The sequence below is a fragment of the Pantoea sp. GCM10028869 genome, from assembly GCF_042666835.1.
In the GTDB taxonomy this organism is placed as follows: Bacteria; Pseudomonadota; Gammaproteobacteria; order Enterobacterales; family Enterobacteriaceae; genus Pantoea; species Pantoea leporis.
Window position 1 is genome coordinate 171,830 of record NZ_JBHTGO010000001.1, and the last position, 112,538, is coordinate 284,367.

Below are 112,538 nucleotides of genomic sequence, written 5' to 3' on the forward strand. Positions count from 1 at the left end.
AGCAAAAATCCCCCTCTAATCAGAACACATGCTGCTAACTAGAATGTGCACATTGCAACAAAGCACAGCAGCGTTGTCGGTATGAAACCTGCCTCTTTGATGTTTATTCAGGAGGATTTTAATGACTGTTTTCACTAAAAAATTGACAGCAGTGTTACCTGCAATGCTGCTATGCGCATCATTAAGTGGAGTTACAACGATGAGTTATGCTGATACCAGCAATCCGAACGCGCCTATTTCGCTGGTCAAAAATTGGGATAAAACCTTTGCTGAAAGTACGAAAGTTGATCACCGTAAGGTTACCTTTCAGAACCGCTATGGGATCACTTTAGTTGGGGATCTCTATCTTCCAAAGGATCGCGGCGAGCGCAAGCTGGCAGCCATTGCCATCAGCGGGCCCTTCGGTGCAGTCAAAGAACAATCCAGCGGCCTGTACGCGCAAACGCTGGCTGAAAAGGGATTTGTCACCCTCGCGTTTGACCCTTCATATACGGGCGAAAGTGGCGGCTACCCGCGTAATGTGGCGTCTCCGGATATCAATACTGAGGATTTCAGCGCGGCAATTGATTTCTTAGGTCTGCAAAATGAGGTGGACCGCGACCATATCGGGCTACTCGGTATTTGCGGTCTGGGCGGCATGGCATTAAACGACGCTGCGATGGATACACGCGTTAAAGCAGTAGCAACCAGCGTGATGTATGACATGAGCCGCGCGATGGGCCACGGCGTAGGCGATGGCAAAGATCGTTACACCAGCGCCGATCGTCGTGCTGTGTTGCAGTATCTGAACGCGCAGCGCTGGAAGGATGCGGAAAACGGCACTTTCGCGCCCGGTGGTCACGACATTGATGTTGACGAAAAAGGCAAAGTCAGCGCTTCTGAGCGTATTCTGCCGGAAACGTTACCCGCTAATCCAAATCCAGTCTTGAAAGAATTCTTTGATTATTACCGCATGCCACGCGGTTTCCATGCGCGTTCGGTCAACTCAACCGGCGCATGGAATGCAACAATGCCACTGTCATTTATGAATATGCCGCTGCTGAGTTATGCAAATGAAATCACTATCCCTGCGCTTGTTGTGACCGGTGAAAAAGCCCATTCACGTTATTTTGCTGAAGACGCTTTTAAGGCGATCGGGAGTAACAAGAAAGAGCTGGTGATTATTCCCGGGGCAAATCATGTGGACTTATATGACAACGTGGCTGGAAAGATCCCGTTTGCTAAGTTTGAACAATTTTTCAAATCAAAATTAAGGTAACTTTCTGAAATAATTTGCATTTACCATGCCACCCCTACTTCACGGGTGGCATTAACTCCCCTGATGCCGTTCAGTTAAGCGCCGTATCGAATCGCCGCACCTTCCGTAGCGGCGCGATTTATCGCGCAATAAATTGCGCCGCTACAATGCGTGCTCTCGGTAATTACGGGTTTTCATGTCTTAACTGACGAGCATTAGGCATTAACTCGCCTAATGTAACGCAGTGAAATGATGATGTTATTCCCTGAAAAGCGCATCTCCCACTTTCGCCTGAATCAGGTCGGATCGATTTGAAGAGTAGTTGATAATGTCCACAGTAAATATTAAATCCTCTCACCATAAAACTCAGTCGTATTGGGGGGGCGTTTTTGCCATGACGCTCTGCGTTTTTGTATTGATCGCTTCTGAATTTATGCCGGTCAGTCTGCTAACACCTATTGCCCGCGACTTGCATGTCACGGAAGGACTGGCAGGACAGGGAATTGCCATCTCTGGCGCGCTGGCGGTGATTACCAGCCTGGCTATCTCCCGCATTGCCGGGGACCTGAATCGGAAATATCTTCTGCTGGGACTAACGATTTTGATGACGGTATCGGCAATCATTGTCGCGCTGGCGGCCAGTTATTCGGTTTATATGCTCGGGAGAGCGTTGATTGGAATCGTCATCGGTGGATTCTGGTCAATGTCGGCCGCAACAGCCATTCGGCTGGTACCGCAGCACAAGGTTACCCGCGCGCTGGCGACTTTTAACGGCGGGAACGCGCTGGCCACCGTTGTGGCGGCACCGCTGGGTAGCTACCTGGGGGCGACTGTCGGATGGCGGGGTGCCTTTTTATGTCTGGTACCGCTTGCGATAGTTGCGTTCATCTGGCAATGCCTCAGCCTGCCTTCGATGGAAAGCGATAATGCGCGCAAGCCACAGGGATCGGTGCTTGGTCTTTTCAGAGCCTCTATCGTATCAATGGGGCTGTTGGCTTGCGGACTCTTCTTTATGGGGCAGTTTTCCTTATTTACTTACGTGCGACCGTTTCTGGAGAACGTGACCGGAGTGAGCGCGCTTGGCCTGTCCTGGATTTTACTTGCTATAGGCGCAGCAGGTTTTATCGGCACAACGTTTGTTTCGACCTTCCTGAACTCAAGGTTTTATCCGACATTAATCTTGATACCACTGCTTATGTCAGCGATTGCCGGTACGTTACTTTTGTTTGGCCACAGCATGTGGATTGTTGCCGTTTTGCTGAGCCTGTGGGGAATGCTTGCGACAGCCGCGCCAACCGGATGGTGGACATGGCTCGCGCGGACGCTACCCGAAGATGCAGAGGCAGGTGGTGGTCTGATGGTTGCTGTCATCCAACTCTCCATTGCGCTGGGATCAACCGTTGGGGGTTTGATTTTCGACAGTCTGGGTTGGCAAAGTGCTTTCGGCTTGAGTGGTTTATTACTTCTTGGTGCGGTAGTCATGACTTTTCACACATCACGTCTAACATGAATCGCAGGCGCTTTAATCATAGAATAAGGCGCAGAGGCCGCTGATTAAAGCACCGTCTTTAATGCCGAACTGATTCTGCTCTGAGGATTGATACATGACCACCTTTCATCAACTTAATGCCATCAGCTTGCGAGGCCAGCCCATCTCTATGGCCGATTACGCCGGGAAGCTGGTTCTGGTGGTGAATACCGCCAGCCATTGTGGATTTACTCCTCAATATGCAGGCCTTGAAGCGCTCTACAAGAAGTACGCGGACAATGGGCTGATGATATTGGGTTTCCCCTGCAATCAGTTTGGCAAGCAGGAACCTGGCGGAGCCGATGATATCGCGCAGACCTGCCTCATCAACTACGGTGTGAGCTTCCCGATGTTCGAGAAAGTCGAAGTTAACGGCGCCGCAACGCACCCCGTATTTCGCTACCTGAAAGCCGAATTACCCGGTGTGTTGGGCGGGCGGATCAAATGGAACTTCACAAAGTTTCTGATCGGACGCGACGGCAAACCGATCAAGCGATTTGCACCGATCACCAAACCAGAAAAAATGGAAGCGACGATCCTTACTGCGCTGGAAAACTAATATGCATTCCGCCATGCTTGATCCAAATTGTGCGAGCTATCACAATTAATACAATTTCTTTTGGTTTGCCGCGCGGGTTTACTCGTTAAACATCCCTCAGATGTCACGGTTTGTGACATGATAAGCGTCATAATTGAATCGTCAGGATGTTTGAATAGATGTTTAACGCCAGAAAACTATCAACCTTAAATGCCCTCGAAAGCAGCGTGCATAATTACATTATTAAAAACATCAATGCCGTTATTTATATGACGATAAGAGAGCTAGCTGATAATTCTGGCGTATCTACCGCGACTGTTCTGAGATTCTGTAAAAAAATGGATTTCAAAGGTTACTCAGAACTCAAAGCCAGTATGAAGTTGCACCTGAACAAAAATAACACATTACTGATTCCTCATGGAGCTGAGGAAATATTGACCTTTTTTAAAAGCATCAGAAACGATGAATTTGATGAGATGATCAATCAGGCGGCTCAATACATTCGTGATGCCGAACGGGTGTTCTTTGCTGGCGCAGGCAGCTCTGGCACTCTTGGCAGGTATGGTGCGCGTTTCTTCTCTAATGTAGGCAAGTTCAGTAATCACATTGATGATCCCTATTATCCGGTGAGTACCGATATGGTGCAGAGTTCAGTGGCTATCGTGCTTTCTGTCTCTGGCGAAACTCCCGAAATATTGAAGCTTGCCAGGCAGTTTGTTATTCACAAGTGCAAAGTGATTTCTATTACCTGTAACCCGGATTCAACACTGGCAAAACTTTCTGACTTTATTGTTCCTTACCATGTTTCTCGCATTTTGATAGAAAGCGAATACGATATTACCACTCAGGTTCCGGTCATTTTTATTCTTGAATCGATAGGCAGAAAGCTGGTGGTGAATAATGTCAGCGATATGTCACGCGGTGTGACATTTTTGTAATTAGCGACCCGTTATAACATATTGTGACCTCGTGACATTGCCGGGATGATTTTCTAACATTGCCGGAATTAGTCCGCTCCTGACGGGCTGAATTCCCTCTGGCAATGGAAGAAAACCATGGCAATAGATTATGCGGATTCTGCGAAAGAGATCGTTAGACTGATAGGTAGCGATAATAATGTGATAAGTGTGACACATTGCGCTACACGTCTGAGGTTTGTGCTGAAAGATTATTCTCTGGTCGAGGTTGAATCACTAAAGCGGGTAAAAGGCGTTATCACCGCGATGCAGGCCAGCGGCCAGATGCAGGTGGTGATTGGTAATCACGTTGGTGATGCTTACCGCGAAGTGCAGAATCTACTCACTTTCGACGAAAGTGCAGCGGTACCACAGCCTAATATCGGTATCGTTAGCCGCATTATGGATATCATCTCCAGCATATTTGCGCCTTTTCTCTATCCACTGGCAGCCTGCGGTGTGCTGCAGGGCATCATTTCGCTGCTGACCGCCATCGACCTAATGGATCCGGCAAGCGGCACTTATCGCATCCTTAACTTCGTTTCGTGGACCGGCTTTACCTTCCTGCCCGTGATGGTTGCGTTTACCGCCGCCAAAAAATTCAACGTCAATCCGTTCACAGCGGTTATCTCCGCCTGCGCGCTGGTGTCGCCGGATTACCTGAATATGTTGACGGCCAACAAAATCCTCACCGCCAACTCAGCCGATCCCGCAGTGCAGGCTTTGATGAAGGGCGCGGTTGAAAATCCCGAGATTTCAAAGGTAATGGTGCAGATCGCTGGCATTCCGCTTGATGCCGCGCCGCTGACCTTTATGGGGCTGCCGGTAGAGTATTTGAGTTACACCTCGTCGGTAATCCCCATTATTTTGATGGTGTGGGGCATGTCGTATGTACAGCGTTTCTTCGAGCGCCTGCTTCCGATGGTGATACGCAACCTGTTCACGCCCATGTTCTGCCTCGCCATCATGGTTCCGTTCACGCTTCTGGCATTTGGCCCGATCGGCAATATGATCGGCGGCGCCATCGGTGGCGTCTACAACACCCTTTATCATCTCAGCCCTGCCATTGCCGGATTTGTGGTTGGTGCCTTGTGGATGCCACTGGTTACCTTGGGCGTGCATTGGGGCATCACGCCAGTGACCGTCGGTAACTATGCCACCCTGGGCTACGACACCTTTACCGGTCTGCAAGCCTCCGCGGTATTCGGTATGGCGGGCGCGGTGCTGGGCGTATACCTGAAGGCGAAAGACGCTGAGCTTAAGCGCATGGCGCTTTCTGCGGGTGTAACGGCGCTGTTCGGCATCACTGAACCCGCCATTTACGGTGTGGCTCTGCGTCTTAAACGACCGATGATTTGTGGCTGCCTGGCGGGCGCTGCCGGCGGCATGATCGCCGGGGCTTTCAACGCGGTTTCATGGAGTTACTGCATTCCCGGCATTGCCGTCCTGCCGGTGTTCTTTAAAGAGGGGCACATGACGCAGTTCCTCGGCTTCCTGGTATCCATATTCGTCGCCTTCATATTGGGCATGGTTTTCTCCTGGGTCGCGGGATTCAAAGAAAACAGCCAACCTGACGTTCGCTCTGTGCCGCAGCCTGGCACCCTCTGATAAATAGAGATACAGATTATGAATAAGCAATTTCCAGAAAATTTCATGTGGGGCGGTGCTGTTGCCGCTCATCAGGTCGAGGGAGCCTGGGATAAAGGCGGTAAAGGCCCGAGCATAGTCGATGTCCTGACCAGCGGGGCGCACGGTGTTGATCGCGTCATCACCGCCGACATTCAGGATGACTGCTTTTATGCCAATCACGAGGCATCAGACTTTTACCATCGCTATCCTGAGGATATCGCGCTGTTGGCAGAAATGGGCTTTCGCTGCTTCCGCACCTCAATTGCCTGGTCGCGTATTTTTCCACGCGGCGATGAAGCCGAGCCGAACGAAGAGGGGTTGCATTTTTACGATGCGCTATTCGATGAGCTGCTGAAATGCGGGATTGAACCGGTAATTACGCTGTCCCATTTTGAGATGCCAAACTTCCTGGTAACCGAATATGGCGGCTGGAAAAATAGAAAAGTTTTGGACTTCTTTGTCCACTTCAGCGCGGTGGTCATTAATCGTTTCCAGCACAAAGTAAAATACTGGATGACCTTCAACGAAATTAATAATCAGCGCAACTGGAAAACCCCGCTGTTTGGTTATTGCTGCTCGGGCGTTATTTTCACCCACGAGCCTAATCCTGAAGAGTGCATGTATCAGGTTCTGCACCATCAATTTGTGGCGAGTGCTCAAGTTGTGAAGTTGGGACATGAAATTAATCCTGCACTACAAATTGGCTGCATGATCGCCATGGTGCCGCTCTATCCGTTTTCCTGTCATCCGGATGACGTGATGTATGCTCAGGAAGCGATGCGGGAGCGATTCCTGTTCAGTGATGTGCATATGCGCGGTCATTATCCGGCTTATATTCTCAACGAATGGCAACGCAAGGGATACCATATTGCAATGGAAGCCGATGATGCGCAGATCCTGCGGGAAGGCTGTGCCGATTATATCGGGCTGAGTTATTACATGAGTAATGCGATCAGTAAAGAAAATGCCGGCAGCGGGACGGCGCTTTCTGGCTTTGAGGGCAGCGTACCGAACCCGCACGTTAAAGCCTCAGATTGGGGCTGGCAGATCGATCCGGTTGGGCTGCGTTATGTACTTAATATTTTGTACGAGCGTTACGAAAAGCCGCTGTTCGTGGTGGAAAACGGTTTTGGTGCCATAGACAAAATGGATGAAAAGGGCGAGATCAATGATGACTACCGCATCGATTATCTGCGGGAGCATATTGAACAGATGAAGAAAGCCGTGACCGAAGATGGCGTCGATCTTATGGGATATACCCCTTGGGGATGTATTGACTGCGTATCTTTCACGACCGGCCAATACAGCAAGCGCTATGGCTTTATTTACGTAAATAAAAACGATGATGGTAGCGGAGATTTTTCCCGCTCGAAGAAGAAGAGTTTTGACTGGTATCGCCGGGTTATCGCCAGCAACGGCGAAGAACTCTAGCGAAATATGTGCGACAGGGATGTCGCACATTGAGATCCTTATGGCTTCTCTTTTTCGTCTTCAACTGGAATCAGCGGTTCATCAATAGCGATGGATGAATTAGATTTCAGCAGCTGAATATCCAGAATCACGTAGGTCATGGTGGTGATGAACAGTGAAATCACGCTGCCAATCACGCCGCTGGTGGTGAAAGTGAAATAGTTATACATCACCACCCAGGTCACACAAATAAACAGCGCTAGCGCAACGTTAATTGCCGATTGCGAATAATTCGTGGTGCGTGATCCCATTTCATTAATTTGCCGACTGAAATTCGCGCCGCTGTATTTCTCCAGCACAAATATTCCCTGTTCCCAGTTACGCAAGCGTCGAGCGCCGCTGCGAGTCAGAAATACGTACAGCAGCGAGACGAATAAACCAGAAAAAGCAATCAGTACCGGCACCGCTTCCAGCGCATAAGCGAGGCTTTTATGGCTCGATGCCTGCGGCGTGAGATCCAGCGTTAACGACGCGCCGAGTGCGGCATATAAAAATACAAACAGCAGCAGAAACAGCGCGTTGCGGCGCCAGTCGAGGTCGGCTTCGTGATTCTTCTGCTGTCGTGCGCTGTGCAGCGCCTGCTGTAATAGCGTGGCATCGGTGGATGCGGTGTCAATACTCTCAATCTCTTCACCCAACAAACGGTGAATAAACGGCTGATCGGCCGGTTCAATGGTGATGCGCATAGATTTCTCGGTGACGTAACGATCAAAGGCGTCAGTGTAACGTAAATCGTCTGGCGCGCGCAGAATCTGCGAGTAAGCGCGCAAATTTTCATCTCTGTTTCGGCTCTTGTTGCGCGTTATTCATACAATGAATGGGCGGTTATTACTGACCGCGCGAATGACGACGGAGTAACGAGCTATGTCGTATGTTGATGGTTTTGTCGTAGCGGTGCCGGAAGCTAATAAGGAGGATTAACGTGCCATGGCGGCTAAAGCCGCACCGCTGTTTAAAGAGTTTGGCGCCACGCGTGTTGTCGAGTGCTGGGCAGACGATGTTCCCGAAGGCGCGCAGACCGATTTTTATCGCGCGGTAAAAGCCGAAGAGGGCGAAACGGTGGTGTTCAGCTGGATCGAATACCCATCGCAGGAAGTACGTGACGCCGCCAATGCCAAAATGATGTCCGATCCGCGCATGAAAGAGATGGGCGAGAATATGCCGTTCGATGGTAAGCGTATGATCTATGGTGGATTCGCGATTTTGCTGGAGGCGTAGTTGAGTATTTGCAACTGCAGTGAACCGTAGCGGCGCAATTTATTGCGCGGTAATTCGCGCCGCTACAAAATGTACGGTGATTTGATGCGGTACTTAATTGATCGGCCTTACGCGATTTATTGCGCTATTTTTTTAATCATTGTGTGTCTCTTACTTCTATTGTGTGCAATTAATTGCGCCGCTACGATAGGCGCTGGAATTATTCACCTTTCACAAGGAGTCACTATGCTGGATATCACGCACTTTCCGCTTTTCCTCGCATCCGTATTTCTGCTGTGTATTACACCGGGACCGGATTTAGCTTATGTCGTAGGACAAAGCGTAGCGAATGGACGACGTAGCGGTGTGATATCAGCGAGTGGCGTAGCGCTAGGAAGTTGCACGCATGCCATTGCCAGCGCCGTCGGTTTGACGGCGCTAATTACCGCTTCGCCACTGTTATTTACGGTGATTAAATATATCGGTGCGGCGTATTTAATTTATCTGGGCAGTAAGATGGTGTGGGGAACCTTTTTTAGCCGTGAAGAAGAGAAAACACCGCAGGCTGAAATTCCACGCTCTAATACGCGCAGCTTATTAATTCGCGGTTTTATTACATCGATTACCAATCCAAAAGTATTGCTGTTTTTCATCTCCTTCTTTCCACAATTCGTGGTAGTTGATGGCGATCATCATGCCAGCTCGTTTCTGTTGCTCGGCCTGACGTATGCGGTTGTGGGTTTAATGACTGACGTGATATTTGCTCTGGTTGCTGGCAGCGCGGCTAGCGCGGTGTCGCGCAATGTGATGTTGCAGAAATTGCTTGATCGTGTGGTGGGCATCACCTTTATCGGTTTAGGCGTACGCCTGGCGCTGACGCGTCGTTAACAAATCCATCTTAGGAACAACGGCCAGCGATTGGCGCTCGCGGATTATTCGGGTAACGTGGAATGCTTAACTTTGTTACCTACAAATAATTACCGCACGCTAAGTTGCAGGAGAGTCATTTCATGGCCGTTAATTCTAATATCGTCGGCATTGTCAGCGATGAGTTCATCAACCCCCACACCGTAAAGCTGCTTAATGAAGTCACGCGCCAGTTGAATGAGCGTGGTTTTATTACGCTGCTGCTGAATGCGAATTCCCGCGAAAGTTTTCAAAGCGCGCTGCGTAATGCGGCGCAACTTCCTGTTGGCGGCTTGGTTTTTCTGACTTCGCTGTTTAGCGATGAACTGAGTGTGGTGGCCGATATTCTGCCGCAGACGGCAACGGTTCATCTCAGCCACAGCGCCAGCGCGGATGCTAACGTTGTGATTGCGGATGGTTATGATGCAGGCGAAGAGATGGGATTGCTGCTGCTGTCGCAAGGTCATCAACGTTTCGGCTTTATGCACAGTCAGGAAAATAGCGCGCCCGCGCGCCAGATGGACGGTTTTGTCGCTAGCCTACAAGCTGAACAGAAAGAACTGAATATCGAGCTCTCTGCCAGTGGCAACGATCGCGAACTGGCTTATCAGGCAATGATGGCGTACTTGAAGAAAACGCGCGCTGCCGAGCGCATCAATGCGCTGTTTTGCGAAAGCGATGTGCTGGCGTTCGGCGCGTTACAAGCGGTGCGCGACTTCGCGCAAGGCGCACATGTTGCGGTGGTGGGTTTTGATGATGTCGATGAGGCGCGCGCGTCAACCTGGCATCTCACCAGTTGGGCGCAGCGACGGGATTTGCTGGTGGCCGAAGCGCTGAATCGTTTACTGGAAAACCGTGCCGATACCAGTAACGCCTGGCAGCAGGGCGAAATGCAGGTGCGCCATTCACATCACGGCAAACATGTGCCGGGCGAAATGTCGCAGTGCGGATGTGCGATTCGGCATTAATCGCCTTCAGCAGGAAGGAGAATCGGATGCTCTGGCTCATCGCCAAATACGCCATAACCGCTGGCATGGTGGTGCTGATATCTGAAGTGGCTAAGCGTAGCGATCGCCTTGGCGGGCTGATTGCCGCACTGCCTTTGGTGACGGTGCTGGTGCTGATCTGGATGAAGCTGGAAGGCCAAAGTCAGGCCAAAATTGCCAGTCACGCGTGGTACACCTTCTGGTATGTGGTGCCAACCTTGCCGATGTTTGTCGCCTTTCCATTTCTCTATCAACGCCTCGGATTCTGGCCGACGTTGATCGCGAGTTGCGTACTCACCATCTTGCTATTTCTACTTTGGGCCACGCTGCTCAAGCGTTTTGGTATTGAGTTGATGTAAGTTTATTAGGAGAACGCTTCACCAATACCCAATCTTGCGATGCATCCATCTGCATTTTAAGAATGCGCTAAGTCAGCAGGCTGCTCTCGGCGAAAGGCGATCCTTCCGGTCCAGTGTGGCGCGCGAAGAAAACAAGCGTGATGTGTTTACATTGAAAAAAAAAGGGCGAACGCGGATCAACCAGCATTCGCCCAACGTTTAGTGCTTGGTTCCATTACCTGAACCGTCACGATTGCGGAAAATATGCGTCACGTTATCGGTGTTTTTGATCGCTATTCCGCTCTGCTGCGGGGTTTCGATATGATTCATCACTTCCGACATCGCACGGCTCAGCGCTTGCTGGCGCGGCGGATCGCGTTCAATCGAAGCCATCACGCGCAATTTATCAAGCAGCGCGCGAGTAGAAACCGGGCCGGATTTTTTCAGCAACTGTAAAATCGCATCGCCCATGATGATGTCGGTGAGCCGTTCTTCATCACTTCTGTACATATATTCTCTCTGATTACCGCGGCAGACCTGCGGCAAATAACGAAGTGGATTCAGTCTAACCAGTAGCTGAATGAGGCGGAAACCACTTGGTTAATTCTCAGGCCAGCGGCGCCTGATTTAGGCTTCTCGTTCTACGGAAAACATCAGGCCGATTAATTGCTGATAGTGAATTTCCGCTTCAGTACCGCGTGCTTGCTCCATACGGCACAGCAGCTTGGTGCATAGTGTTTTACGGCTTAACGTCCGTCCTGAACGTAAGATTTCAACCACAATCTGCCCCAGCGTTTCCTGCTGCGAAGGCAAAGAGGCTTCTTTGAAGTAGCGTGCAATTGCTTCCGACGCTGTGGAAAAGTTACGATCCTGACGCATGGTTCCATCCTCAAGGTTGACGTATAACTTTAGCCATCAAACTTATACAAGTTTAATTAATATGTACAGGAATATGGCGAATCAGTAGCGTAGTCATTTGGCCAAAAGTGCTAATTTATTGTTAACAATCACTTAAGGAACAGGTCAGGGAGGTTGAGTGTATTTCATACAATGCTCAGTGATGAAGGCTGTTCTTGAGTATATGTATTGCACTTAGTACAATAGGTTTTCATGCCAGGACAAGGAGAGTCCTCATTAAGAACGGAGGGAACACATGGCAATTTATGTCTTAAAGCCATTCGATAGAAACACCAAAGGTGACGCTATCGATAGTGCAAAATTATGCAAAGCGGCGCTGGAAGTCATGGCAGGGATTTATGAAGCCAGTTTCGGCGGGGGAGTTTACAAGAAGCGCATTCCTTTAGTTGCTGGAAAAGTGGCGGGGCCCGGGCGGTTGTAGCCTTTAAAACTGAAAAACATCTTTTTTTCGTCAACGGCTATGCTAAATCCGCATTCAAAAGTAGTGGTCTAGAGATATCTGAATCTGATCTCGCTCTCTACAAGGAAGTGGCCAAACAACTGTTTGAAATGACATCAGAACAAGCAAAAGTAGCCATTAATACTGGCAAAATGCGTGAGGTAAAATGTGATGGTTAATCATCTGAAAGATTTACAAGAGATCGCCAAGGATTTTAATGAAATTGGCGTGCTCACCGATGAGCTAAAAGAAAAAATTGATTCTCGTGTGAGATTGCGTGAATTGCGCGCTTCGCTACCTGTCCTGCACATGATGTCGGGAGATGAAATAAATCAGTTACGTCAACGTTATAATCTGAGCCAGGCGATGCTGGCCGCCTACGTCGGCATGTCAGTGGGGACGGTAGTGAAGTGGGAACGAGAAGAGAAAAAACCTAACGGAGCAGCACTGCGATTGCTCAATCTTATCGAGCGAAAGGGGTTGGAAGTGCTGCAATGATGCCTGTCAGTTGAGGGTAAATCGGTCGCCATGAATGTCAGCGTGGCGAGATTTTATAGGGTGCGCATTCAGGTATGACCGGGCTGATGGGTTACAGATCAGACCGGGCACACAGGTAACACATTTGTGCTCAGTCGATCCGGATAATACGTTTTTCTGCCCGGTCGTACCAGGCCAGCATCAGCCTGTCGAACAGGATGACGTCGATCCCGTCATCCACTTCCAGGAACCGCACGTATTCCCCGCGCAGCGCCGAACTCAGGAACATCCTGCCGTTCAGACTCAGGTTGCCTTTCTCACCCACTTTGTACAGCTTCGAACCCTGCGGATAGCTGACCTCCGGCACTTTTCCGTCCCACTGGCGTGCCGATGGCGTCCACTCACTGGCTGGTGGCTTTCCCCCCTTCGCTTCATGCGGCCTTTCGTGGTTGAACTCTTCACGCCAGTGGCTGAACCACGCCTGCTGCTCGGCCTGCGTGGCGAAGATATTTCCGCAGTTCAGCGCGGCCTTCAGCGAACGATGCATGCGTTCATGCCGGGCGTTCTGCCCCGGACATCCCGGATCCGTGCGCTCCGTTTTTATGCCCAGCTTCATCAGCCACACGCTGAGCTGGGTGAGCGCCAGGATGCCCGGCGCCACGAAGGGGGAGCCGTTGTCCGTGCGGATGACCTCCGGCAGGCCGCCTTCGCGAAAGGCGTTTTCCATGCACCCACGGACGAACGCCGTGGTTTCGGCGACGCCGGCCTCGCAGGCCAGAACGTAGCGGCTGTGGTTATCCGTCAGCGTGAACGGGCGGCAGTAGCTGCGGTCTTTCAGGCGGAAGCGGCCTTTGAAGTCAGCGCTCCAGACATGGTTATTTCTTTCGGCGGCGGTGAGCTTCTGCATATTGCCGGGCGTACGCTTGCGTTTCGGGCATTCCCGCACGAGCTTCTCCTGGCTCAACAGGTCGCCGATGGTGCTGGCGGCAGGGACGATGAAGTCGGCGTTGTGGTTGAGGAACCAGTGGCGAATTTTTTTGGGCCCCCAGTCAGGATGCTGCATGCGGCAGAGAACCAGCCGGTCAGCAACGTCGGGAGGGATTTTTTCGGGCTGGGTCAGCCGTGCGTGAGAGCGGTCATCAAGGGAGTTGGCGTCGCCGGGGTCAAAGCGATGGAGCCACTTATAGCCGGTTTTACGGCTGATACCGTGAAGGCGACAAAGTTCGGAAATGGAATGCGTGCCTGCTTCGCAGGCACGGATGAAATCAAGGCGTTGCATGGTAACGGTCTCAGTCCAGGGCATAGTGAGTCTCCTCTGCTATGCCGTTTATAACTGTTACCCATGTGCCCGGTCTAAAGTGTTACCCATCAGCCCGGTTTGTACCTTCATGCGCACCTGAATATCACCGCAATTATTCCATCAGCCATCCGTCGATCGCGTCAGTGCTTCCCAGCGATCAATCTCCGCGCTGAATGATTCCATCTTCTGCCGCACCAATGCCAAAGCATCGCTGCCCAGCAACAGATGCGCGGGTGGATTACTGCTTTCGATCACATCGAGCATCGCGCTGGCGGCTTTAAACGGATCGCCCAACTGTTTGCCATTCTTCTCTTCACGCGCCTGCCGAATCGGATCGAACAGCGCATCATAATCGGCGATGCTGCGTGCGCTGCGCACCATCGAACGCCCGGCCCAATCGGTGCGAAACGATCCGGGTGCGACGGCGGTCACATGAATATTGAACGGCGCCAGCTCTTTGCTCAGGGTTTCCGAAATCCCTTCCAGCGCAAACTTGCTGCCGCAGTAATAGCTGATGCCAGGCAGGGTGATAAAACCGCCCATCGAGGTGATGTTGAGAATGTGGCCCTGACGGCGCTGGCGCATAAAGGGCAGCAGCGCTTTAATCATCGCCACCGCGCCAAACACGTTGACGTCAAACTGGCGGCGCATCTCGTCCAGTGATGATTCCTCCATCACGCCTTCGTGACCGTAACCGGCGTTGTTCACCAGCACATCAATTGGGCCAAGCTGGGTTTCAACATCGGCAATTACCGCCTCAATGGCGGCGAAATGGGTGACATCCAATTCATAGGCGAAGGCATTTTCCGCATGCAAATTTTCAAACTCGGCTTTTGCCGCAGCATTGCGCACCGTACCGACTACGCGATAGCCACGATTTAACGCAACCTGTGCCAGCGCGCGGCCAAATCCGCTGCTGACACCAGTGATGAATAATGTTTTAACGTTGGACATTTGCGGTTTCTCCTCAAAAAGTAGAGGATGCATAATATTCTGGCGCTGAAACGGCTATAAGGCCTTATCTTGTTTAATTCTTGCCTAATATTATGAAGGTGATGTTATTCGATGAAAGAAACGCTCCAGCAGCAAACCGTACAACTGCTTACAACGTTAGCGCCGCAGGAAGGTTACAATCTCACCGCGTTGCCGGACGTGCGCATCCTGCGTTCCAATCGGCCGCTGGCGCGTACGCCGGTGCTGTACGACCCGGGCATCGTGATTGTTTGTCAGGGATCGAAACGCGGCTTCTTTGGCGATCAGGTTTATCTCTACGATGAGCAGCACTATCTGGCGGTTGCGGTGCCGGTGCCTTTTACCATGGAAACCGCGGCATCGGCGGAACATCCGCTGCTGGCGATTTACCTGCATCTCGATTTCAGCGTGGCGACAGAATTGCTGTTGCAACTGGAGCAACAAGATGTGGTGTTTGAGTGCAAGGCGGCGCAAAGCATGATGTCGAGCCCTATGGATCAGACTTTGCGCGAGACGGTGTTGCGCTTTCTCACAACGCTTAATCATCCGCTGGATGCGAAGATGCTCGGCCCAGCGCTGGTGCGTGAGCTTTATTACCGCGTGCTGACCGGTGCGCAGGGCAGCGCGCTGCGAGCGGCGTTAACCTTGCAAGGCCAATTTGGCAAAGTGGGCAAAGCGCTGAGCCACATTCACGCGCACTACGCGCAGCCGCTGACGCTTGGACAACTCGCGTCGCTGGCGGGCATGAGCGTGCCCACTTTTCACACCCATTTCAAAAGCATCACCAATCAGCCGCCGATGCAGTATGTGAAGTCGGTGCGATTGCATCAGGCGCGCATGTTGATGGTGCGTCAGGAGATGACGGCGGCTGCGGCCTGTCACGCGGTGGGCTATGAAAGCGCCTCGCAGTTTAATCGTGAGTTCAAACGCCTGTTCGGTTTACCGCCGGCCGAAGAGATCAAACGCATGCAGCGTAACTTTGCCGTGCCGCCGGCGCATCAGGCCTCGACGTTCGTTTCATCACACTAGCGCAAGGTTATGCTATAAATGATAACGATTATCATTTTTGGCGTGAGGATGAGGATGCAGGTAGCACAGGAAAACGCGATAAGCGCGGATTGTTGTATCGTTGGCGGCGGCCCGGCGGGATTAATGCTGGGCTATTTACTGGCGCGCGCGGGCTTACGCGCCGTGGTTATTGAAAAACACCCCGACTTCCTGCGCGATTTTCGTGGCGACACCATTCATCCCTCAACGCTGGAGATCATGCGCCAGCTGGGATTGCTCGATGAGCTGCTCACCTTGCCGCACCAGCGCGCGGAGAAGCTGCAGGCGGAAGTGGCGGGTGAAGAGATCACCATGGCCGATTTCTCACGTCTACCGGTTGAGTGCCGCTTTATCGCCTTTATGCCGCAGTGGGATTTCCTCAACTTTCTCGCCAAAAAAGCCGCTGAATTTCCGGGTTTTACCTTGCTGCAATCCACCGCATTTGATGACTTCATTTATGACGATGGCGTAATCAGTGGCGTGCAAACGTTACAGGGTAACGAGCGTCACACTATTCGCACTTCGTTAGTGATAGGCGCGGATGGCCGCAATTCGCAGGTCAAAGCCAAAGCCGGATTAACCGGGAAAAGCTTTGGTGCGCCACGCGATGTGTTGTGGTTCCGGCTGGAGAAACATCCCGACGATCCGCAACTCGGTATGGGCCATAAAGGGCCGAAGCAAAACTTTATTGTCATCGATCGCGGCGATTACTGGCAGTGCGGCTACACCATCCAGAAAAACCAGTTCGACGAGTTAAAGCTGGCGGGATTGGACGCGCTAAAAAGCACCATGGCGCAGGTGGCTCCGTTCAGCGCAGAGCGCATGGCGGAAGTCGATGAGTGGGACAAACTTAAGCTGTTATCGATTCGCATCGACCGCCTCGATCACTGGATGAAACCTGGCGTGCTCTGTATCGGCGACGCTGCGCACGCGATGTCGCCGATTGGCGGCGTGGGGGTTAACCTGGCGATTCAGGATGCGGTGGCCGCAGCCAATATGCTGACCAAACCGCTGCAGCAGGGCAATGTTGCCTTGCAGGATCTGCAAAAAGTGCAGCAGCGCCGCCAGTTCCCGACGGTCGCCACCCAATTCCTGCAAATCAAAATGAGTAGCAACAAGCGCAAACGCAGCACACCGAGCAAAGTGCCGCAGATCATCAGCCGCTTTCCGTTCCTGCGCCATCTGTTTGGCCGCTTGATTGGCATCGGATTCCGCACCGAAAAGCCGCGTTATTTATAACCGGCAAAAAAAAGCCCGCTAAGCGCGGGCCAGGTAAAGGTTACCAATCTGAAATTCTCGTAGCAACGCATTGCTGTGTGTTGCGTCGCTATAGTAGCAACACATCGCGATCTGTGCAGGAAATGATCAACGAGTTAATTTTGTTCTCAGGATAAGCATTATGCTTGCTGCACGCGCGTTGACCACCAGCACATCAGCGATCCAAGGCTGACCATCGCGGTGCCCTGCCAGAAGGCGACGGTCAGATGCGAGCACAGAATAAAGGCGGCGAGAATCGAAGAGATAATCGGAATGAAGTAAGACGCGGCGGCCAAAAGGGTCACGTTGCCATGCAGTATGCCGACATTCCATGCGGCATAGCCAAAACCCATCGCCATCGCAGCAAGCGCCAGACTGATACAAACTTCAGGTGATAACACAAACGGCGGCTGGGGTGAGAGCAAAAACTTCAGCCACAACGTCAGCGCAGTCAGGATAAAGAACAGCGTTATACCATTGCTGCCGTTAGCAATTTTTTTGGTTACCACACAATACACCGCCCAGATAACCGCGCCGCTCAGCGCCAAGCCGTAACTCAACGGATTATCCATCACGTTATGGGCGATTTCGCTGAATGAAAAACCCTGGTCGCCGCCCAACACGCGACAAATGCCGGCAACCGCCAGCAATACGCCCGGAACAATCAGCGGATGGGTTTTTTGTCGATTCACTATCACCGCTAAAACGATGGTCAAACTTGGCCACAGATAATTGACCATGCCGACTTCAATTGCCTGGCGTCCGCTGTGGGTAAAGCCTAATGAGAGTGACAGGCAGAGTTCATAACAGACGAACAGCACGCTGCCGATAATCAAATAGCTGCGCGGAAAAGTGCGCAACTTTGGCAAGCCTACGGTGAAAATCAGCAAAACCGCACTGGCGCTGTAGATCAGTGCCGCACCGCCTACCGGGCCGAATCCTTCGCTGACATTTTTAATCAGTCCTACAATCGCGCTCCACAGCAGAATGGCCATCAAACCAATCAGCGTCGCCTTCTTTTGGGGCATGACCCGCCACCTTATTTCGCAAATTCGGGCCAAAATCCTATCAAATCAAACGTGCTTTGTATTTGCTCGATTTACTGCTGCGATGCTGGTCGCCATTTATGGCGACCACACTCACTGAAACATTATTTACCACTTCATCTCGCCGGTATTCACTTTGGCGCTCAAATCCAATGAACTCTCCTCCGGCAGATGCAGATAAGCGGCTTTCATGGTCTCGATCACCTGCGCGGAACCTTTGTGCTGCTGCAGCGTTTTCTCAAAGGTTTGCAGATAGTTCAGGGTAAAGGTAACAGCCGCATCGCCCGCCGGGCGCTCGCCGAGATAATGGCCTGGAATCACCTGCTTAGGTTGCAGCTTTTGCATCTCGCTCAGCACATTGCGCCACCGCTGACGAATGGCAGGCGTTTGCGTATCGGCGGTCCAGACGTGAATGCCGGAAGCCACGCCGGTGCCGCCGAGAATCGCTTTGTTCGCCGGGACCCACACGTAAGCCGCGTAATCATTGGCGTGACGCAGTTCCAGCGTTTCACCATCAACTTTAAACGTCGTGGCATGCGTAATCTGCGGAACATACAGCTGCTTTGGCGCGCCGTCCTTCATCTGCGGCCCCCAATATGCCAGCTTGGCGGCTTTACTGGCTTCGATGTGTTTTACCACCTCCGGCGTTGCCACGATCTTCACCTGCGGGAACGCTTTTACAATCGGTTCCAGACCAAAATAGAAATCAGGATCGCCGGAGGTAATAACAATCTGCGTCAGCTTCTTGCCGCTGGCATTGATCATCTGCACCAGCTTCTCGCCGTCTTTGGTGCTGAACTGCGCATCAAACAGTATCGCTTCATGCGGACCAGAAACCAGCGTCGAAGAGACCGGGAAAATGCCGTTCTCCTGCGGGTTATACACGTCTAAATTGAGCGGCGCAGCGAAGGCAGGCAGGGCGGCAAAGGCCAATGCCAGCGTCAACGTTTTCATTTTCATCGAATTTTCCATTATCCGGCACCTTGCCGTCTTTGAGGGCTTTATTGTAGAGAAATTGCTGGCTGGTAGAATTCCCGAAACTGGGTATGATCAGTTTCATAAAACGATCAGATGGAGCCCAAATGGACAGAGTTACGGCGGCAACGGTGTTTAACCGCATTTGCGAGCTGGGCAGCTTAAGTGCTGCGGCGCGTGCATTGGATATTTCGCGGCCGATGGTCAGCCGCTATCTGGATGAAATGGAGAAGTGGGCAGGTGCACGTTTGCTGCACCGATCATCGCGCAAACTGACCATTACGCCCGCTGGCGAGGAGATCCTCGAAAAATCGCGCGCGCTGGCGAGATTGGCTGAAGAGATTGCCGAGCAGGGTGCGGATAGCGAACCGCACGGCACCTTGCGCGTCGCCTGCGCGCACTCCACCGCCACGCATATTCTGGGCCCGATAATTCCGGCATTTCTCGAGCGTTTTCCGGCGGTGCGTATCGAACTGGAGATCAACAATCAACCGGTGAGTTTAATCGGCGAACGCATTGATGTGGCGGTGCGGATTACCGACGATCCCGAACCTGGCGCCATTGCCCGACGTTTAGGCGAATGTGTTTCGGTGGTGTGCGCCTCGCCTGGCTATCTGCAGGCGCGTGGTGCGCCGCAAACGCCTGCCGATCTCGCACAGCATAATTGCCTGCATTACAGCCGTTTCGCCGGGCAGAGCTGGCAGTTTTCTGATGCGCAGGGCGAAACCCTTTCAGCGGCAGTGCACGGGAATTTCAGCGCCGGTATCTCGTCGGTGTTGTGTGATGCGGCGATTGCCGGTTGCGGTTTAGCGATGGTGCCGGAAATGGAGGCACGTCACGCCCTCGACAATGGAAAGCTACAAACCGTGCTGCCGGCTTATCAGCCAAAAACGCTGGCGATCTATGGCCTCTACATGTCACGCGAACGGCAACCGGCGGCGCTGCGGGCGTTTTTAGATGCGGTGCAGCAGCAGTTAACCGCCTGAATTTCGACACGTATCTGTTTCAAAAGAAATTAGATTATTTTCAGTGTGTTATGCATGAGATCGTATCCTCAAAAAGCCGATTTCAGCCTGAAATCGCCAAATGAGTGGTGAAACTTTGCTCAGTTATGGTCGATGTAAAATGATGGCGCCTGACCGGTGACGCGACGGAACATGGTGGAGAAAGCGGAGCTGCTGTCATAGCCGAGCGAGAGCGCCACGTCGTTAACGGATTTGCCCGCCACCAGCCACGCCAGCGCCGTCACCACGCAGGCGCGCTGTCGCCAGGCGGAAAAAGACAAACCGGTCTGCTGCAGGAAATGGCGGCGGAAGGTGCTGGGACTCATAAACAGTGTGTTGGCCCAACGATCGGCCGGGTCGTGAATGGTTGGTGCTTGTAAGAAGTTCTGGCATTGCGCCAACAGCGCCGGATGTTGCGGCAGCGGAATATCGAATTCCTGTGCAGGCATCGCCGCTAACTCCAGCAGCAGCAACTGCACCAGCGCTCTATCGCGATCGGATGCGTATAACAGCGGTAAATCAACGGCTTCAATCAATAGCTGTCGCAGCAGCGGCGAGACGCTGATGACGCGACAGCGATCGCTTTCACGCAGAGCTGCCGCACAAACCGGCTCGATATAAAGACTGCGCGTCGAAACACCCACAAACTTCACGCTGTGCGCAGTGTTTGGCGGAATCCACACCGCATGCTGCGGCGGTACCACCCATTCGCCCGCCTGCGTTGCGACGTGCATCAAACCCGTTGCGCCATACAGCAACTGTGCGCGGCGATGGCGATGCTCTGGCAGCACAAATCTCTGCGCGTAGTCATTGCCCAGCGCCACCACGTCACGATCAATATGGTCGTATTCATCAATGTGGCTATTTCGCATCCCCGACATCCACCGCAAATTGACTGATTTGCAAGGGTAAATGAGCGCTGCGCGAATGGGAAGTGGGCAGCTCGCTGCGTAAGCTGCATTGCTCTTTTCATGATGCAGAGAAAGGCGATGAACGAGCTGTTAATTATTGGGCTGGCGGGTTTTGCCACTGGAATTACCACGATGCTATTTGGTTTTGGCGGCGGTTTTGTCGTGGTGCCGTTTGTCTATCAACTGCTGTCGCAGCAGCTGTTACTGGCGGCTCAGGCGATGCATATCGCGGTGGCGACCTCGACCGCCGTGATGATTTTCAACGCCGGCTGGGCCAGTTATCAAAACTGGCGGGCTGGCAAATTGCATGATGTTCCTTTGTTGCCGCTAATTTGGTTTATCGCGCTCGGAGCGGTGATGGGATCGTGGCTGGCGGGCGTGATGAGCGACATTTGGGTGCGCAGGCTGTTTATGTTTTACATGGTGGTGACTATCGCTGATTGCCTGCTGCGGAAAGGCTTCTTTAGCCGCACTGCACCGCGAAGGTTGTCACGGTTGACCGTCAGCGCGGGCGGCACAATGATTGGTGTGATCGCCGCCATGCTCGGCGTTGGCGGCAGCGTAATGACCGTGCCGCTGCTGCGGCGTCATGGTTATGCCATGCGCGACTGCGTCGGCGCGGCCAATCCGCTTTCGCTGCCGGTCGCCGTTTTTGGCGCGATAACTTACGCCATCAGCGGCTGGCAGCAGATTCCCGTCAGCGGTTATCTCGGCTTTATCAGCCTGAAGATATTGTTGCTGCTGGTGGTCGCCGGATTTTTAGGAATTCTGTTTGCCCGGCGCTGTATTCCGGCGGTGCCCGATGTCTGGCATGCGCGTGTCTATGTGCTGCTGTTGTGCATGGTGTTGTTGGCTATCGCGGTTTAAACCGTGGATTGGAAGCCATGCTGGTACAAGATGAGCTGCGCTGTGGCTGAAGAGATAAATGCCGCCACCAGATCCGGCCACGCCGCGCGCAAACTACCGGCTGTCAGAATATTTAGCATTGTCATGATAGTGCGTCCGATAAAAGCGCTGATACCAGCGATCAGCCTGCTGCTGCATGTCGATGTCGCGGAATTTTTCCGGATAGAGCTTTTTCGCCATCCACAGCTCTCCGAGGCCAATCGCTTCCGGCATCGGATAGCCCCACGCTTTGGCGTATTCCGGCATCAGCCACACCCGATGATTTTTCACCGCATCAATGGTTTGCCAGCGCGCATCCTGCTGGATCTCCTGCACCACGTTGGGATAGCGATCCTGCACGAAGATTACCTGCGGGTTCCACGCCACTACTTGTTCCATGCTGACCTGTTTGAAACCCTGCACGGTCGCGGCAGCGACATTCAATGCGCCCGCATGCGCCATCATCAAGCCAGTATATTTGCCCGAGCCGTAGGTGGTGAGGTCGGGATTCGCCATATAGGCGCGCACGCGCTGCTGCTCAGGCAGATTTTTCAGACGGTCGCTGACCATTTTGCGCCCGGCAAAGGCGGCATTAATCAGCGCCTGCGCCTGTTTTGGCTTGTTAACCACATTGCCAATCAGCGTAATGCCTTCCTTAATGCCGAGATCATAAGCCTGATCTTCATTCTGCATGCTGGGATTGATTTTGCCTTGCTGACCTGCATCATCGTGACGCAGTGAAATCGCCAGTACCGGAATGCCCAGGGCAGAAATCTGGTCGATCATCTCTTTAGGCGCATAGTTGGTGACAAACACCACCTGCGGATGCAGCGCCACCAGCTTTTCGAGATCGACATGCGTCAAATCACCGAGCATCGCTTTGTGCGTCAGTTCCGGCACTAATTGCGCATAACCCTCACCTAGCTGCTGTTTCCAGTTTGCCAAAATCCCGACGATTTTATCGGTGGCGTTGAGCTGCACTAGCAGGTTCAGAGTTTGGTGCTGCAGCACCACCACGCGATCAATCTTGTCCGGAATCTCCACCTGACGGCCAATTTGATCGGTCACGATGCGGCTGGCATAGCTATGCAACGAGGTAAAAGTCAGTAATCCCGCGAGAATAATCCGCTTAAAAGAGAGGTGCATAGAGGCTCCTGAATTCGATATGCACCGGAGTATATAGCGATTAAGTAAGCGGAGATATGACTGTTTTTAACATCACAATGCTCAGTATCACTCGCACATTACTGCATCGATCACCTTATCGATCATACTGTTAATCACTTCCTGGTCGGGATTATCCAGCGCCATCAGGGCTAAACCACTTTCAAAAGTCAGAATAAATTCAGCGGCTTCGTCAGGAGATAATTTGCATGAAAGGGTGTTGTTCTGCTGTGCAAGCTGCGCTTCCTCGATTATCCACGCTTTAAATGCATGACGTTCGTTGAATAACTCCGCGCCTAACGATGAGGCTTCAGGGCGAAATGTGAGCGCGGAAAACACCAACAAGCAGCCTGGCGGTTTGCCTTCGCAGGAAAAAAGGTTAAATGCCGAAAACAGGAACTGCTTAATCTTGTTGCTAAAACTCAATTCTTCAGAGGAAAGAATCCCCTCTAAATCTGCCAGCCACGTCGCTTTGTAATGTTCAAGCGCAGCGATAAACATCCCTTCTTTATTACCAAATCCCTGGTACAAGGTGGCGGGCTTGGTACCGGTTGCCTGGGTAAGATCGTTGAGTGAGGTGGCTTCATAACCTTTGTCAGCAAAGATCGAGAACATGATCGCCGCCAGCTCTTCTTTGGGTAACAAACGTGGTCTGCCTGATTTTTTGTTGACATTCATTGACATAACTCCCTTCCCACCTGAACTTTCTGATAAATCCATCACATATATTAGCGTTCACTAATAAAATGTGGTGCGTTTGCTCTTCGGTTGCGTTATATATTTTAGCGAACACTAACAAAAGGAAGATATTATGAAAAGCGCAATCATCGCAGTTTTGGTTTTGATCCCATTTTTCTCTAACGCAGCTCAGGAACTCACGCGTAACAGCAGTGAAAATGTGGTGCGTTCCGGCAGTATCAGCGTGCAGGGCGGCACGCACAGTGAACTGGTGACAAAACTAATGGCGAAAGCCGAGATGACGGGCAGTGATTTTTATCGAGTGACCTATATCAATACGCGTCAGCAGGGTTATGCCACCGCCACCTTATATGACAGCGTTGAGATGTAATCGACATCATGAACCATGACTTTATGCCAGCTCATTTCTTATTGAGCTGGCTGCATAAATCACTGGAGAGTTTATTATGACAACAGCTAATCAAGTCTGTACTTCACGAGTGGTCCATTTCCTCGCGAGCAAAGAACCGATGGTATTGCGATTATCGGTGATTATTATTTTCCTGGTTTTTGGTGTGGCTAAGTGGTTTGAATTCGAAGTTCAGGCGCTGGAACCCATATTTATAAAAACATGGCTGAGTATATTTCCCTACTTCCTCGGTCTCCATGGCAGCAGCTATTTCCTGGGCGTAGTGGAGATGACGACGGTTATTCTGCTCATCGCAGGCTTTAAACGTCCACTGTTAGGTATGATCGGCGCTGGATTGTTGATACTTACCGGGTTAGTTACCTTGAGTTTGTTACCGCAGTTAGGCGGACTCGATTCGTTTATTTTTAAAGATATTATAGTGGTGGCGATTGGTCTGACGTTACTGAAGCGCGATTTAATCCGTTGGAAAAACAACCTCTAACAGCTACTCTATAACGCGTGTTTACTCTCGGGCATTTAAAAGGGCTTTATGAATAATGTTTACGTGATACTGGCGATATCCATCGTCGCTGAGACGATTGCCACAACCATGATGAAGGCCTCGCAAGGATTCTCACGCCTTATTCCCAGCGTGGTTGTGGTAATAGGTTATGCCATTTCATTTTATGGATTATCTCAAGTGGTTAAACAGATGAATGTCGGCATTGCTTATTCTATCTGGGCCGGAATGGGTATATTTTTGGTGTCGGTCATGTCTTATTTTTTCTACAACCAGAAACTAGATTTCGCTGCAATGGCGGGCTTGATGTTAATCGGGTTAGGCATTGTGGTGATTCAGGTTTTCTCCAAAACCATTCTGCATTAATGAAGTAATAACAGGGAAGCACAGGCTTCCCTGTTAGCGTTAAGGGATAATGCGTGCTGCGCGTAACTGCGCAAACAGAGCAAAGAACATCTCATCCGTCGCCTGATAACCGTTAAAACCTGCGCGCCGTATTTTGCTGCCATCCCCAAACATGTCGTAATCCCAGCCAAAGACAAAATCGGCAAATTGCCCATCATTTAGCTGCAAGATATCCGGCGCGATCAGCTGATGTTCTATAGCGATGGTTTGCCATAGCGCGCGGTAATCCTGAAACAGCTGAGAAAACGACAGATTCACCGCCGGCGCGCTTTCCAGTTCAAACCACCGGGCAATCGTAGGCCACAGCTCACTCCAGCGCCATAAATCGCCGTTGTTAACGTTGAAAGCTTGATTGCGCGCGCCAGGCGCATTGGCCGCCCACAGCGTGGCCTGCGCGAGTAATCCCGCATCGGTATGATCGACCATGCTGTGCCAGGCGTGCGATGAACCGGGAAAACGTAGCGGTAAGCCCTGAGATTTACACAGAGATGCGTAGAGCGCGATGCTCAGCGCCAGGTTCATGGCATTACCGGGTACCGCGCTGCCGACCACACCGGGACGCAAGGCGTGCCAGTGCCAGCTTTTACCGCGCTGAAAGTCACTTAGCCAACGCAGCTGTTGCGCATTGAATTCGGCTCCCGCGACGCCGGGATCACTTTCGCGCGCGGGCGTTTTGAACGGTCCCAGATGCGCGCCATAAACTTTGTATCCCTGCATCAAACTGACGCTGCGCAACTGCGCGATTTTATCGATGTTAACCACCAGATTGCGCAGCATCGTCACGTTGGGTTCGACCATTTCACGCCAGTTGGCAGCATTCAGCCAAGCGCTGTAGAAAATATGCGTGACCTGATTGAGCGGGGCCAGCGCCTGTGCACTGTGCTGCGCATCCAGCAGATCGACATGGATGAAAGGGATATTCTGCGTTGAGATTGCAGGCTGGCGCGTCAGGCCGATCACCTGCCAATCCTGCTGACGCAGCGTTTTTACCAACTCACTGCCGACAATGCCGGTTGCGCCCGCGACCAGCGCGACGTGATGTGTTTGCGACATGATGATTCTCCTGTGAACAAGACAGGCACAGTGTTATCTATTATTTTTATTGCTGATATCCCACTATCCAGATGCCACTTATCAGAAAAATCATTAAATGAATAATAAACTCAATGCCATCAATACCTTCATTCGCGTGGCGGAAGCCGGATCGTTTTCGGCAGCAGCGCGCCTGAGCGGGATGAAGCAATCCGCCGTGAGCCAGCAAATCGCGGCGCTGGAGGAAGAACTCGGCATCGTGTTGTTGCACCGCACCACGCGCGCGATGAAATTGACTGAGCAGGGCGAGCGATACTTACAGCAGATGCAGCCGCTGCTGGCCGCGATGCAGGATGTTGAAAGCCAGTTGCGCCCGGCGCAGCAAGCGCTGCAAGGCAGCGTGCATATCCAATTACCCAGCGGATTAGGCCAGCGCTTGCTGCCGCCTTTGCTGGCGCTGCAACGCGCGAACCCAGAATTGCATCTGACCATCGCGCTCGACGATCGCGTGGCCGAACTGGTGAGTGAAGGCGTGGATATCGCGTTGCGCCTGAGTGAAATGCCGCCGGAGATGTTTCCGGCGAGATTACTGGCGCGTATTGAAACGCCGCTGTTTGCTGCGCCTGAGCGGGTACGCGCAACACCGATTACCTCGCTGGCAGAGCTGGCCGCGCATCCGCATGTTCGCTTTAGCGGTATCGACAAACAGGCACCGCTGCGCCTGATATCCAACCAGGAAACCGTAGCGCTAACCGTGAATACCGTGTTTCGCGCCAACAGCAGCGAAGGGTTGTTGCAGGCGCTGCAGGCGGACATCGGCGTCGGCGGCATGCAGTTACCACTGGTGCAGGAGGCATTAAAATCAGGTTCGCTGGTACGCATCTTGCCACAATATCGTCTGCCAGACCGTTTTCTCTACGCGGTATTCCCCGATGCGCGCTTTATCCCGCTGCGCGTCAAACGTGTGGTGGAAGTGATCGAACAGGTTGTGGATGCGTTAATTCCTGCGGCCGGTTAAGCCGCTCTCCATGGTGGCGCAAGACTGCGCCATTTTCGTGCTTCCTATCGCAACCGCTGCATTGTAAAGAAACATAAGTATTCGATCTTGTATCCAAGAGCGTATCCCATCTGGCCTGGCCGCTAGCGCCCTCATTTATGGAATTTTCTGGCACGCAAACTGCAACGTTTCCGATAAGTGATAAATCGGGAGTATTCGCATGTTTGATGCACTGTTGGATGAAGGTGCCACTACGCTGGCGGCGTTAATCCGCGGCGGAGACGTTTCGGCGCAGGAAGTGACGCAAGCCGCCATCAATCGCATGGAGCAGCGCGAGCCGCAGATTCAGGCGTTTTGTACCGCTACGCCAAAGCTGGCGCTGCAACAGGCGGCCGCTGTTGATGCAAAACGCGCGCGCGGCGAAACGCTGGGGGCGCTGGCGGGCGTTCCGCTGGCGGTGAAAGACCTGATTTGTACCGCAGGCGTGAAAACCACTTCTGGATCGCATGCCTACGCTGATTTTGTCCCGGAAGAAGATGACATCACCGTTGAGCGCCTGCTGGCGGCCGATGCGGTGCTGCTGGGGAAAACCACCGCACCGGAGTTTGGCTATAGCGGCGTTGGGCACAATCCACTGTTTCCATCACCGCGTAATCCGTGGGATCTCTCTAAAACGCCGGGCGGATCGAGCGCCGGTTCCGGTGCGGCATTGGCGGCGCGCTTGTGTCCGATTGCGCTGGGCAGCGATGGCGGCGGTTCGGTAAGAATCCCCGCCGCGCACTGCGGCGTGTTTGGTCTGAAAGCGTCGATGGGGCGCGTACCCTTATGGCCGGGCTGTCGCGACGAGCGTTATCCCGGCGTTTCCAGCTGGGAGTCGCTGGAGCATATCGGCCCGATGACGCGTTCGGTGCGCGACAGCGCGCTGATGATGTCGGTGATGGCGGGGCCAGATATGCGCGATCGCCATTCGATTCCCTGCAACGACGTGGATTGGCTGGGCTCGCTGGATAAGCCATTGAGCGGTCTGCGCATCGCTTTCAGCGCGGATTTCGGTTACATCGCCGTTAATCCCGAAGTGCGTGACATTGTCACGCAAGCCGCGCGTCGTTTTGCCCGTGAGCTCGGCGCTGAACTGGATGAAGTCGATCCCGGTATCGCCGATGAAGGTGCCACCTTTGCCGCGCTGGTGGCTTTTGAGAGCGATCTCACCGGCATGCGTCACATGCACGCCGAGTTGGGGGCACGCATGTCACCGCATCTCAGCGCCATGCTGCAACGCGACTGGCGCGCTGAAACCTTTACCGACGCCAATACCACACGCAAAAAGCTGTGTAACCAGATGTGGCGCTTTATGCAGCATTACGATCTGCTGCTGTCGCCGACGCTGGCGGTACCGCCTTTCCCGCTCAATATGCAGGGACCCGAGATCATCGATGGCCGCATGGTGCGCAGCGATCACTGGCTCTCATTCTGCTTCCCGTTCAATTTCACCGGCCAACCGGCGGCGTCTGTTCCTGCGGGCTTTACCGCCAGCGGATTGCCGATTGGCATGCAAATCGTGGGTCGTCATCTGGACGATGGCCTGGTGCTGGCGGCGAGTGCCGCGTTCGAGCGCATACAACCCTGGAATTACATCACACCTGTTTCAATCGGAGTTGCCCATGACTAACAAAAATTCACCAGCTTTAGAGCAGGAGTTCGAGCATGAACCGGTTCCGCTCAGCCATCGCCACTCGACGGGTTCGGTGTCGGCGGTGTGGTTTGGTTTCCCGATGATCCTCACCAATGCGCTATTTGGCGGCATCATTACCTGGCATCTCGGCTTCTGGCCGGCGCTTATCGCCATTCTGCTGGGAAATCTGGTGCTGTTTGCCTATGTGGGTGCGCTGAGCTGGTTCGCCGGTAATACCGGCATGAACTTCGCGCTGCAGGCGAAACGCACCTTTGGCACCAAAGGCTACATTTTGGTTTCGGGCTTCCTTTCTACTGTAGTGATCGGTTGGTACGCCTTCCAGACCGGGTTAACCGGCACGGTGATTAATCAAACCTTTGGCTGGAATGCGCTGGCGGTGACGGCGTTTGCCATGGTGCTGTATACCGCCATCACCTTCCTCGGCGTGCGCGCATTGTCCGTGCTCGGCATGATCGCTGCGCCGCTGTTCGTGGTGTTGGGATTGGTGGCGCTGTGGCTGATCAGTAAGGATCACGATTTCAGCACCATCACGCAGTTTACCGGCAGCAGCAGCGCAGTGGGCGCGATGAGCATGGGCACCGCGGTCACCATGGTGGTGGCCGGTTTCGCCGATTCAGGCACCATGACGGCAGATTTCACCCGCTGGTCAAAAGACGGTAAATCGGCGGTGATTGCCGCGTTCTCAGCGTTCCCGGTGGCGAACGTTATCTCTTATCTGTTTGGCGTGGTGATTGTGGCGGTGGGCGCGGCGGTTGATCCGGCGAGTAACGGCGGCAACTTCCTGCCAATGCTAATGGGGCACGGCATGCTGCTGTCGGTGATTGCTTTCCTGTTTGTGTTTATCAATCTCGGTTCGGTGTGTACGCACTGCCTGTATAACGGCGCAGTCGGCTTTAGTCATCTGTTCAGCAGCAAAATGCGTTTGTGGACGGTGATCCTTGGCGTGATCGGCGGGGCGCTGGCGCTGGCTGGCGTGTGGTCCTATTTCCTCGAATGGCTGAGCTTGCTCGGCATCGTGGTGCCGCCGTTTGGGGCGGTGATGATTGTCGATTTGATCTTCATGGCCAAAATCAGCGAACAGCGCCAATTGCGCCGTATGCGCGGCAGCGCCTTTGCCGCCTGGGCGATTGGTAGCTTGTGTGCGGTGATTGCGCACATCGCTTTCCCACAGTTCGGTGAAGCGGTGATTGGCCTGGTGACTGCTGCCGCCAGCTATACGCTGATTGTGAAACTAAAAGGTGAAAGCACAGTAACGGTGATGGAGGAAAAAAATGCCTGATTACGCCATTGATTCAACCCCTTACTCGTGGCCGTATGACGGTCGCTGCAGCCCGCAGGATACCGCACTGATCGTTATCGATATGCAAACCGATTTCTGCGGTAAGGGCGGTTACGTCGATAGCATGGGCTACGATATTGCCTTAACGCGCGCGCCTATCAAGCCGCTGCAGCAGGTGCTGACAACGATGCGCGAGTTGGGCTTCCCGATCATCCATACGCGCGAAGGGCATCGGCCGGATTTAAGTGATCTGCCCGCAAATAAGCGTTGGCGATCCAGGCGCATGCAGGCGGAAATCGGCGCGCCGGGTCCGTGCGGGCGCATTCTGGTGCGCGGTGAACCGGGCTGGGAAATTATCCCGGAACTGGCGCCATTGCCGGGAGAAGTCATCATCGATAAACCGGGAAAAGGCTCGTTTTACGCTACCGATCTCGAACTGATTCTGCGCAGCCGCGGCATTCGCAATCTGATCATCAGCGGCATCACCACTGATGTCTGCGTCCACACCACGCTGCGCGAGGCTAACGATCGCGGTTTTGAGTGTTTGGTTTTGTCAGACTGCTGCGCGGCGACGGAGCTGAAACACCACGCAGCGGCGCTTAGCATGATCCATATGCAGGGCGGAATTTTTGGTGCCGTAGCCAGTTCGCAGACCTTGCTGGCGGGATTAATTAGCAAGCAAACGGTTGAGGTGGATTAGCTCTTTAACCACTTTTCGTAGTGCTCTGGCCACGCCATGGTCGGCGTGCCGGGCCTGCCCATACCAAATCCATGTCCGCCGCTACTGTAGCGATGCATCTCAACCGGCACATGCTCACGCTTACAGGCGTCAGCCATAATCAGCGTGTTATGCGGATCGGAGATCGGATCGTCCTCTGCCTGCACCAGAAAGAAGGGCGGCGATTGCGGATTGACAAACTCCTGCACTGACCATGCGGCGTTTTCACTGGCGGGCGCGTGGTTGCCAACCAGCATTTTATGGGTTGAAGTGTGGGTGTAAGGCGCTTCCAGCGTAATGATGGGATAGATCAGCGCCGCGCGATCGGCCGTGGCGGGCAGGTTATCCAGGGCATCGGTTGCCCGATAAGATAGAAAATCAGCTCGCGAGACCGCCATACCAAGCAGATGCCCACCGGCAGAAAACCCCAACACGCTGACATTTTTTTCCCGTTGCCGCACCAGGCGCAGCGCGCGCTGTGCATCCTGCAGAGAAACTATCGCACCATCTTTCCAGCCTTCATGCGGTAAACGATAACTCAGCACATAAGCGGTATATCCGCGCGCCGTCAGCCAGGCTGCGGCAGGCCAGGCTTCTTTACCCATTTCAATGCGCGAATAGCCGCCGCCTGCGGCAATCAATACCGCGCGACCATTAGGCGAGGGCGGCGTTAATACGGTGAGTGTGGGCTGTACGATATTACGTTGCGCGCCTTTGGTTGAAATCACCAAAGCGCCAGCAGGACCGCCACCGCCCGGCGGTAAATCTGGCCATAGCGGCAAGATTTGGGTTGTTACGCGTTTAGAAGCAGCCCAGATTAGCCCGCTGCGCACTGTCAGCGCGGAAAGAGTGAGATACGACAAAAAATGGCGGCGCTTCATGGCGGATCCTCACGAAATTGGAGGCTTATTGAAGCAGATAAATCAGCAGAAAAGATGAAGAGGGCATTGCTATGTATGAACAAATGCGACGGGACAAACATTAAGGTTTGTAGTTACAACATACTTTTAATTGTTTCCTTAATCGTGAGCCTGGCAGCAGTGCGATTGTCGTTGTGACAGTGAAGCGCGGCTATAGATGCTACGACGAAAGTGACAATGTCCTTGGCTGCGTCTGGTACTCCGATGGGTGCTAATGATGCGGCGATCGCCGGACATGCCATTGCGGCAGGCACAATTTTAGTCCCTGACAATACTCGGGAATTCGCTCGGGTAGTTGATTTAGATCTTCAGGATTGGGCTAGCTAGCCACCAAAGAAAAGGGCGACCAACGTCGCCCCCAAATCAACCTCAACCACGCATCGGTTCAGCGCGGACCGGTTTATCACCGGCAACAAAGTAATCCGCTTCGCTGCGCGGCAGCGGCTGTCGACCACGAATGTTATCTGCGATTTTCTCGCCGATCATGATGGTCGTCGCGTTCAGGTTACCGGTGATGATCAGCGGCATGATTGAAGCATCTACCACGCGCAGGGCTTCAACGCCATGAACGCGGCCTTCACCATCGACGACAGACATCTCGTCGTTACCCATTTTACAGGTGCCGCACGGGTGATAAGCCGTTTCGCCGTGATTTCGCACAAACTCATCTAACTGCTCATCGGTCTGGCAATCCAGGCCAGGGCTGATCTCTTTACCGCGATATTTATCCAGCGCCGGCTGGTTGATGATCTGGCGCGTAATACGAATCGCATCGCGGAACTCCTGCCAATCCTGCTCATGTGACATGTAGTTGAACAGAATCGCTGGATGGCGACGCGGATCGCGTGATTTCAGGCGTACATGACCGCGGCTCGGTGAGCGCATCGAACCAACGTGGCACTGGAAGCCGTGCGCTTCCACCGCGTTCGAGCCGTTGTAGTTAATCGCCACCGGCAGGAAGTGATACTGAATATTCGGCCAGCTGAACTCTTCACGGCTGCGGATAAAGCCGCCGCCTTCAAAGTGGTTGCTGGCGCCGACGCCGGTACCATTAAACAGCCACTCCGCACCGATTTTCGGTTGGTTCCACCACTTCAAGGCCGGGTAGAGCGAAACTGGCTCTTTGCACTCATATTGCAGGTACATTTCGAGGTGATCCTGCAAGTTCTCACCCACGCCCGGCAAATCATGCACCAGCGGGATATCGAACTGTTTCAGCAATTCAGCGGATCCGACCCCGGAACGCTGCAGAATCTGCGGCGAGGCGATGGCTCCGGCGCACAGCAGCACTTCACGACGTGCATGCGCCTGGTGCGAGGTATTGCTGGAACCCAGCAGATACTGCACGCCAACCGCGCGTTTACCTTCAAACAGAATGCGGTCGGTGGTCGCATGGGTGACGATTTTCAGGTTCGGACGGGTTTTCGCGGTATCCAGATAACCGCGCGCGGTGCTGGAGCGGCGACCTTTCGGCGTCACAAAGCGATCCATTGGCCCGAAACCTTCCTGCTGATAGCCATTCAGGTCATCAGTGCGCGGATAACCTGCCTGCACGCCCGCTTCAATCATCGCCGCAAACAGCGGATTGTTACCAGGTTTACAGGTGGTGATGCTCACCGGACCTTCGCCGCCGTGATAATCATTGGCACCGATATCGCGCGTTTCTGATTTGCGATAGTAGGGCAGGCAGTTCAGATAGCTCCAGTTTTCCAGACCAGGCTCCCTGGCCCAGTTATCGAGGTCCATCGCGTTACCACGGATGTAACACATGCCGTTGATCAGCGATGAACCGCCCAAACCTTTACCGCGCCCGCACTCCATGCGGCGGTTGTTCATGTACGGCTCAGGTTCAGTTTCATACGCCCAGTTGTAGCGTTTTCCCTGCAGCGGAAACGCCAGCGCCGCAGGCATCTGCGTGCGGAAGTCGAAGCGGTAATCTGGGCCGCCCGCTTCTAAAAGCAGCACATTGACGCTGCTATCTTCGGTCAGTCTTGTTGCCAAAACGTTCCCTGCGGATCCGGCTCCGATAATGATGTAATCAAATTCCATTAGTCGTTCCTCAGGTTAAAAGCCAAAATTAAAATACGGACTGAAAACGGGTCATTTCGAGCTGCACAGATTTCACCTGTGTGTAGTTTTGCAGCGTCATCAGGCCATTTTCACGGCCCACACCCGAATGTTTGTAACCGCCCACCGGCATTGCGGCGTCAGATTCGCCCCAGGTATTGATCCAGCAAATGCCCGCTTCAATCTGGTGAATTACGCGGTGCGCGCGGTTAAGATCCTGGGTTACCACACCGGCCGCCAGGCCAAATTCGGTAGCGTTGGCGCGGCGAACCACTTCTTCTTCGCTTTCATAAGTCAGAATCGACATCACTGGCCCGAAGATCTCTTCACGCACAATGGTCATCTCATCGCGGCAGTCGGTGAACACGGTCGGTTCCACCCATGCGCCGTTATCGAAAGCCGCACCGCTCAGACGTTTACCTCCGCACAGCAGGCGCGCACCTTCGCTGATGCCGGATTCAATAAAGCGCATCACGTTGTCGCGATGCGCGAAGCTCACCAGCGGACCGAAGTTGGTATCTGGATGGTTGAGATCGCCGGCCTTAATACGCGCCACGCGCTCAGCGATTTTGGCTTCAAACGCCGCTTGCAAATCAGCTGGGATAAACACGCGCGTGCCGTTGGTGCAAACCTGGCCCGAGCTGTAGAAGTTCGCCATCATCGCGATATCCGCGGCGAGGCCGAGATCGGCGTCGTCAAAGATGATCAACGGGGATTTGCCGCCCAGTTCCATGGTGACATCTTTCAGCGTCGAACCGGCGGCATTGGCCATCACTTTCTTACCGCTGGCAACGCCGCCGGTGAAGGAGACTTTATCGATGCCCGGATGATCGGTAAGCAGCTGGCCAGTGACCGCGCCGCGACCGTTTAACACGTTGAACACGCCGTTCGGCACGCCCGCTTCAGTATAGATTTCCGCCAGTTTCAGCGCGGTCAGCGGCGTGACTTCGCTGGGTTTGAAGATCATTGCGTTACCGGCGGCCAATGCTGGCGCGGATTTCCACAGCGCGATCTGAATCGGATAGTTCCACGCACCGATCCCGGCTACCACGCCCAGCGGTTCGCGGCGGGTGTAAACGAACGAGGTATCACGCAGCGGAATTTGCTGGCCTTCCAGAGAAGGAATCAAGCCCGCGTAGTACTCGAGCACGTCGGCACCGGTGACGATGTCCACGTATTGGGTTTCGCTCAGCGGTTTGCCGGTGTCGAGGGTTTCCAGCGCGGCCAGTTCGTCATTGCGCTCACGCAGAATATCGACCGCACGACGCAGAATGCGTGAACGTTCCATCGCGGTCATCGCCGCCCAGATTTTCTGGCCTTTTTTCGCGGCGGCAACAGCGCGATCAACGTCTGCGCGTTCCGCTTCATGCACGTCGGCCAGCACTTCGCCGTTCGCCGGGTTGATGGTCTGGAATGTGTTACCTGCCGCAGCGGGAACCAACGCGCCATCAATATAAAGGTGTTGCTCGGTGAATCGGGACATGATTTCTCCTTCCTCAGTGATTCTGGTCAGCCAATTGCTGACGAATGAATTGGGTGGTGAGCTGTCTGGCGATAGCCAAATCGAACGGTTTGCCGCTGAGTGCTGCGCGAAGCCACAGGCCATCAATCAATGAAGCGAGGCCATGTGCCGCCAGACGCGCCTTTTCACGCGGGATAACGCGACGAAACTCGGCTGCCAATGTGGAAAACAGGCGCCGGCTGCTCACGCGTTCTAAGCGGCCCAACTGTGGCTGATGCATGCTGCTGGCCCAAAAATCCAGCCAGGCTTTCATTGCGGCGCTGTGCACCTGAGAATCATCAAAGTTGCCTTCCACAATCGCCAGCAGGCGCGCTTCCGTTGTGGCGTCTGCCAGCGGTTTTAACCTTGCTGCTACCGCATCACGTAGCTGACGTGTTACGTCACGCATCGTGGCTTCCAGCAGACCGTTCTTGTCTTTGAAGTAGTGGCTAATGATGCCTGTCGATACGCCAGCACGTCGCGCAATCTGCGCAATGGTGGCATCGTTGATCCCGACTTCGTTGATGGTGCTCAGGGTCGCATCAATCAGTTGCCGACGACGTATCGGCTGCATTCCCACCTTTGGCATAACACTCCAGCTCCACTTCAATCTTAGAACACTATTAAAACTTTTTTTGATTGCACGTTCAATATAAAAAAGAAATTTGTTAGGATGCTGTGCTTGGATTGTTACAAAAACGAAGCGGCGAAGCGAAGGGACTTAGCGGATGCGTATGCACGCGCATCCCACGAAAACCGCATTTTGCCTCGTCGGGATGCCGTTAATGGCGATCTCCGCGAGCTTCTTTGGCACGTACTACAGGAAATTAACCAGAGGTAATCGATGATTAATCCACCTGCCAGTGAAAAAGACAGAATCAATCCTGTGGTGTTTTACACCTCCGCCGGACTGATTCTGACATTTTCACTTGTCACGATTTTTTACAGCGAACTCGCTGCCAGCTGGCTTTTGACCGCCGTTAACTGGGTCACCTCCACGTTTGGCTGGTACTACATGCTCGCTGCCACGCTGTACATCGTGTTCGTCATCTATATGGCGTGTTCGCGCTACGGCGCCATCAAGCTGGGGCCGGAGCAATCCAAACCCGAGTTCAGCTTGCTGAGCTGGTCGGCGATGCTGTTTGCCGCCGGCATCGGTATTGACCTGATGTTCTTCTCGGTTGCCGAGCCGGTAACCCAATATATGCAGCCGCCAGAAGGTGCAGGGCAGACCATGGAAGCCGCGCGTCAGGCGATGGTATGGACGCTATTCCACTACGGCGTCACCGGCTGGTCGATGTACGCATTAATGGGCATAGCGCTCGGCTACTTCAGCTATCGCTACAATCTGCCGCTCACCATCCGTTCGGCGCTCTATCCGATTTTCGGCAAACGCATTAATGGCCCGATTGGTCACACGGTGGATATCGCCGCGGTGATCGGCACCATCTTTGGTATCGCCACCACGTTGGGGATTGGTGTGGTGCAGCTAAACTACGGCCTCAACGTGCTGTTCGATGTGCCGGAAGGTTTCACGGCGCAGGCCGCGCTAATTGTGCTGTCGGTGATCATCGCCACCATCTCAGTAACATCCGGCGTGGATAAAGGCATCCGTATTCTTTCTGAGCTGAACGTCGCGCTGGCGCTGGGCTTAATTCTGTTCGTGCTGTTTATGGGCAAAACCGATTTCCTGCTCAACGCACTGGTGCTGAACGTTGGTGATTACGTCAATCGCTTTATGGGCATGACGTTGAATACTTTTGCCTTCGATCAGCCACGCGAGTGGATGAATAGCTGGACGCTGTTCTTCTGGGCGTGGTGGGTTGCCTGGTCGCCGTTTGTCGGTCTGTTCCTTGCACGTATCTCTCGCGGTCGTACCATTCGTGAGTTCGTGTTGGGTACGCTGATTATCCCGTTCACCTTTACGCTGCTGTGGCTGTCGGTGTTTGGTAACGCGGCGCTGTATGAAATCATTCACGGCGATGCCGGCTTTGCGCAGGAAGTGATGGCGCATGCCGAACGCGGCTTCTATAGCCTGCTGGCGCAGTATCCGGCGTTTAAATTCAGTGCTTCGGTGGCCACCATCACCGGCATGCTGTTCTACGTGACGTCGGCGGATTCCGGTTCGCTGGTGCTGGGTAACTTCACCTCGAAGCTGAAAGACATCAACAGCGATGCACCGAACTGGCTGCGTATCTTCTGGTCGATTGCGATTGGTGTGCTGACGATGGGCATGCTAATGACCAACGGGATTTCTGCCTTGCAGAACGCCACGGTGATCATGGGCTTACCGTTTAGCTTTGTAATCTTCTTTGTGATGGCCGGGCTGTATAAATCGCTGAAGGTGGAAGATCACCGCCGCGCCAGCGCCAGCCGCGACACTGCGCCGTACATTTCAGCCAGTAACGATCGCCTGAGCTGGAAGAAGCGCCTGTCGCGTCTGATGAACTATCCGGGCACGCGCTATACGCAGAAGATGATGGAAGAGGTGCTGTTCCCGGCGATGCAGGATGTGGCGAAAGAGCTGGAGCTGCGCGGTGGACGTGTATCACTGGAGCGTGCCGAGCCAGAAGAAGGGCAGCCGCTGGGCCACCTTGATCTGCGCGTGTTGCTGGGCGAGGAGCAGGATTTCGTTTATCAAATCTGGCCACAGCAGTATTCGGTACCGGGCTTTACCTATCGCGCACGTAGCGGTAAATCGACCTATTACCGTCTGGAAACCTTCTTGCTGGAAGGCAGCCAAGGCAATGATTTGATGGACTACAACAAAGAGCAGGTGATCATCGATATTCTCGATCAGTACGAACGTCACCTGAACTTTATCCACCTGCATCGTGAAGCGCCGGGCAGCAATATGACTTTTCCGGACGTGTGATGTCAGCCAGGTGCGCCGCGATGCGCACCTGGCACTTTCTCCGATCGCAGCTACACTTTCACGCTGATTAAACGGGGGATGAAATGAAATTAGGCTTTGCTTGTAAGTATCTGGATCAACAGGCTAAACAGCCGTATCCCTTCAAAAGCACCACCCGCACGCGCTTTCTTAGTCTCAATGATGAATCACGCATCACGCTGCTAAACCAACTGGCGCAAAACAATCTGCAAAATCTCACTCTCACGCTTGAAAAGCTGGCCACGCAGCCCGACGCGCTGCGCATGATGCGCATCGGCAGCGATCTATTGCCGCTTTACACGGTGCCACAAGCGACTCAGCTGTACGGTGAATTATTGCCCGATCTTACGCCGTTACTACGCCGCTGCGGCGAGCTGGCGCGCGCTAATAATATTCGGCTTTCATTCCACCCCGGCCAATATACGGTGCTGGCCTCCGATAATGACGGCGTGGTCGATCGCGCGATTGAGGATGTGGAGTATCACGCTACCTGTGCGGTATTAATGGGTTATGGCCGACAGTTTCAGGATTTCAAAATCAACATCCATATGAACGGCAAAAAAGGCTTTGAGGGATTCCGCGCCGCGTTTCTGCGGCTCACCCCTGAAGCGCGCAATATGCTGACGGTGGAGAATGATGAAATATCATGTTCGCTGGACGATGTGTTGCAGGCGCGTGAGTTGTGTCCGGTAGTGCTGGATATTCACCATCATTGGGTGAAAGAGAATCACTATATTCAGGCTGATGATGCGCGCATCGCGCTGATAAAAGCGTCGTGGCGCGGTGTGCGGCCAGTTTTGCACTATTCGATTGCGCAGGAAGGTTTAATTCCCGATCACGGTTTCCCGGATCAGCAGGATTTGGCGGTGTCGAAAACCAAACTTCGCGCCCATGCCGATTATTACTTCAATCAAAGCTTAAATGATTGGGCGCTGTCGTTTGATGCCTTCGATATTATGTGCGAAGTGAAAATGAAAAATTTAGCGCGCGACCGTTTGTACGATTATGCAGTCGAGCGTCAGATCATCACGGCGCCGTAATCACAATCGCCACGCGGCGGTTTTGCGCACGGCCCTGCGGGTTATTGTTGCTGGCAATCGGCGCGCTCATTCCTAAGCCGCGCGTAACGATATTTTCGCGCGGAATTGCTGCGCCTTGCGCCCATTGTGTCGCAACGGCGTTGGCTCTTTTCAACGACAGCTGCTGGTTGTAATCCGCTTTGCCATAGTTATCGGTATGACCATCAATACGCACATGCTTAATGCCGGTCGTCGCCAGATTTTTCGCCATTGTCTGAATGGTGTTTTTACTGGCGGGAGTGAGTTCAGATTCGTTAACGCCAAACAGAATTTTGTCCGACAAACCTAATCCCCAACCTTCGCTATTTTGGCTGAAACCGGCATTACGCATCGCCGCGATCTGTTCATCGCTGAAACGTCCCTTTGCCTGGCAACCGACCAGCGCCAGCACACACACCATCAGGAAAATTTTCATCTTCATCTCCGCACCTTACTCTTTCCCTTATTTTTGTACATGTTCATATCTGCGCGTTCCAAAATCGACTCAACCGTATCGCCGTGCTGCGACCAGGCGTAGCCAATGGTCACCGAGGTGGAAATCGGAGTGCCTTCAGCAATAACAATTTTCTGGCTGATGGCTTCATTAATATCCTGCATCAGCAACTGCAATTGCGCCTCGCTGGCGCGGCTGCTCACCAGCATGGCAAACTCATCGCCGCCTAAACGCGCGACTAAATCCTGTTTATACGCCAATGCGGAGAGGCGCGAACCAATCGCTTTCAGTACTTCATCACCGGCGGCATGGCCCCAGTTATCATTGATGCTTTTAAAGCGATCGCCATCGAGAAACAGCAAAACAAAGCGCTCTTTCGCCAGTTGCTGATCGAGCAGTTGGGTTAAACGCGCCACAAAGGCGGCGCGGTTGGCGAGGCCGGTCAGCGGGTCTTCCAGCGCTTTGGCGGCCAGCGTGTGATTATCGCGGATCAGAGAAGCCTGCAGCGTCTGCATCTCTGTCAGCAACGAGTTGAGGTCATTGGAAAACAGCTGAAACTCGCGCGTGGGGCTTTCCGGGATACGTAAGGAAAAATCACCGGAATGGATCACGTAGTGGATCGAGCTGGTGATATTACGCAGCGAGGCAAGTATGCCGCGATGGAGAAATTCACTCAGCAGGAAGGAGATGATTAACACGCACAGCATGCCGCTGGTCAGAATCATCAGCGAATAACGGATGAAATCGGCCGCACCGGTAACGGTGCCTTCCAGCGTCAGCGTACCGACATTGGCTTCCGAGTGGTTAATATTAACGCTGAGCGGTTTAAGATAAATCCACTCACGTAATAATCGCGGATACCAGCCGGTCTGTTCTTGTCGATCATGCCAGTCAACTAAAACAGTGTGATCGTCAGTCACCAGTTTGGCGGAATCGAACATGCCTTCATTGCCGAGGCGCGCGATTTTATTATGCGCGTCGTAGCTGTCTTCAAATACCGTGGCGGCCGTCAGCGTGGTGCTGAGCGTGGCGGCAATTAATTCCAGATTTCTTTTCTCGTAGCTTTTAATAAACAGCAGGGAAGTCGATGAGAGCAGCAGCCAGCACAGCAATAAAATCACCGCAGAGTTGATGGTGCTAATCTTGCGCAGCTTGTTACGAATCGATGATTTGTCATTTAGTGAATTTTCTATTTTCATCTTATTTGCTTCCATTGCGGGACAGCAACAGTACGTCCGGACTCACCTTGACGCCGCTCCTGGCAAGCGAATCAAGGTTGACTGAGAACAGCGTGTGGTCGGGTTTAAAAATCAGGCAGAAGGCGGCGCCAATGGTACATTCCGCATTGTTTTCAGCGAGGGTTAATACCGCCTTACCTTTGAGGTGATTAAAAAGTTCAACCTGTTGTTGCGGCGTCTGATCGCCAAAATAGACCGCATCGCAATGCTGCGTTGCCAGTTCACTTTCGCTGGAGAGATAAACCACGCTAAACGGAACGGCTGAAGGCACACTATTTTGTGGCAATGAGAGATGTTGCGCGGAGGAAAATACGCAGAGTTGCGGCGCGCCGGTTAAACCCGGCCAATGGGTAAAACTAATAATACCGCTGACAATGCGATTGGCTTTATCGTCTTTTATTTCAGCAATTGCTGAGCGAGAAATAAACAGCAGCAGAAATAGGGCAGTTACGACGATTTTGCAGATATGGAGCAGGGAGAGCAGGACGTCGGCTTCCCGATGAAGTTGATGTTTACGTAACATACTGCGTTCCCGAGAGTTCTTCGCATTATTCAGCGCGCAAATAGTAGCACCGCTACGGTTAAAAATGTACCTACAGTTCGTAGGGCCGATATTCATGGCGACTTTTCTCGCAAAATGCTCACCCGAGCATTCCACAAATTTCTGCGATATTTGTAGACGGCATTGCGCGAAATTATTTTATGGATAAACGACCAAAAAGGGCGCACTTCACCAAAGTGTGATCCAGCACACATTTATCGGCCTGATAACTGCTACGCGTTAAAACGGCTTAAATCGCTGATGCCGGATAAATTAGCGACAAAACCGCATCTTTAACGTGGATTTTCATTAGCCGTGCTTACGCATCTGCGCCACGTGCAAACCGCGCGATGAACATGGTTTTCGATTACGAAATAATTCGACATATTTATCGAGGTGAGGCTTTTTCACATTCTGGCAGGATACGCAACATTCAGTACATCCTGGTCACCGTGTCATGCAGTGGTTTTCAAAAAACGCCGTTTTTTTTGCTGTAAAAACCTGTCTGGCCGCCTTTCTGGCACTCTATTTCGCACTCGAACTGAATCTGGATAAACCGGCGTGGGCGGTGACCACGGTATTGCTCGCATCACAGCTCTATTCCGCCTCAACCATTTCCAAATCGGTGTTCCGTCTGCTGGGGACACTATTGGGCGGCGTATTCGTCTTCTTTATCTTTCCGCCGACCGTTCAGCATCCGCTGCTGTTCTGTTTCTGCATTTCGTTATGGGTCAGCGTTTGCCTCTATCTGTCACTGCACGACCGCACGCCGAAGAGTTACGTGTTTATGCTGGCCGGTTACAGCGCGGCGATCATGGGTTTTCCGGAAGTCACCACGCCGCTGTCGATCACCAGCACGGTGATTTCGCGTATAGAAGAGATCACGCTCGGCATCGTCTGCAGCAGCCTTGTGCATGCGCTGTTGTTTCCGGTATCGATGCGCAGTCTGCTGGAGCAGAGTGTCAGCCACTGGTATCTCAACGCGCGCAAACTGTGCAGCGATTTGCTTTCCGGCATTCCCAGCGACAGTTCGCCCGAGCGTGACGATATTCTGATCCGCATGGCAACGCATCCGCAGCAGGTGGAAGTGCTGATCACCCACTGCGTTTATGAAGGTGACGCCGCGCGGAGACTGATTCGCCTGGTTAGCGTGCAGTATCAACATCTCTCCTATTTGATCCCGACTCTCACGGCTATCGAGATGCGCCTGCAGCGGCTCTCGATACTGCAAATCGCCTTTCCGGAAAACGTGGCGCAAACCTTTCAGCTGTTTCTACAGTGGCTCAATGATGGTGAAGCGGTAGGGGAAACCAGCGGCATCCAGCAGACGTTAAGCACTTGTCAGGCTGAACTTAACCTCGCCTGGCAAAACGGCGAATTGCCTACTGAAAACTGGCTGCTTTTTACCGGATTAATGGAACGGCTGGCGGATTTTGTCCGTATTGCCGGGGCCTATCAAAGCGTTGGTGGATTGGTAAGCGACCTGTCGGGCGACACTACACTGGCGCGCGGCAAACGCACGCACCGCTTTTTTGATAAAGGGTTAATTCGGCTTTCGGCGTTAACCGCGTTCTGTGCCACCTTCGGTTCCTGCTTACTGTGGATGGGAACGGGCTGGCGTGATGGCGCATCGGCACCGGTGATGGCGGCGATTCTCTGCTCATTGCTCGCCAGCCAGGATACGCCGCTGACCTCGATGAAGCTGTTTGTACGTGGCGTAATCGTGGCGATCATTATCAGCGTAATTTATGTGGCGCTGCTGCTGCCGCAAGCCACCTCGTTTGAAGCGCTGATGATTTGTCTTGCACCCGGACTGATGATTCTGGCGCTGATGATCGCGCGGCCCTCGACCAACATGATAGGCCTGAGCGTAGCGATTCAGATCCCCGGCTTTATCGGCCTCGGCCACCATTTAAAACCTGATTTGGTGCTGCTAATCAATAACGCGATTGCCACCATGGCGGGCGTGATGTTTGCGGTAATCATCACCGCCATCATGCGTAACAAACGCCCATCATGGACCGCGCGCCGCGCCGTGCGACAAGGTCTGCGCGAGCTATTGCGCTTTATCAAAGAGACCGAACGAAACGGTTCGTCACTGCTGGGACGGCAACGTTTTATCAGCCTGATGCTGGATAAAGTGAATGTGGTGTTGCCGCGCTTAAGGCTCGATCCGCATCCCGATATGCGTTCAGCCGGCATGTTGCTCAAGGAAGTGTGGCTGGGCGTGAACAGTTTTGATTACTACGCGCGCCACAAAGAGTTGCTGCAGCAATATCATCTGGATAGTGGACAGATGTTTCATGAGCTGGCGCTGTTTCTCAAACGCCGCCTGAAGTCACTGCAAACCCCACCGCATGCGGGTTTGCAGGAGGAGCTGGATTTACTGTTGCTGAAGCTGGAACAACTGGCGAAGCACGACGAAAGGGTGCTGACGCCGCTGTTCCATCTGTTCAGTATCCGGCTCTATCTTTTCCCGCAACAAGCGTGGCCAATCATTAAGTAGGGTCGCCATCCATGGAGTAATGCTCGTCAGTTAAGACATGAAAACCCCTCATTACTGAGAGCACACATTGTAGCGGCGCAATTCATTGCGCGATAAATCGCGCCGCTACGGAAGGTGCGGTGATTTGAAACGGCGCTTAACTGATCGGCATTACGCCATTCATGGCGACCACTTATTTACAGCGCCTCCAGATTCCGCCCATTGCTGGCGATCACTTGCTTGTACCACCAGAATGATTTTTTTCGGATGCGTTCCATGCTGCCGTTGCCTTTGTCATCACGATCGACATAAACAAACCCATAACGCTTACTCATTTCGCCGGTCGAGGCCGCCACCAAATCGATGCAGCCCCACGTGGTATAACCGATCAGCGGAATACCATCGGCAATCGCTTCGCCCATCGCCTGAATATGCTCTTTCAGATAGCTGATGCGATAATCGTCGTTAATCTCGCCGTCGGCATTGATTTCATCGTGCGCGCCGAGGCCGTTTTCCACCAGAAACAGCGGCTTCTGGTAGCGGTCATACATCATGTTCATGGTGATACGCAGACCGAGTGGATCGATGCCCCAGCCCCAATCGCTGCGTTTCACATGCGGATTGGTCAGCGATTTCACCACGTTGGCGGCGCTGCTGTTTTGCTCGTTCATCTCTGCCGAGGCGCAGCGTGAGGCGTAATAGCTGAAGGAGACGAAATCAACGGTGTGACGCAGCGTAGCGGCATCTTCCGCTTCCATCGCAATCTCCACGCCTTTCTCGCGGAATACCCGCGCGGCATACGAAGGATAAGCGCCGCGCGCCTGCACATCGATAAAGAACAGGTTTTCGCGATCCTTCTCCAGCGCGGCCCATACATCCTCAGGCTTACATGACCACGGATAGAAGTTGCCACCCGCCAGCATGCAGCCGACCTGGTTTTCCGGGTTAATTTCATGGGCGATTTTGGTCACCAGCGCGCTTGCCACCAGCTCGTGATGCGCCGCCTGATACTTCACCTGCTCCGGGTTTTCGCCAGGTTCAAACACCAAACCTGCGCCGGAAAACGGGCTGTGCAGCAGGATATTGATCTCGTTAAAGGTCAGCCAATACTTCACCAGACCGTTAAATTCTTCAAAGCAGGTGCGCGCATAGCGGCTGAAAAATTCGATCATTTTGCGATTGCGCCACGAACCGTATTCGGTCACCAAATGCATCGGTACATCGAAGTGGCACAGCGTCACCAGCGGCGTGATGCCATATTTCTGGCACTCTTCAAACAGGCTGCGATAGAACGCGATGCCTTCCGCGTTAGGCGTCAATTCATCGCCTTGCGGATAAATACGGCTCCAGGCAATCGAGGTACGAAACACGGTAAAACCCATTTCTGCCATCAGCGCGATATCGTCTTTATAGCGACGGTAAAAATCGATGGCGTCATGGCTTGGGTAATACTCATCGCTGCGCAGTTCGAAGCGCTTTTCCTGGCCCAACTTTACCGGCATGCGATGCGCGCCGTGGGGGATCATATCCACCGTGGTTAAACCTTTACCACCCGCCAGATAGCTCCCCTCTGACTGATTAGCGGCTAACGCGCCGCCCCACAAAAATCCCTCTGGAAATGTCACTTCAGACATAAAAACCTCTTTTACACCTTGGATAAATTAACGTTGGCGGGGTTGGCATCATCCGTCACCGGCTTTGGCTGTGCGGGCTCGGTGACCGGGATATCTTCAAAGCCGAGAATCAACGTCAGAATGAAGGAGAGCACCACCGACAGCACCATCACGCCAGCGACCCACACGATGCTCATCGGATTGGTGGGATCGAAAAACTGTACGCTGGTGAACAAGCCTGGTGAGGCCATTGAATGGCTGGCAAGCCCACCAATCCCGGCCACTGCGCCGCAGATAAAGCCGCTGATCAGGCTGGCGATCAGCGGACGTTTCAACCTGACCGCCACGCCATACAGCGCCGGTTCAGAAATGCCCGCGACAATCGCCGATGCCGCCGCTGCAAACGCGGTTTGACGCAGTTCAGGGTTCTTGGTTTTGAATGCCACCGCCAGCGAAGAACCGCCCAGCGACAGGTTGGCCCCGATCTCCGACGGCATCACCATGCCTTCTTTGCCGGTTTCGGCGATGGTTTGAATGATGGTGGGGGTAAACACCCGATGCATCCCGGTCATCACCAGCAGCGGCCACAGCGCGCCCATAATCGCCACCGATAACCAGCCAAGATAGCCGTGAATGGTGTAGACCAGCGCGGAAATGCCGCTACCAATCCAGATGCCGAGCGGTCCAATCAGCACAATGGCAATCGGCGCGGCCACCAGCACAATCAGCATCGGCTTGAGGAAGTTCTTGGTAACCGCAGGCGTGATGCGATCAACCCAGTATTCGATATGCGACAGAATCCACGTCATCACTAACGCCGGAATAACCGTGTAGGTGTACTTCACCGCCGTCACCGGAATGTAAGCAAATTCCACCGCCTGGCCTTGTGCGGCTTTCGCCATTAAATCGACAAAGTTGGGATGCACCAGCACACCCGCGATGGCAATCGCCAGCGACATGTTGGTTTTGAATTTCAGCGCGGCGGAGGCGGCCACCATAATCGGCAGGAAGAAGAACGCGCCGTCACCTATCACGTTGAGGATGATCAGTGTGGAAGAGCCTTTCTCCAGCACGCCGCTCATCTCCAGTACCATCGCCAACAGCTTTACCATCGAGCCACCAATAATCGCCGGGATCAACGGTGACATGGTGCCCACCAGCGCATCAAGAATACCGGCACCGATGCTGCGCAAGGTGATTTTGCGTTTCACTGGCGCGGCGCCTTCGCTGTTCGGCGTGCCGAGCTTTAATACTTCCTGATAGGCGAGGTTCACGTTGTTACCAATGATCACCTGACACTGCGTGTCGGTGTGCACCACGCCCATCACGCCGGGAATGGCTTTCAGTGTGGCGTTATCAATGCTGGCGCTGTCTTTCACCACGAAACGCAGGCGCGTCATGCAGTGCGTCACCGCTTCAATATTGTTCAGGCCGCCGAGCGCAGACACGATGGCGCGCGAGACATCCGCATAATTTTTAGCCATGGATTTTTAATCTCTGATTATTTGGTAGGGGTACAACGGTTTCTGCGTGATTTTTAATCATGAGAAACCGGTTTCATAAAATCATGAAGATGCAATCCAATCCAGGCAAGAACTTTAAAATTTGATAGTGGAAAGTGTGAAGTTGATCGCTTTGACTAACTGGACGGCTATGCGGTAATGGCAGAAAAATTGCCGCCTGTTTCGAGGCTTAGGTACACTGCTGCAATGAGTATGGAAAAAGAGTGAATCATGGTGACGATAATCGAGGTGGCAAAAGTAGCAGGCGTATCCAAAGCGACTGTATCGCGTGTGCTGTCTGGCAACGGCTATGTCAGCCAGGAAAAACGCGAGAAGGTGTATCAGGCGATTGCCGCTACTGATTTCCGTCCTAACTTGCTGGCGCGCAATCTGGCGACCAAATCCAGCCAGACGATTGGGCTAGTGATCACCAATACCCTTTACACCGGCAGCTACTTCAGCGAGTTGATGCAGCACTCTGCGCGCCTGATGGAACAGCAGGGACGTCAGTTGTTGCTGGTGGATGGTAAACACAGCGCCGAAGAGGAGCGTGCGGCCATTCAGTTCCTGCTCGATTTGCGCTGCGATGGCGTGATCATCTATCCGCGTTTTCTCACCACCGATGAAATGGACAGCATCATTGCGCAGCATAAACACCCGATATTGGTGATCAACCGCCGTCTGCGTCAGCACGACAGTTACTGCATTTACTCGGATCAACAGCGCAGCAGCAGCGCAGCGGTGGAGCAGCTGATTGCGCTGGGCCATCGCGACATCGCCTTTATCACCGGTTCACTGGATTCGCCGACCGGCCGCGAACGTCTGGCGGGTTACCACGCGGCGCTGACCAAACATGGCATTGCCGTTGAAGATGCGCTGGTGGTCGAAGGAAAATGGCAGGCGCAAAACGGCATGACAGCGGTGCAACAGTTACTGAAGCAGGGCAGAAATTTCACGGCGCTGGTGGCCAGTAACGATGATATGGCGGTGGGCGCGCTCAAAGCGCTGGCGGCCGCGCAGATTGCGGTGCCTGCACAAGTGGCAGTGATCGGTTTCGATGACATCCCGCTAGCGCCGTTTACCATTCCGGCGTTATCCAGCGTGAAAATGCCGGTAACCGAGATGATTCAGGAAACCATTGAACGCCTGATTTCCATGCTGGATGGCGGCGAAATGCGCAACGACAAAACCTTTGCCGGGGAATTAATTATGCGTGAATCAGTTGGGCCGGGACCGCATCACCCTCAGTGATGAAAAACTGGGGTTTCTGATTCCACTCATTTAGTCACTGATGTTATGTGGAAATTTATTTCTCTATCAACAGGCTGAGGGGAAAACGGGTTCCCCCCGCACCGCAATCCGGTGCGGGCGCGTAATTTTGCCCTGTTTAAACTCTTCTTCAATATCGATACCTAAAGCTTCACGCATATAAGCGTGGCGCGTCCACTCCATATAAAACGGATAATAAAGGCCATCGACCACGCCCTGAAAATCGATATGCTTTTCATCCACCTCATACTGCTTTGCAAACATTTTTATATCCTTATCTGAGAGTTAGGGGAATAAGCAGGGTGGTAAACCTCAGAACGCACGTCCGGTAAACGCCGGTTAGTCGGCAGGTGATGATGTTCACAATTTAATGCTAAAAATCATCACCGTTAGCTCCTTCGGATTTTTCAAAGCAACACCTCGGTTAATGCTGTTTTCGCTGCCAGGCGTAGGAGGGTATACCTTGCGAAACCCTTTTTTCGCAGAGCAGGCCAGCATGACCACACATACTCGCATCCGTAAATTCAACACCAAAGAAACCTATCCCAATCAGGCACTGGATAACGATCTCTGTCAGGCGGTGCGCGCAGGCAATACCGTGTATGTCCGTGGGCAGATTGGCACCGACTTTGCGGGCAACCTGGTAGGATTAGGCGATCCCGCCGCTCAAGCCGAACAGGCGATGAAAAACGTTAAACAGCTACTGGAAGAAGCGGGCAGCGATTTATCGCATATCGTTAAAACCACCACTTACATCATTGATCCCCGCTATCGCGAGCCGGTGTATCAGGTGGTCGGCAAATGGCTGAAAGGTGTGTTCCCGATCTCCACCGGTTTGGTGATTTCCGGTTTAGGTCAGCCGCAATGGTTGATGGAAATCGATGTGATCGCGGTTATTCCTGACGACTGGCAAGCGGAATAAGAGGCGCGAGACGATGACGTTATCCATTGTGGGACGCTGCGACGCAACCGGTCAAATCGGCATTGCCATTAGCTCATCCAGCATTGCGGTAGGCGCACGTTGCCCATGGCTTCGCGCGGCAGTGGGCGCAGTATCAACCCAGAACATTACCTTACCCGCGCTAGGCCCGCGCATTCTTGATCGCCTGCAACAAGGCGACAGCGCAGAAGCCGCGCTCAAAGCCGGACTCGCCAGCGACGACTATTCCTTTTATCGCCAGGTGACGGTGTTAGCCGCCGATGGCCAAACGGCCTGCTTTAGCGGTGACAAAACGCTGGGCATTCATAACGCGCAAACCGGTCATCACTGTGTTGCGGCGGGCAATCTGCTGGCTAATCCTGAGGTAATTCCGGCGATGGTAAGCGCCTTCGAACAGCATTCAGGTCATTTAGCCGAGCGCTTAATGGCGGCGATGCAAGCGGGCATGCAGGCGGGCGGGGAAGCGGGGCCGGTGCACTCTTCTGCCTTGTCGATCGTTGATGATCAGGTATGGCCGATTGTCGATCTGCGTGTTGACTGGACGGATGGCGATCCAATTAGCGAACTCGACCAGCTGTGGCTGGCTTATCAACCGCAAATGAACGATTACGTGACGCGCGCCATTGATCCAACGCAGGCACCCCGTTATGGCGTGCCGGGCGACGAGTAGGAATTTCCATGTTTACCAGCCGACAACTGCTTGAAAAGCTGGTGGCGTTTGACACCACCAGCCGTGAATCCAACCTGGCATTGATCGATTTCGTCTGGCGTTACCTGAATGATTTGGGTGTTAGCGGTGAGCTAATTCACAACGCGGAACGCAGTAAAGCCAATTTGTATGCACGTCTTGGACCCGCTGGCGATGGCGGCGTGATGCTCTCCGGCCACAGCGATGTGGTGCCGGTGGAGGGACAAAACTGGAGCGTGCCACCGTTCGCGCTCACCGAACGTGACGGCAAGTTATACGGGCGCGGCACCGCTGATATGAAAGGTTACATCGCCTGCATGCTGGCGGCAGTGCCCCATTTTCTGGCACAGCCGCTAAAGCAGCCGCTGCATCTGGCAATCTCCTATGACGAAGAGGTCGGCTGCCTGGGCGTGCGCACCTTGCTGGAAGCGCTGTCGCAGCGCCCGGAAAAGCCGTCAATCTGCCTGATTGGTGAACCCACCGAATTGCAACCGGTGCTCGGTCATAAGGGAAAACTGGGTGTGCGCTGCGAAGTGAAGGGCGCGGCTTGCCATTCTGCCTATGCGCCGCAGGGGGTCAATGCCATCGAATATGCTGCGCAGCTAGTTCACCAATTAACGGCGATCGGCGAGCGCCTGGCGCAGACTGAACAACATGACACACGTTTCGATCCCCCTTTTACGACGGTGCAAACCGGCATTATTCGTGGCGGCACCGTATTGAACATCGTGCCCGCTGAATGCGTCTTTGATTTTGAAGTGCGCACCTTGCCCCAGCATGACGCGCAAGCCGTTGCCGCTGAGATCGAGACCTTCGCGCAATCAGAGCTGGTGCCGCGTATGCAGGCAGTCGCAGTGGATAGCGCGATCCGTTTTTATCCTATCAGTGGCTACCCCGGGTTATTAACCGATGCGCAAAGTGACGCTGCGCGATTGATCGCCTATCTCACTCAATCCAGCAACTTCAGCACGGTAGCCTTTGGCACCGAAGGCGGCTTGTTCCACCAGGCCGGTATTCCCAGTGTCATTTGTGGGCCTGGCAGCATGGCGCAAGGTCATAAACCCGACGAATTCATCAGCATCGCTCAGTTGGATGCCTGTGACGCCATGTTGCAGCGCTTAGCCGCATGGATGAGTCAATAATTACTGTGACAACGTCACACCAATTGCTTTGGAGAGTTCATGGTTAGTGCAGAAATCACCCGATTCCCACAGCCCGATATGCCGCACCCCGCAGTGAAAAGCAGCAACATCGCCGTACAGTTGGATGGCGTGCTGAAGAAGTTTGGCGACGCTATCGCACTGCACAAAATTTCCCTGACTATTGAGGAAGGGGAATTTATTACCCTGCTCGGCCCCTCGGGCTGCGGCAAAACCACGTTGCTCAATTTGATGGCCGGTTTTGCTGAAGCTGATGGCGGCGAGATTTTTATTGATGGCGAATTGGTCACGGAAATCCCCCCTTACCAGCGTGAAATCGGCATCGTGTTCCAGAACTACGCGCTGTTTCCGCATATGACGGTGGAAAAAAATGTGGGTTATGGTCTGCGTATGCGCGGGGTGCCAAAGGCCGAAATCGCGGAGCGCGTTGAGCAAGCATTAGCGTTGGTCAAACTGGCGGGTTACGGCCATCGCAAACCGCGTGAACTCTCCGGCGGACAACAGCAGCGTGTGGCACTGGCGCGTGCGCTGGTGATCCGTCCAAAAGTCTTGTTGCTGGATGAACCATTTTCCGCGCTGGACAAGAATCTGCGTTTATCGATGCAGGTCGAACTGAAAGCCATCCAGCGCAAGTTAGGCGTCACCACGGTGTTTGTCACCCACGATCAGGGCGAAGCGCTTAGCATGAGCGATCGTGTGGTGGTGATGTCAGCGGGGCATGTGCGCCAAATCGGTAAACCGGATGAAATCTATCGCCAGCCGCGCGATCCTTTTGTGGCGGGCTTTGTCGGTGACGTCAACATCTTGCCTGGACGTTATGCCGGGCGCGATCACGCTGCGGTGCTTGAGCTGGGCGGCAACGCGCTGCGTCTGCCGGCAGAGCGCGTGCAGGCGAGCGTTGGCGAGCGACTCGATGTGTATGTGCGTCCGGAAAACATTCAATTGGGGCCGCTCTCTTCGCACTGTTTCCTGAGCGCCACGGTGATCACCCATGTGTTTCAGGGCGATCACGTTGATGTGCATCTTGATGTGCCAGCGCTCGGCAGCGCCTCGCTGTTTGCGCGCCAGTCGGGTCTGGAATCCCTAACCCGCTGGCCAGTGGGTAGCGTAGTGGGCATCACCTTTGATGATGAAGGCGTGTGCGCCTTTACCGCCGCTAAGCAAGGATAAGATCCGATGTTGCCTGAAATGATGAACGCGGTAATTGCCCGCCAGCCGGGCGGCGCAGAGGTGTTAACGTTGGTAGAACGTACCGTGCCACAACCTGCGGCGGGTGAGGTATTGATTCGCGTCGCCAGCGCGGGTGTTAATCGTCCTGACATTATGCAGCGTAACGGCATGCCAATCCCACCGGGCAGCTCAGATGTGTTCGGTCTGGAAGTAGCAGGTAACGTGGTGGCGTTAGGTGCAGGGGCTAGTGGTTTCACCATCGGCGACGCGGTAATGGCGCTGCTGAACGGTGGCGGTTATGCCGACTATTGCGTGGCGCGCGCTGAGTTGTGTTTACCGGTGCCCGATAATCTGCCGTTGGCGCATGCAGCGGGCATCCCCGAAGCGGCATTTACTGTGTGGCACAACCTGTTTGAGCTGGGCCGCTTAGCCCCCGGTGAAACCGTGCTGATTCACGGTGCCGCCAGCGGTGTTGGCACCTTTGCCACCCAATGTGCGCACGCCTGTGGTGCACGTGTGGTGGCCACCGCAGGCGGTGCCAACAAAACTGCGGCGCTGCAACAGCTTGGCGTCTGGCGCGCCATTGATCGTCATAAAGAGGATTTTGTCGCGGTGATTGCAGCGGAAACCGCAGGGCAAGGCGTGGATGTGGTGCTGGATAACGTGGGTGGTGATTACGTGGCGCGTAATCTTAGTGTATTAGCGCAAGGCGGACGTCATGTGAGCTTGTCATTTATGCAGGGCGCGAAGATCGAACTCGATCTGCAATTGGTGATGCGTAAAGGATTGAGTTTGACCTCTTCCACGCTGCGCCCCAAAAGCGCTGCTGAAAAGGCGCGCCTGGCGACGTGCATCCGCAAACATCTGCTGCCGCTGATCGTAGCAGGCAAAATCGTCCCCACGCTGCATCAAATTTTGCCGCTGGCGCAGGCGGCGGATGCACATCGAATCCTTGAGGCCAACGCCAACATTGGCAAAGTGTTGCTGAGCGTGGATCAGCAGGGAGCGTTGGCATGATGCAACTGTTTTACGCCACCACCTCTGCCTATGTGCGCAAAGTGATGGTGACTGCGCATTGTCTAGGGCTCACGAATGAGATTGAGCTTCTGGATTCGGCGGCGCATCCGATTGAACGTGATGAGCGCATCGCCCTCGTTAATCCGTTAGCCAAAGTGCCCGCACTGCGAACCGAACAAGGGGCATGTCTGTACGACAGCCGCGTGATTTGCGAATACCTCAATGCCCGCGCGAAGGGCGACTTAATCCCGTCACAGGGTGATGCGCGCTGGTTGAGTTTGTCGCGCCAGGCGTTAGGCGACGGTTTGATCGATGCCGCCTTGCTGGCGCGTTACGAGTTCAGTGCCCGCCCATTGGAAAAGCAGTGGCAAGGCTGGGCCGATGCTCAGCTGAAAAAAGTCCATGCGGCGCTACGGGAAATTGAGTGTCAGGTTGCGGGTTTTAGTACGCAGCCTGATGACGTGGGTTTGATTGCCATCGGCTGCGCGCTCGGTTATCTCGATTTCCGCTTCGATGCTCTTAACTGGCGGGCAAACCATCCGCTGACTGCCGCGTGGTTCGTCCTGTTCGACACCCATCCCGCGATGGCCGCCACGCGCCCGCATTGATCGCCATTAATCGTCATTCGGTCACCCTTTCGGGCGACAACTGCACAGTGACTCAGGAGCTCAGATGACACAGCAGATTTTTTTCCTTAACGGCCCGAACGCTAATCTGTACGGCATGGACAAGAACGGCACTTACGGCAGCGAAAGCTTTGCCAGCATTGATGAACGCTGCCAGCGCCGGGCAGCATCACACAACATCGCACTGCAATTTCGCCAAAGCAATCACGAAGGCGTGCTGGTTGACTGGATTCAGGAAGCGCGTCAGCAGGCTGCCGGATTGATCATTAACGCCGCCGGTTTAACCTACAGTTCGGTGCCGATTCTCGATGCATTGCTAATGTTTGATGGCCCGATCATCGAAGCGCATATGAGTAACATTTGGAAACGCGAGCCGTTCCGCCATCATTCACTGGTATCAAAAGCCGCCACTGGCGTGATTGCAGGCTTGGGCGTGATTGGTTACGAACTGGCAATAGATGCGGTAGTTGAGTTGATCAAGGCGAATGCGGCATGAGTATTTTAGTCTTTTACAGCGAGTTCGACAGTTTTGAACAGTGGTCAGCGTTGCTCGCACCGCATCTGCCGGGCGTAACGCTTTGTCGGGCGGAAGAGGTGCAAAACGATGATGAGGTGCATTTCGCGCTGGTGTGGAAGCCGCCGCACGGTTTTTTCGCCCCTTATCGCAAGCTGAAACTGCTTATAAATCTGGGCGCGGGCGTTGATTCGCTGGTCGGGCGCGATGATTTACCGGATATTCCCATTGTTCGTTTGTCTGATCCGCATATGGCGCGGATGATGGCCAGCTTCGTGCTGTTTGCCGTGCTGCGTTATGTGCGTGACATTCCGGCTTTTGAGCGGGCACAACGTGAACGACGCTGGCATTACCTGCATCCGCGTTCGCCGGAGACCGTGCGCGTTGGCGTGCTGGGATTGGGTGAATTGGGCGCGCACGCCGCGCTGGAGCTGGCGCGACAAGGATTGGATGTGCGCGGCTGGTCACGATCGCAGAAAACCATTGATGGCATTACCTGTAGCAGCGGAATAGACGCGTTGGATGCTTTCCTCGCCGGCAGCGATATTTTGGTAGTGATGCTGCCGCTCACGCCGCAAACCCAGGGCTTACTGAGTGCTGAACGACTGGCACGGTTACCGCACGGCTGCGCGTTTATCAATGTGTCGCGCGGAGCGATTGTTGATCAGGCGGCGTTAACGCAGGCGTTGCAGCGTGGACAGATCGCCGAGGCGACGCTGGATGTGTTTGACCGCGAACCGTTGCCGCCCGAAGATGCGCTGTGGGGTATGGATAATGTATTGATCACGCCGCATCTGGCTTCGGTTGCCATTCCGGCCAGCGCGGCATCGCAGGTCGCCGCGAATATCCAGCGCGCCGCACGCGGCGAAGCGGTATTGCATCAGGTCTTCCCGCAGCAGGGGTATTAACCGTTGGTCGCCATTCATGGCGACCAGGGATCTCACGCTACTCGCACCACTTGCGGATCGAAATAACTCGGAGCCGCCATGCCGGGAATGTATTGGTCGGAAATAAACATGCGGCAACGCTCGGCAAAAGCGCTTACCACCCTGGATTGCTGTACCTGCGCCATGGTGGCATAACCCAACTGCATCGCCTTGTTAACCCCCGCCAACCGCACGCGAATCAAGCGTTTACCATCCTGCGACAAATGCGCTTTAGGTCGTACGTTAGCGATACCAAAGCCGACACCGTTGGCCACCATCGCGCGCACCGTTTCCATACTACTGGATCGCATCACCACATTCGGCGTCACCCCGGCTTCGCTGAACAAGCCAAGAAAATATTCACGACTCCACGGCATATCCAGCAGCACCATCGGCGCTGCAGCCAGATCCTGCATCGAAACCGCGGATTGTGTGGCGAACGGATGATGCTCACCCACCATCACGTAGGGCGGCAGTTGCGCCAGCGACTGGAAAGTCACATCGCTGGCGGGCACCAAATCATAGGTGAGGGCGATATCGATATCCGCTGAGCGCAGCTGTTTTAGCAGCAACTCATGATTACCTTCCACCAGCGAGATACGCACGCCGGGAAAGGCGCGGCCGAAGCCAAACACCAATTCCGGCGTCAACATTGGCGCTAACGTATCGAGGCAACCAACACGCAGCGGGCCGCGTACGTTGTTCATTGATTCCGATGCAATGGTGTAAAGGTTCGACATCTGTTCGAGGATCAGTTTGGCCTCTTTTAATACCTGGTGGCCGATTGCGGTGAGTGAAACGCCCTGGGCATGGTGACGCACAAACAGCTGCACGCCAAGCTCAGACTCAATGTGGGTGATGGCGGCGGAAATTGACGGAGAGGAGACGTGAATACGCTCCGAGGCGCCAATAATGCTGCCCGCTTCACCGGAAGCGACAAAATATTCCAGCTGACGCTGGGTGATGCGACTGAGCATGCAGGTTCTCCTGAGATCGCTGACACGATCATGTCGCGTCAGTCATTCTAATATGGTCGATTCAACTCAAGCATTTCTCATGCCAAATTCCGACTCACAGCATAATCACCTGTCCTTGCGCCAGCGACCATTCGCGTCTGCCTCACTCCTGCTTCAGAAAATCCTTGTTAAGCAGGCCACTTTTTTAGCCTCAGAAATCCTGATGCAACAGCGAGGGAAATGCTGTTTTACCCAATCTCACCGCAACGGCATTATCGCTTCAACACCCGAGAGCCGCCTTCGCACTGTTTTAGAGCATTGCGACGCGATGGACCAGACGGTGGTGCAAAGCAGCGACAACAGCCATTTCATTCATTGGGGACAAGAATATGTTGCGTAAGATGGGTGCCTTAACGTTATTGACCACGTGTGTATTGAGCGCAGGGAATGCAGTGGCCGCAGATAAGCTGATTGTCAGCACCTGGGGTGGCAGCTTTAAGGATCTGATTGATCAAACTATCGCCAAAGAGTTCACCAAAGAAACTGGCGTAGAAGTGCAGTTCGTCACCGGCGGCACCATCGATCGTTTGAACAAAGCCAAGCTGGCGGGCGGTTCGCCGGAAACTGACGTCACCTTTACCACCGCGCATGTCGGTTATCTGTATGCCAATAGCGGCCTGTTTGAAAAGCTCGACATGAGCAAAATCCCTAACGCAGTGAATCTGGTACAGCAGGCCAAAGTCAGCCCGTATCACCTTGGCGTGTGGGGCTACGTTTACACCATCGGCTACCGTCCAGATTTAGTGCCGAAGGGCGAAGAATTTACCAGCTGGAACGATCTGTGGCGTCCTGAGCTGAAGAGCTCGATTGCGCTGCCAGATTGGGATCCGAGCCATATCATCGCGGTGTCCGCCAAACTTTCTGGCTCGGATGCAGCGCATTGGGAACAAGGCCAGTCCAGGCTGAAAGCGCTGATCCCGAACATCAAATCCTTCTATACCGATGATGCCAACAGCCAGCAGCTGATCTCCACGGGCGAAACGCCGGTACAGGTGATGCTGTCGATGAACGCCTACAGCATGATTGCAGAAGGCGTCAACATTAAGCTGGCAGTGCCAAAAGAGGGCGCGATTTTGGGCGTCGATACCGTCGGTATCAATAAAGGCAGCAAACATGCGGAACTGGCCTACAAGTTCATAAATATTGCGCTGAAACCGGAAATCCAGCAGGAAGTGGCGAAAATTTATCGCGGCAGCCCAACGGTGACCAATGCGCATATCGATCCAGAACTGGCGAAGCTGCCTGGCATGCTGACCACGCCTGAGCAGTGGAATGCCACCATCAACACCGATCCGCAACTGCGCGCGGAGAAAACCGCCGAGTGGCGTCAGTGGTTCTCTGAAAACATCATGTCACATTGACAAATAGCGGCGGCCGATTGGCCGCCCGATGAGTCGCAACACTTTATTCAGGCAGCAACGTCTATGACGAAAAAACCGACATTCTTACCCTGGTTCATTATCCCCGCCACGTTCACGGCGCTTGGGCTGGTGGTGGCCATGTTTGCCGTGATGCAGTTTAGCGTGCGGGCCTATATTCCAGGATCGCTTGATGTAGGCGGATTCACGCTGGCGAACTTTAACGGTCTATTCAAGAAAATCTATGCCGATGCGTTTATCAACACGGTGATGCTCAGTGCGAAAACGGCGATTTTTGGGCTGCTGATGAGTTATCCGCTGGCGTATGCGCTGGTGAGAACGCGCACTACCTGGATCAAATCCACCATCTTGATTATCGCCATTACGCCGCTGTTTCTCGGCGAAGTGGTACGGACATATTCGTGGATCATCGTGCTGGGTAATAGCGGCTTCCTCAATAGCTTGCTGCTGGCGATGGGTCTGATAAACAAGCCGATCCAGTTTATGTTTACCCAAACCGGCGTGGTAGTCGCGCTGGTGCACGTGACCATGCCAATCATGGTGATGATGCTGGCGACTGCGCTGTCGCACATCAATCCTGATTATGAGAAAGCCGCCACCAGTCTGGGGGCAGGGCCGATTCGCACCTTGATGACGGTGACCATTCCGTTGTCGATTCCCGGTATCGTTTCCAGCCTGACCACCGCGTTTGCCTGGACGTTCAGCGCCTTCGCTACGCCGCAGCTCATTGGTGGTGGACGCGTCAGCACCGTGGCTACCATGGTGTATCAACTGGGCTTCTCTTCAATGAATTTTCCGTTTGCCGCTGCGCTCAGCATTGCCGGTTTGATTTTGACCATTCTGCTGCTGATGGCGCTGAAACGTATGAGCCGCTTCCTCCATGCGATGGGAGACCACTGATATGACCCGATCCCTCAATGATAAATTGATTACCCTGGCGGGACGCTCGCTGGTGATTGCGATTTTGTTGTTCGTGTTGCTGCCAACCATTGTGGTGTTGATCTCTTCCTTCAGCAGCACCTCGGTGCTGTTCTTCCCACCGAAAGGCTGGTCGCTGCGTTGGTTTGAGCGTGCAGTGAACTACGATGACTTCCGCCACGGCTTTTATTCGGGATTGATTGTGACGGCGTGGGCCTCAACGCTGGCGGTAATTATTGGCGCCACGCTGGCGATTGCCATTGAACGTTACACTTTCCCCTGTAAACAGGTGCTGGAAGGCGTGCTGTTGTCACCGCTTTTTATTCCGCACTTCACCATTGGCCTCGGCTTACTGATGCTGGTCTCGCAGTTGGGCATTGGACGCGGTTATTCACTGGTGATCTTCTGCCATGTCGTGCTGGTGCTGCCGTTTGTGCTGCGCAGCGTGTATGTGTCGCTGAAAAACCTTGAGCAACGTATTGAAATGGCGGCTGCAAGCCTCGGCGCTTCGCCGTTGCGCGTGGTATGGACCATAACCGTGCCGTTGATTTTGCCGGGCTTGTTTGGCGGTTGGTTATTTGCCGCAATTCTCTCCTTCAACGAATTTACCGCTTCGCTGTTTATCACCACGCAAGCGACGCAGACCTTACCAGTGGCAATGTACAACTATGTGCGTGAATTTGCCGACCCAACGCTGGCTGCACTGTCGGTTATTTATATTGCCGTAACTGCGACGATGTTAATTATCGCGAATAAGTTTTTAGGCTTGGGGAGAATATTGAACGTCGAAGCAGGGCATTAATGTATTCGCACGGAATGCTGTGCTTATTGAATAGCACAGCATTTATTAATCTGAATAGTAGTCATCCGGCACCTGATTACTCTTTTCCATGAAAAGATCGGGGTCGATCATCTTTAGGGATCTCACATGTCAGTAGAAAAAATTAATACCGTGGTGGTCGGAGCGGGTCAGGCAGGTATTGCGATGAGTGAACATCTGTCGTTAATGGGCGTGCCACATGTGGTGTTAGAGCGTAGCCGTATTGCTGAACGCTGGCGTTCAGAACGTTGGGATTCATTGGTGGCCAATGGCCCAGCCTGGCACGATCGTTTTCCTTCAATGAAATTCGATAATATTTCCCAGGAAGCGTTCCCACCGAAAGAGCGGATGGCGCAATATTTCGAAGACTACGTAAAAATGCTCGATGCGCCGGTGCGCACCGGCGTGGAAGTCCATTCGGTTGAGCGTCTACCAGAACGTAGCGGTTTTAAGATACTGACGTCGGCCGGTGAATTTGAAGCTGACAATGTGGTGGCGGCTACCGGTCCTTTCCAGAAACCCGCTTTCCCGCAGATCGTGCCGGAAAGCGCTGCGCTGCATCAAATCCATTCATCGGCGTATAAAAATCCGCAGCAGCTGCCGCAGGGCGGCGTGCTGGTGGTGGGCGCTGGTGCTTCAGGCTCACAAATTGCGGAAGAGTTGCGTAAATCTGGCCGTGAAGTGACACTCTCCATCGGCGAACATTACCGTCCGCCACGTTCCTATCGTGACCGCGATTATTGCTGGTGGCTGGGCGCGCTGGGCTTGTGGGATGAAGTCAAAATCAAGCCGAAGAAACAGCACGTTGCTTTTGCCGTGAGTGGTTATGAAGGTGGCAAAACGGTCGATTTTCGCCGACTGGCGCACATGGGCATTACGTTGGTGGGGATCACCAAAACCTGGGATAACGGCGTGCTGAGCTTTGCTGAGGGGATAATGGACAATATTGCGGAAGGCGACAAAGCGTATTTCGACGTACTGCGTGATGCCGATGCCTATATTGAACGTAATGGCCTGGATTTACCGCCCGAGCCGCAAGCATGGGAATTATTGCCAGATCCAGAATGTTTAATTAATCCATTATCAGAACTGGATCTACAGGCCGCAGGTATTACCAGCATTATCTGGGCCACCGGTTTTAAATTTGATTTTAGTTGGCTGAAAGTGGATGCCTTTGATGCTAATGGTGCGCCGTTCCATAAACGCGGTATTTCCGCCGAACGGGGTATTTACTTCCTTGGCTTGCCCAATCTGGTGAATCGCGCATCATCGTTTATTTATGGCGTATGGCACGATGCCAAATATATTGCCGACCATGTGGTTTTACAAAACGCCTACACCGATTATAAAAAGTCGTAAAAATCTCCGTGAGATCGCCGTTAATGGCGCCCCTAGAAAAGACAATAAAAAAGCCGGACAGTGTCCGGCTTGATTCACTTCTGGCGGGAATTACAGCGCCATATCCTGTTTGCCTGATTCAGTACGCGGCTTAGCCTGCGTTGGTGCAACCGTCTGATCACCCATGTTGATGACCGGCGGCTTGGTCAACAGCAGCGTCGCTGCGGTGTTGTCCCAAACTTGCTGCGTCAGCGCGGTGTTGCCGTTCAGCTTCTGACCGAAGCTTGGCACGATAGCGCGGATCTTCTGCTGCCACTCTGGCGAAGCGAACTGCTCTGGGAACAGCTTTTTCATCACGTCGAGGGTGATTGGTGCAGCAGTCGATGCGCCCGGTGACGCGCCCAACAGTGCCGCCAGGGTTTTCTGCTGATCGGTCACGATTTCGGTACCCAGTTTCAGCAAGCCACCTTTTTCGGCATCTTTCTTGATGATCTGCACACGTTGACCTGCCTGAATCAGTTTCCAGTCCTCTTTACGCGCGTTTGGATAGTACTCTTTCAGCGCAGCAAAACGGTCGTCGTCATTCAGCATCACCTGACCAATCAGGTATTTCACCAGGTCGAAGTTGTCGATGCCCACATGCGTCATCGGCATGATGTTGCTGGTGGTGGTCGCGCTCAGCAGATCGAACAGCGAACCGTTTTTCAGGTACTTGGTGGAGAAGGTGGCGAAAGGTCCAAACAGCACCACTTTCTTACCGTCGAGGGTACGTGAATCGATGTGTGGAACCGACATCGGTGGCGCACCTACGGAAGCCTGACCGTACACTTTTTCCAGGTGACGATTAGCGATCTCTGGGTTCTCGGTCATCAGGAACGAACCGCCGACCGGGAAGCCGCCGTAGTTATCTGCTTCCGGAATGCCGGTTTTCTGCAGCAGCTTAATCGCGCCGCCGCCAGCACCGATGAACACGTATTTCGCATCAACTGAACGCTTATCGCCGCTCTTCACATCTTTAATAGTGACGTGCCACGAGTTATCGCCGTTACGCTTGAAATCAGTGACTTCTGACGAGGTTTCCAGCTTGAAGTTCTGATCTTTCTTCAGGCTACCGATCAGCTGACGGGTGATTTCACCGTAGTTTACATCGGTGCCGACTGGCGTCCAGGTTGCCGCAACTTTCTGGTTCGGGTCACGACCTTCCATCACCAGCGGTGCCCATTGCTGGATCTGCTGATGATCGGTAGAGAATTTCATGCCCTGGAACAGGGTGGTTTTCTGTAGCGCATCGTAACGCTTCGTCAGGTACTCGACGTTTTTGTCGCCCCAGACGAAGCTCATGTGCGGCGTAGAGTTAATGAAGGAGTGCGGATCGTGCAACACACCGCGCTGCACCTGCGACGTCCAGAACTGGCGCGAAATCATGAAGGATTCGTTAATTTCCAGCGCTTTGCTAACGTCGATTGAACCGTCTGCACGCTCAGGCGTGTAGTTCAGCTCCATGTTAGCAGAGTGACCCGTACCGGCGTTGTTCCAGCCGTTGGACGATTCCAGCGCGACGCCGTCCAGCTTCTCAACCATCAGCTGTTTCCAGCCCGGTTGCAGCTCTTGCAGCCAGGTGCCGAGCGAGGCGCTCATGATGCCGCCGCCAATCAGCAGAACGTCAGTTTTTTCTGGTGCGTCTTCAGCGCGAACCGCTGATGAGACAAGCAGCGCTGCCAGCGATAGGGCAGACACGATCTTTTTGGTGTGAGTCATTCCAGTCCTACTTATTATGCAATGCAGGTGAACGTTAAAAATTCGGTTTGCACATTAAGAGATTGTTACGGAATGATTAACTTGTTTTTAGTTAATAAAGTATTGGTGTTAATTAATTAACTTACAAAAAAGAAAATAGCGTGAAATATAAGCAGAAGGGGGAATTAATCGGAGATAAACCGCTTAAGCTGCGCGGTTATTCTTTATATCGGTAGACGCGACTTAGGTCAAATAAAACTCCTGCTATTTTACGCACATTGCGTAGCGGCGCGATTCATCGCGCAATCAATTGCGCCGCTACAATGCGTGCGCGATGTTCTGCCATTCATGGCGACCAACTTACCTACTGCACATTTCATAAAACATCACTTCACGAAGCGTGTTCGTTCCCCGCGCACAAACTGATTTACCCTAACATCTCTAATGACTTGTTTTACTTTTCGCGTGGGCAACGGCATGGCTAACAAAACACTGTATGAAAAACTGATCGATCAGCATGTGGTTCGTAAGTTAGATGACGAAGGGCATGTGCTGCTCTACATCGATCGCTCGATTCTCAATGAGTACACCAGCCCGCAGGCGTTTAGCGGCCTGCGCGATCACCAGCGTCTTGTGCGCAATCCGGGCACCATTTTGCTGAATGTCGATCACGTTAACCCAACGCGCCCCGAGCGTGATGAGGCGATGACCGACGCGGGCGGACAGTTACAAGTCGATTACTTCCGCCAGAACGCCGCGCATTTTGGCATCGAACTGTTCGATGTGCTTGACCCGCGACAAGGCATCGAACACGTCGTCGCACACGAGCAAGGCCTGGTAATGCCCGGTATGGTGATTGCCGCAGGCGACAGCCACACCACCACTTACGGCGCGTTTGGCGCGCTCGGTTTCGGCATCGGCACCTCGGAAATCGAGCACCTGCTGGCGACGCAAACCCTGATTTATCGCACCCTAAAAACCATGCTGGTGACGGTAAGCGGTGAGCTGCCGTTTGGGTGTTCGGCGAAGGACATCATCATGGCGCTGATCGAGCAGATTGGCGCATCAGGCGCGACCGGATTTGCCATTGAATTTGCCGGTGTTGCCATCGAAGCGCTGAGCATGGAAGGGCGCATGACACTGTGCAACATGGCAGTGGAAGCCGGTGCGCGCGGTGCGATTATCGCGCCGGATGAAAAAGTGTTTGCCTATATCGCCGGCAAACCGCAAATGCCGACTGGCGAGTTGTGGCAGCAGGCCGTAGCGGAGTGGCGCGATTTACGCAGCGATGCGGACGCGCGGTTCGACAGCCGCATCGCTATCGACTGCAGCGATCTTGAACCCAAAGTGACATGGGGAATCAGCCCGGATCAAGCCAGTGCCATTAGCGGCCACGTGCCCGATCCGGCGCAGGAAACAGATGCGGTGAAACAGCAGACGCTGCGGAGCGCGCTGAAATATATGGGGCTGGAACCCGGCACGCCGTTAGCGGAGATCGCCATCACGCATGCCTTTATTGGTTCCTGTACCAACGGCCGCATTGAAGATCTACGCGCTGCCGCTGCGATTATCGACGGACACAAAATCGCGCCGCACGTACGTGGCATTATCGTGCCGGGATCGACACAGGTGCGTCAGCAAGCAGAAGCGGAAGGGTTAGCCGCGATTTTCGTCAACGCCGGTTTCGAATGGCGTCAATCGGGTTGCTCAATGTGCCTGGCGATGAACGAAGATGTGTTAGCGCCCGGCGATCGCTGTGCGTCCGGCACCAACCGCAATTTCCCTGGCCGCCAGGGCGCGGGTGCGCGCACACACTTAATGAGCCCGGCGATGGTCGCCGCCGCCGCGATTGCTGGCCATCTGGTTGATGTCCGCAAATTCATGACTGCAGAGGCTTAAGATGGAAGCATTTAACAACATGACGGGCACGCTGGCGCCATTACCGGCGGCCAATATTGATACCGATGTGATCATGCCAAAGCAATTTCTCAAAGGCATCGATCGTAAGGATTTGGATCGCGGTGTGTTCTTCGACCTGCGCTTCCTGCCCGACGGCCGCCCAAATCCCGCTTTCATTCTTAATCAAGCGGGTTGGGAAAACGCCGCCTTCTTACTGGTGGGCGCCAATTTCGGCTGTGGATCCAGCCGCGAACATGCGGTTTGGGGACTCAATCAGCTTGGTATCCGCGCCATTATCGGCACCAGCTTTGCCGGCATCTTCGACGATAACTGCCAGCGCAATGGCGTTTTGACGCTGACGTTAAGCGAAGAGGATTATCAGCGCCTAAGCGAGGTTGCGAACAATGCCGCCAGTAATCGCATTACCGTGTCGCTGGAACAACAGGCAATCCTCTTTAATAATCAACGCATTGCCTTTTCGATCAGTGCCTTAAAACGCGAGATGTTATTGGGCGGCGGAAGCGCGGTGGACTGGACGTTGCAGTACGAATCCGACATTACACAGTTTGAAGCGCAGCATTTTGCTCAGCGTCCGTGGCTGAAGCGCGATCAAATCCAACAGGACGCACCAGCATGAGTGAGATTACGCCACGCGGTGATTCACCCTTTATCAGCGGCTTTACGCTGAGCGATGTGCGTCTGGCGAGCGGCGTGACGCTGCGCGTTGCGATGGGCGGCGAAGGTCCGCCACTGCTGATGCTGCACGGACATCCGCAAAATCATCTGGCGTGGCGCAAAATTGCACCGCAGCTGGCGCAGCAGTATCGCGTAATCCTGCCGGATCTGCGCGGTTACGGCGACAGCGACAAGCCGCCGAGTGATGAGGCGCATCGCGCTTACTCGAAACGGGTGATGGCGCAGGATATCAGCCTGTTAATCGAGGCGTTGGGATTAGAGCGCGTGGCGTTTGTCGGGCACGATCGCGGTGCACGCGTGGGCCATCGACTGGCGCTCGATCATCCAGAAAAACTTTCCTGCTGCGTGTTTGTTGATATTGCGCCGACCGCGACCATGTACGCCTTAACCAACAAAGCGTTTGCCACGCGCTATTTCTGGTGGTTCTTCCTGATTCAACCTTATCCATTACCTGAAACCCTGATCGGCCACGATCCGGCATTATTCCTGCGTAAACACATTGATGGGCAATTAAAAACGCCGGGCGCCACCGAGGAGGTCATCTTCAACGATTACCTGCGCTGTTATCAAAATAAAGAGATGATTCACGCGGTATGCGAAGATTATCGCGCCGCGGCGACGATTGATTTAGACGATGATGCGCAGGACAGCGCAAAACGCATTGAAGCGCCGCTTCTGTTGTTATGGGGAGAAAAGGGCACGGTTGGCCAGTTATATAACGTGGTGGAAACCTGGCGGGATAAAGCGCGCAATATTCAGGGCAACGCATTACCTTGCGGTCATTCACCGCATGAGGAAGTGCCTGAACTGTTTTTAAGTCAGCTTCAGTGCTTTCTGGATTCTGTGTTATAACCGGCTAAATTTCGCTAACGCCGTGATGGTGATGAAAATACTGCTTGCCGGAAAAAGTTATCAGAAGCCGCTTCAGGGTTGGCCGTCAGTCGAAGATCTGTATGTCTTTATCAGCGTAGCGCGCTATGAAGGTTTTGGCCGCGCTGCGATTGAGCTCGGCCAGTCGCCATCCTACATCAGCAAGCGGATTGCCATCCTCGAAAAGCAGTTGGAAACCCGGCTGTTTTTCCGCACCAACCGCGTGATGCGCCTGACGCCAGAAGGTGAAAAGGCGCTGGAAGGTGCGTTGCACGTGGTGCACGAAATGGATTCCTTCCTGAATAACTTTCAGCAGTGGCGCGGCGAATTAACCGGCGATTTGACTGTGGCCTGTTCATTTGGCTTTGGCCAGGATTATTTGTCCGATGCGATTGCCGAATTTATGACGCGTCATCCGTCACTGAACATCAAATTGATGCTCAGCGATCGCGATATTGATTTATTGCAGTCAGGCACTGACGTCGATATTCGGGTGGGTGATGATGTGAATCACGCCTACATTGCGCGAAAATTAGCCGCCAATCGGCGTATTCTTTGTGCTACGGCAGATTATTTAGCCCGGTCACGTCCGCTGGAGACGCTGGATGATTTAATCGATCACAGCTGTCTTATTATTAATGAAAATAATAATACCTTTGGGCATTGGACGTTAACGGACGGCGAAAATAAAATCGTTTGTCGCCTGAATAGCCATTACTCATCGAACAGCGGAAAAGTGATTCTGAATTGGACATTAAAATCGCACGGGATTGCGTTGCGTTCTGCCTGGGATGTGGCGCCATATTTAAGCGAAAACCAATTGCTGCACGTATTACCGCAATGGTATCAGGAAGCGAATATCTGGGCGGTTTACACGCAGCGTGCGTCTGAATCGCCGCGCATTAAAGTGTTTATTGATTTTCTTGTCGACTATTTTGCAAAAAAAAGCCTGCCGATGATGAAGGGCAGGCTGTGATTTAAGCAGATCGAAGATAAACATTAGCCATAAGCCACTTTGCTATTGATGTGATAAAGGGTGGCAGTGGCGGCCATGACGTGCTGACCATCGTGCGCCGGTTCGTGGGATTCCACTTCGGTGATGTGATAACCCACCGCACCGGCAGCAACGGCTTTCTGCACAAAGGCGTCATTCAGCTCTTCCATTGAAGTCGCCCAGCTCACCGAAGTAAAGCCTACCGGATGAATCGATGAAAGCTCGCGATGGGTTAAATCGCCGCGAATTAAAACCGGTTTAACTGATTGCGGTGTGAAAATAGATATTACGTCATTAATTAATTGTTTCATGGCGATACTCCTCGCAAATAATAACTGAGCCAATGGCCGCAGCTACGAATCTTTCAATTGTTGGTAATGTGCTGACACCCTAAATGTTTACGGCGAGTGATGATTGCCGGTGAAGTTAATAAACACCTTTTCAAGTTAAGCGTTTTAGCTTTAATTGCTAATTAGATGTTAAGAAAGATTCAGCCACAACTCATTCAACCTTGCGCGACTATTTTTGCATCTGGTTACATTTGGTGTGTTAACCCTAACAGTCGACTGGATGTTGAATATAACGCCTGATCCGTAGCGGCGCGATTTATCGCGCAATGAACTGCGCCGCTACAATCCCTGCGTTTTATGTCATCGGCAGATTAAAATTCGCGCTGCCCGCCCAATTCAATGACCCGATTCGGCGGGATATTGAATTGCTCATGTGCGCGCTGCGCGTTGCGCTGGCAGAAGTGGAAAATACCGCCTTTAATGCGCATCAAACCTTTTCTCTTCTTCATCACCAGCGTGTCGTGCGAGGTGAAGAACGAGGCTTCATTGACGGTACAACCTAATCCTTCCAGTCCGCATAAATGCAGGATCTCGGCCATCGATGGCGTCTCGCGCCAGCCGTAAGCGGCGGTCACCTGCCAGAAGGTTGGCGACAATTGATTGATGCTCAGACGCTTCTGGTTGTAGACGCGCGGGATATCGGTGGTGCGAATATGCAGCAGCACCACACGTGTATGCAGCACGCGGTTGTGTTTAAGGTTATGTAACAGCGCCTGCGGAATCTCATGCTCTTTACGTGAGAGGAAGATTGCGGTGCCCGGCACACGACTGGGCGGATGGGTTTCCAGCGATCGCACCAGCGCCTGCAGGCTCTCAGGATCGTTATTCAACTTGCGGATTAGGCGATTACGCTCGCTGCTCCAAATGAGCATCAATCCCATCATGCTCAGCGCCAGCAGCACCGGCACCCAACCACCGGACAGCAGTTTCATCAGGTTGGCGCTGAAGAGCGGCACATCAATGCTTAACATACTCAGCAGGAAAACCAGCGCCACCGGCAGCGGCCACTTCCAGTTACGCAGTGCTACCACGCCCGCCAGACAAGCGGTGATCACCATGGTGCCGGTCACCACAATGCCGTACGCCGAAGAGAGCGCCGAAGATTGTCGGAACGCCAGCACAATCACCGTCACCGCGACAAACAGCAGCCAGTTCACCACCGGAATATAGATCTGACCGGACTCCGTGTGCGAGGTGAAGATGATGCGCATCGGCGGCAGAAATCCCTGACGGATCGCCTGATGCGTCAGCGTATACACGCCGGTAATCACCGACTGCGCGGCGATCACCGTAGCCAGCGTTGACAGCACAATCAGCGGGATCTGTCCCCAACCCGGCGCGAGATTAAAGAACGGGTTATTGAGAGCCTGCGCATCGGCAATTACCAGCGCGCCCTGCCCAAAGTAGTTGAGCACCAGCGCGGGCATGGCGATCACCAGCCAGGCCATGCGAATCGGCGCTTTGCCCAGATGTCCCATATCGGCGTACAGCGCCTCCGCGCCGGTCACCGCCAGCACCACCATGCCCAGCGCGGCAAACGACAGCGCTTTGTGGCTAAGCAGGAACGTCAGCGCATAGGAGGGATTCAGCGCGTAAAGCACTTCAGGATTAAGCAGGATGCCGCGAATGCCTAACAGGGCAATCGACACAAACCAGACAAACATCACCGGGCCGAAAACCTTACTGACCTTCTCGGTGCCGTGTTTTTGAATCATAAACAGTAGCGTGAGAATCGCCACTGCCAGCGGCACCACATATTTATCCAGCTCAGGTGACACCACTTCGATACCTTCGATCGCCGACAGCACCGAAATCGCCGGCGTGATAACGCCATCGCCGTAGAAGAACGCGCCGCCAATCAAGCCTGCTAACACAATGATGTGCGAGGCTTTCGGCCCAACATGCTGGCGTGCCAGCGACATCAGCGTTAATACGCCGCCTTCGCCATCATGATCGGCGCGCATCACAAAGCAGACGTATTTCAGCGTCACGATCAGCGTCAGCGCCCAGAAAATCAGCGACAAAAATCCCATCACTGCGGTGGTGGAGACGGCGCCATTAGGCAAAATGGAGAGGCACTCTTTAAGGGTATAAAGCGGGCTGGTGCCGATATCCCCAAACACGATCCCCGCGGCCGCCAGCATGCCAGCAGGCAAGGGCTGTTTTTCACTTTGACTCATAGATTTCCTGTGTTTTATCAGGGTTGAGGCTAATGAGGGCGAACATACCTGTTTGCGACCGAAGCGAACAGTGGCAGGCGAATTTACGTACAGCATTTTTACGCGTAACGCCGATATTTTTACACCATTTTTATATCGCGCTCATTTTTCACGCTGAGCGTAGTGGAATATTTGACTGCGCACTGAGGCCCAAATATCACATTTAAACATATATAAACCAATGCTCACTGGAGCGGTTTTACCCGCAGGAAAGCACAGGGCATTTATTCATCATTTACCCACGCGAGCATAGATTCGAGCCAGCTAAATGCACAGTTTTTCCTGTAACGAACCGGTGGGTTAAAAAATATGAATACAGTACTCATAACGGGTGCAACTGGATTTTTGGGCGGTGCGGTCGCGGTTAATCTGCTCAAGAAAAGTGATCATTACCGACTACTTTTATTAGTGCGGGCTAATAGTCAAGCTGCAGGATTAGACCGAATTAAGGAAAACCTGATTAAATTTGGCGTTGCAGCCGGTCAATTAAACAGGCTCACCCACGAGAACATCTTAATAGGCGATCTTGCTGAGCCGGAACGGTTTATTGACGATGCGCGCTTGACCAAGGTTACGCATGTGCTTAACTGCGCCGCTGTCGCCTCTTTTGGCGCGAATCCCCTAATCTGGAAAGTCAATGTAGAAGGCACCTTCGCATTTGCCAGTCGTATGGCGCGGGTGAAAGGGCTCAAGCGCTTTGTGCATGTCGGCACCGCTATGTCGTGTGCGCCCGAAGCCAATTCGCTGGTGGTGGAAAGTGAATTGAATACGCTGCGCGAACAACACGTTGTGGAATATACGTGGAGTAAAGCAACGGTTGAAAGAATGATGAGCGAGATGTTACCCAATCTGCCCTTAGTCATCGCGAGACCATCCATTGTGGTGGGGCATTCGGACTGTGGCTGTGCGCCGTCGCCGAGCATTTTTTGGGTATTTCGTATGGTGCTCACGTTAGGCAAATTTATGTGTGAGCTGAATGACCGTATCGATGTGGTGCCGGTCGATTACTGTGCCGATGCGCTGGAGTTGTTATTGACGGTTCCCAACGTGGAGAAGACGATTATTCATATTTCAGCGGGTGAAAATAGCAGCGTCACGTTTGCCGAGATTGATCAGGCGATGGCACAAGCCTCGGGACATGTTGCGGTGGCCGAAACGTATCAGAAAGTGAATTACCGTGAACTGGCAGCGAGCAGGAGCTCATTTTCTTCGCTGTTTGGTCCCTGTAATGAACGCATCTTATTACGCGCCATGAATCTGTATGGACATTTTTCAAAACTGAATGTGGTGTTCAGCAATGAAAAATTGCTGGAGCTGGGTATGCCGCCATCGTCAAAGTTTACTGACTATTTGCATCATTGTGTCGCTTCAACGCGTAATGCAACTATTGCGGAGTTGATGGAGGTCGATTTCAAATAAGCTGAAACTGCGCAGTTAATATCTGCGCAGTTTCCGCCAATTTACCAGCCTTTAATAATGTCGCCTTTGTAGATCTCGTTGGCTTTATCCAGCACTTCCTGTGACTGGAAGGCTTGTTTCAGCTTCTGCACGTTGGCGCTGTCTTTATTATCTTCACGCGCCACAATCGCATTCACGTAAGGTGAGGCTTTGCCTTCCATAAACATGCCGTCACGCGAGGCAGAGAGATTAACCAGCGCGGCGAAGTTGTTGTTGATGATCGAAAGATAAACCTGCGGATCGTCCAGCGTACGCGCCAGCTGCGGTGTATCCACCTCAACAATTTTCAGCTTCTTCGGATTGTCGGTGATATCCAGCGTGGTTGGCAGCAGGCCCGCTTCCGGTTTCACTTTGATCAAGCCCTGCGCCTGCAACAGCAGCAGGCTGCGGCCGAGCGTGGTGGCTTCGTTGGAGAGGGTCACGGTGGCGCCGTCAGGCAACGCTTTCAGCGATTTTATCTTGCGCGAGTAACCTGCAATCGGGAACACGAAGGTGTTGGTGACCACGGCGAAGTGGTAGCCGCGCTCTTTGGATTGCATCTCCAGATAAGGCAGGCTCTGGAAGGCGTTGGCATCGACATCTTTGTTGAACAGCGCTTCATTCGGCTGCACATAATCATTGAAGGCCACCACATCGACATCCAGCTGATATTTGTCGTGCGCCACTTGCTTCACGGTATCCCACAGCGCCTGGTCTGGTCCGGTATTAATGGCCACTTTGATTTGATTTTCATCGTCTTTGTTGCAGCCACTAAGCAGCGCCACGGATGCAGCCAGCAGCGTCGTGAGTAAAATTTTCTTCATTGCGCGGATTCCCTTTAAACGTAGGGAACGGACTATAATGGATGTTTAGACGTCTGTACATCCATCCGCAGCGCGTTTGCTTACAATTCGTTCAGGAGAGAGACTTCTGCAAGCAGGCAATATATTTCTCGCCCGACTGCATCACGATCCGCTGCGCGTCAGTGAGAATTTGGCGATGCTCGAATGCGCCGTATAAGCGCGAAAATTTTAGCGCCGCCAGCCGACGCATAATATCGCTGACTGCCGCCGCCGGTAACGGCAGCATATTTGGATAGCTCCACATAAATGACACCGCATCCGCGCCAGGCGCGACTTGCACGATATCGCCACTCAACAGCACGCCGTCATCGTGCGTCCAATGCAATACGCATCCGCCGGCAAAATGTCCGCCAAGGCGGACCAGTTTCACTTCCGGCACAATTTCCAGCGCGTCATTTTGCCAAAGATGAATATGCGGGCTGTCGCGCATAATCCATTCACTATCGTCAGCATGCAGATAGATCGGCGCGTCGAATGCCGCTGCCCAATCCTGCATGGTGCTGTAATAGTGCGGATGCGAAATAGCGATGGCGTGAATACCGCCGAGCGCGGTAACAATCGCTTTGGTGGCATTATCGAAATTAGCGATGCAATCCCACAGAATATTGCCGTGCGGCGTTTGCAGCAGAAAAGCGCGTTGATTAATAGCAAAGCTGGGCACGGTTTGCAGACTGAACACGTTGGCAGCGTGCTGCTGCCATTTATTGCAGTGTGTGGCTTGCAGGCTGTGCAGTGAAGTCCATTTTTGCCCGCTAGCCGGCACAAACTGTCGTTCATCTTCACATATTTTACAGTGTTCGATTTGACTCTGTTGCTCATCGTAAGATGTGCCGCAGGCGGTGCAGACTTTGATCATCATGAATTCCTCTCGTCTATTTGAGATTCATTCTAGAAGCCGAAATCAGGACGTGCGCAGATCATTACAGATTGTATTGAGGACGTTGCACCGCATTTGGGGTGGAAGAGGAAATCGGGCGTAAATACTGGCATTGTGAAGTTAAAGTTGCGGCTGCAACTGATAAATCCACGCCGTGATCAGCTCGCCATTGCTGGTGGTGACATCAACTTCCACGCGATCGTAGCCATCTTCAAACTCATCGAGCATCGGCCAATGCGGTTCAAGTTTCTCTGAGATAAACAGATTACCCGGCACGCGTGGGCCGTTTTCCTGCAACACAATGCCGGGGAAATCTGCTGCTGCGCCCCAGCCGCGTTCATAAAAGGTGCCTGAAACCGTTCCCGCCAGCCATTCGCCACCGATGTTTTCCAGAATATGCGCATTTGAATGGCCGGGCTGGAGCGTACCGTAAACAAATAAACGTTTCATTTTCCCTCATAAAATCAAGCAAAAGGGTTACTTTAACTCTCGGCGTTAGCGATGTCATCAACCGCCCATTATGCGATGTGCGTTGCCGTAAAAGTGACTATTCTGAAGGACCCGCGATGAGAGGTAAAAGATCAATGTTGAATAGTTCGAGCATTTGTCGCTGCAATATAAAACGCTATCCGCAATCCGCTCAGTTTGATGGCAAAAGGTTTAACAATAAGATCCCACGCCAGCAGTTAGGATTAACTGAGTTCGCCAAACTATTCTGGGATTTTGCCTTTAACAAACCGAAAAATACCACACCTGAATCTGCGCTGCCGCTCATCAAACTCGACGCGCAGCAACTTGCGGCTGCGGCGGATAACAGCGTATTTCGCCTTGGCCACTCATCATTGCTATTTAAAATGCAGGGCAAATACTGGCTGACCGATCCGGTATTTACGCAGCGTGCTTCGCCCTTTACGTGGTTTGGCCCGAAACGCTTCCAGCCTGCGCCGATTGCGCTTGAAGATTTGCCGCCCATCGAAGGGATCATTCTTTCGCATGATCATTATGACCATCTGGATTATCACACCATTTTGCAGCTCAAAGATCGCGTGCGCTATTTCCTGACGCCGCTGGGTGTCGGTGATTTACTGATATCCTGGGGCGTTGCGCCGAAAAAAATCACCCAGCTGGATTGGTGGGAATCAAAGAATATCGGCGGTATTCATTTTGTCGCCACGCCATCGCAGCATTTTTCTGGCCGTGGCATGTTCGACAGTAATAAGCGGCTGTGGTGCTCATGGAGCATTATCAGCGATGATTTCCGCCTGTTCTATGGCGGGGATTCCGGTTATTTCGATGGTTTCAAACACATCGGTAATAAATTCGGCCCGTTCGATATGGCCTTTCTGGAAAACGGCGCTTATGACCGTCGCTGGGCCGATATTCATATGCTGCCACAAGACACCATCAAAGCCTTTATTGACCTTAACGCGAAATGGCTGTTCCCGATTCACAATGCCGCTTTCGATTTAGCGTTTCATGCATGGAATGATCCGCTTAATCAAATAGTGACGCTGGCGCAGGAACAGCAGATTAATGTGTCGATGCCACAACTCGGGCAAGGCGTGCAATTTTTGCAGCCGCAGCAAGAGAAAAAGTGGTGGTAAATGATGCCCGATTGCCAGGCAATCGGGTTATCCGGTTATTTCGTCAGTTCGCCCGCGAATGAACGCATTCAGCTTAGTGCGGCAGGCGGTGATTGCCGACATCAGCAGTGAATCCTGCGCCATCACGCTTACCCGGCGTCGCTGGATTTGGGCGGATTATTCTCTGGCTGCGGACGCGTTTCACCTCGCTCATCATAACGACCATGCCAGTCGCAGCGATCGTGATGACCACGATGACCAAAGCGATTGCGGCGATGCTGCATAAACTCTTCGCGCTGTTCTGGCGTCATCTGCATCCAGCGTTCGTGCATGCGGCGACGCGCCATGCCGAACATGCCCGGACGGAATCCCAAACCGCCAAACAAGATGCGGCACAACGCCAGCAAGCCCAGCGCCTGCCATAAACCGATGCTTTTCACGCCGATGATGCCCGGCAGCAACGCATTCCACAGCGACATCACCAACAAGCCCAGTGCGGCGATAATCACCGCGCCCATCAGCAGCGGTTTCGCCAGGCGATGACCGCCAAAATGATCCCGATGACCGCGTCTGTGCATATCAAAATCTCTCATTGTTTTGTCCTCATTACATTAACGGATAACTGCTGGTGATGAGGTAGACGAATGAGCAGTGAGAATATTGCTAAAAAAACGTAAAAAAGAAAAAGGCCGCCGGATGGCAGCCTCGCATTACGGATTTTTTAATGCTGAATCAGCGCCTGGCTTTATCGCGGCGTGGACGAATCACAATATCTGCAATCTGCGTATCTTCCGGGCTATCCACAATAAACCGCACGGCGCGCGCCACCGAACTCGCATCGAGATACTCCTGCGGATTGATCGGTGCATGGTTACCCGCGCGGGCACGCGAGGCTTGATTCATCGGCGTATCGGTTGGGCCGGGCGCGACTGTCGCAACCCGCACGCCATGTTCGCTCTCTTCGCTACGCAGCGCATGCGCCAGCGCGGTAAGGGCAAATTTGGAGGCGGAGTAAATGACGTGTCCCGCTAACGCCAGCGTCCCGGAGCCGGAGTTGATAAACACCACTTTGCCCTGTGAGGCGCGCAGGGCGGGCAAGGTTAAGCGCGTGAGTTCTGCAGGCGCAATGACATTAATGTTCAGGTGCTGTTGCCACAGTTCTGGCGTGGCGGAGAAGGTAGTGCTGAGAATCGAGATCGCCGCCGAATGCACCAGCACATCAACCCGATTTAATGTGGCGGTGAACGCGGCCACGGCGGCAAAATCTGTGATATCCAGTGCAAGCGGAATCACATTGGTGACCTGTTCTAAAGCCTGCAACGATTGCTGATTGCGCCCAATCGCGTAAACCTGATGATCGGCCGCCAATAACATCACGGTTTCCAGGCCAATGCCGCTGTTGCCGCCGGTGACAATCGCGACCGGTAATGCTGATGCTGTCATAGATTCCTCTCCTGTTGATGATTTCAAGCTATGGAAAAGGACGGCCGCAGGCAAATGCCGAAATTGACTATAAATTGCTGGCTTTCGCCATACAGCTTTTTTAGGGTGCGCATTGATGCGCACCAGGTCGATATTTACACCTTTTTCAGGCTGCCAAACGTCTGTTTGCCATTAAAGAACGTCGCCATCACCGGCGCGATGTGCGCAACAGCTTCCGCAGAGCAACTGGCGTTAACCAGCATCATGGTGGCGTGGTCCTGTGCTTTCGGCCATTGCTGTTCGCCGTGGCTATTCAGCGGCAACACCTCGTTGGTGGCGATACCTAACGCGCGGCTCAGAGAATACTCATCCGGCCCACGATAGAGTTGCGAATAGACGTTGGCTTTCTCCAGCATGCTGCCGCTGCCAAACGGCTGCCAGTGATCGGCGATGGTGTCGGTGCCCGACCACACTGGCACGCCAGCGGCGCGCAACTGCGGCAGCGGCATGATTACGCGACCAATCGGTACGGTGGTGGCGATACTAAACTGCTGCTCTTTTAGTTCCTCAATCATCGCCGTCAGTTCGTTACCCTGTAACGTCCCCAGGGCAAAGGCGTGGCTGAGGGTGACTTTGCCTTTCAGCTGCGGATTGTTGCGCACCGTTTTCAGCATGTAGCGGATCGCCGCCACACCGTGCGGTTCGGTTTCATGAAGATGAATATCGATCGGTGCAGCAAAATCGAGCGCGATGCTGAACAGGGTATCCAGTGACTTCTCCATCGCGCCGTCAACGTTGGTTGGGTCCAGTCCGCCGACGTAGTTCGCGCCCATCTTCATCGCTTCGCGCATCATGCTTTCAACGTGCGAACGCAATAATCCGTGCTGTGGGAAGGCGACAATGTCGGCATGAAAATCATCGCGATGGCTGGCAATCGCCTGCTGCAGATGTTCCAGACCGTGTAATTTGCTGACCGGATCGATGTTGCAATGGCTGCGTGCAGAACTGCTGCCTTTGGATTGCAGCAGGCCAATCAGTTTCCCGGCACGGATTTCAGAAGTCGGCAGCAGTTCGGGCAGGATCTGCTCTTCCTGATGGATCATATCGATCACGCTGTGGCGCGGCAGCGGGGCGCGCCAGCTTTCGCCGTAAAAGGTTTTATCGAGATGAATATGCATGTCGCGCGTGGCGGGCAGCAGCAGATAGCCGGCGGCGTCCCACGTTGGCAGATTAAGGCTGACGCCCGCAGGATGAATGGCGGCAATCTCGCCAGCATTCACCTCAACATCATACAAACCGGTTTGCGTGGCGGTGATGACATCCTGTTTGCGGATAAAGGCTTCTTCCAGGCGCACATTGCGCAGCAGAAAGTGCGTGACATCAACGCGGCTGGCATGGGCTGGTTGGCAGGTTTCTGCCGCCTGAATGCTGCGGCTCATGCCCGCGCTGAGTAAGGTGCCTGCGGCGCTGAGTTTCATGCCGGCGGAGAGAAAATCCCGGCGATTGCCGGGTGATAAGAGGCTCATGAATTATTCTCCTTGTAGGGGGAGAATAACCCTAAAATAGCCGCTGGCAGGGCGCTGCGATATTTTCCACTGCTGGCTATGGTGAAAACTAATGACCGCAGTGATTGCTACTCAGCAAGATGAATTCGTACCTGATGATTTCCGACGTCGCAGCTGAGTGTGATGGCATCATCGGCACTCAGCACATCATCCAGCCACAGCTGATAAGCGCCGGGCGTGCGCCGCATCTCAATCTCATAGCGCGCGGACCCTTCATGATAAATCACCTTCGCGCCCGGCCATGCTTTGGGCAGACGCGGACGCAGCCGCAATTTATCGCCGTGGCGCGTAATGCCAAGCAGGCTTTCGATGATCAGCTGATAAGTCCAGCCCGCCGATCCGGTGTACCACGTCCAGCCGCCGCGACCTTCATGGTTCTCGGCGCTGTAGACATCCGCCGCCATCACATAAGGTTCGACTTTGTAAGTTGCAACAGCATTCGAATCCAGGCTGTGATTGATCGGATTGATCAGCGCCAGCAACGCCCATGCGCGCTCGACCTGGCCCATCTCGGCGAACGCCATAATTGCCCACAGCGCGCCGTGCGTGTATTGCCCACCGTTTTCACGGATGCCAGGCAGATAACCGCGAATGTATCCCGGATTGGGGCCTGTGCCATTGAACGGCGGCGTCAGCAGTTTAATCAGGCCGTTATCGCTATCCACCAATTGCTGATCGAGTGCCTGCATCGCCGAGGCGCATTTGTCGTGATCGCCAGCCGCAGACAGCACCGACCAACTCTGCGCGATGGCATCAATGCGACATTCGGCGTTGCGCTGTGAACCCAGGGTTTCACCGTTATCGAAGTAGCCACGCAGGAACCATTCACCATCCCAGGCGAGCTGATTGAGCGCCGTTTTCAGCTTCTCCGCCTGTTTTTCGCACAAGCTGGCGGCTTCCGGCTGATCGATACGGGTGGAGAGCGCGGCAAAGCGCGTGAGCACGCTGTAAAGGAAAAAGCCGAGCCAGACGCTTTCACCTTTACCGGCAATACCCACTTCGCTCATGCCGTCATTCCAGTCGCCGGAACCCATCAGCGGCAAACCATGCTCACCAAACCTCAGACCATGCTGAATGGCACGCAAGCCATGCTGCCACAGGTTTTCCTGCAGCTGACTGACGTTCGGCAGGCTGTAAACTGACTCTTCTTCGGCGGTGAGCAGTGGCGCTTCAAGATAGCTAATCGGCTGTTCTAACAGCGCAAGATCCTCCGTGGCGGTGATGTAGTGGCAGAGTGCAAAGGGCAGCCAGAGATAATCATCTGAGCAGCGGGTGCGCACGCCGCGTCCGGCAGGCGGATGCCACCAATGCTGCACATCGCCCTCGAGGAACTGTCGGGAAGCGCACAGCACCAGCTGATCGCGCAGTAAGTTTGGCGCGGCGTGGGTGAGCGACAACGTATCCTGCAACTGATCGCGGAAGCCAAACGCGCCACCGGACTGATAATAACCGCTGCGCGCCAGCAAACGGCTGGCCAGCGTTTGGTACAGCAGCCAGTTATTCGCCAGCAGATTCACCGCTGTATCGGGCGTCTGCACCTCGACTTTGTTTAACAGATTGCGCCATTGCTGCTGCACTTTCGCCAGTTCGGCTTCCGCCTGTTCGCTGGGAAGAAATTGCTGCATCAGCGTCAACGCCGCTGCGGTATCTTCCGCCGCGCCTAACACGAACACCAGCGTGCGCGTATCGCCGTCAATCAAGGTGGTCAGCGTTTGCAGAGTGGCGCAGGGATCGAGTCCCGCGCCGGTGTTACCCGACAAGCCTCGCACTTGCATCATCGCGGGCTTACGCGTCGAGCCATTGCGGCCCAGACACTCAAGGCGATTACCGCTGAAAGCAATCTGATTGCCGGATGCGGCGAAGAAGGCGGTGCGCATCGATCCGCTGCTGGTATAAGGATTTACCGCCAGAATGGCGCTGCCATCTGCCACTATCGCCGAAGAAGTTTGTACATGGCGGGCAGATTGGCTCACCAGCTCACCCAGCACCCATTCGACGTAGCCGGTGATCGACAAATGACGGGTTTTGCCAGACAGATTACTGAGCTGAATCAGGGTGATTTTCGCCGCCTGCTCGCCAGCTACGAAGGTGGTGAGCGTGCTGCTAATGCCTTGCTCCTGATGCATAAAGCGGCTGTAACCCATGCCGTGCTGCGTCAAATAATCTCCGGCGCCGCGCATCGGCAGCGGCATAGGTGACCAGACATCGCCGCTCTCCTCATCGCGCAAATAAAAGGCTTCGCCCGACGTATCGCTGACCGGATCGTTGTGCCACGGCGTCAGGCGGTATTCATGCGCATTTTCATACCATGTGTAGGCCTGACCACTTTCTGAAATCACGCTACCAAACTGTTTATTTGCCAGCACATTGCACCAGGGCGCGGGCGTCTGCTGATGTGGGGACAACAAAATGTGATATTCACTGCCATCGGCGCTGTAGCCGCCGGTGCCATTGAACAACTGCATGTTTTCCGGCACAGCGAGGCGGGCGGGCGCAGGAAAGGCCTGTTTATGCGCCAGGAAGCGGCAAGGCGGCGCCACCGGCTGCGGTTTTAACAGCACCGTCAGCTGGTCGGCCAAACTGCCGTTGCGGCCTTCCAGCACCACGGCAGCTACGCTGAGTAGCAGCGTGACATCTTCGGCCGCAAAATGCTCGCTTTGGCGCAGGAAGATGCCGCCAGGCTTATCGGTCAGCATCTGCATCTCGCCTGATGAAATCATTTTGAGCAGCTGATTTTGCAACAGCTGCTGATAGCCGATTTGCTCGCCGTTGAGGATCACCAAATCTGCCGTCAATCCTTTCTGGCGCCAGTATTGATGCGCTTTAATCAGATTGCTCACCAGGCTGAGCTGGGTACCGTTTTCGATGCGCACCAGCACGATCGGTAAGTCGCCAGACAGCGAGTGTCGCCACAGCGACGATTGTCCCAGGCGATTCTGCTGCAGACGCTGGCTGTCGCCGCGCATTTCAGGGCTGGCAAAAATCACCGCGCTGGCGAGCTGGTTATACAAACTGGCATCTTCAGCGAGGATATTCAGCTGACGCAGCGCCACCTGACTGTGCGAGGCCGCCATTTCAAATACCCGATTGGCGTAGACATTGTTGCGATACTTCTCAATCAAGCCAAGGCAGACATCACGCTGCGTGGTGACGCCATACACCAGATCGAGGGTGACGGATTTACCCGCTTTGATGGCGATTTTCTGGCGAATCGACAGCAATGGATCGAGCACCGCACCGGCGCTGCCGCTGAGTACGCCATCGGCTGCCATCGCCTGCGGATTGGCGGCGGTTCTGCCGCGACCAATAAACTGTGCGCGGTCGGTTTCATAATGCGTATCGCGCTCGCTGGTGCCGTGAATCAGCAGGGCGTGGAACATCCACAGCGGCTCGGTTTTCTCATCGCGCGGGCGGCGATGTGCCAGAATCGCTTCCAGTTCAGTGACGATTTCGGTTTGCACAAACAGGTTGCTGAACGCCGGATGCGCCATATCGCTGGCGGCAGAAGCCAGCACCACTTCCGCGTAGCTGGTGATGTCTATTTCACGCAGCTGGCGTGAATGGTTGGTCAGGACGATGCGGCGGATTTCCACATCATCTTCTGGCGACACCACCACCTGAGTGCGGGTGCTGAGCGTTTCCATGCGCGATTCAAACTCCGCGCCGGCGTCGGTAAAGCGCGCAATGTGCTGCGGGCGCGCATCACCGCTGGGCTGGAACGTCGGGCTAATCAGCTCGCCGGATTGGCGATCGCGGATGTAGCAGAAGATACCGTGCTGATTGCTGGTGCCATCGGCGCGCCAGCGGGTTAACGCCAATCCTTTCCACTGGCTATACCCGGTGCCGGATTGCGTCACCATCACATGATAATTGGCATTCGACAGCAGCTGGATTTGCGGCAGATGCGCCGCCGAGCCGCTGAACTCGCGCAGTTCGGGCGTATCTGAACGCGGCTTGATCTCGCTGGTGTCAACGAACTGCCGACGCGGCGTATACAGCTCAATGTCATCCGGCACGCGCTCCTGCAGCAGCAAGTAGGAAGACTGGAAGCGCGCACTCGACATAAACCGCGCCACCATCGGCGCTTCATGCAGCAGGTGCGAAATCGCCAGAAAACCCATGCCCTGGTGGTGCGCCATGTAGGTTTTCACCGCGACAAATTGCTGGCCGCGCGCCAGGCGCTGCGCGGTGAAATCGAGCGCCTCGTAAAAACCGTATTTGCCGCAGGCACCCATTTTCTTCAGTCGCATCAGGTTGTCGGTGGCCTGATGCGGCAGCACCATCAGCGCCAACAGCGAGGCGTAGGGAGCAACCACATGATCATCGTTGAGGCCACGCTTCAGCCCTAACTCTGGCGTACCAAAAGCTTTGTATTGATAGTTTTGGCTGTCATCGAACGCGGCGTAAGCCGACTCGGAGACGCCCCACGGAATCTGCGCGGCATCACCGGACGCGATCTGCTGCTTCACCGCCGACAGCGCCATTTTCTCCAGCAGCGTATCCGGGTAAACCGGCATCACCAGATGCGGCATCAGGTATTCAAACATCGAGCCGCTCCACGACATCACCGCCGGTTTGTTATCCAGTTGGGTGAACAAACGGCCCAGCACGAACCAGCTTTTTACCGGCAGCTGATTAGCAGAGATGGCGTAGTAGTGCGTCAGGCGCACTTCGGACGGGAAGAGATCGTAATGGCCTTTATCGAGCGCGCCGCTGTCGAGATTGTAACCCACGCTGAGCAGCGCGGTTTTATCAATATAGAGAAAGCGGAAATCCATTTTTGCATGATCTTCCAGCCGTCCTTCCAGCTCCAGCAAAGTCGCCATGCGTTCACGTGCGGCCCACATCACAGACGCCGCGAGCTGAGAATGGAGGCCGGGGCGATGACGCTCTAACTCACTCAGCCACAGCAGAGAAGGTAAGGCGGCAGGCAGATCATCATCCGGCGTGAGCCAGCTGAAAAACAGCGTCCACTCCTGCTGCAAATCGCTGAGCTGGTGGATAAACCGTTCGAACCATTTCACCTGCAACGGCGGCAGCTGCATCTGCGCCAGCAGAATTTCACTCTGCGCGATCAGCGACGAGAGATGACTGGCAATCGCAACGGGCGCGGCCTGTTGCAGCGCATCAAACTGCGCGGTTAACTCATCCCAGCGATCGTTACGCTCTGTGCCCATTTGCGCTTTCGCCAGCAACAAGGTGTCATTCAAGCCCGCCATAATCACCGGTAAAGCCAGCACCGGTAGATGCTTCCACTGCGCCAGTCCGGCTTGCAGGGTGGCGAGGTGCGCGGCGAGATTGCCGCTATCGACGGTAGAAACGTAGCGCGGATTTAACGGTTTCAGCGTGTAAGTGTCATACCAGTTGTAGAGATGTCCACGAAAATGCTCCATGCGATCGAGGCTATCCAGCGTGGCGAGCGAACGGGCTATCACCGGTTTCTGCGTAATGTAGCCAAAATCCCATGCGGTTAAATTGGCCAGCAGCGACAGCCCGATATTGGTCGGCGAGGTGCGATGCGCTACCACCGGCTGCAACACTTCCTGAAAGTTATCCGGCGGCAAGTGGTTATGTTCGGCGGTGACGAAATCTTCAAACCAAGCCCAGGTGTGACGCGCGGTGTGGCGCAAAAACTGTTGCTGCTCGGCGGAGAGCTTTTTCTGGCGCGAATGGGCCGGTTTACTCAACTGCCACAACAGACACGGCGTGATCAGCCACAGCAGCGAGATCGGCAGCGCCAGCGCAATCAATTCAGGATTAACCAGCGCGGTTAAAAGTGACAGTGCAACGCCCGCCGCTGGGTTAAACCACATCGCCTGATAAAAATGGCGCAGTGACGGCGTGGGCGACGAACTGCCCGCCGAGGCGCTTTTCCATTCATGGAGAAACTGCCCGCTCACGTTGAGTCGCCACAGCGTGACGATAATCGCCTTCAGCGACCAGTAGCTTTCATGCGGTAATGTCGCCAGCGTCAGTCCCGCGCGGCTCAGGCGCATTAACGCATCCGAAGACAGGATAGAGAGATGATGCTGCCAGGCGCGCGTCTTGCTTTTGCGCATGCCTTCCATGCTTAACGCTAAGGCGCTGGGCAACAGCAGGAACAGCGCCATGCAGCCGAGCCAAAACAGCGGATTCGCCACCCAACTAAATGCCAGAAACATCAGCAGCAGCAAGGCGGGCGCAATCAGACTGCGACGCAGGTTGTCGAACAATTTCCAGCGCGACAATGCACTGAGCGGATTGGCCTGATAGCCGCCATCCTCCAGTCGCACGCGTAGTTTCAGCCAGTTCAGCAGCTGCCAGTCACCGCGTACCCAGCGGAAACGCCGCGCGACATCGCTGAGATAGTTATCCGGGTAGTGTTCGTAAAGCACCACATTACTGACCACGCCAGAACGCGCATAACAGCCTTCCAGCAGATCGTGGCTGAGCACCAGATTTTCCGGGCAGGTATTACGCGTCGCGCGGGTAAAGGCCGCCACATCGTAAATGCCTTTGCCGACAAACGAACCTTCGCCAAACAGATCCTGATAGATATCTGAAGACATCGATGAATACGCATCGTTGCCCGGCACGCTGCTGGAGAGACGCGCGTAGCGGCCCTGGCCAAAGGGCGGAATCTCCTCCGCCAGACGGGGCTGCAGAATGGCATAACCTTCCACCACGCGATTCAGGCTGTCATCAAACACCGGCGCATTGAGCGGATGCGCCATAATGCCAATCAGCTTGTGCGCGGTTTCTCGCGGCAGAATGGTGTCGCTATCGAGGGTAATGACGTATTTCACCGTGCGCATTTGCGCCTGGCTGGCACCGACGATGACGTTAAACATCTCCGCTTCGCCCTGCAGCCAGCGATTGAGCGCATGCAGTTTGCCGCGCTTACGCTCATAACCCATCCACACGCCCTGCGAAGGGTTGTGCACGCGGTTGCGATGCAGCAGAGAAAACAGCACATCATTGTGCGACTTGCTGCTGTAACGGCGGTTGAGCGCCTGAATTTTCAACACCGCATAACCGATGATTTCAGCATCATCGTCATCGTGTTCGGCTGCGCTGTCGGTGAAATCGGCCAGCAGCATAAAGCTGATGTTGTCGAGCGCATTACCGAGATAGCTGGTTTCCAGCGACCGCAACAGCGCATCGGTACCATGTTTGCTGCTGATTAAACAGGGGATCACCACCAGCGTGCGATCGCCATCCGGTACCGCCAGCTCGTAATCAAGTCGCGGAAGCGGTACCGGATGGCGGGTGCGGGTTGTCACTTCGCTGAGCAGCTGCAGGGCGAGCTGGCTGCTGATTAAGATCACCGCCGGCACCAGTAACAGCCACAGCACCACCGACATCGCGGATTGATGAGTGAAAAACAGCGCTTCGGCGCTGAAAGCGGTGGTCAATAACGTCAGGCTGCCCAGCCAGGAGAGCAGCGGCGTTTGACTGAGATGATGGCGCGCCTGATTCAGCCAGGAACGGCGCGGCTTTAGCTGTTGCTCAAGCTGCGCACGCCCTTTATCCAGTAGGAAGTAACCAATATGCTGTTGGCGCGCTGGCAATGCAGCCTGACGACTCAGCGCCAAAACCTGATTGGCCACGTTTAGCTCGTCGAATTCGCTCTGGCGAGCCAGCTCTTCAACCACATGCCGATATTGATCGCGGCTGTCAAAATGCATCTGGGGATAAATCCCGGCGGGATCCTGCGCCAGCACTTGCTCGACCAGGCTCAGCGACTCCACCAAATCCTGCCAGTTGATTTCGCCAAGCTGGCGCAATCCGGCAATGCTGTTGCTGACCGAGAGCTGACTCAGTGCCAGCTGGCGGTTGAATTGTTCAATCACATCCGCAGTATTACGCCCGGTGTTCAGCAGATGTTGCTCCACCCACGTGAGCGCCAGCGAGTGATTCTGCCCATTCAGTTTACGCGCCAGTTCGGCGACAAACGCGCCGGAAAGCTGATCGTTTTTGTGCGCCATATCGGCGATCACCTGAATCACGCGAGTGGCGTCCCTGGCGGAGTAATGAACGATCTCATTAATCCACGCTTCGGCCTGGCTGCGCTCCTGATGAATCTCGGCAACGCCTTGCGCAATACGTGCGAGGTTATCGAGCAGCGCAAAGCGCAGCATAGCGGGAAGCGCCCAGAGTTCACCCATTAGCAGCGGCGTCACGCGTTGATAAGCATGAATAAAGGTCGCTAATACTGCTGACTCTAAGCGGCCATCACTGTGGCTGATCATCTCATCCGCGATCGCCTGAATGCGTAAAGAGTGCGCGGGGTCTTTCAGCGCAGGTAAACCCTGACCAAATTTGGTGGGCAACAGATGGCGCACCATCCGAATTTGCTCTTCGATAATATAAAAATTATCCAGCAACCATTCGCCAGCCGGTGTCAAATTACGCTTCTCACCGGTACTTAATATTTCAGCGCTTTTTATCAGCGCCTGTTCGTTTTCCGTCAACCGCTGCAATAACTTATAGCTTTTTTTGGCGTCGGAAAGATGATGCGTTTTTGCCAGACGCTCGCCATATATTTCCATTTGCCGCTCGGAAAAAACATCTGGCCGGTTCGCCTGGTAAACACCGCTGTGATGTAAAAACTCAAAACCACTGCGTGCCGTTGCCGGAAGCGCACTACTGCTAATGAATGACCCGGTGGGAAGTTTATTTTTCATAATGGCGTCGCAAAAAATCCAATGGATTATAAAAGTCAGCACTATCAACAGGAAAGTCGACGGTATAAGAGAGGGCGAGGGAAAATATTTGTCTGTTTTGAGTATAGTGCCAAATCGATCTTACGGTTGGTTTATAAAATAAAAGTTAATTTAAAACATTTAACTGAACGTAATGATGGGGTTGAGGATCTTTAACGTTGTTGTCAAGTGTGAGTGGCAATGAAAAAAATCAGGTGTGTTAGAATCAGTTAACGGAAAAAGGAAATAAATTATGAGCTGGTTAAATCAATTTTTAGAAAGCTTATCACGCCGGGAAGTCAAAACTCAGTGTCCAGTCTGCAAAAAGTTTTGCCCACAATCTTCCTTAAAGCAAGCGCGCGGACAGGCTATGTTGTGCCCGCACTGTAAATCACTGTTTATTGCCGAGGAGTAAGCGAATGCGCCATATTCTTGAATGGATTGATGTAAATGAACAAGCGCCCGGCTACAAGCAGGAGTGTATCGTGCAATTTGAAAATGGTGAGGTGCAGGGCGGCTGGCTTTATGGCGGGCAATCGCGCAGCGGCGAGCATATTTTCCTTGAAGCGCATGCGGAATATGAAACCAGCATGGAGGTGAATTTCTGGATGTCATTGCCGCCAGCGCAACCGGACCAACTCGCTGCGTTTCATTCGCCGATATGAAAGAGCACAAGATAATATTATCGCTCATATTCGATAAATGACCGTTGCGCTTCAGCCTGATCGACAAACTGAAAAGCGTAAGGATGTATCAATTGTTCATCACAATACCAGCAGTCATTAACACGTTTAAAAACGGCACCCTGATGAAAGGGTTGAGTTTTATCCAAACGCATAACGGCATATTTGCCATTGTTGAAGGTAACTTCATACAGAGAAATTAATCCGAGCGGCATTAATCTGCGTTTGTGAATAATTTCGCCGTTGAGCTCTGGCGGGCCTGGCTTTTTCATTATGTTCTCTCCGATTGACCTGGTTTAAGTCTGGCAATGATTTAAACAATGCGATGAGTTTATTTTCAGGCTTCGCTTGTGAATTATCTATTGTCCGCCAGGATTAAGTCAGGCTTATGTGCCGGCGTAATTCCTTATTCACTCTCGCCCACGTTTTTACCTATCTGATATTCTATTCTACAAAAAGGCCATATTATGACGATTAAAACACTGCAAGATCTGTTTGTGCATGATCTTTCTGATATTTACAGCGCAGAAAAACAGATCACCAAAGCGTTACCAAAAATGATTCGCGCAGCCTCTGATCCTAATCTGGTTGCGGCTTTTAAACAGCACCTCGAAGAAACGCGCGGACAAATTGAACGTATTGATCAACTGGTTGAGCTCACGGAAGGCGTGCAGATCAAACGAATGAAATGCCATGCGCTGGAAGGTCTGGCCGAAGAGGCGCAGGAAATTATCGATGAAGTAGAAAAAGGGCCGGTTTGCGATGCTGGACTGATCGGTGCCGCACAGAAAGTTGAGCACTATGAGATCGCCACCTACGGCACCTTGCGCGCTTTAGCCCTGAAGCTGGATTATCAGGATGCCGCCAGGTTACTGGGCGAAACGCTGGAAGAAGAAAAAGCCACTGATGAAAAACTGACGCTGATTGCTGAAGAGCAGGATTAATTCCCCGTAGAAGAGGTTGATGCATCGGCTAAAAATGCCCAACCTCTTCCATCCTGAAAAATCCGCTTGCGAATTCCTGGTTAAAAATCACTTCATTCTCAGTATGCTAATCCCTCTTTTTTCAAACTAACGTTTGAACACTGTTCTGAATACAGAGGGATTTGCATGTCTGCTCATCATCATTCCGCAGAGCCCAAAACGATTTTACGTGCTGGGCGCTTCTTATTGATGCAGAAACTATTACGCCGTGACAAAACGCCCGTTGCACTATTACTGCTGGCTGCGCTGGTCGGTGTGCTAACCGGTTTGGTTGGCGTGGCCTTTGATAAAGCCGTGAATTTTGTGGTGCAGACGCGATTGAGCTGGCTGGCGGATGCCGGTGACAATCTGCTGGCGAAAATAATCGGTGCGTTTTTCCTTTCGGCATTATTAGGCGCTATTGGCTATTTCCTGGTGCGACGTTACGCGCCAGAAGCGGGCGGATCGGGTATTCCTGAAATCGAAGGCGCGCTTGAAGAGCTCCGACCGGTGCGCTGGTGGCGCGTACTACCGGTGAAATTCATTGGTGGCATGGGCGCGTTAGGTTCAGGCATGGTGTTGGGTCGCGAAGGGCCAACCGTGCAACTGGGTGGCAATATCGGCGGCATGTGTGTCGATCTGTTCCGCGTTAAATCTTCTGAATCTCGCCACACATTGCTAGCAACCGGCGCAGCCGCCGGTTTATCGGCCGCCTTCAATGCGCCGCTGGCGGGCATCCTGTTTATTGTTGAAGAGATGCGTCCGCAGTTTCGTTACAGCCTGATTTCCATCAAAGCGGTGTTTGTCGGCGTTATCGTCTCCAGCATTGTTTTCCGCGTGTGTAATGGTAATGAGGCGATCATCAATATTGGTCAGTTGCAGGATGCGCCAACTAATACGCTGTGGCTTTATCTGGTATTAGGCGTTTTATTCGGTGGCTGCGGCGTGGCATTTAATCGCTTCATTTTCCTCGCGCAGGATCAGTTTCAGCGCTTGCACCAAGGTCGCGTGGCAGCTTGGGTGATGTGGGGAAGTTTACTGGCTGGCGCGTGCGGCGTGATTGGCCTGGTGCTGCCACAAGCCATCAACGGCGGGATTGCCCTGATCCCCGATTTCTCCAGCGGTAGCTATAGCGCGCTGGCCTTGTTTCTGCTCTTCGCACTGCGCACGCTCATCACTGTCTGCTGTTTCTCCTCCGGCGCGCCAGGCGGTATTTTCGCCCCGATGCTGACGCTAGGCACGCTGCTCGGCACCTGCTTCGGCCAGCTCTGCATGCAGTGGCTGCCGGGTTTACATCTGGAGCCGGCAACCTTTGCCGTGGCCGGAATGGGCGCGCTGTTTGCGGCGTCGGTGCGCGCGCCGCTGACCGGCATTGTGCTGGTGCTGGAGATGACCAACAATTATCAGCTGATTTTGCCGATGATCATTACCTGTCTCGGCGCAACGCTGGCCGCGCAATTCTTCGGCGGCAAACCGCTGTACTCCGCGCTTCTTGCGCGCACGCTGGCGAAGGCGAAACAAATAGCGTAAGGCCTGGCTTACGTGCGGGCGCTGACACATCTGCTGCGTCACGGGCTGTCCTCGCGCCGCTAGCGCGGTACCTTCGGCTTTCACGTTGAGCCGACGGACCGTTCGGGGATCGGCCGTCCTGGCCGGCCCCGAACTGCCACACGCATCCATGCGTGCGGCTCCTGGCCCAACGTAAAAGCCTCAGCGCTGCGAGGACCGCCGGACCAATAGTGACTTCGGCCTGCGCATTTGCGCTATAAATCACGTGTTCGTTTAATTAGTGCGCACCGGGCAAAAAGGTATTCATCAACCAGCCAGAAAACGCCGTCATCGCGGTGCTTTCGGGCCGCGATTGCAAACGCGTTAACCAATAGCCGCCGAGATCGATTTCAGCGGCGAAAGGGCGCACCAGCTTCTCACTTTGCAGCAGGTGATTGAAAATCCTCACCGGTGCCAGCGCAATCCCCGCACCTAACAACGCCGCTTCAATCATCGTCAGCGACGAGTCAAAAATCATCACCGGATGCGCAGGCGATGGCGCATGTTCGTTCATGCTTTGCAGCCATTGGCTCCACTCATCACGGCGGAATGAGCGCAGCAGGGTAAATTTGTGCACGTCTGCAGGCTGTTGTAACTGCCGGGCAATGGCCGGATTACACAGCGGTGATAACGGCGCAGGACAAATACACTGCGCCTCGGTGCCGTGCCAGGCGCCGCTACCAAAGCGAATGGTGTAATCGTGGCCTTCGGCAGCCGGATCGACGCGATTGTTGTGAGTGGAGAGTTGCAGCTCAATGTGCGGATAACGGCGGTTAAAATCCTCTAAGCGTGGCAACAGCAAGCCGGTGGCAAAGCTTCCCACCACACCAACTTTCAATTTTTCGCGCATTTGACCGGATGAGAAACGATCCAGCGTATCGGCAATCCGATCGAAAGAGTCGTTGAGCACCGGCAACAGGCTTTCGCCTTCTGTGGTCAGCATCAAACCGCGCGAGACCCGCACAAACAGCTGGCAACCGAGCTGCTGCTCCAGCGATTTTACCTGCTGGCTCACGGCTGCATGGGTTACGTGCAGCTCAATCGCCGCATTAGTAAAACTTAGATGACGTGCAGCGGCTTCAAAGGCTCTAAGCGCGTTCAGGGGAATATAGGGTCGTGTCATGCGCCTACCTGTAAGATTTTCTATTGTCTGGCGCTAAAATTAACAGTTTGTTGCACCCTGTCAAATTGGTCAAACTGCCTGCGGAACAACAACCCGGAAGGTTAACTACAGTGAAATTGATTTCTCAAACATTGATAGCTACAGCGCTGACCTCGGCGTGCTCCATGGCGTTCGCCGCGAAGGCGGATGTGCAGGCAACCATTGATCAGGCGATCAAACCGCTAATGCAGCAGCAATCGATTCCCGGCATGGCGGTGGCGGTGGTGGTTAAAGGCCAGCCTCACTATTTCACCTGGGGTATGGCGGATGTAAAACAGCAGCGCCCGGTCACCCAAGACACGCTGTTTGAGCTGGGTTCGGTGAGTAAAACCTTCACCGGCGTGCTGAGTGGCGTTGCGGTGAATAAAGGCGAGATCGCGCTGAGCGATGCTGCCAGCAAATATTGGCCGGCACTGAACACGCCGCAGTGGCGCGACATCACGCTGCTGCAGCTGGCGACTTACACCGCTGGCGGCTTGCCGCTGCAGGTGCCCGATGCCGTGACCGATGAAAAGGCGCTGGCGAACTTCTATCAACAGTGGCAACCGCAGTGGGCGCCGGGCAACACGCGTCAATATGCCAACAGCAGCATCGGCTTATTTGGCTGGCTGGCGACGAAACCCAGCGGGCTGACTTTTGAACAGGCAATGCAGCAGCGCGTATTCACGCCATTGCAGCTCAAGCACACCTTTATCACCGTGCCTGACGCCGCGAAAAATGCTTACGCATGGGGCTACCGCGAAGGCAAACCGGTGCGCGTGTCGCCGGGCATGCTGGATGCTGAAGCCTATGGCGTGAAGTCGTCGATTAAAGATATGGCGCGCTGGATGCAGGCCAATATGGATCCGCAGCAGGTTAACGATAAGCCGCTGCAGCAGGCGCTGGATTTCGCGCAAACGCGTTTCTATCGCACCGATGCGCTCTATCAAGGTTTGGGGTGGGAGATGCTGGATTGGCCCGCTCAGGCGGAGATGGCGGTGAAGGGCGCGGATAACAAGGTGGCGCTTGGGCCGCAGCCGGTGCGGGATGCCGAATCACATCCGCGTGTCAGCGCGTCGTGGGTGCATAAGACTGGCGCAACCGGTGGCTTCGGTGCTTATGTCGCCTTCATCCCGGAGAAGCAGGTCGGCATTGTGATATTGGCAAACAAAAATTATCCCAATACCGAGCGGGTTAAAGCCGCGATGCAGATCCTGAAAGCGTTGCAGTAAGCGTATGGGGTGAACGCCTCGCCCCATCAACTACACTTAATGGGTGATCAACAAAGGAGCTTCAGATGAGCAATCACCCTAAAGATAAACGCGACGTGAATGATGAAAAGCATCCCGCCAAGGACAATCCCAGCGAACACGGTGAGATCCCCAGAACGCGCGATGACAGTGAAGACGACAAAAAAGATCCGTTTAACGACGAATAACAAACATCATTAGCAACGGCAGCGCGGCAAACAGCGTTAATGCGGTTGGCGCGCCTGCCAGCATAAAGAGTTGTCCAAACAGCAGCGATCCCATCACCTGACCCGCAGCCAACATATAGAACAAGATGCCTACGCCAACGGCGGGGGCATTGTTGGTTGCTTCTGCGCCCCACACCAGCAACACGCCCGAGAGCGTAACATACGCCGCGCCACCCAGCGCCACGGCGGGAAACAGCCAGGCTGAATAGTGATGGCTGAACGCCAGTAGCAATAAGGGCACGGCAAGGCAGCATTGCGACAGCCAATAAACTCGCTTCATCCCCATCCATTTCGCCATCGGGCCGGTGAGCGCGCCGATAATGCCTGCTGCGCCAGCGATGAGCCACAACAGGCTAACCATGCGGTCGCTGACGTGAATGTGATGCAGCAGATCCGGGCCGAAGCTCCACCAAGCCGCGCTGGCGACGCCGCTGAACAGTGCAATGAAGATAAGGCGCTGCAGCGAACGCTGCCGCAGGTGGCTTAACCAGGATTCACGTTGAGCGTTTTCATTGTGATTGGGTAGCTGGCGCCAAATCGGCACCAGGCAGATCATCGTCAGCGCGGCAAAAACCGCACAGGCGATGCGCCAGCCGCCGGGCAGCCAGTACAAAATTGGCACTGACAACATAATGCCCATGCTGGTTCCGGCATTGATAACCGTGTTCATCTGCGGCTGTTGCTCAGCCTCAATACGCTGGCTGACGGCGCTCGCTAACGCAGGCGAGGCGAGACCGGCGCTCATACCGGCGATAAACAATCCCACGCCAAGCATCCACGGCGATACCGCGCTCGCGATGATCAACAAACCCGATGCGGCACACAGCGCGGCAACCGCAGCAGGAAATCGCGGCCCGGCGCGGGCGGTCATCATCGGCGCGATCAACACCGCCACACAGTAAGCGGCAAAGCTACAGGCCGAAAGCACGCCAGAAACGCGCCGGGTAAAGGGGATGTCGTGCATCACCTCGGGCATCATCAAGCCCCAGGCGAAACGCGCCATACCGTAGGTCACAGCGATAAGTGCAAATCCGGTGATGCCGAGCGCCGTACCCTTCATGACTGTTCGCTGAACGCGATAAGCTGTAGCGCGGCGTTTTTACCGGCTTCGCACGCCTGCGCCGCGCCGATGATCAGCGCGGAAGTCAGCACACCTTCAAACAGCAGCCAAACCGCATCCGCTAGCGCGACATGCTGCTTGCCGAGCGCCTGCTGAATGGCGCGTGCAATGTAATTGCGCATCTTGTGGCGGTAAGCCAGCGCCTGTTCGGCTAACGCGGCATCTTCTCCGGCGTATTCGCCCCATGCCTTGAGAAACAAGCAGCCATTGTTGCCGTATTGCTGCATCCAGTCGGCCATCGCATCGAACATATGGCTGACCGCTTGCGGATGGTCCGGCGATTGCAACGCGGCGAAGAAACGATCTTGTCGCGCCTCCAGCACCGCGGCCGTTAGCGCTTCACGCGAGGGGAAATAGCGATACAAGGTGCGCGTCGAGACATTCGCCTCGCTGCAAATGCGATCGGTGCTGATGGCGTGAAAGCCGTTGAGATAGAACAGCCGCTCAGCGGCATTGATGATATCGAGTTTCTTTTTCATCCTCTAAAAGTAAACCGATCGTTTTACTTTTGCAAATCTAAGGATGTTGGAGATTTACTTAGAGAACAGTTAGTGCTGACTCCAGCCGATCCAGCGCAAACAAAATGCCGTAACGGCGCGCGTGTTGCGCTTCCGGCAGCGGCAACCAGATATCTGCCTGATTGGCGAGATCTAATGTCTTCGCACAAAGCGCAATCACCGGCGTTTTTTGAATGTGCGCATGGTGTACCGCGCTGAGCACGTGGCTGTTAACCGTATCAGGCGCGAGAATCAGCAACAGATCGTCCGGTTGCAAACGGCTCAGCGTCATGCTCAGCAGGTTATCATCCTGAATCCACGCGCTGGCCAGTCCGGCGTTTTGCAGGCGCTGATGGACGTCCGCCACCAGCGTAGTTTGCAGCCCCGATGCGCCAATCAGCAGTACGCTTCGGGCTTTACGCAACAGCTCTGCGGCACGTTGCCAGGTCGCCGCTTCCGCTTGACCATATTGCTGGGTTAACGCTTGAGTAATAGCCTCAATCGGCGCAATCGCGTGAGGGGGTTGTCTCTGAGGCGCGCGCGCCAGCCGCATACGCAAATCACGGATATCCTCGCAACCCAGCGAACGCGCAAAGCGGGTGATGGTGGCGGCGCTGACTTCTGCGCGGCCGGCAAGTTGCTCGATGGTGGCGGAAGCGGCAAAAGCAGTGTCGCTGAGAATCGCTTCGGCAACGCGTTTCTCCTGCTGACTCAGCGACGATTGCCGCTGGCGGATGACATCGATAAATTCAACATCCTGCTGCTGACCGGCTTTCCGCACCTGATGGAGAAAATCATCGAGATCCTGACAGCCCGCCGAGGTGGCAAAGCGTCTTAGCACATCCGGACTCACACCAGCCTGTGTAGCCAGACTCTCCATGGTGACGTGTACATTGGCGTGCAGGTTCGCCAGAATAAAACGCGCCAGCCTCGATTCCTGCGCATCCGCGCGCTCCGACTGCTGCCGTAATTGCCAGACAATATCCATCAGCTCATCACATTCTCAGTTGCGAAGGTCCATCATGCATGAAATTATTTTTCATGTTGAGTTTTTTTTCAGCTTATTGCGGGGTCTTAGCGCCGTTTGGCGGGCTTTTCACTGTTAAATTACGGTTAAGATCACACTCGTGAAAAATATTTTCATGATTATTATAATCGTATCCATCTGACTTGTATCAATAAATTATCTATCCATCAGAAGATCCTCTGCCCGTAGCCACTTTACAGCGTCTGTGAGACAGGTCTTAAATGGTCGGGACAAATCACAGGAGAAGAAATTATGCGCATCGTACTTTGCTGTGCTGCTGGCATGTCAACCAGCATGCTGGTGAGCAAAATGCAGCACGCCGCTGCAGGTCGCGGTCTGGAGATTGACATTAAAGCCGTGCCGGTGGCGGAATTCGAACGCATTCTGCCAGATGCCGATGTGGTTCTGCTTGGCCCGCAGGTGCAGTTCGAAGCAGCCCGTCTTAGCGCTATTGCCGCGCCGCAAGGCAAATCTGTCGCCGTCATCGACATGATGGATTACGGCATGATGCGTGGCGAACAGGTGCTCGATAAAGCGCTGGCCTTACACGCCTCCTAAACGTCCTTTTTAACCCATCCGACTGACATTACACGGCTTTGTGCTGTGGGGGATTCTGCATGTCTGAAATCGTGGCTATCGAGTTTGAAGAGGAAATTATGCTGCTGCTGGTGCAGGCCGGCGCAGCCCGCAGCGCGGCCATCAGCGCGCTGCGACTGGCGCGAGAAGGGCGCTTCAGCGAGGCGCAGCAACAGTTGGCGGCAGCAGGTGAAAGCATCAGCGCTGCGCACCAGCAGCAGACCGCGCTGATTGGTCTGGATGAAGGCAGCGGTAAGTTGCCGGTCACGCTGATTCTGGTGCACGCCCAGGATCATCTTATGAACGCCATGCTGATTCAGGATTTGGCTGGCGAAATCATTGAACTCTACCGCCGCACAGCGGCAGGAGGCAAAGATGCTTAAGATCGCAATTATTGGTGGTGGCAGCAGCTATTCACCGGAGCTGGTGGAAGGGATCATCAATCGCTATGCGCAGCTGCCGGTGACGGAACTGGCGCTGGTGGATATCGAGCAAGGGCGTGAAAAGGTTAATGTCATCGCCGATCTTACTCGCCGCATGCTGCAGCAAAACGGGCTGGAGCAGGTAAAAGTGAGCGTCCATTTTGAGCTGGATGACGCGATTCGCGGTGCTCGTTTTGTTCTGACGCAGCTGCGTGTGGGATTGTTGGCCGCGCGCGCGGCGGATGAGCGCCTCGGGCTGAAATATGGTCGGCTCGGCCAGGAAACCACGGGCGTTGGCGGCTTTGCCAAAGCGTTGCGCACCATTCCGGTGATGCTCAAGGTAGCGCGCAAAGTCGAGGAGCTGGCACCGGACGCCTTCATCATCAACTTCACTAATCCGGCGGGAATTGTGACGGAGGCGGTGTCGCGCTATAGCAAGGCGAAAATCATCGGGCTGTGCAATGTGCCGGTGAATATGCATCACATGATTGCTGGCATGCTCGACGCGCCCTGGGATGACGTGCAGCTGCGCTTCGCCGGGCTCAATCATCTGGTGTGGGTGCATCAGGTGACCTGTCGCGGCGAGGATGTGACCGCGCAGGTGATCGAGCAACTGTGCGATGGCCAATCGCTCACCATGAACAACATCAAAGATATGCCGTGGTCGCCGCAGTTCCTGCGCGCGCTCAAAGCGATTCCGTGCCCGTATCACCGTTATTACTGGCAAACGCCGCAGATGCTGGCCGAAGAGCAGGAGAAAGCGCAAAACGGTCATGAAGGCACGCGCGCGGAGCAGGTGATGAAAGTGGAAGCGGAACTGTTCGCGCTGTATGCCGACCCGCATCTGGCGCACAAACCCGAGCAGCTGAGTTTCCGTGGCGGCGCGTATTACTCCGAAGTGGCGGTTGAGCTGATCAGCGCAATTCACAATAACAGCGGCAAAAATCTGGTGGTGAACTGTCGCAACAACGGCGCGATTCATGGCCTGCCGGATGACGCGGTGGTGGAGGTGAACTGTCTGGTTGATGCGCAAGGCGCGCATCCGCTGGCGTTTGGTGAGTTGCCGCCGCTGATGAATGGCCTGACGCAGCAGATCAAAGCGTTTGAACGCCTGACTATCGAAGCCGCAGTGCATGGCGATCGTGAGCAAGCGCTGCTGGCGCTGCTCGGCAATCCGTTAGTCGGTGATGTCGCGACCGCCGAAGCCTTGCTTGACGAAGTGCTGACCCTAAACAAGCCGTGGCTGCCGCAGTTCGCCACGCCATAATCCGTTGCGCCACTGAGCCAGAGGAACACCTATGTCTAACCGTACTTTTATAGACCGTTATGTCTTGCCCGTCGCACTGAAAATCGCCGGTCAGAAGCATGTGCTCTCCGTGCGCGACGGCATCATTCTCAACATGCCGTTTATGCTGATTGGCAGCTTCTTCCTGATCTTTGCCTATCTGCCGATTCCGGCGTGGGGCCATTTAATGGCGGATCTGTTTGGCGAGACGTGGCGCAACAAACTGCTTTATCCGGTGCGCGCCACCTACGACATCATGGCGCTGATCTCCAGCTTCGGCATCGCTTACCGCCTGGCGGAGAAGTATCGCACGCTTGATCCGCTCACCAGCGGCGCGATGGCGTTAGTGGCATTTGTGATGACCATTCCGCAGCAGACGCTGTTTGCCCCGGTGGAGGGCGCGCCGACGCAGTTGGTCACCGGCGTGTTGCCGATTTCACTGATTGGCAGCCAGGGTTTGTTTGTGGCTATCGTGGTTGCGCTGCTATCGACCGAGATCTACCGCTTTGTGCACAACCGTAATTTGGTAATCAAGATGCCGGAGGGCGTGCCGCCTGCGGTGGCGAAATCCTTCCTCGCGCTGGTACCCGGTTTTTGTGTGCTGGCGGTGGTGTTGGTGATTCGTCTGGCGGTGGAAGCATCGCCGTTCGGCGATATCAATAACCTGATTGCTACTGTAATTGGTTTGCCGATGCATCACGTGGGCGGCACCTTGCCCGGCATGATTTTCTCGGTGCTGCTGATTGGGATTCTCTGGACGCTTGGACTGCACGGCGATGCGATTGTGCTGGTGTTTATTCAACCGGTTTGGCTGTCGAATATGAGTGAAAACCTCGAGGCGTTTCAGCATAACCAACCGATCCCGCACATCTTTACCCAGCAGTTTTATGATTTGTGGATTGCACCGGGCGGCACCGGCGCGCTACTGGGATTGGTGATTTTCATGCTGATTCGTTCACGCAGTCGCCAGATGAAACAGCTCGGTAAAATTGCCGCGCCGGCGGCGCTGTTTAACATCAGTGAGCCATTAGTGTTCGGCATTCCGCTGGTGATGAACCCGTATCTGTTCCTGCCCTTTATCCTGACGCCGGTGGTGCTGGTGATTGTGTCGTGGGCGGCGATGAGCACCGGTTTGGTGGCGCCGCCAGCGGGGATTGCGCTGCCGTTTACCACACCGATTTTCGTCAGCGGCTATCTGGCCACCGGCGGGCATATTTCCGGCACCGTTTTGCAGGTGGTGAATCTGACAATTTCACTGGTGATTTACTATCCGTTCTTCCGGGTCTGGGATCGTCTGAAGTTCCGCGAGGAAGAGGCCAGCCTGCAGCAAGCAAAAGTGGTGAGCGGCGAAGCGGTAACGCCTTGAACACCGGGGCAGAAGCGCATCAATGTGCGCTTCTGTGATCTGTAAACCGATAAACCACAATGCGCATTAATCACCTAACAGGACTAATTTACAATTCTCTTTGGACTCTAACTATCACTCAACTGACTGTTATCGCTGATTTTATTTCAATTGCTTAAAATAACAGCGGTTTTATTAAAAGAAACTTCTGTACTCTTATTACGTGTTTGTATATTTTTGTGATCAAGTGGTGACATAACTTCTTTCACCCCGAAACCCACGCTACTCAATGTAAACGTCAGCAGGCTCTCTTGATAGACATTTTCTCTAAAATTAACAATATTCCCCTTTTATTAAATTTAACCAGCTTAACGAGATCATTTGCGATCTCATTTTTCAGACTATTCCATTAATTTTTTATTACTCCATAAAGTGCTGGCACTAACGTCGCCAGGGGAAACGCATGCAAAAAATGAATATCAGTACCGATTTTATCGCTTATTTCAATTGTGGTTCTGTAAAGCTGAAATCTGAGGCCGAAATATTGGGCTCAGTTATCACCGCTATCATAAAAGACAAAAAAACTGTTACCAATAAGAGCATTATTGCCTATCTGCTGGCAGAGCTTGAGAGCACCAATGATGTGATTTTCCAGGATTGCCTGCGGAATACGCTGCAAATCGTGGTAGGAAAGACGCCGGATGATGACGGCTTTTTCAGTTAAGATAATCTCCCATAATTAAGAACGTGGGTTTTAAACCGATTCAATTTTAAAAGTTCAGGATTTATCTGACAGTATCAGGCCATGAAAATGGCGTTATAATTACTGGCCCGACCAGAATAATCTGGCACACAGATAAATCCAACAATAAGTGATATTTTATGAATTACAGCAATTTTTCAGCAAAAGTGAGTTTCTGGCCCAATATGCATTTCACCGCAATTGAAATTGTACAGTGTGGCGAGCTCTACGAAATATATGCGACGGACATTTCCCGTCTCGCTAAAAGTAAGCTTTTTGTCGGGCGCACCCATGATAAAAATTTAGCGGATTCCTACGCGAAACAGTTCCAAGAGTGGTTACCTAAAGTTAACCGTGAAATGAAACTGCGTGACATTGCGCCGTTAACAGGAAATATGCCGCCGCAGGTTTTTTGTAGAAAACGGGATCTTGAAATTTTGCCGAGCCAGGCAGAATTTTTGCGTAACCCTCATCAATGGTAGTTCTCAGTAATAAGTCTTAAAAATGCGAGCTTGCGATTAAGATTATTACTTTTCTAAAGGCGGTGCTGCCCATCACCGCCATCAGAAATAAACTTTTACTCATTCAACGGTTAAATCGTATACGTTTAGCCTGCTCATCGCTTTCGCATTATACAAAACTGAACCAGGCTCAACATGTCATGGTTAATTGTGTATACAAGCGAGGAACGAATGGATTTTGTACAACGCACGATTGATTTAGCAATGAAAAACGTTGAAGAGGGCGGTCGACCATTTGCAACAGTCATTGTTCGCGACGGCAAGGTAATCGCTGAGAGCGCAAACCAGGTCGCACAGACGAATGATCCCACGGCTCACGCTGAAATACTGGCCATCCGCGAAGCCTGCCGTCAATCAGGCAGCGAAAACCTCACCGACTGCGACATTTACATTCTCGCCAGCCCTTGTCCAATGTGTCTGGGTGCACTCTATTATTGCAGTCCAAAGCAGGTGATATACATCACCAAACGCGAAGAGTATTCGACGTATTACCGTGACGATCGTAAATACTTTGAACTGGACACCTTTTACGCTGAATACAGCAAGCCAATTGAACAACGTCGCTTGCCGATGAAATATCAGCCTCGACCGCAGGCGCTCGACGTCTATAAACGCTGGCAGGTTTTAAATAAATAAAAGCGTTTCAGTTGCTCGTGGCTTAATCCCTCCCAAGATGATCAACACCCTTGCCACGTACCCATCTGGTGCAAATCCCCTCGATTTGCACCAGTAAAACGCATAATAACCACTTATAACCCCGCACAAAATTCATTTAATTCAGCGCATTAATAATCTGGCACGCGCGTTGCTATTCGATTGGTAGAGATGTTGGACCAATTAGGGCATTGCCATGCAGATACCGGCTGAGCTTCATCCTATTTCCACGCCGCGCAGCGATACGCTGATTCTCGATGCGCTAACGCGCTATATGGCGCAGTCGGGTGCGCAGCCCGGCAGCCGCTTGCCGCCGGAACGCGTGCTGGCGGAGAAGCTTGGCGTCAGCCGCAATACGGTGCGTGAAGCGCTCAAACGCTGGGAAGCGCTAGGCATTATTTTGCGTAAAAAGGGCAGCGGTACTTTTTTGCAGGCGGAAGTGGGCGTTAACGACAGCTTCTTATCGCTGCGCTTTAAAAACGATTCGGCCAACATGCTACACGCGCTGGAAGTGCGCCGCATTATCGAGTCAGAATCCTGCGCGTTGGCGGCTCAACGTGCCTCGGCTGCCGATCTGATCGAAATCGAGCAACGTCTTAATGAGATGGAAAAAGTGCATCTGGCGATCGGTTCTGCCGGTGCGGAAGACTGGGCATTTCACGCCAGCATCTATCGGGCTGCCGGAAATCCTTTGCTGCTACAAATGCTCAACGGCATTTACGACTCATTTCATGCATTTTTCGAATCACCGCCGGAACAGGCGCTGTTTTCAGACTCTTTCCCGCTGCACCGTGAACTCTTCAACGCTATCCGCCAGCGCGATTGCACGGCATCGCGCGCGATCTGCCATCAAATTCTCGATATCACCGAACGCGACATGAAGGATGTAATGAATGCCAAACGATAAGTTGATTCCGCAACAAACGCTGCTCACTCACGATCAACGCCATGAAATGGGCGCGGTCACTACGCCGATTTACCAGTCTTCGCTGTTCACCTTCAGTGATTACGACAGCATGATCGCGCGCTTTCGCGGCGAGAGCGATCAGCCGCTCTATTCGCGCGTCGATAACCCGACGGTAAAAGCGCTGCAGGACAAGATGGCGGCGCTGGAGGGCGGCGAAGCCTGTCTGGCTTTTGGCAGCGGCATGGCGGCGATCAGCAATGCGATTCTCAGCGTGGTGGCGCCGGGTAAAAAAGTGGTATGCGTTAATCACGTTTATCCCGATACCTATCGCTTTCTGCGCGGCTTCTGCCAGCGCTTTGGCATCGTTACCGAGTTTGTCGATGGTGATGACGAAGCTGCAATTGGTGCGGCCTTATCGGATGCCAGCCTGCTGTATCTGGAAAGTCCCTCAAGCTGGGTGATGAGTGAACAGAATCTGAATAAGCTCGGCGCGATGGCGCGCGAAGCGGGCGTGGTCAGCATTATCGATAACAGCTGGGCTTCACCGATTTTCCAGCAGCCGCTGCTGTGCGGCATCGATATCGTGGTGCACTCGGCGTCGAAATATATCAGCGGCCACAGCGATGTGGTGGCTGGTCTGGTGATCGCCAGCCAGCAGCACATTAACAACATTACGCGTCACATCAGTCCTTATCTCGGCGGCAAACTTTCGGCGCATGAAGCGTCACTGCTGATGCGCGGCCTGCGCACGCTGCCGCTGCGCATGAAACACCACCACCAGAGCGCGCTGATCATTGCCGAAAAACTGGCGGAGCATCCGCTGGTGACGGACGTCTGCCATCCGGGGCTTACACCGCAGTCGTGGTCCACCTTGCGCGGCTACAGCGGTCTGTTTGCCTTTGAAGTGGCGGAGCAGGTGGATATTCCACAGCTGTGCAACGCGCTGGAGCTGTTCCACATGGGCGTGAGCTGGGGCGGATTTGAGAGTCTGGTGATGCCGGCGATTTCGGTGATCAACCAGGCCAGTGAATTTAACTCGGCGGTGGATTTCGGCGTCTCGCCACGCCTGATCCGCATCTCGGTCGGCCTTGAAGAGACCAACGATTTGTGGGCCGATTTGCAGCAAGCCCTTGCCAGCGCGAATCGCGCGTAATCACTCACTGGAGAAAAGTCATGACGCAACGTTTTGCCGTGAAAGCATTAGTGTTAGCCGTGGGTTTGAGTGCAGCGATGAGCAGCCTCGCCGCCAAGCTTACCGTAGTGGAAGTGATTACCAGCCCGCCGCGCACCGCGCTGCTGCAAAAAATGCTCGATGAGTATAAAACCCAGCATCCCGGCACGGAGATTGAACTGATTTCACTGCCGTGGGGCCAGGCGTTTGAAAAGCTCGGCACCATGCTGCAGAGCGGTCAGGTGCCGGATGTGGTGGAGATGCCGGATACCTGGCAAGGATTGTATGCCAGTAACAATATGCTGGAAGACCTCGAGCCGCGCCTGAAAAGCTGGGATGCCACGCCACAGCTCACCGATAAAACGCTGGCCATGGCGCGCGCCGCCAACGGCAAAGCCACCATGGTGCCGTACGGCTTTTATCTGCGCGCGCTGTTCTGGAATAAAAAGCTGTTCCAGCAGGCAGGATTGAGTGAACCGCCCAAAACCATGGAGGAATTCGCCAGCGATGCCCAGCGCATCAGCAAATTGGGGAATGGCATCAGCGGCTACTGCATGCGTGGTGGCGTGGGCGGCACCAACGCCTGGATGATGTTTATGGCGGCGATGAACGGTTCACCGGAGTTCTTCGATAAACAAGGTAACAGCACGCTGACCGAGCCGGGCGCGATGAAAGGCGCGCAGCTGCTGGTGGATATGTATCAAAAGGGCGGCGCCTCGAAAGACAGCGTTAACTGGGGCTTCAATGAGATCGTTTCGGGCTTCTATTCAGGTAAATGCGCAATGCTCGATCAGGATCCCGACGCGCTGATCGCGATTAAAAACAGCATGGCGGCCGATGATTTCGCTGTGGCTCCGATGCCGGTTGGCCCGTCAGGCAAAGCTTTCCCGACCATTGGCTATACCGGCTGGTCGATGTTCAAGCAGGGTAAACAGAAGGATCTCGCCTGGCCGCTGATTACCTTCCTCAGTGACAAAACCAACAACCTCGCATGGTCAAAATTCGTCGGCACGCTGCCGATTTACAAAGGTGCCGAGCAAGACCCGTTTTACCAAACGCCGCAGTTCGCCGGCTGGTTCAAAGAGCTGAACGATCCTAACTATGTGCCACTCACCATGCCAACCCATCTCAAAGGCTGGGGCTATTTCAACTCGGTGATTGTGAAAGAGAGCAGCCAGGAAACCTTGCTGGGTGAGAACGATACCGAAAGCATGGTGAAAGATTGGGCGAACTATCTCAGCAAAGAGCAGAAAGCCTGGCTTGCTACGCAGTAACCTTTAACCACGCGGAGTGTGATTATGATGCTTGATGCTTCTCTGCCCAACAGTCCGGCGCGCCGCCGCCTCCGCTGGAGTCGACTGGCTGAGCCGTGGTGGTATTTGTCGCCTGGCCTGTTGCTGATCGCTTTGTTCATCTTTGTGCCGATGGCGATCGGCATCTCCTATGCGTTTCAGAGCATTAACCTGCTGAATCCGCTGGAGACCGGTTGGGTCGGCTGGGATAACTTCAGCGAGATGTTTGATGACCGGCGCTTTTTCAAAGCGCTGGGCCACACGCTGAACTGGACGCTCAGCTCGCTGCTGCTGCAGTTCTTCTTCGGTTTGGCGCTGGCGCTGCTGCTCAATCGCGAGTTCCGTTTTCGCCGTTGGGTGCAGGCGCTGGTGTTCTTGCCGTGGGCGGTTCCGGCGTTTCTCTCTGGCTTGACCTGGTCATGGTTGTTCAATCCGGTAGTCGGCCCATTGCCGCAGTGGCTGAGCGATTTGGGCGTGCTGAGTGAGCCGTACAACATTCTGTCCGATCCGCAGTTGGCTATGTGGGGACCGGTGATCGCCAACGTCTGGTTTGGCATTCCGTTCTTTGCCATCACGCTGCTGGCGGCGCTGCAGTCGATTCCCAAAGATCTGTACGAAGCGGCCTCGATTGATGGTGCCAGCGGCTGGCAGCAGTTTCGTCGCGTCACGCTGCCGTTTCTGGCACCGATGATCGCTATCACCGTGATGCTGCGCACCATCTGGATCGCCAATTTTGCCGACCTCATTGTGGTGATGACCGATGGCGGTCCGGCGGGATCGACCTCGATTCTCTCCAGCTACATCTTCACCACCGCCTATCGCAAGCTCGACTTTGGCTATGCCTCAGCGATGGCGGTGTTTCTGTTACTGCTGATGACCTGTTATGCGCTGGTGTTGCTGCGCATCCGTCATCAGCTGCTGAAATAGGAGGCAACGATGCGACTCTTGCCGCTGATTGGCCATCGTCTGAGTATTGCGGCGTATCTGCTGTTCGCGCTGTTTCCGCTGTATTGGATCATCAAAATCTCGCTGACGCCGGACCAACTGTTGTTTAGTCAGGGCGTAACGTTATTGCCGAGCGGCGTGACCTTTGGTCATTTCAAAAAAGTGCTGACCGACAGTGATTTCCCGACCTTTTTTACCAACAGCCTGATTGTCTCGTTTAGCACCGCGTTTCTTACCACGCTGATTGCCGCTGCGGCCGGCTATGCCTTTTCGCGCTTCCAGTTCCGCGGCAAAGTGCTAATCGCCGGACTGCTGCTGTTCACGCAGATGTTTCCGCTGGTGATGATCATCGCGCCGATTTACAAGGTGATGGCGCCGCTGGGCCTGACCAACAGCTTGCTGGGGCTGATTCTGATCTACACCGCGTTTAACGTGCCGTTTGCCACCTTTCTGATGCAATCCTTCTTCGATGCGATTCCCAAAGATCTGGAGGAGTCGGCGATGCTGGAAGGCTGCACGCGTTTTCAGGCGCTGTATCGCGTGCTGGTGCCGCTGACCTTGCCGGGCATGGCGGCCACATTGGGCTTTGTGTTTACCGCAGCGTGGAGCGAGCTGCTGTTCTCGCTGATGCTGATCAACAAAAACGAAGTGATGACCTTCCCGGTTGGGCTGCTCAGCTTCGTGTCGAAGTTTGCCGTTTCCTGGGGCGAGATGATGGCGGCGGTGGTGCTGGCGCTGATCCCGGCCTGTCTGTTCTTCGCCTTTATTCAACGCTATTTGGTTCAGGGACTCACCGCCGGTGCGGTTAAGGGGTAAATCATGGCTGAAATCACGCTCAAACAGATCGACAAGCGCTATGGCAACGTTGAGGTGCTGCGCGATATTAACCTCACCATCAAAGACGGCGAATTCGTGGTACTGGTGGGACCTTCCGGCTGTGGCAAATCGACGCTGCTGCGCACCATCGCTGGGCTGGAGCTGGCGACCGGCGGCGATATTCGTATCGGCAACCAGCTGATGAACGATGTGGCACCCAAAGATCGCGATATCTCGATGGTGTTTCAAAGTTACGCACTCTATCCGCATCTAACGGTGGCGCGCAATATGGGCTTCAGCCTGGAAATCCAGAAGCGTCCGCGTGCGGAAATTGAAGAGAAGGTGAGGCGTGCGGCGGAAATTCTCAGCCTGACGCATCTGCTTGATCGCCGACCCAAAGAGTTATCCGGAGGTCAGCGCCAGCGTGTGGCCATGGGACGCGCCATCGTGCGTCAGCCGCAGGTGTTTCTGTTTGATGAACCGCTGTCGAACCTGGATGCACAGTTGCGCGGTCAGATGCGCGTCGAAATCAAAAAGCTGCATCAGCAGATGAACAACACCATTGTGTACGTGACGCACGATCAGGTTGAAGCCATGACGCTGGCGGATCGCATTGTGGTGCTGAACAACGGCGTGATTCAGCAGGTCGGTACGCCGCTCGAGCTGTATGACACACCGGCGAACAAGTTTGTCGCCAGCTTTATTGGCTCGCCATCAATGAACTTCATCAATGGCATGATGACCGCGCAGGGCGTGCGTATTGGCGATAGCGCACAGCTGCCGTTGAATCAGCATTGGTCGCAGCATCAGGCTGGGCGAGCGGTAATTTACGGTATCCGACCAGAGAATGTGGCGATTGCCGAAGCGGGCGCGATGAATGCGCTGCCGTTAGAAGTGTCGCTGGTGGAGCCGACGGGATTATCCGAGCTGATTCATGGATCGCTGTTGGGGCATGACATCATGCTATTCACCACGCAACGTTCTGGCGCACAGGCGGGGGATATTCTGCCTGTGACCATTGATGCGGATCGCGCGATGCTGTTTGATGCGGATTCGCAAAAACGTTTATAACGCGTGTTACAGCTGCCTGTTTGCACAGGCAGCTCAGGGAATTACTTAGACTGCTGCTGTTTGCTGTCCGCTTCTTTCTGCTTTTTGTTCGCCATATGGTGACCAACCGCACAACCCGCTGCTGCACCCGCAACGCCGTGATGCGCCACGTGGCCCGCCACGCCGCCGACAACCGCTCCTTTGATGCAGCCCTTCGCTTCGACCTGAGAAGTGACCGACAGCAGCACGCCCGCAGTTAATACAATCAGAGAAAATTTACGCACTGGATTTATTCCTTATAAAGTTAATAGCGTGTAAATACACGCTTCCAGTGTAGTAAGTGGAATAAATCCTACCGTTATAAACTGTAAACAAAGATATTTTAGCGTAATACCCTAAAGCGGTTTAGTGAACGCTTTTTAATCGGCTTATTTAACATTATTAATCATTGATAAAAGTCACAGACGAATGGAATGCGCTGGCGAGTGTTTATCAGGTTTGTAGAAGAGAAGCAGCCTCCTTGCTGCCCGCATTATCGTTAACGTTTCAGTCTGGCCCAATCGACAAACTGGCCATCCTTCATCACCGCCGCTTTTTCCGGAAAATAGTGATAGAAAATAACGGTCAATCCATCGCCTTGCATAACACGCGCAGAGTCGGTGGTGGCTATCTCCGCCATCATCTTGCCGTCGCAGGTGACTTCATGATTCTTCACATTAAAAGTGAATTTTCTGAACTGATAGATTTTCAATTTCGCTGCATCCTAACCGATAACAGTAAAGCAAAGTGAGGTGAGAAAAGCAGGGTTTGCGGCTTTCATACTAATTATTTCCCGTGGTGATTTTTCGCCATGAAAACGTACGCGAGGCCACTAAGACTTTTCTTATCTTTAATCAAGTTGGATGAGCTTGTTTTTATCGGGGAATGTCATCGCGCCGAGGCGATCATTTTTTATGCGGCAGGACTTGATGATAGCGCTGATGAATTAAATTGGATTTTACAAAACAATTGTTTTCTCTTAACCTGACTGACGCACGTTGATTTTCTCAAGATAACAACGCCATTGGTAAATAACTCTTAAGCTTGAGTAAATATGACTACACAGAGAATTAAATGACTAGCAGTTACGATGAACAGATGAAGGACCGAATGATTGGTGAGGCGCTGCTTGCTCTTTTAGAAGACCAGGTTGCGGTATCCTCTGTGGCGCTGATAGCCAAACTTGAAGAGATGGCGGAAACAGAAGAGGAAAGCTACAGGCGAGTTGCCTGCCAACGCGCACTGGCGGATGTCAGAAATCATAGCGTCAGGACCAACACGCAACGCGACGGACAAGATTTCAGTAGTGAGAAGCATGCTAATATCCCGAATCAGAAAAAGCACTGATTACGATGCTAAACACTTTTCCGCAATCTTACTCATCGCGTTGACATAATCCTGCTTAAGCTGAACGGGCGCGGCTTCTTCTTGCTGCTTCAATAGCGCAGTAATGTGATCAAGTTGCAAAGGTTGATCGGATTTAAGCAGGCATGACACGGCGTGACCAATGACAGCATGAATGTCATCCATATTTTCCGCTTTCTCGTCTGACATCACCTTCTCCTTAATCCCTTTGCTAATTAACATTTTTCAGCTTGCTCCAAAGCATTCATAGGAATGTATTATTTCGCGCCCTCAGGGCAGGGCATTGATCAGTTTCTGGCGCAGCGTGGTTACACGTGCAGTGAGATCGGCCAGTTCTTCATAAGGCGTATCCATCACTGACACCATGTCAGCCGGAACGCCGGCCGCCGCGATCTTTAATTCTTGTCCCTGCTCAGTGACGGAGATCAACACTCTGCGCTCATCGCCACCAACATCGCGTTTTCTACTGATAATGCCAGCCTGCTCCAGTCGCTTTAAAAGCTGGCTGAGCGTGCCTGAATCCAGCTGCACGCGCGCGCCCAATTCTGAAACGGTGACATGGTCTTTTTCCCACAGCGCCAGCAGCACCAGGTACTGCGGATAGGTCAAACCCAGTGGTTTCAGTCGCGACTGATAAAGTTTGGTCATCGCAAGGGACGCGGAATAGAGCGCGAAGCAGAGAAACTGGTCGACAGTCACCGGCGCTTCACTCTCAGGACCTACACAGCAAACTTCATCGTTTAACTCTTTCATATCACCACTATTTTTAAGGCAGAGTTGCAGTCATTGAGACTGAAAAACGTGAATATATTGACATAAATTAGATTGAAGTCAATCTAATTTGGATTGGCTATTTTTTGTTAATATCTATTGTAAATCATAGGATTAGCTATAATTTCATTAACAATCGATGGTAACGCAAGGTTTAAAACTTCTATGGATTCAGCAACGCCCGGCATTCTCATCCTCGCGGCAGGTAAAGGTTCGCGTTATATCGCCAGCGGCGGCAGCGGCAATAAGTTGCTGGCCAGCATAAACGACGATGCGCCGACGGTAATTGAAACGGTGATTGAACAGGCAAAGCTGAGTGGCTTGCCGGTGGCGCTGGTGACGCGTCCCGACTATCTGGCGGTGCGTCAGCATGCAGTAAAGGCAGGCGTGCAGCTTGTGCTGTGTGAAAGTGGCGGCAGCGGCGAATCCATTGCGGCGGGCGTGGCGATGACCGCTCAATGGAAAGGATGGATCATTACGCTGGGAGATATGCCGTGGCTAACGGTGGATCATTATTGGCAAGTAAAAGAGGCGTTAGAAAAGGGCGCGGCGCAGGTGCGTCTTACCTATAAAGGCAAACCCGGCCATCCGGTCGGGTTTGCTGGGCGCTACGCTGAGGCGTTACGCAATTTGCAGGGCGATGAAGGTGCCAGAGCGCTGCTGGAACCGCGCTTACTGGTCACCTTTGAAGCGGATGCTGCTGTACAGCGCGATTTCGATGTGGTGGCTAAACCACGTTGAGCCGAGCCGCCGCGACATCCGCGACAATTGATAGCGCTAGCGTGCGCGCATCGCGCGCCTGGGCAAAGATGCCTATCGGCGCTTTGATACGCGCAATCTCTTCCTCACTAAACCCTAGCGACAGCAATTTCTCAACGCGCGTTGCATGCGTGCGCCGACTTCCCAATGCTCCGATATAGAAGGGTGCAGAACGCAGCGCTGCCAGAAGCACTGGGAGTTCGCGATCGAGATCGTGATACAGCAAAATCACCGCCGTAAAGGGATCAACGGCCTGCGCCTGCACATCCTCGCCAGAAAGCACCTCGTAACCAGCGGCCTGCGCAATCGACGCCGTCGCCAACGCTTCGACTGAACGTCCATATACCGCCACGCGTGTTTTTGGCAGATAGCCGGTGATAAAGGCATCCTCCTGCCAGCCGGTCATCTCAGTGCAAGCAGCGCTCGCCAGCCGCTGAAACGTCGGCAGATAGCGCAGCGCTGCGGATTGACGCGTTGCCAGCAAATCCAGCACGTTTCTCAGCGGTTGCGCGTCACGTAGCTGATGGAAAGCCAGCGTGATGCCGCCGCCACAGGGCAGCACAATATCCAGATAAGGCGATCCTTCGCCATATCTCACAAAGCGATCTTTACCAGTGGCGATGACTTGCAACGCTTCATAAGCCGCCGCCGCTTCCACGCAGCCGCCGGAAACATAGCCGCAATAGCGGCCATCTTCCCGCACCACCATCTGCGCACCCAATGCCCGCGCCGCGCCACCGCGAATCTCAATCAGCGTGACCAGCACGGCAGCGGAATCTGCCTCCATTGCTTCAAGCGCGAAGCGCAGGATGCTTTCACTGTCATCGGTCTGCAAAGCCTGCTGCGGCTTGATCTGCGGTTGCAGATCGTCATCAATCAGTAGCTGCTGCAATGCGCTTCTCCTCAACTTTAGACAAGGGCAGGCAAGCCTTTAAGTAACTTATCCAGCGTCACCGGATAGTCGCGCACGCGTACGCCGGTGGCGTTGTAAATAGCATTGACGATTGCCGCGCTGACGCCGCACAAACCCAGTTCACCCACGCCCTTTGCTTTCATCGGTGAGGAGATGGGATCGGTGTCATCAAGGAAAATCACCTCCTGCTGCGGGATATCGGCGTGAACCGGCACTTCATAGCCCGCCATATCGTGGTTGACGAAATAACCGAGGCGTTCATCGACGAACAGCTCCTCCATCAACGCGCCGCCAAGTCCCATCGTCATGGCACCAATCACCTGGCTGCGCGCCGTTTTGGGATTAAGAATGCGTCCGGCGGCACAAACCGCCAGCATGCGCCGCACCCGCACTTCACCGGTGGCGACATCCACGCCGATTTCAATGAAGTGTCCGGCGAAAGTGGATTGCTGATATTGCTCGTCAAGATCGCCAAACTCGATGGTGTCTTCCACGGTGATAGTCGCTTCAGCGGCGGCCTGGGCGAGCGGCGCGCTCTGGTTTCCGTCATTCACCTGACCGTCGCTGAAGGTAGCGCGTTGCGCATCAAAGCCCAGTTTGCTGGCGACCGCTTCACGCAATTTCACGCAGGCGGCGTAAACGCCGGATGTTGAGGTGTTCGCGCCCCATTGGCCGCCGGAACCGGCAGAAATAGGGAAGTCTGAATCGCCTAAACGAACCGCCACACGCTCGATCGGCACGCCCATCATCTCCGCCGCCGTTTGCGCGAGGATGGTGTAGCTGCCGGTGCCGATGTCGGTCATGTCGGTTTCAACGGTGATGATGCCTTTATTGTCCAGATGCACACGCGCACCGGAAGGCGCCACCATGTTGTTACGAAAACCGGCCGCAACACCCATGCCGACCAGCCAGCGTCCCTCTTTGACCATTGCCGGTTTGGCGTTGCGTCGTGACCAGCCAAAGCGCTCGGCGCCGGTATTCAGGCACTCAACCAGCTGGCGGCGTGAAAAAGGGCGCTCGGGTTTGGCCGGATCGACCTGCGTATCATTGAGGATGCGGAAGGCGATCGGATCAATGCCCACTTTTTCCGCTATTTCATCGATGGCAATTTCAAGCGCCATGAGCCCAGGCGCTTCACCCGGTGCGCGCATGGCGTTACCTTCGGGCAGATCCAGCGTCGCCAGTCGTAATCCGGTAAAGCGGTTAGCACCGGCGTAAAGCAGTTCCGTTTGCTGCACGGCGGTTTCAGGTGTGCCTCCCGGCAGGTTCCCCGACCAGCTTTCATGCGCGATGGCCTGAATCTTGCCGGCTTTATCGGTGCCAATGCGAATGTGCTGAATGGTGGCCGGTCGATGTGTGGTGTTATTGGTGATTAATGGCCGCGGCAGCATCACTTTGACCGGACGCTTTACCGCGCGCGCACCCAACGCCGCTAACACCGCATCGCTGCGCAGGAACAGCTTGCCGCCAAAGCCGCCGCCAATATAAGGCGACACGATGCGGATCTTCTCCATCGGCATGTTGAGCGTGGCGGCCAGATCGGTGCGGCACCAGTCGATCATCTGATTCGAGGTCCAGACGGTGAGTTTATCGCCTTGCCATGTCGCCATCGAGGCGTGCGGTTCCATCGCGGTGTGGCTTTGGTCAGGCGTGGTGTAGTGCGCATCCAGCTTGACGTCAGCTGCAGTAAACGCACCGGCGAAATCACCCACGGACTTATCTGGCGTATCTTCGGGCGCGGAGGTAACGCCCGGCTTTAGCTGCGCGAGATCATAAGCGCCGCGCTCACGCTGATAATCCACCTTCACTAAACTCGCCGCCGCACGCGCCTGCTCAAACGTCTCCGCCACGACCAGTGCGACGGCCTGGTGATAGTGTTCGATGGTGTCGCCCGCCAACAGGCGAGCGGTATTTTTATCGCCTTTGCCCAGTTTTCCCGCGTTGTTAGCCGTCACCACCGCTAACACGCCCGGCGCATTTTGCGCTGCCTGCACATCAATGGCGGTGATTTTTCCTTTGGCGATCGGCGCGCCGACCACATAGCCGTACGCCGCATCGGGCGCTTCTTGATGCCATTCGTACGCGTAATGCGCCAGGCCGGAGGTTTTCAGCGGTCCGTCGATACGATTGAGTGGCTGACCAACTACCTTGAGCTGATCAATTGGGTTATTGCCTGCGGATTTTTCGAATTTCATCAGTTATCCCCTCGCTTCTGCCAATACGGAAGCGAGCGTTCGCTGCGCCAGAATAATCTTGAACTCGTTTTCAGCGGTAGGTTGCGCCGTGGCGAACAGTCGATCGCTCACCGCCTGCGCGCCCTGAATCACCGCCTTATCCGCCTCTTCCAACC

General features: G+C 53.8%; 108 protein-coding genes and 4 pseudogenes (1 of these 112 cut by a window edge). 68 read left to right on the forward strand and 44 right to left on the reverse strand.

The window, feature by feature from the left end; translation table 11 throughout:
* The first annotated feature begins 121 nt into the window (after window positions 1-121).
* The 6 genes from ACFQW4_RS00840 to ACFQW4_RS00865 all read left to right on the forward strand — a co-directional run bounded on the left by ACFQW4_RS00840 (window position 122) and on the right by ACFQW4_RS00865 (window position 7,319).
* A complete protein-coding gene (locus ACFQW4_RS00840; RefSeq protein WP_377723198.1) occupies window positions 122-1,258 on the forward strand; it encodes an alpha/beta hydrolase in 1,137 nt (378 codons plus the stop codon).
* A gap of 307 nt (window positions 1,259-1,565) precedes the next feature.
* Window positions 1,566-2,747 (forward strand): MFS transporter, encoded by a 1,182-nt coding sequence (locus ACFQW4_RS00845; protein WP_377723200.1) that lies wholly within the window; start codon window positions 1,566-1,568, stop codon window positions 2,745-2,747.
* A gap of 94 nt (window positions 2,748-2,841) precedes the next feature.
* The gene (locus ACFQW4_RS00850) at window positions 2,842-3,324 is read left to right on the forward strand and encodes a glutathione peroxidase (RefSeq protein WP_101761592.1); all 483 of its coding nucleotides are present in this window, start codon (window positions 2,842-2,844) and stop codon (window positions 3,322-3,324) included.
* A gap of 158 nt (window positions 3,325-3,482) precedes the next feature.
* Complete coding sequence (locus ACFQW4_RS00855) at window positions 3,483-4,241, forward strand: MurR/RpiR family transcriptional regulator (RefSeq protein ID WP_210080406.1); 759 nt, start codon at window positions 3,483-3,485, stop codon at window positions 4,239-4,241.
* A 117-nt stretch (window positions 4,242-4,358) separates the two neighbouring features.
* Entirely contained in the window at window positions 4,359-5,867 is a 1,509-nt protein-coding gene (locus ACFQW4_RS00860) for a PTS transporter subunit EIIC (protein WP_222233879.1), read from the forward strand.
* A gap of 15 nt (window positions 5,868-5,882) precedes the next feature.
* Complete coding sequence (locus tag ACFQW4_RS00865) at window positions 5,883-7,319, forward strand: 6-phospho-beta-glucosidase (RefSeq protein WP_377723976.1); 1,437 nt, start codon at window positions 5,883-5,885, stop codon at window positions 7,317-7,319.
* Window positions 7,320-7,357: 38 nt separating this feature from the next.
* Here the strand turns inward: ACFQW4_RS00865 and ACFQW4_RS00870 are convergent, their stop codons facing one another.
* Entirely contained in the window at window positions 7,358-8,044 is a 687-nt protein-coding gene (locus tag ACFQW4_RS00870) for a hypothetical protein (RefSeq protein ID WP_192235577.1), read from the reverse strand.
* Between the two features lie 178 nt (window positions 8,045-8,222).
* Here ACFQW4_RS00870 and ACFQW4_RS00875 point away from each other — a divergent pair.
* The 4 genes and pseudogenes from ACFQW4_RS00875 (at window position 8,223) to ACFQW4_RS00890 (ending at window position 10,806) form a co-directional block, all read left to right on the forward strand.
* A pseudogene (locus ACFQW4_RS00875) lies at window positions 8,223-8,576 on the forward strand (DUF1428 domain-containing protein).
* Window positions 8,577-8,801: 225 nt separating this feature from the next.
* Complete coding sequence (locus tag ACFQW4_RS00880; RefSeq protein ID WP_101761587.1) at window positions 8,802-9,443, forward strand: LysE family translocator; 642 nt, start codon at window positions 8,802-8,804, stop codon at window positions 9,441-9,443.
* 122 nt (window positions 9,444-9,565) lie between these two features.
* Window positions 9,566-10,429 carry a substrate-binding domain-containing protein gene (locus ACFQW4_RS00885; protein ID WP_377723204.1) on the forward strand — a complete coding sequence of 288 codons (864 nt, stop codon included), beginning with the start codon at window positions 9,566-9,568 and terminating at the stop codon, window positions 10,427-10,429.
* A 26-nt stretch (window positions 10,430-10,455) separates the two neighbouring features.
* Entirely contained in the window at window positions 10,456-10,806 is a 351-nt protein-coding gene (locus ACFQW4_RS00890; RefSeq protein ID WP_008102074.1) for a DUF3147 family protein, read from the forward strand.
* Window positions 10,807-11,004: 198 nt separating this feature from the next.
* Here the strand turns inward: ACFQW4_RS00890 and ACFQW4_RS00895 are convergent, their stop codons facing one another.
* Window positions 11,005-11,295 (reverse strand): hypothetical protein, encoded by a 291-nt coding sequence (locus ACFQW4_RS00895; protein WP_101761585.1) that lies wholly within the window; start codon window positions 11,293-11,295, stop codon window positions 11,005-11,007.
* Window positions 11,296-11,412: 117 nt separating this feature from the next.
* The gene (ycgZ, locus tag ACFQW4_RS00900) at window positions 11,413-11,664 is read right to left on the reverse strand and encodes a regulatory protein YcgZ (RefSeq protein ID WP_110866812.1); all 252 of its coding nucleotides are present in this window, start codon (window positions 11,662-11,664) and stop codon (window positions 11,413-11,415) included.
* A 274-nt stretch (window positions 11,665-11,938) separates the two neighbouring features.
* Between ycgZ and ACFQW4_RS00905 the strand changes: the two are divergent.
* Window positions 11,939-12,321: pseudogene (locus ACFQW4_RS00905) on the forward strand (type II toxin-antitoxin system RelE/ParE family toxin).
* Window positions 12,314-12,640, forward strand: coding sequence for a DNA-binding transcriptional regulator (locus ACFQW4_RS00910; RefSeq protein ID WP_217548358.1), 327 nt, complete (start codon window positions 12,314-12,316; stop codon window positions 12,638-12,640). The pseudogene ACFQW4_RS00905 and the gene ACFQW4_RS00910 overlap by 8 nt, the downstream one beginning before the upstream one ends.
* Before the next feature lie 130 nt (window positions 12,641-12,770).
* On the opposite strand, the gene ACFQW4_RS00915 is transcribed toward ACFQW4_RS00910, so the two are convergent.
* Window positions 12,771-13,922, reverse strand: a complete 1,152-nt coding sequence (locus ACFQW4_RS00915) for a DDE-type integrase/transposase/recombinase (protein WP_377723208.1) — start codon at window positions 13,920-13,922, stop codon at window positions 12,771-12,773.
* A 117-nt stretch (window positions 13,923-14,039) separates the two neighbouring features.
* Window positions 14,040-14,873 (reverse strand): oxidoreductase, encoded by an 834-nt coding sequence (locus tag ACFQW4_RS00920; RefSeq protein ID WP_377723210.1) that lies wholly within the window; start codon window positions 14,871-14,873, stop codon window positions 14,040-14,042.
* A 111-nt stretch (window positions 14,874-14,984) separates the two neighbouring features.
* Between ACFQW4_RS00920 and ACFQW4_RS00925 the strand changes: the two genes are divergently transcribed.
* Window positions 14,985-15,920, forward strand: a complete 936-nt coding sequence (locus tag ACFQW4_RS00925) for an AraC family transcriptional regulator N-terminal domain-containing protein (protein WP_377723212.1) — start codon at window positions 14,985-14,987, stop codon at window positions 15,918-15,920.
* Window positions 15,921-15,974: 54 nt separating this feature from the next.
* On the forward strand, window positions 15,975-17,177 hold the full coding sequence (locus ACFQW4_RS00930) for an FAD-dependent oxidoreductase (protein ID WP_377723214.1): 1,203 nt from the start codon (window positions 15,975-15,977) through the stop codon (window positions 17,175-17,177).
* A 158-nt stretch (window positions 17,178-17,335) separates the two neighbouring features.
* On the opposite strand, the gene yddG is transcribed toward ACFQW4_RS00930, so the two are convergent.
* Together yddG and ACFQW4_RS00940 are read right to left on the reverse strand one after the other, a co-directional pair.
* Complete coding sequence (gene yddG / locus ACFQW4_RS00935; RefSeq protein ID WP_377723216.1) at window positions 17,336-18,223, reverse strand: aromatic amino acid DMT transporter YddG; 888 nt, start codon at window positions 18,221-18,223, stop codon at window positions 17,336-17,338.
* A 126-nt stretch (window positions 18,224-18,349) separates the two neighbouring features.
* Complete coding sequence (locus ACFQW4_RS00940; RefSeq protein WP_377723218.1) at window positions 18,350-19,201, reverse strand: Vmh family MBL fold metallo-hydrolase; 852 nt, start codon at window positions 19,199-19,201, stop codon at window positions 18,350-18,352.
* 122 nt (window positions 19,202-19,323) lie between these two features.
* On the opposite strand from ACFQW4_RS00940, the gene ACFQW4_RS00945 reads away from it, so the two are divergent.
* Window positions 19,324-20,202: a LysR family transcriptional regulator gene (locus ACFQW4_RS00945; RefSeq protein ID WP_101761576.1), complete on the forward strand. Its 879-nt coding sequence runs from the start codon at window positions 19,324-19,326 to the stop codon at window positions 20,200-20,202.
* A 119-nt stretch (window positions 20,203-20,321) separates the two neighbouring features.
* Here the strand turns inward: ACFQW4_RS00945 and ACFQW4_RS00950 are convergent, their stop codons facing one another.
* Complete coding sequence (locus ACFQW4_RS00950) at window positions 20,322-21,092, reverse strand: helix-turn-helix transcriptional regulator (protein ID WP_101761575.1); 771 nt, start codon at window positions 21,090-21,092, stop codon at window positions 20,322-20,324.
* 117 nt (window positions 21,093-21,209) lie between these two features.
* Here ACFQW4_RS00950 and ACFQW4_RS00955 point away from each other — a divergent pair, with 117 nt between their 5' ends.
* Entirely contained in the window at window positions 21,210-21,998 is a 789-nt protein-coding gene (locus ACFQW4_RS00955) for a sulfite exporter TauE/SafE family protein (RefSeq protein WP_377723221.1), read from the forward strand.
* A gap of 93 nt (window positions 21,999-22,091) precedes the next feature.
* Here ACFQW4_RS00955 and ACFQW4_RS00960 read toward each other — a convergent pair whose 3' ends face one another.
* Both ACFQW4_RS00960 and ACFQW4_RS00965 read right to left on the reverse strand, forming a co-directional pair.
* Complete coding sequence (locus ACFQW4_RS00960) at window positions 22,092-23,162, reverse strand: ABC transporter substrate-binding protein (RefSeq protein WP_377723223.1); 1,071 nt, start codon at window positions 23,160-23,162, stop codon at window positions 22,092-22,094.
* 87 nt (window positions 23,163-23,249) lie between these two features.
* Window positions 23,250-23,900: a TetR/AcrR family transcriptional regulator gene (locus tag ACFQW4_RS00965; protein WP_377723978.1), complete on the reverse strand. Its 651-nt coding sequence runs from the start codon at window positions 23,898-23,900 to the stop codon at window positions 23,250-23,252.
* A gap of 91 nt (window positions 23,901-23,991) precedes the next feature.
* Here ACFQW4_RS00965 and ACFQW4_RS00970 point away from each other — a divergent pair, with 91 nt between their 5' ends.
* The 3 genes from ACFQW4_RS00970 (at window position 23,992) to ACFQW4_RS00980 (ending at window position 25,153) form a co-directional block, all read left to right on the forward strand.
* Window positions 23,992-24,249, forward strand: coding sequence for a YdgH/BhsA/McbA-like domain containing protein (locus ACFQW4_RS00970; protein ID WP_217548336.1), 258 nt, complete (start codon window positions 23,992-23,994; stop codon window positions 24,247-24,249).
* 76 nt (window positions 24,250-24,325) lie between these two features.
* Window positions 24,326-24,769: a DUF417 family protein gene (locus tag ACFQW4_RS00975; RefSeq protein WP_377723225.1), complete on the forward strand. Its 444-nt coding sequence runs from the start codon at window positions 24,326-24,328 to the stop codon at window positions 24,767-24,769.
* Window positions 24,770-24,817: 48 nt separating this feature from the next.
* Window positions 24,818-25,153: a multidrug efflux SMR transporter gene (locus ACFQW4_RS00980; protein WP_008106908.1), complete on the forward strand. Its 336-nt coding sequence runs from the start codon at window positions 24,818-24,820 to the stop codon at window positions 25,151-25,153.
* Between the two features lie 39 nt (window positions 25,154-25,192).
* On the opposite strand, the gene ACFQW4_RS00985 is transcribed toward ACFQW4_RS00980, so the two are convergent.
* On the reverse strand, window positions 25,193-26,245 hold the full coding sequence (locus ACFQW4_RS00985; protein ID WP_377723228.1) for an SDR family oxidoreductase: 1,053 nt from the start codon (window positions 26,243-26,245) through the stop codon (window positions 25,193-25,195).
* A gap of 97 nt (window positions 26,246-26,342) precedes the next feature.
* On the opposite strand from ACFQW4_RS00985, the gene ACFQW4_RS00990 reads away from it, so the two are divergent.
* From ACFQW4_RS00990 to ACFQW4_RS01005, 4 genes are all read left to right on the forward strand, one after another.
* A complete protein-coding gene (locus tag ACFQW4_RS00990; RefSeq protein WP_192413109.1) occupies window positions 26,343-27,242 on the forward strand; it encodes a LysR family transcriptional regulator in 900 nt (299 codons plus the stop codon).
* Between the two features lie 199 nt (window positions 27,243-27,441).
* A complete protein-coding gene (locus ACFQW4_RS00995) occupies window positions 27,442-28,890 on the forward strand; it encodes an amidase (protein ID WP_377723230.1) in 1,449 nt (482 codons plus the stop codon).
* Window positions 28,883-30,193, forward strand: a complete 1,311-nt coding sequence (locus tag ACFQW4_RS01000) for a cytosine permease (protein WP_222183440.1) — start codon at window positions 28,883-28,885, stop codon at window positions 30,191-30,193. The genes ACFQW4_RS00995 and ACFQW4_RS01000 overlap by 8 nt, the downstream gene beginning before the upstream one ends.
* Window positions 30,186-30,893, forward strand: a complete 708-nt coding sequence (locus ACFQW4_RS01005) for a cysteine hydrolase family protein (RefSeq protein ID WP_377723232.1) — start codon at window positions 30,186-30,188, stop codon at window positions 30,891-30,893. Before ACFQW4_RS01000 ends, ACFQW4_RS01005 begins: the two co-directional genes overlap by 8 nt.
* On the opposite strand, the gene ACFQW4_RS01010 is transcribed toward ACFQW4_RS01005, so the two are convergent.
* Entirely contained in the window at window positions 30,890-31,792 is a 903-nt protein-coding gene (locus tag ACFQW4_RS01010; RefSeq protein ID WP_377723234.1) for an alpha/beta hydrolase, read from the reverse strand. The two genes, ACFQW4_RS01005 and ACFQW4_RS01010, sit on opposite strands and share 4 nt — an antisense overlap.
* A gap of 186 nt (window positions 31,793-31,978) precedes the next feature.
* On the opposite strand from ACFQW4_RS01010, the pseudogene ACFQW4_RS01015 reads away from it, so the two are divergent.
* Window positions 31,979-32,158, forward strand: a pseudogene (locus tag ACFQW4_RS01015) (VapC toxin family PIN domain ribonuclease); the annotation flags it as partial.
* A 42-nt stretch (window positions 32,159-32,200) separates the two neighbouring features.
* Here the strand turns inward: ACFQW4_RS01015 and betA are convergent.
* From betA to betI, 3 genes are read right to left on the reverse strand one after another with little or no spacing between them, the layout of a single operon-like run.
* Window positions 32,201-33,880 (reverse strand): choline dehydrogenase, encoded by a 1,680-nt coding sequence (gene betA, locus ACFQW4_RS01020; RefSeq protein ID WP_101761565.1) that lies wholly within the window; start codon window positions 33,878-33,880, stop codon window positions 32,201-32,203.
* A gap of 28 nt (window positions 33,881-33,908) precedes the next feature.
* On the reverse strand, window positions 33,909-35,381 hold the full coding sequence (betB, locus tag ACFQW4_RS01025; RefSeq protein WP_377723237.1) for a betaine-aldehyde dehydrogenase: 1,473 nt from the start codon (window positions 35,379-35,381) through the stop codon (window positions 33,909-33,911).
* Between the two features lie 13 nt (window positions 35,382-35,394).
* Window positions 35,395-35,988 (reverse strand): transcriptional regulator BetI, encoded by a 594-nt coding sequence (gene betI, locus ACFQW4_RS01030; protein ID WP_101761563.1) that lies wholly within the window; start codon window positions 35,986-35,988, stop codon window positions 35,395-35,397.
* A 255-nt stretch (window positions 35,989-36,243) separates the two neighbouring features.
* On the opposite strand from betI, the gene ACFQW4_RS01035 reads away from it, so the two are divergent.
* Both ACFQW4_RS01035 and uvsE read left to right on the forward strand, forming a co-directional pair.
* The gene (locus tag ACFQW4_RS01035; RefSeq protein WP_101761562.1) at window positions 36,244-38,274 is read left to right on the forward strand and encodes a choline transporter; all 2,031 of its coding nucleotides are present in this window, start codon (window positions 36,244-36,246) and stop codon (window positions 38,272-38,274) included.
* An 83-nt stretch (window positions 38,275-38,357) separates the two neighbouring features.
* Window positions 38,358-39,332: a UV DNA damage repair endonuclease UvsE gene (uvsE, locus tag ACFQW4_RS01040; RefSeq protein ID WP_377723240.1), complete on the forward strand. Its 975-nt coding sequence runs from the start codon at window positions 38,358-38,360 to the stop codon at window positions 39,330-39,332.
* Here uvsE and ACFQW4_RS01045 read toward each other — a convergent pair.
* The 3 genes from ACFQW4_RS01045 to ACFQW4_RS01055 are packed head-to-tail and all read right to left on the reverse strand — an operon-like array spanning window position 39,319 to window position 41,661.
* Entirely contained in the window at window positions 39,319-39,792 is a 474-nt protein-coding gene (locus tag ACFQW4_RS01045; RefSeq protein ID WP_101761560.1) for an OmpA family protein, read from the reverse strand. The two genes, uvsE and ACFQW4_RS01045, sit on opposite strands and share 14 nt — an antisense overlap.
* Window positions 39,789-41,003 (reverse strand): diguanylate cyclase domain-containing protein, encoded by a 1,215-nt coding sequence (locus tag ACFQW4_RS01050; RefSeq protein ID WP_377723242.1) that lies wholly within the window; start codon window positions 41,001-41,003, stop codon window positions 39,789-39,791. Before ACFQW4_RS01050 ends, ACFQW4_RS01045 begins: the two co-directional genes overlap by 4 nt.
* 1 nt (window position 41,004) lies before the next feature.
* Window positions 41,005-41,661 carry a YfiR family protein gene (locus tag ACFQW4_RS01055; RefSeq protein WP_233501695.1) on the reverse strand — a complete coding sequence of 219 codons (657 nt, stop codon included), beginning with the start codon at window positions 41,659-41,661 and terminating at the stop codon, window positions 41,005-41,007.
* A 379-nt stretch (window positions 41,662-42,040) separates the two neighbouring features.
* Here ACFQW4_RS01055 and ACFQW4_RS01060 point away from each other — a divergent pair, with 379 nt between their 5' ends.
* Window positions 42,041-44,089: an FUSC family protein gene (locus tag ACFQW4_RS01060; protein ID WP_377723245.1), complete on the forward strand. Its 2,049-nt coding sequence runs from the start codon at window positions 42,041-42,043 to the stop codon at window positions 44,087-44,089.
* Between the two features lie 176 nt (window positions 44,090-44,265).
* Here the strand turns inward: ACFQW4_RS01060 and ACFQW4_RS01065 are convergent, their stop codons facing one another.
* On the reverse strand, window positions 44,266-45,702 hold the full coding sequence (locus tag ACFQW4_RS01065; RefSeq protein ID WP_377723247.1) for a 6-phospho-beta-glucosidase: 1,437 nt from the start codon (window positions 45,700-45,702) through the stop codon (window positions 44,266-44,268).
* Window positions 45,703-45,713: 11 nt separating this feature from the next.
* Window positions 45,714-47,165, reverse strand: a complete 1,452-nt coding sequence (gene ascF, locus ACFQW4_RS01070) for a PTS cellobiose/arbutin/salicin transporter subunit IIBC (protein ID WP_377723249.1) — start codon at window positions 47,163-47,165, stop codon at window positions 45,714-45,716.
* 249 nt (window positions 47,166-47,414) lie between these two features.
* Here ascF and ACFQW4_RS01075 point away from each other — a divergent pair, with 249 nt between their 5' ends.
* Window positions 47,415-48,434 carry a LacI family DNA-binding transcriptional regulator gene (locus ACFQW4_RS01075; protein WP_377723251.1) on the forward strand — a complete coding sequence of 340 codons (1,020 nt, stop codon included), beginning with the start codon at window positions 47,415-47,417 and terminating at the stop codon, window positions 48,432-48,434.
* Window positions 48,435-48,557: 123 nt separating this feature from the next.
* Here ACFQW4_RS01075 and ACFQW4_RS01080 read toward each other — a convergent pair.
* Window positions 48,558-48,716: pseudogene (locus tag ACFQW4_RS01080) on the reverse strand (acyl-CoA thioesterase); the annotation flags it as partial.
* Between the two features lie 232 nt (window positions 48,717-48,948).
* On the opposite strand from ACFQW4_RS01080, the gene ACFQW4_RS01085 reads away from it, so the two are divergent.
* From ACFQW4_RS01085 to ACFQW4_RS01120, 8 genes are all read left to right on the forward strand, one after another.
* Complete coding sequence (locus tag ACFQW4_RS01085; RefSeq protein WP_008106850.1) at window positions 48,949-49,374, forward strand: RidA family protein; 426 nt, start codon at window positions 48,949-48,951, stop codon at window positions 49,372-49,374.
* A 13-nt stretch (window positions 49,375-49,387) separates the two neighbouring features.
* Entirely contained in the window at window positions 49,388-50,062 is a 675-nt protein-coding gene (locus ACFQW4_RS01090; RefSeq protein WP_377723253.1) for a DUF1028 domain-containing protein, read from the forward strand.
* Between the two features lie 8 nt (window positions 50,063-50,070).
* Window positions 50,071-51,222, forward strand: coding sequence for an acetylornithine deacetylase (gene argE / locus ACFQW4_RS01095; RefSeq protein WP_377723255.1), 1,152 nt, complete (start codon window positions 50,071-50,073; stop codon window positions 51,220-51,222).
* 39 nt (window positions 51,223-51,261) lie between these two features.
* Window positions 51,262-52,410, forward strand: coding sequence for an ABC transporter ATP-binding protein (locus ACFQW4_RS01100; protein ID WP_377723257.1), 1,149 nt, complete (start codon window positions 51,262-51,264; stop codon window positions 52,408-52,410).
* Between the two features lie 6 nt (window positions 52,411-52,416).
* Window positions 52,417-53,427, forward strand: coding sequence for an NAD(P)H-quinone oxidoreductase (locus ACFQW4_RS01105; protein WP_377723259.1), 1,011 nt, complete (start codon window positions 52,417-52,419; stop codon window positions 53,425-53,427).
* Window positions 53,424-54,035, forward strand: coding sequence for a glutathione S-transferase family protein (locus ACFQW4_RS01110; protein WP_377723261.1), 612 nt, complete (start codon window positions 53,424-53,426; stop codon window positions 54,033-54,035). The genes ACFQW4_RS01105 and ACFQW4_RS01110 overlap by 4 nt, the downstream gene beginning before the upstream one ends.
* A gap of 64 nt (window positions 54,036-54,099) precedes the next feature.
* Entirely contained in the window at window positions 54,100-54,549 is a 450-nt protein-coding gene (locus ACFQW4_RS01115) for a type II 3-dehydroquinate dehydratase (protein ID WP_377723264.1), read from the forward strand.
* Window positions 54,546-55,475, forward strand: coding sequence for a 2-hydroxyacid dehydrogenase (locus tag ACFQW4_RS01120; RefSeq protein WP_377723265.1), 930 nt, complete (start codon window positions 54,546-54,548; stop codon window positions 55,473-55,475). The genes ACFQW4_RS01115 and ACFQW4_RS01120 overlap by 4 nt, the downstream gene beginning before the upstream one ends.
* A 32-nt stretch (window positions 55,476-55,507) precedes the next feature.
* On the opposite strand, the gene ACFQW4_RS01125 is transcribed toward ACFQW4_RS01120, so the two are convergent.
* The gene (locus tag ACFQW4_RS01125; RefSeq protein ID WP_101761546.1) at window positions 55,508-56,470 is read right to left on the reverse strand and encodes a LysR substrate-binding domain-containing protein; all 963 of its coding nucleotides are present in this window, start codon (window positions 56,468-56,470) and stop codon (window positions 55,508-55,510) included.
* Between the two features lie 79 nt (window positions 56,471-56,549).
* Here ACFQW4_RS01125 and ACFQW4_RS01130 point away from each other — a divergent pair, with 79 nt between their 5' ends.
* The 5 genes from ACFQW4_RS01130 to ACFQW4_RS01150 all read left to right on the forward strand — a co-directional run bounded on the left by ACFQW4_RS01130 (window position 56,550) and on the right by ACFQW4_RS01150 (window position 60,985).
* Window positions 56,550-56,849, forward strand: coding sequence for a hypothetical protein (locus tag ACFQW4_RS01130; protein WP_350262060.1), 300 nt, complete (start codon window positions 56,550-56,552; stop codon window positions 56,847-56,849).
* A complete protein-coding gene (locus ACFQW4_RS01135; protein WP_192413067.1) occupies window positions 56,839-57,870 on the forward strand; it encodes a polyamine ABC transporter substrate-binding protein in 1,032 nt (343 codons plus the stop codon). Before ACFQW4_RS01130 ends, ACFQW4_RS01135 begins: the two co-directional genes overlap by 11 nt.
* 63 nt (window positions 57,871-57,933) lie before the next feature.
* Complete coding sequence (locus ACFQW4_RS01140) at window positions 57,934-58,788, forward strand: ABC transporter permease (RefSeq protein ID WP_192234781.1); 855 nt, start codon at window positions 57,934-57,936, stop codon at window positions 58,786-58,788.
* A gap of 1 nt (window position 58,789) precedes the next feature.
* Complete coding sequence (locus ACFQW4_RS01145; protein WP_192234783.1) at window positions 58,790-59,608, forward strand: ABC transporter permease; 819 nt, start codon at window positions 58,790-58,792, stop codon at window positions 59,606-59,608.
* Between the two features lie 126 nt (window positions 59,609-59,734).
* Window positions 59,735-60,985: an NAD(P)/FAD-dependent oxidoreductase gene (locus ACFQW4_RS01150; protein ID WP_217548293.1), complete on the forward strand. Its 1,251-nt coding sequence runs from the start codon at window positions 59,735-59,737 to the stop codon at window positions 60,983-60,985.
* Between the two features lie 90 nt (window positions 60,986-61,075).
* Here ACFQW4_RS01150 and mqo read toward each other — a convergent pair whose 3' ends face one another.
* Window positions 61,076-62,722: a malate dehydrogenase (quinone) gene (gene mqo / locus ACFQW4_RS01155; RefSeq protein WP_110866851.1), complete on the reverse strand. Its 1,647-nt coding sequence runs from the start codon at window positions 62,720-62,722 to the stop codon at window positions 61,076-61,078.
* A 456-nt stretch (window positions 62,723-63,178) separates the two neighbouring features.
* Between mqo and leuC the strand changes: the two genes are divergently transcribed.
* The 4 genes from leuC to ACFQW4_RS01175 are packed head-to-tail and all read left to right on the forward strand — an operon-like array spanning window position 63,179 to window position 67,142.
* Entirely contained in the window at window positions 63,179-64,600 is a 1,422-nt protein-coding gene (leuC, locus tag ACFQW4_RS01160) for a 3-isopropylmalate dehydratase large subunit (protein WP_377723270.1), read from the forward strand.
* A 1-nt stretch (window position 64,601) separates the two neighbouring features.
* Window positions 64,602-65,237: a 3-isopropylmalate dehydratase small subunit gene (leuD, locus tag ACFQW4_RS01165; protein WP_377723272.1), complete on the forward strand. Its 636-nt coding sequence runs from the start codon at window positions 64,602-64,604 to the stop codon at window positions 65,235-65,237.
* The gene (locus ACFQW4_RS01170) at window positions 65,234-66,148 is read left to right on the forward strand and encodes an alpha/beta fold hydrolase (protein WP_377723274.1); all 915 of its coding nucleotides are present in this window, start codon (window positions 65,234-65,236) and stop codon (window positions 66,146-66,148) included. Before leuD ends, ACFQW4_RS01170 begins: the two co-directional genes overlap by 4 nt.
* 31 nt (window positions 66,149-66,179) lie before the next feature.
* A complete protein-coding gene (locus ACFQW4_RS01175) occupies window positions 66,180-67,142 on the forward strand; it encodes a LysR substrate-binding domain-containing protein (RefSeq protein ID WP_377723276.1) in 963 nt (320 codons plus the stop codon).
* A 23-nt stretch (window positions 67,143-67,165) separates the two neighbouring features.
* Here ACFQW4_RS01175 and ACFQW4_RS01180 read toward each other — a convergent pair whose 3' ends face one another.
* Both ACFQW4_RS01180 and kup read right to left on the reverse strand, forming a co-directional pair.
* Window positions 67,166-67,471: a DUF1471 domain-containing protein gene (locus ACFQW4_RS01180; RefSeq protein ID WP_101761538.1), complete on the reverse strand. Its 306-nt coding sequence runs from the start codon at window positions 67,469-67,471 to the stop codon at window positions 67,166-67,168.
* 350 nt (window positions 67,472-67,821) lie between these two features.
* Window positions 67,822-69,690: a low affinity potassium transporter Kup gene (kup, locus tag ACFQW4_RS01185; protein ID WP_377723278.1), complete on the reverse strand. Its 1,869-nt coding sequence runs from the start codon at window positions 69,688-69,690 to the stop codon at window positions 67,822-67,824.
* A 348-nt stretch (window positions 69,691-70,038) separates the two neighbouring features.
* On the opposite strand from kup, the gene ACFQW4_RS01190 reads away from it, so the two are divergent.
* Window positions 70,039-71,148: an SDR family oxidoreductase gene (locus ACFQW4_RS01190; protein ID WP_377723280.1), complete on the forward strand. Its 1,110-nt coding sequence runs from the start codon at window positions 70,039-70,041 to the stop codon at window positions 71,146-71,148.
* A 41-nt stretch (window positions 71,149-71,189) separates the two neighbouring features.
* Here the strand turns inward: ACFQW4_RS01190 and ACFQW4_RS01195 are convergent, their stop codons facing one another.
* From ACFQW4_RS01195 to ACFQW4_RS01205, 3 genes are all read right to left on the reverse strand, one after another.
* Window positions 71,190-71,990 (reverse strand): MetQ/NlpA family ABC transporter substrate-binding protein, encoded by an 801-nt coding sequence (locus ACFQW4_RS01195; RefSeq protein WP_101761535.1) that lies wholly within the window; start codon window positions 71,988-71,990, stop codon window positions 71,190-71,192.
* Window positions 71,991-72,081: 91 nt separating this feature from the next.
* A complete protein-coding gene (locus ACFQW4_RS01200; RefSeq protein WP_271460625.1) occupies window positions 72,082-72,885 on the reverse strand; it encodes an MBL fold metallo-hydrolase in 804 nt (267 codons plus the stop codon).
* A gap of 141 nt (window positions 72,886-73,026) precedes the next feature.
* Complete coding sequence (locus tag ACFQW4_RS01205) at window positions 73,027-73,356, reverse strand: gamma-glutamylcyclotransferase family protein (RefSeq protein ID WP_377723282.1); 330 nt, start codon at window positions 73,354-73,356, stop codon at window positions 73,027-73,029.
* Between the two features lie 134 nt (window positions 73,357-73,490).
* Here ACFQW4_RS01205 and ACFQW4_RS01210 point away from each other — a divergent pair, with 134 nt between their 5' ends.
* The gene (locus ACFQW4_RS01210) at window positions 73,491-74,510 is read left to right on the forward strand and encodes an MBL fold metallo-hydrolase (RefSeq protein WP_271460442.1); all 1,020 of its coding nucleotides are present in this window, start codon (window positions 73,491-73,493) and stop codon (window positions 74,508-74,510) included.
* A 128-nt stretch (window positions 74,511-74,638) separates the two neighbouring features.
* On the opposite strand, the gene ACFQW4_RS01215 is transcribed toward ACFQW4_RS01210, so the two are convergent.
* From ACFQW4_RS01215 to ACFQW4_RS01230, 4 genes are all read right to left on the reverse strand, one after another.
* Window positions 74,639-75,082, reverse strand: a complete 444-nt coding sequence (locus ACFQW4_RS01215) for a hypothetical protein (protein WP_271460441.1) — start codon at window positions 75,080-75,082, stop codon at window positions 74,639-74,641.
* Between the two features lie 139 nt (window positions 75,083-75,221).
* Window positions 75,222-75,932, reverse strand: a complete 711-nt coding sequence (locus tag ACFQW4_RS01220) for an SDR family oxidoreductase (protein ID WP_271460440.1) — start codon at window positions 75,930-75,932, stop codon at window positions 75,222-75,224.
* 134 nt (window positions 75,933-76,066) lie between these two features.
* Complete coding sequence (locus tag ACFQW4_RS01225; RefSeq protein ID WP_271460439.1) at window positions 76,067-77,437, reverse strand: amidohydrolase; 1,371 nt, start codon at window positions 77,435-77,437, stop codon at window positions 76,067-76,069.
* Window positions 77,438-77,544: 107 nt separating this feature from the next.
* Window positions 77,545-86,142 carry a GH36-type glycosyl hydrolase domain-containing protein gene (locus tag ACFQW4_RS01230; protein WP_377723286.1) on the reverse strand — a complete coding sequence of 2,866 codons (8,598 nt, stop codon included), beginning with the start codon at window positions 86,140-86,142 and terminating at the stop codon, window positions 77,545-77,547.
* A 271-nt stretch (window positions 86,143-86,413) separates the two neighbouring features.
* On the opposite strand from ACFQW4_RS01230, the gene ACFQW4_RS01235 reads away from it, so the two are divergent.
* Window positions 86,414-86,575: a YnfU family zinc-binding protein gene (locus ACFQW4_RS01235; RefSeq protein ID WP_217548267.1), complete on the forward strand. Its 162-nt coding sequence runs from the start codon at window positions 86,414-86,416 to the stop codon at window positions 86,573-86,575.
* A gap of 4 nt (window positions 86,576-86,579) precedes the next feature.
* Window positions 86,580-86,825: a hypothetical protein gene (locus tag ACFQW4_RS01240; protein WP_101761527.1), complete on the forward strand. Its 246-nt coding sequence runs from the start codon at window positions 86,580-86,582 to the stop codon at window positions 86,823-86,825.
* Between the two features lie 17 nt (window positions 86,826-86,842).
* Here ACFQW4_RS01240 and ACFQW4_RS01245 read toward each other — a convergent pair whose 3' ends face one another.
* The gene (locus ACFQW4_RS01245) at window positions 86,843-87,115 is read right to left on the reverse strand and encodes a hypothetical protein (protein WP_271460437.1); all 273 of its coding nucleotides are present in this window, start codon (window positions 87,113-87,115) and stop codon (window positions 86,843-86,845) included.
* Between the two features lie 195 nt (window positions 87,116-87,310).
* On the opposite strand from ACFQW4_RS01245, the gene ACFQW4_RS01250 reads away from it, so the two are divergent.
* Both ACFQW4_RS01250 and clcA read left to right on the forward strand, forming a co-directional pair.
* Entirely contained in the window at window positions 87,311-87,787 is a 477-nt protein-coding gene (locus ACFQW4_RS01250; protein ID WP_137387363.1) for a ferritin-like domain-containing protein, read from the forward strand.
* A gap of 165 nt (window positions 87,788-87,952) precedes the next feature.
* The gene (gene clcA, locus ACFQW4_RS01255; RefSeq protein ID WP_271460436.1) at window positions 87,953-89,335 is read left to right on the forward strand and encodes a H(+)/Cl(-) exchange transporter ClcA; all 1,383 of its coding nucleotides are present in this window, start codon (window positions 87,953-87,955) and stop codon (window positions 89,333-89,335) included.
* Between the two features lie 256 nt (window positions 89,336-89,591).
* Here the strand turns inward: clcA and ampR are convergent, their stop codons facing one another.
* Entirely contained in the window at window positions 89,592-90,476 is an 885-nt protein-coding gene (ampR, locus tag ACFQW4_RS01260; RefSeq protein ID WP_377723292.1) for a LysR family transcriptional regulator AmpR, read from the reverse strand.
* 116 nt (window positions 90,477-90,592) lie between these two features.
* Between ampR and blaPSZ the strand changes: the two genes are divergently transcribed.
* Both blaPSZ and ACFQW4_RS01270 read left to right on the forward strand, forming a co-directional pair.
* Window positions 90,593-91,726, forward strand: coding sequence for a PSZ family class C beta-lactamase (gene blaPSZ / locus ACFQW4_RS01265; protein ID WP_377723980.1), 1,134 nt, complete (start codon window positions 90,593-90,595; stop codon window positions 91,724-91,726).
* 65 nt (window positions 91,727-91,791) lie between these two features.
* Complete coding sequence (locus tag ACFQW4_RS01270; protein WP_167391175.1) at window positions 91,792-91,932, forward strand: hypothetical protein; 141 nt, start codon at window positions 91,792-91,794, stop codon at window positions 91,930-91,932.
* On the opposite strand, the gene ACFQW4_RS01275 is transcribed toward ACFQW4_RS01270, so the two are convergent.
* The 3 genes from ACFQW4_RS01275 to ACFQW4_RS01285 are packed head-to-tail and all read right to left on the reverse strand — an operon-like array spanning window position 91,919 to window position 94,576.
* On the reverse strand, window positions 91,919-93,031 hold the full coding sequence (locus ACFQW4_RS01275; protein ID WP_377723294.1) for an MFS transporter: 1,113 nt from the start codon (window positions 93,029-93,031) through the stop codon (window positions 91,919-91,921). The two genes, ACFQW4_RS01270 and ACFQW4_RS01275, sit on opposite strands and share 14 nt — an antisense overlap.
* Window positions 93,028-93,570 carry a TetR/AcrR family transcriptional regulator gene (locus ACFQW4_RS01280; RefSeq protein ID WP_377723296.1) on the reverse strand — a complete coding sequence of 181 codons (543 nt, stop codon included), beginning with the start codon at window positions 93,568-93,570 and terminating at the stop codon, window positions 93,028-93,030. Before ACFQW4_RS01280 ends, ACFQW4_RS01275 begins: the two co-directional genes overlap by 4 nt.
* Window positions 93,571-93,628: 58 nt before the next feature.
* Window positions 93,629-94,576, reverse strand: coding sequence for a MurR/RpiR family transcriptional regulator (locus tag ACFQW4_RS01285; protein WP_101761520.1), 948 nt, complete (start codon window positions 94,574-94,576; stop codon window positions 93,629-93,631).
* A 288-nt stretch (window positions 94,577-94,864) separates the two neighbouring features.
* Here ACFQW4_RS01285 and ACFQW4_RS01290 point away from each other — a divergent pair, with 288 nt between their 5' ends.
* The 13 genes from ACFQW4_RS01290 (at window position 94,865) to ACFQW4_RS01350 (ending at window position 106,362) form a co-directional block, all read left to right on the forward strand.
* Window positions 94,865-95,173: a PTS sugar transporter subunit IIB gene (locus tag ACFQW4_RS01290; protein WP_101761519.1), complete on the forward strand. Its 309-nt coding sequence runs from the start codon at window positions 94,865-94,867 to the stop codon at window positions 95,171-95,173.
* 59 nt (window positions 95,174-95,232) lie between these two features.
* Window positions 95,233-95,574 carry a PTS lactose/cellobiose transporter subunit IIA gene (locus ACFQW4_RS01295; protein WP_377723298.1) on the forward strand — a complete coding sequence of 114 codons (342 nt, stop codon included), beginning with the start codon at window positions 95,233-95,235 and terminating at the stop codon, window positions 95,572-95,574.
* Window positions 95,567-96,880, forward strand: coding sequence for a 6-phospho-beta-glucosidase (locus tag ACFQW4_RS01300; protein WP_101761517.1), 1,314 nt, complete (start codon window positions 95,567-95,569; stop codon window positions 96,878-96,880). Before ACFQW4_RS01295 ends, ACFQW4_RS01300 begins: the two co-directional genes overlap by 8 nt.
* Window positions 96,881-96,911: 31 nt before the next feature.
* On the forward strand, window positions 96,912-98,264 hold the full coding sequence (gene celB / locus ACFQW4_RS01305; RefSeq protein WP_137387379.1) for a PTS cellobiose transporter subunit IIC: 1,353 nt from the start codon (window positions 96,912-96,914) through the stop codon (window positions 98,262-98,264).
* Between the two features lie 442 nt (window positions 98,265-98,706).
* Complete coding sequence (locus tag ACFQW4_RS01310) at window positions 98,707-98,967, forward strand: biofilm/acid-resistance regulator YmgB/AriR (RefSeq protein ID WP_377723301.1); 261 nt, start codon at window positions 98,707-98,709, stop codon at window positions 98,965-98,967.
* A 158-nt stretch (window positions 98,968-99,125) separates the two neighbouring features.
* On the forward strand, window positions 99,126-99,467 hold the full coding sequence (locus tag ACFQW4_RS01315) for a hypothetical protein (RefSeq protein WP_377723303.1): 342 nt from the start codon (window positions 99,126-99,128) through the stop codon (window positions 99,465-99,467).
* A 210-nt stretch (window positions 99,468-99,677) separates the two neighbouring features.
* Window positions 99,678-100,142 (forward strand): nucleoside deaminase, encoded by a 465-nt coding sequence (locus ACFQW4_RS01320; protein ID WP_377723305.1) that lies wholly within the window; start codon window positions 99,678-99,680, stop codon window positions 100,140-100,142.
* 214 nt (window positions 100,143-100,356) lie between these two features.
* Window positions 100,357-101,067, forward strand: coding sequence for a FadR/GntR family transcriptional regulator (locus ACFQW4_RS01325; RefSeq protein ID WP_350262035.1), 711 nt, complete (start codon window positions 100,357-100,359; stop codon window positions 101,065-101,067).
* Entirely contained in the window at window positions 101,054-102,220 is a 1,167-nt protein-coding gene (locus ACFQW4_RS01330; protein ID WP_377723307.1) for a PLP-dependent transferase, read from the forward strand. Before ACFQW4_RS01325 ends, ACFQW4_RS01330 begins: the two co-directional genes overlap by 14 nt.
* A gap of 20 nt (window positions 102,221-102,240) precedes the next feature.
* Window positions 102,241-103,512: a sugar ABC transporter substrate-binding protein gene (locus ACFQW4_RS01335; RefSeq protein ID WP_222183326.1), complete on the forward strand. Its 1,272-nt coding sequence runs from the start codon at window positions 102,241-102,243 to the stop codon at window positions 103,510-103,512.
* Between the two features lie 24 nt (window positions 103,513-103,536).
* Window positions 103,537-104,457 (forward strand): carbohydrate ABC transporter permease, encoded by a 921-nt coding sequence (locus ACFQW4_RS01340; protein WP_192234862.1) that lies wholly within the window; start codon window positions 103,537-103,539, stop codon window positions 104,455-104,457.
* Between the two features lie 9 nt (window positions 104,458-104,466).
* Window positions 104,467-105,291: a carbohydrate ABC transporter permease gene (locus ACFQW4_RS01345; protein ID WP_110866890.1), complete on the forward strand. Its 825-nt coding sequence runs from the start codon at window positions 104,467-104,469 to the stop codon at window positions 105,289-105,291.
* A gap of 3 nt (window positions 105,292-105,294) precedes the next feature.
* Window positions 105,295-106,362: an ABC transporter ATP-binding protein gene (locus tag ACFQW4_RS01350; RefSeq protein ID WP_110866891.1), complete on the forward strand. Its 1,068-nt coding sequence runs from the start codon at window positions 105,295-105,297 to the stop codon at window positions 106,360-106,362.
* Window positions 106,363-106,403: 41 nt separating this feature from the next.
* Here ACFQW4_RS01350 and ACFQW4_RS01355 read toward each other — a convergent pair whose 3' ends face one another.
* The gene (locus tag ACFQW4_RS01355; RefSeq protein WP_101761506.1) at window positions 106,404-106,625 is read right to left on the reverse strand and encodes a hypothetical protein; all 222 of its coding nucleotides are present in this window, start codon (window positions 106,623-106,625) and stop codon (window positions 106,404-106,406) included.
* Between the two features lie 254 nt (window positions 106,626-106,879).
* On the reverse strand, window positions 106,880-107,056 hold the full coding sequence (locus ACFQW4_RS01360) for a hypothetical protein (RefSeq protein ID WP_158238597.1): 177 nt from the start codon (window positions 107,054-107,056) through the stop codon (window positions 106,880-106,882).
* A 398-nt stretch (window positions 107,057-107,454) separates the two neighbouring features.
* Here ACFQW4_RS01360 and ACFQW4_RS01365 point away from each other — a divergent pair, with 398 nt between their 5' ends.
* Window positions 107,455-107,727 carry a hypothetical protein gene (locus ACFQW4_RS01365; RefSeq protein ID WP_377723310.1) on the forward strand — a complete coding sequence of 91 codons (273 nt, stop codon included), beginning with the start codon at window positions 107,455-107,457 and terminating at the stop codon, window positions 107,725-107,727.
* Here ACFQW4_RS01365 and ACFQW4_RS01370 read toward each other — a convergent pair whose 3' ends face one another.
* A complete protein-coding gene (locus tag ACFQW4_RS01370) occupies window positions 107,728-107,934 on the reverse strand; it encodes a hypothetical protein (protein ID WP_101761503.1) in 207 nt (68 codons plus the stop codon).
* Between the two features lie 81 nt (window positions 107,935-108,015).
* Window positions 108,016-108,498, reverse strand: a complete 483-nt coding sequence (locus ACFQW4_RS01375) for a MarR family winged helix-turn-helix transcriptional regulator (RefSeq protein WP_101761502.1) — start codon at window positions 108,496-108,498, stop codon at window positions 108,016-108,018.
* A gap of 183 nt (window positions 108,499-108,681) precedes the next feature.
* Between ACFQW4_RS01375 and ACFQW4_RS01380 the strand changes: the two genes are divergently transcribed.
* A complete protein-coding gene (locus tag ACFQW4_RS01380) occupies window positions 108,682-109,257 on the forward strand; it encodes an NTP transferase domain-containing protein (protein WP_377723312.1) in 576 nt (191 codons plus the stop codon).
* Here ACFQW4_RS01380 and ACFQW4_RS01385 read toward each other — a convergent pair.
* The 3 genes in view from ACFQW4_RS01385 to ACFQW4_RS01395 are tightly spaced (at most 17 nt apart) and all read right to left on the reverse strand, a layout consistent with a single transcriptional unit that may run on beyond the window.
* Window positions 109,244-110,167 (reverse strand): XdhC family protein, encoded by a 924-nt coding sequence (locus ACFQW4_RS01385; RefSeq protein ID WP_377723314.1) that lies wholly within the window; start codon window positions 110,165-110,167, stop codon window positions 109,244-109,246. The genes ACFQW4_RS01380 and ACFQW4_RS01385 overlap by 14 nt on opposite strands.
* Window positions 110,168-110,184: 17 nt before the next feature.
* The gene (gene paoC, locus ACFQW4_RS01390; protein WP_377723316.1) at window positions 110,185-112,383 is read right to left on the reverse strand and encodes an aldehyde oxidoreductase molybdenum-binding subunit PaoC; all 2,199 of its coding nucleotides are present in this window, start codon (window positions 112,381-112,383) and stop codon (window positions 110,185-110,187) included.
* A 3-nt stretch (window positions 112,384-112,386) separates the two neighbouring features.
* A protein-coding gene (locus ACFQW4_RS01395; RefSeq protein ID WP_377723318.1) for an FAD binding domain-containing protein crosses the window boundary here: on the reverse strand, window positions 112,387-112,538 show its 3' portion. The gene runs 799 nt beyond the window's last position; the window shows 152 of its 951 coding nt (coding positions 800-951); its start codon lies beyond the right edge, outside the window; it ends in the stop codon at window positions 112,387-112,389.

Excerpts from the sequence above, each read along its gene's own strand:
- ACFQW4_RS01350 (WP_110866891.1), top strand. The coding sequence starts at position 105,295 with ATGGCTGAAATCACGCTCAAACAGATCGACAAGCGCTATGGCAACGTT.
- ACFQW4_RS01105 (WP_377723259.1), top strand. The coding sequence starts at position 52,417 with ATGTTGCCTGAAATGATGAACGCGGTAATTGCCCGCCAGCCGGGCGGC.
- ACFQW4_RS01050 (WP_377723242.1), bottom strand. The coding sequence starts at position 41,003 with ATGAAAATAGAAAATTCACTAAATGACAAATCATCGATTCGTAACAAG.
- ACFQW4_RS01055 (WP_233501695.1), bottom strand. The coding sequence starts at position 41,661 with ATGAATATCGGCCCTACGAACTGTAGGTACATTTTTAACCGTAGCGGT.
- ACFQW4_RS01200 (WP_271460625.1), bottom strand. The coding sequence starts at position 72,885 with ATGATCAAAGTCTGCACCGCCTGCGGCACATCTTACGATGAGCAACAG.
- ACFQW4_RS01065 (WP_377723247.1), bottom strand. The coding sequence starts at position 45,702 with ATGTCTGAAGTGACATTTCCAGAGGGATTTTTGTGGGGCGGCGCGTTA.
- ACFQW4_RS01240 (WP_101761527.1), top strand. The coding sequence starts at position 86,580 with ATGCGCCATATTCTTGAATGGATTGATGTAAATGAACAAGCGCCCGGC.
- betI (WP_101761563.1), bottom strand. The coding sequence starts at position 35,988 with ATGCCAAAGGTGGGAATGCAGCCGATACGTCGTCGGCAACTGATTGAT.
- ACFQW4_RS01285 (WP_101761520.1), bottom strand. The coding sequence starts at position 94,576 with ATGGATATTGTCTGGCAATTACGGCAGCAGTCGGAGCGCGCGGATGCG.
- ycgZ (WP_110866812.1), bottom strand. The coding sequence starts at position 11,664 with ATGCGTCAGGATCGTAACTTTTCCACAGCGTCGGAAGCAATTGCACGC.
- ampR (WP_377723292.1), bottom strand. The coding sequence starts at position 90,476 with ATGACACGACCCTATATTCCCCTGAACGCGCTTAGAGCCTTTGAAGCC.
- ACFQW4_RS00845 (WP_377723200.1), top strand. The coding sequence starts at position 1,566 with ATGTCCACAGTAAATATTAAATCCTCTCACCATAAAACTCAGTCGTAT.
- ACFQW4_RS01140 (WP_192234781.1), top strand. The coding sequence starts at position 57,934 with ATGACGAAAAAACCGACATTCTTACCCTGGTTCATTATCCCCGCCACG.
- paoC (WP_377723316.1), bottom strand. The coding sequence starts at position 112,383 with ATGAAATTCGAAAAATCCGCAGGCAATAACCCAATTGATCAGCTCAAG.
- mqo (WP_110866851.1), bottom strand. The coding sequence starts at position 62,722 with ATGACTCACACCAAAAAGATCGTGTCTGCCCTATCGCTGGCAGCGCTG.
- ACFQW4_RS01130 (WP_350262060.1), top strand. The coding sequence starts at position 56,550 with ATGCCAAATTCCGACTCACAGCATAATCACCTGTCCTTGCGCCAGCGA.
- ACFQW4_RS00955 (WP_377723221.1), top strand. The coding sequence starts at position 21,210 with ATGAACGAGCTGTTAATTATTGGGCTGGCGGGTTTTGCCACTGGAATT.
- ACFQW4_RS01035 (WP_101761562.1), top strand. The coding sequence starts at position 36,244 with ATGATTAATCCACCTGCCAGTGAAAAAGACAGAATCAATCCTGTGGTG.
- clcA (WP_271460436.1), top strand. The coding sequence starts at position 87,953 with ATGTCTGCTCATCATCATTCCGCAGAGCCCAAAACGATTTTACGTGCT.
- ACFQW4_RS01250 (WP_137387363.1), top strand. The coding sequence starts at position 87,311 with ATGACGATTAAAACACTGCAAGATCTGTTTGTGCATGATCTTTCTGAT.
- argE (WP_377723255.1), top strand. The coding sequence starts at position 50,071 with ATGTTTACCAGCCGACAACTGCTTGAAAAGCTGGTGGCGTTTGACACC.
- ACFQW4_RS01045 (WP_101761560.1), bottom strand. The coding sequence starts at position 39,792 with ATGAAGATGAAAATTTTCCTGATGGTGTGTGTGCTGGCGCTGGTCGGT.
- ACFQW4_RS01170 (WP_377723274.1), top strand. The coding sequence starts at position 65,234 with ATGAGTGAGATTACGCCACGCGGTGATTCACCCTTTATCAGCGGCTTT.
- ACFQW4_RS01235 (WP_217548267.1), top strand. The coding sequence starts at position 86,414 with ATGAGCTGGTTAAATCAATTTTTAGAAAGCTTATCACGCCGGGAAGTC.
- ACFQW4_RS01205 (WP_377723282.1), bottom strand. The coding sequence starts at position 73,356 with ATGAAACGTTTATTTGTTTACGGTACGCTCCAGCCCGGCCATTCAAAT.
- ACFQW4_RS00840 (WP_377723198.1), top strand. The coding sequence starts at position 122 with ATGACTGTTTTCACTAAAAAATTGACAGCAGTGTTACCTGCAATGCTG.
- ACFQW4_RS01270 (WP_167391175.1), top strand. The coding sequence starts at position 91,792 with ATGAGCAATCACCCTAAAGATAAACGCGACGTGAATGATGAAAAGCAT.
- ACFQW4_RS00860 (WP_222233879.1), top strand. The coding sequence starts at position 4,359 with ATGGCAATAGATTATGCGGATTCTGCGAAAGAGATCGTTAGACTGATA.
- yddG (WP_377723216.1), bottom strand. The coding sequence starts at position 18,223 with ATGCCCCAAAAGAAGGCGACGCTGATTGGTTTGATGGCCATTCTGCTG.
- ACFQW4_RS00975 (WP_377723225.1), top strand. The coding sequence starts at position 24,326 with ATGACAACAGCTAATCAAGTCTGTACTTCACGAGTGGTCCATTTCCTC.
- ACFQW4_RS00850 (WP_101761592.1), top strand. The coding sequence starts at position 2,842 with ATGACCACCTTTCATCAACTTAATGCCATCAGCTTGCGAGGCCAGCCC.
- ACFQW4_RS00950 (WP_101761575.1), bottom strand. The coding sequence starts at position 21,092 with ATGCGAAATAGCCACATTGATGAATACGACCATATTGATCGTGACGTG.
- ACFQW4_RS01150 (WP_217548293.1), top strand. The coding sequence starts at position 59,735 with ATGTCAGTAGAAAAAATTAATACCGTGGTGGTCGGAGCGGGTCAGGCA.
- ascF (WP_377723249.1), bottom strand. The coding sequence starts at position 47,165 with ATGGCTAAAAATTATGCGGATGTCTCGCGCGCCATCGTGTCTGCGCTC.
- leuC (WP_377723270.1), top strand. The coding sequence starts at position 63,179 with ATGGCTAACAAAACACTGTATGAAAAACTGATCGATCAGCATGTGGTT.
- ACFQW4_RS00960 (WP_377723223.1), bottom strand. The coding sequence starts at position 23,162 with ATGCACCTCTCTTTTAAGCGGATTATTCTCGCGGGATTACTGACTTTT.
- ACFQW4_RS00855 (WP_210080406.1), top strand. The coding sequence starts at position 3,483 with ATGTTTAACGCCAGAAAACTATCAACCTTAAATGCCCTCGAAAGCAGC.
- ACFQW4_RS01075 (WP_377723251.1), top strand. The coding sequence starts at position 47,415 with ATGGTGACGATAATCGAGGTGGCAAAAGTAGCAGGCGTATCCAAAGCG.
- ACFQW4_RS01220 (WP_271460440.1), bottom strand. The coding sequence starts at position 75,932 with ATGACAGCATCAGCATTACCGGTCGCGATTGTCACCGGCGGCAACAGC.
- ACFQW4_RS00930 (WP_377723214.1), top strand. The coding sequence starts at position 15,975 with ATGCAGGTAGCACAGGAAAACGCGATAAGCGCGGATTGTTGTATCGTT.
- ACFQW4_RS01230 (WP_377723286.1), bottom strand. The coding sequence starts at position 86,142 with ATGAAAAATAAACTTCCCACCGGGTCATTCATTAGCAGTAGTGCGCTT.
- ACFQW4_RS01195 (WP_101761535.1), bottom strand. The coding sequence starts at position 71,990 with ATGAAGAAAATTTTACTCACGACGCTGCTGGCTGCATCCGTGGCGCTG.
- ACFQW4_RS01210 (WP_271460442.1), top strand. The coding sequence starts at position 73,491 with ATGTTGAATAGTTCGAGCATTTGTCGCTGCAATATAAAACGCTATCCG.
- ACFQW4_RS01295 (WP_377723298.1), top strand. The coding sequence starts at position 95,233 with ATGTCTGAAATCGTGGCTATCGAGTTTGAAGAGGAAATTATGCTGCTG.
- ACFQW4_RS01000 (WP_222183440.1), top strand. The coding sequence starts at position 28,883 with ATGACTAACAAAAATTCACCAGCTTTAGAGCAGGAGTTCGAGCATGAA.
- ACFQW4_RS01010 (WP_377723234.1), bottom strand. The coding sequence starts at position 31,792 with ATGAAGCGCCGCCATTTTTTGTCGTATCTCACTCTTTCCGCGCTGACA.
- ACFQW4_RS00965 (WP_377723978.1), bottom strand. The coding sequence starts at position 23,900 with ATGGATTTATCAGAAAGTTCAGGTGGGAAGGGAGTTATGTCAATGAAT.
- ACFQW4_RS01190 (WP_377723280.1), top strand. The coding sequence starts at position 70,039 with ATGAATACAGTACTCATAACGGGTGCAACTGGATTTTTGGGCGGTGCG.
- ACFQW4_RS00945 (WP_101761576.1), top strand. The coding sequence starts at position 19,324 with ATGGACAGAGTTACGGCGGCAACGGTGTTTAACCGCATTTGCGAGCTG.
- leuD (WP_377723272.1), top strand. The coding sequence starts at position 64,602 with ATGGAAGCATTTAACAACATGACGGGCACGCTGGCGCCATTACCGGCG.
- uvsE (WP_377723240.1), top strand. The coding sequence starts at position 38,358 with ATGAAATTAGGCTTTGCTTGTAAGTATCTGGATCAACAGGCTAAACAG.
- kup (WP_377723278.1), bottom strand. The coding sequence starts at position 69,690 with ATGAGTCAAAGTGAAAAACAGCCCTTGCCTGCTGGCATGCTGGCGGCC.
- ACFQW4_RS00890 (WP_008102074.1), top strand. The coding sequence starts at position 10,456 with ATGCTCTGGCTCATCGCCAAATACGCCATAACCGCTGGCATGGTGGTG.
- betA (WP_101761565.1), bottom strand. The coding sequence starts at position 33,880 with ATGGAATTTGATTACATCATTATCGGAGCCGGATCCGCAGGGAACGTT.
- ACFQW4_RS00895 (WP_101761585.1), bottom strand. The coding sequence starts at position 11,295 with ATGTACAGAAGTGATGAAGAACGGCTCACCGACATCATCATGGGCGAT.
- ACFQW4_RS01340 (WP_192234862.1), top strand. The coding sequence starts at position 103,537 with ATGATGCTTGATGCTTCTCTGCCCAACAGTCCGGCGCGCCGCCGCCTC.
- ACFQW4_RS01090 (WP_377723253.1), top strand. The coding sequence starts at position 49,388 with ATGACGTTATCCATTGTGGGACGCTGCGACGCAACCGGTCAAATCGGC.
- ACFQW4_RS01180 (WP_101761538.1), bottom strand. The coding sequence starts at position 67,471 with ATGAAACAATTAATTAATGACGTAATATCTATTTTCACACCGCAATCA.
- ACFQW4_RS00980 (WP_008106908.1), top strand. The coding sequence starts at position 24,818 with ATGAATAATGTTTACGTGATACTGGCGATATCCATCGTCGCTGAGACG.
- ACFQW4_RS01375 (WP_101761502.1), bottom strand. The coding sequence starts at position 108,498 with ATGAAAGAGTTAAACGATGAAGTTTGCTGTGTAGGTCCTGAGAGTGAA.
- ACFQW4_RS01365 (WP_377723310.1), top strand. The coding sequence starts at position 107,455 with ATGACTAGCAGTTACGATGAACAGATGAAGGACCGAATGATTGGTGAG.
- ACFQW4_RS00870 (WP_192235577.1), bottom strand. The coding sequence starts at position 8,044 with ATGCGCATCACCATTGAACCGGCCGATCAGCCGTTTATTCACCGTTTG.
- ACFQW4_RS00920 (WP_377723210.1), bottom strand. The coding sequence starts at position 14,873 with ATGTCCAACGTTAAAACATTATTCATCACTGGTGTCAGCAGCGGATTT.
- ACFQW4_RS01320 (WP_377723305.1), top strand. The coding sequence starts at position 99,678 with ATGGATTTTGTACAACGCACGATTGATTTAGCAATGAAAAACGTTGAA.
- ACFQW4_RS00970 (WP_217548336.1), top strand. The coding sequence starts at position 23,992 with ATGAAAAGCGCAATCATCGCAGTTTTGGTTTTGATCCCATTTTTCTCT.
- ACFQW4_RS01345 (WP_110866890.1), top strand. The coding sequence starts at position 104,467 with ATGCGACTCTTGCCGCTGATTGGCCATCGTCTGAGTATTGCGGCGTAT.
- ACFQW4_RS00985 (WP_377723228.1), bottom strand. The coding sequence starts at position 26,245 with ATGTCGCAAACACATCACGTCGCGCTGGTCGCGGGCGCAACCGGCATT.
- ACFQW4_RS00880 (WP_101761587.1), top strand. The coding sequence starts at position 8,802 with ATGCTGGATATCACGCACTTTCCGCTTTTCCTCGCATCCGTATTTCTG.
- ACFQW4_RS01125 (WP_101761546.1), bottom strand. The coding sequence starts at position 56,470 with ATGCTCAGTCGCATCACCCAGCGTCAGCTGGAATATTTTGTCGCTTCC.
- ACFQW4_RS01380 (WP_377723312.1), top strand. The coding sequence starts at position 108,682 with ATGGATTCAGCAACGCCCGGCATTCTCATCCTCGCGGCAGGTAAAGGT.
- ACFQW4_RS01335 (WP_222183326.1), top strand. The coding sequence starts at position 102,241 with ATGACGCAACGTTTTGCCGTGAAAGCATTAGTGTTAGCCGTGGGTTTG.
- ACFQW4_RS01120 (WP_377723265.1), top strand. The coding sequence starts at position 54,546 with ATGAGTATTTTAGTCTTTTACAGCGAGTTCGACAGTTTTGAACAGTGG.
- ACFQW4_RS01110 (WP_377723261.1), top strand. The coding sequence starts at position 53,424 with ATGATGCAACTGTTTTACGCCACCACCTCTGCCTATGTGCGCAAAGTG.
- ACFQW4_RS01060 (WP_377723245.1), top strand. The coding sequence starts at position 42,041 with ATGCAGTGGTTTTCAAAAAACGCCGTTTTTTTTGCTGTAAAAACCTGT.
- ACFQW4_RS01115 (WP_377723264.1), top strand. The coding sequence starts at position 54,100 with ATGACACAGCAGATTTTTTTCCTTAACGGCCCGAACGCTAATCTGTAC.
- ACFQW4_RS01145 (WP_192234783.1), top strand. The coding sequence starts at position 58,790 with ATGACCCGATCCCTCAATGATAAATTGATTACCCTGGCGGGACGCTCG.
- ACFQW4_RS01300 (WP_101761517.1), top strand. The coding sequence starts at position 95,567 with ATGCTTAAGATCGCAATTATTGGTGGTGGCAGCAGCTATTCACCGGAG.
- ACFQW4_RS01275 (WP_377723294.1), bottom strand. The coding sequence starts at position 93,031 with ATGAAGGGTACGGCGCTCGGCATCACCGGATTTGCACTTATCGCTGTG.
- ACFQW4_RS00910 (WP_217548358.1), top strand. The coding sequence starts at position 12,314 with ATGGTTAATCATCTGAAAGATTTACAAGAGATCGCCAAGGATTTTAAT.
- ACFQW4_RS01370 (WP_101761503.1), bottom strand. The coding sequence starts at position 107,934 with ATGTCAGACGAGAAAGCGGAAAATATGGATGACATTCATGCTGTCATT.
- ACFQW4_RS00925 (WP_377723212.1), top strand. The coding sequence starts at position 14,985 with ATGAAAGAAACGCTCCAGCAGCAAACCGTACAACTGCTTACAACGTTA.
- ACFQW4_RS01175 (WP_377723276.1), top strand. The coding sequence starts at position 66,180 with ATGAAAATACTGCTTGCCGGAAAAAGTTATCAGAAGCCGCTTCAGGGT.
- ACFQW4_RS00990 (WP_192413109.1), top strand. The coding sequence starts at position 26,343 with ATGAATAATAAACTCAATGCCATCAATACCTTCATTCGCGTGGCGGAA.
- ACFQW4_RS01135 (WP_192413067.1), top strand. The coding sequence starts at position 56,839 with ATGTTGCGTAAGATGGGTGCCTTAACGTTATTGACCACGTGTGTATTG.
- ACFQW4_RS01325 (WP_350262035.1), top strand. The coding sequence starts at position 100,357 with ATGCAGATACCGGCTGAGCTTCATCCTATTTCCACGCCGCGCAGCGAT.
- betB (WP_377723237.1), bottom strand. The coding sequence starts at position 35,381 with ATGTCCCGATTCACCGAGCAACACCTTTATATTGATGGCGCGTTGGTT.
- ACFQW4_RS01315 (WP_377723303.1), top strand. The coding sequence starts at position 99,126 with ATGAATTACAGCAATTTTTCAGCAAAAGTGAGTTTCTGGCCCAATATG.
- ACFQW4_RS01085 (WP_008106850.1), top strand. The coding sequence starts at position 48,949 with ATGACCACACATACTCGCATCCGTAAATTCAACACCAAAGAAACCTAT.
- ACFQW4_RS01100 (WP_377723257.1), top strand. The coding sequence starts at position 51,262 with ATGGTTAGTGCAGAAATCACCCGATTCCCACAGCCCGATATGCCGCAC.
- ACFQW4_RS00940 (WP_377723218.1), bottom strand. The coding sequence starts at position 19,201 with ATGAAAATGAAAACGTTGACGCTGGCATTGGCCTTTGCCGCCCTGCCT.
- ACFQW4_RS01310 (WP_377723301.1), top strand. The coding sequence starts at position 98,707 with ATGCAAAAAATGAATATCAGTACCGATTTTATCGCTTATTTCAATTGT.
- ACFQW4_RS00885 (WP_377723204.1), top strand. The coding sequence starts at position 9,566 with ATGGCCGTTAATTCTAATATCGTCGGCATTGTCAGCGATGAGTTCATC.
- ACFQW4_RS01280 (WP_377723296.1), bottom strand. The coding sequence starts at position 93,570 with ATGAAAAAGAAACTCGATATCATCAATGCCGCTGAGCGGCTGTTCTAT.
- ACFQW4_RS00915 (WP_377723208.1), bottom strand. The coding sequence starts at position 13,922 with ATGCCCTGGACTGAGACCGTTACCATGCAACGCCTTGATTTCATCCGT.
- ACFQW4_RS01005 (WP_377723232.1), top strand. The coding sequence starts at position 30,186 with ATGCCTGATTACGCCATTGATTCAACCCCTTACTCGTGGCCGTATGAC.
- ACFQW4_RS01225 (WP_271460439.1), bottom strand. The coding sequence starts at position 77,437 with ATGAGCCTCTTATCACCCGGCAATCGCCGGGATTTTCTCTCCGCCGGC.
- ACFQW4_RS01330 (WP_377723307.1), top strand. The coding sequence starts at position 101,054 with ATGCCAAACGATAAGTTGATTCCGCAACAAACGCTGCTCACTCACGAT.
- ACFQW4_RS01245 (WP_271460437.1), bottom strand. The coding sequence starts at position 87,115 with ATGAAAAAGCCAGGCCCGCCAGAGCTCAACGGCGAAATTATTCACAAA.
- ACFQW4_RS00995 (WP_377723230.1), top strand. The coding sequence starts at position 27,442 with ATGTTTGATGCACTGTTGGATGAAGGTGCCACTACGCTGGCGGCGTTA.
- ACFQW4_RS01215 (WP_271460441.1), bottom strand. The coding sequence starts at position 75,082 with ATGAGAGATTTTGATATGCACAGACGCGGTCATCGGGATCATTTTGGC.
- celB (WP_137387379.1), top strand. The coding sequence starts at position 96,912 with ATGTCTAACCGTACTTTTATAGACCGTTATGTCTTGCCCGTCGCACTG.